The sequence below is a fragment of the Variovorax raffinosi genome, assembly GCF_051216615.1.
Lineage (GTDB): Bacteria > Pseudomonadota > Gammaproteobacteria > Burkholderiales > Burkholderiaceae_C > Variovorax.
Genome location: NZ_JBPJZR010000012.1, coordinates 1 through 111407 on the forward strand (window position 1 = coordinate 1; position 111407 = coordinate 111407).

108 protein-coding genes, 1 other RNA gene and 2 pseudogenes (1 of these 111 running past the window's edge) are annotated in these 111407 nt (G+C 65.3%); 56 read left to right on the forward strand and 55 right to left on the reverse strand.

Features of this window, described 5'->3' with window-relative positions; all coding sequences use genetic code 11:
* Positions 1–181 precede the first annotated feature (181 nt).
* Both ACSFB7_RS28565 and aptA read right to left on the reverse strand, forming a co-directional pair.
* Positions 182–1699 carry a CoA-acylating methylmalonate-semialdehyde dehydrogenase gene (locus ACSFB7_RS28565; RefSeq protein ID WP_435475703.1) on the reverse strand — a complete coding sequence of 506 codons (1518 nt, stop codon included), beginning with the start codon at positions 1697–1699 and terminating at the stop codon, positions 182–184.
* A gap of 16 nt (positions 1700–1715) precedes the next feature.
* Positions 1716–3071, reverse strand: a complete 1356-nt coding sequence (aptA, locus tag ACSFB7_RS28570) for an omega-aminotransferase AptA (protein ID WP_435475704.1) — start codon at positions 3069–3071, stop codon at positions 1716–1718.
* Between the two features lie 122 nt (positions 3072–3193).
* Between aptA and ACSFB7_RS28575 the strand changes: the two genes are divergently transcribed.
* Positions 3194–4147, forward strand: coding sequence for a LysR family transcriptional regulator (locus tag ACSFB7_RS28575; protein ID WP_435475705.1), 954 nt, complete (start codon positions 3194–3196; stop codon positions 4145–4147).
* 277 nt (positions 4148–4424) lie between these two features.
* Here the strand turns inward: ACSFB7_RS28575 and ACSFB7_RS28580 are convergent, their stop codons facing one another.
* A complete protein-coding gene (locus tag ACSFB7_RS28580; RefSeq protein ID WP_435475706.1) occupies positions 4425–5189 on the reverse strand; it encodes a FadR/GntR family transcriptional regulator in 765 nt (254 codons plus the stop codon).
* Positions 5190–5397: 208 nt separating this feature from the next.
* On the opposite strand from ACSFB7_RS28580, the gene ACSFB7_RS28585 reads away from it, so the two are divergent.
* The 9 genes from ACSFB7_RS28585 to ACSFB7_RS28625 all read left to right on the forward strand — a co-directional run bounded on the left by ACSFB7_RS28585 (position 5398) and on the right by ACSFB7_RS28625 (position 14316).
* Positions 5398–6603: an ABC transporter substrate-binding protein gene (locus ACSFB7_RS28585; RefSeq protein ID WP_435475707.1), complete on the forward strand. Its 1206-nt coding sequence runs from the start codon at positions 5398–5400 to the stop codon at positions 6601–6603.
* 22 nt (positions 6604–6625) lie between these two features.
* Positions 6626–7486 carry a branched-chain amino acid ABC transporter permease gene (locus ACSFB7_RS28590; protein WP_435475708.1) on the forward strand — a complete coding sequence of 287 codons (861 nt, stop codon included), beginning with the start codon at positions 6626–6628 and terminating at the stop codon, positions 7484–7486.
* Between the two features lie 5 nt (positions 7487–7491).
* Entirely contained in the window at positions 7492–8454 is a 963-nt protein-coding gene (locus ACSFB7_RS28595; protein WP_435475709.1) for a branched-chain amino acid ABC transporter permease, read from the forward strand.
* On the forward strand, positions 8451–9221 hold the full coding sequence (locus tag ACSFB7_RS28600) for an ABC transporter ATP-binding protein (protein WP_435475710.1): 771 nt from the start codon (positions 8451–8453) through the stop codon (positions 9219–9221). The genes ACSFB7_RS28595 and ACSFB7_RS28600 overlap by 4 nt, the downstream gene beginning before the upstream one ends.
* A complete protein-coding gene (locus ACSFB7_RS28605) occupies positions 9218–9934 on the forward strand; it encodes an ABC transporter ATP-binding protein (RefSeq protein ID WP_435475711.1) in 717 nt (238 codons plus the stop codon). The genes ACSFB7_RS28600 and ACSFB7_RS28605 overlap by 4 nt, the downstream gene beginning before the upstream one ends.
* 40 nt (positions 9935–9974) lie before the next feature.
* Positions 9975–11255 (forward strand): Zn-dependent hydrolase, encoded by a 1281-nt coding sequence (locus ACSFB7_RS28610; protein WP_435475712.1) that lies wholly within the window; start codon positions 9975–9977, stop codon positions 11253–11255.
* Positions 11252–12370 carry an ABC transporter substrate-binding protein gene (locus ACSFB7_RS28615; protein ID WP_435475713.1) on the forward strand — a complete coding sequence of 373 codons (1119 nt, stop codon included), beginning with the start codon at positions 11252–11254 and terminating at the stop codon, positions 12368–12370. Before ACSFB7_RS28610 ends, ACSFB7_RS28615 begins: the two co-directional genes overlap by 4 nt.
* Positions 12367–13848 (forward strand): M81 family metallopeptidase, encoded by a 1482-nt coding sequence (locus ACSFB7_RS28620; RefSeq protein ID WP_435475714.1) that lies wholly within the window; start codon positions 12367–12369, stop codon positions 13846–13848. The genes ACSFB7_RS28615 and ACSFB7_RS28620 overlap by 4 nt, the downstream gene beginning before the upstream one ends.
* A 90-nt stretch (positions 13849–13938) precedes the next feature.
* Positions 13939–14316 carry a nuclear transport factor 2 family protein gene (locus tag ACSFB7_RS28625; protein ID WP_435475715.1) on the forward strand — a complete coding sequence of 126 codons (378 nt, stop codon included), beginning with the start codon at positions 13939–13941 and terminating at the stop codon, positions 14314–14316.
* A gap of 33 nt (positions 14317–14349) precedes the next feature.
* Here ACSFB7_RS28625 and ACSFB7_RS28630 read toward each other — a convergent pair whose 3' ends face one another.
* Positions 14350–15489, reverse strand: a complete 1140-nt coding sequence (locus tag ACSFB7_RS28630) for a helix-turn-helix domain-containing protein (protein ID WP_435475716.1) — start codon at positions 15487–15489, stop codon at positions 14350–14352.
* Positions 15490–15668: 179 nt separating this feature from the next.
* Between ACSFB7_RS28630 and ACSFB7_RS28635 the strand changes: the two genes are divergently transcribed.
* The 7 genes from ACSFB7_RS28635 (at position 15669) to ACSFB7_RS28665 (ending at position 23308) form a co-directional block, all read left to right on the forward strand.
* A complete protein-coding gene (locus ACSFB7_RS28635; RefSeq protein ID WP_435475717.1) occupies positions 15669–16166 on the forward strand; it encodes a (2Fe-2S)-binding protein in 498 nt (165 codons plus the stop codon).
* Positions 16167–16179: 13 nt separating this feature from the next.
* Positions 16180–18564: a xanthine dehydrogenase family protein molybdopterin-binding subunit gene (locus ACSFB7_RS28640; protein WP_435475718.1), complete on the forward strand. Its 2385-nt coding sequence runs from the start codon at positions 16180–16182 to the stop codon at positions 18562–18564.
* Positions 18565–18584: 20 nt separating this feature from the next.
* Positions 18585–19376, forward strand: coding sequence for an FAD binding domain-containing protein (locus ACSFB7_RS28645; protein WP_435475719.1), 792 nt, complete (start codon positions 18585–18587; stop codon positions 19374–19376).
* A 67-nt stretch (positions 19377–19443) separates the two neighbouring features.
* The gene (locus tag ACSFB7_RS28650) at positions 19444–20346 is read left to right on the forward strand and encodes an AAA family ATPase (protein WP_435475720.1); all 903 of its coding nucleotides are present in this window, start codon (positions 19444–19446) and stop codon (positions 20344–20346) included.
* A 22-nt stretch (positions 20347–20368) separates the two neighbouring features.
* Positions 20369–21583, forward strand: a complete 1215-nt coding sequence (locus tag ACSFB7_RS28655) for a vWA domain-containing protein (RefSeq protein ID WP_435475721.1) — start codon at positions 20369–20371, stop codon at positions 21581–21583.
* A 34-nt stretch (positions 21584–21617) separates the two neighbouring features.
* Positions 21618–22271 carry an SRPBCC family protein gene (locus ACSFB7_RS28660; RefSeq protein ID WP_435475722.1) on the forward strand — a complete coding sequence of 218 codons (654 nt, stop codon included), beginning with the start codon at positions 21618–21620 and terminating at the stop codon, positions 22269–22271.
* Between the two features lie 14 nt (positions 22272–22285).
* Positions 22286–23308 carry an XdhC family protein gene (locus tag ACSFB7_RS28665; RefSeq protein WP_435475723.1) on the forward strand — a complete coding sequence of 341 codons (1023 nt, stop codon included), beginning with the start codon at positions 22286–22288 and terminating at the stop codon, positions 23306–23308.
* A 4-nt stretch (positions 23309–23312) separates the two neighbouring features.
* On the opposite strand, the gene mnhG is transcribed toward ACSFB7_RS28665, so the two are convergent.
* From mnhG to ACSFB7_RS28715, 10 genes are all read right to left on the reverse strand, one after another.
* Positions 23313–23669 (reverse strand): monovalent cation/H(+) antiporter subunit G, encoded by a 357-nt coding sequence (gene mnhG / locus ACSFB7_RS28670; RefSeq protein WP_435475724.1) that lies wholly within the window; start codon positions 23667–23669, stop codon positions 23313–23315.
* Positions 23666–23944 carry a K+/H+ antiporter subunit F gene (locus ACSFB7_RS28675; RefSeq protein WP_435475725.1) on the reverse strand — a complete coding sequence of 93 codons (279 nt, stop codon included), beginning with the start codon at positions 23942–23944 and terminating at the stop codon, positions 23666–23668. Before ACSFB7_RS28675 ends, mnhG begins: the two co-directional genes overlap by 4 nt.
* Positions 23941–24432 carry a Na+/H+ antiporter subunit E gene (locus ACSFB7_RS28680; RefSeq protein ID WP_435475726.1) on the reverse strand — a complete coding sequence of 164 codons (492 nt, stop codon included), beginning with the start codon at positions 24430–24432 and terminating at the stop codon, positions 23941–23943. The genes ACSFB7_RS28675 and ACSFB7_RS28680 overlap by 4 nt, the downstream gene beginning before the upstream one ends.
* On the reverse strand, positions 24429–26147 hold the full coding sequence (locus ACSFB7_RS28685) for a monovalent cation/H+ antiporter subunit D (protein ID WP_435475727.1): 1719 nt from the start codon (positions 26145–26147) through the stop codon (positions 24429–24431). The genes ACSFB7_RS28680 and ACSFB7_RS28685 overlap by 4 nt, the downstream gene beginning before the upstream one ends.
* A complete protein-coding gene (locus tag ACSFB7_RS28690; RefSeq protein ID WP_435475728.1) occupies positions 26144–26494 on the reverse strand; it encodes a Na+/H+ antiporter subunit C in 351 nt (116 codons plus the stop codon). The genes ACSFB7_RS28685 and ACSFB7_RS28690 overlap by 4 nt, the downstream gene beginning before the upstream one ends.
* Complete coding sequence (locus ACSFB7_RS28695; protein ID WP_435475729.1) at positions 26494–29466, reverse strand: monovalent cation/H+ antiporter subunit A; 2973 nt, start codon at positions 29464–29466, stop codon at positions 26494–26496. Before ACSFB7_RS28695 ends, ACSFB7_RS28690 begins: the two co-directional genes overlap by 1 nt.
* A 78-nt stretch (positions 29467–29544) precedes the next feature.
* The gene (gene crcB / locus ACSFB7_RS28700) at positions 29545–29922 is read right to left on the reverse strand and encodes a fluoride efflux transporter CrcB (RefSeq protein ID WP_435475730.1); all 378 of its coding nucleotides are present in this window, start codon (positions 29920–29922) and stop codon (positions 29545–29547) included.
* Between the two features lie 365 nt (positions 29923–30287).
* The gene (locus ACSFB7_RS28705; RefSeq protein ID WP_435475731.1) at positions 30288–31601 is read right to left on the reverse strand and encodes a TRAP transporter large permease; all 1314 of its coding nucleotides are present in this window, start codon (positions 31599–31601) and stop codon (positions 30288–30290) included.
* Between the two features lie 6 nt (positions 31602–31607).
* Complete coding sequence (locus tag ACSFB7_RS28710; protein ID WP_435475732.1) at positions 31608–32141, reverse strand: TRAP transporter small permease; 534 nt, start codon at positions 32139–32141, stop codon at positions 31608–31610.
* Positions 32142–32144: 3 nt separating this feature from the next.
* Positions 32145–33113 (reverse strand): TRAP transporter substrate-binding protein, encoded by a 969-nt coding sequence (locus ACSFB7_RS28715; RefSeq protein WP_435475733.1) that lies wholly within the window; start codon positions 33111–33113, stop codon positions 32145–32147.
* On the opposite strand from ACSFB7_RS28715, the gene ACSFB7_RS28720 reads away from it, so the two are divergent.
* Positions 33112–33375, forward strand: a complete 264-nt coding sequence (locus tag ACSFB7_RS28720; protein ID WP_435475734.1) for a hypothetical protein — start codon at positions 33112–33114, stop codon at positions 33373–33375. The two genes, ACSFB7_RS28715 and ACSFB7_RS28720, sit on opposite strands and share 2 nt — an antisense overlap.
* Before the next feature lie 190 nt (positions 33376–33565).
* Complete coding sequence (locus tag ACSFB7_RS28725) at positions 33566–34117, forward strand: hypothetical protein (RefSeq protein ID WP_435475735.1); 552 nt, start codon at positions 33566–33568, stop codon at positions 34115–34117.
* Positions 34118–34195: 78 nt separating this feature from the next.
* Here the strand turns inward: ACSFB7_RS28725 and ACSFB7_RS28730 are convergent, their stop codons facing one another.
* The 11 genes from ACSFB7_RS28730 to gyrA form a co-directional block, all read right to left on the reverse strand.
* Positions 34196–34522, reverse strand: coding sequence for a ComEA family DNA-binding protein (locus tag ACSFB7_RS28730; protein WP_435475736.1), 327 nt, complete (start codon positions 34520–34522; stop codon positions 34196–34198).
* Positions 34523–34651: 129 nt separating this feature from the next.
* Positions 34652–35821: a lipopolysaccharide assembly protein LapB gene (gene lapB, locus ACSFB7_RS28735; protein WP_435475737.1), complete on the reverse strand. Its 1170-nt coding sequence runs from the start codon at positions 35819–35821 to the stop codon at positions 34652–34654.
* On the reverse strand, positions 35811–36146 hold the full coding sequence (locus tag ACSFB7_RS28740) for a LapA family protein (protein WP_435475738.1): 336 nt from the start codon (positions 36144–36146) through the stop codon (positions 35811–35813). The genes lapB and ACSFB7_RS28740 overlap by 11 nt, the downstream gene beginning before the upstream one ends.
* A 46-nt stretch (positions 36147–36192) precedes the next feature.
* Positions 36193–36519, reverse strand: a complete 327-nt coding sequence (locus ACSFB7_RS28745; RefSeq protein WP_019654766.1) for an integration host factor subunit beta — start codon at positions 36517–36519, stop codon at positions 36193–36195.
* A gap of 83 nt (positions 36520–36602) precedes the next feature.
* Positions 36603–38291: a 30S ribosomal protein S1 gene (rpsA, locus tag ACSFB7_RS28750; RefSeq protein ID WP_187108569.1), complete on the reverse strand. Its 1689-nt coding sequence runs from the start codon at positions 38289–38291 to the stop codon at positions 36603–36605.
* A 196-nt stretch (positions 38292–38487) separates the two neighbouring features.
* Positions 38488–40506, reverse strand: coding sequence for a bifunctional 3-phosphoshikimate 1-carboxyvinyltransferase/cytidylate kinase (locus ACSFB7_RS28755; RefSeq protein WP_435475739.1), 2019 nt, complete (start codon positions 40504–40506; stop codon positions 38488–38490).
* Between the two features lies 1 nt (position 40507).
* Positions 40508–41398, reverse strand: a complete 891-nt coding sequence (locus ACSFB7_RS28760; RefSeq protein ID WP_435475740.1) for a prephenate dehydrogenase — start codon at positions 41396–41398, stop codon at positions 40508–40510.
* 14 nt (positions 41399–41412) lie between these two features.
* On the reverse strand, positions 41413–42534 hold the full coding sequence (gene pheA / locus ACSFB7_RS28765; protein ID WP_187108572.1) for a prephenate dehydratase: 1122 nt from the start codon (positions 42532–42534) through the stop codon (positions 41413–41415).
* Between the two features lie 25 nt (positions 42535–42559).
* Entirely contained in the window at positions 42560–43630 is a 1071-nt protein-coding gene (serC, locus tag ACSFB7_RS28770) for a 3-phosphoserine/phosphohydroxythreonine transaminase (protein ID WP_435475965.1), read from the reverse strand.
* Between the two features lie 69 nt (positions 43631–43699).
* Complete coding sequence (locus ACSFB7_RS28775) at positions 43700–44278, reverse strand: DUF2059 domain-containing protein (RefSeq protein ID WP_435475741.1); 579 nt, start codon at positions 44276–44278, stop codon at positions 43700–43702.
* Entirely contained in the window at positions 44275–46920 is a 2646-nt protein-coding gene (gyrA, locus tag ACSFB7_RS28780; protein ID WP_435475742.1) for a DNA gyrase subunit A, read from the reverse strand. Before gyrA ends, ACSFB7_RS28775 begins: the two co-directional genes overlap by 4 nt.
* Positions 46921–47144: 224 nt before the next feature.
* On the opposite strand from gyrA, the gene ompA reads away from it, so the two are divergent.
* The 4 genes from ompA to ssrA all read left to right on the forward strand — a co-directional run bounded on the left by ompA (position 47145) and on the right by ssrA (position 49717).
* Entirely contained in the window at positions 47145–47795 is a 651-nt protein-coding gene (gene ompA / locus ACSFB7_RS28785; RefSeq protein ID WP_187108576.1) for an outer membrane protein OmpA, read from the forward strand.
* Positions 47796–47924: 129 nt separating this feature from the next.
* Complete coding sequence (gene ubiG / locus ACSFB7_RS28790) at positions 47925–48653, forward strand: bifunctional 2-polyprenyl-6-hydroxyphenol methylase/3-demethylubiquinol 3-O-methyltransferase UbiG (RefSeq protein ID WP_435475743.1); 729 nt, start codon at positions 47925–47927, stop codon at positions 48651–48653.
* Complete coding sequence (locus ACSFB7_RS28795) at positions 48650–49318, forward strand: HAD-IA family hydrolase (protein ID WP_435475744.1); 669 nt, start codon at positions 48650–48652, stop codon at positions 49316–49318. Before ubiG ends, ACSFB7_RS28795 begins: the two co-directional genes overlap by 4 nt.
* Before the next feature lie 12 nt (positions 49319–49330).
* Positions 49331–49717: a transfer-messenger RNA gene (gene ssrA, locus ACSFB7_RS28800) on the forward strand.
* 288 nt (positions 49718–50005) lie between these two features.
* On the opposite strand, the pseudogene ACSFB7_RS28805 reads toward ssrA, so the two are convergent.
* The 9 genes and pseudogenes from ACSFB7_RS28805 to deoC all read right to left on the reverse strand — a co-directional run.
* A pseudogene (locus ACSFB7_RS28805) lies at positions 50006–50221 on the reverse strand (amidase family protein); the annotation flags it as partial.
* 149 nt (positions 50222–50370) lie between these two features.
* Positions 50371–51414 carry an ABC transporter permease gene (locus ACSFB7_RS28810; RefSeq protein WP_435475745.1) on the reverse strand — a complete coding sequence of 348 codons (1044 nt, stop codon included), beginning with the start codon at positions 51412–51414 and terminating at the stop codon, positions 50371–50373.
* Positions 51411–53000: a sugar ABC transporter ATP-binding protein gene (locus tag ACSFB7_RS28815; protein WP_435475746.1), complete on the reverse strand. Its 1590-nt coding sequence runs from the start codon at positions 52998–53000 to the stop codon at positions 51411–51413. Before ACSFB7_RS28815 ends, ACSFB7_RS28810 begins: the two co-directional genes overlap by 4 nt.
* An 11-nt stretch (positions 53001–53011) precedes the next feature.
* Positions 53012–54016, reverse strand: a complete 1005-nt coding sequence (locus tag ACSFB7_RS28820) for a substrate-binding domain-containing protein (protein WP_435475747.1) — start codon at positions 54014–54016, stop codon at positions 53012–53014.
* Between the two features lie 12 nt (positions 54017–54028).
* Positions 54029–55081 carry an ABC transporter permease gene (locus tag ACSFB7_RS28825; RefSeq protein ID WP_435475748.1) on the reverse strand — a complete coding sequence of 351 codons (1053 nt, stop codon included), beginning with the start codon at positions 55079–55081 and terminating at the stop codon, positions 54029–54031.
* A gap of 19 nt (positions 55082–55100) precedes the next feature.
* Positions 55101–56048, reverse strand: a complete 948-nt coding sequence (gene rbsK, locus ACSFB7_RS28830) for a ribokinase (protein WP_435475749.1) — start codon at positions 56046–56048, stop codon at positions 55101–55103.
* Between the two features lie 4 nt (positions 56049–56052).
* The gene (locus ACSFB7_RS28835) at positions 56053–56505 is read right to left on the reverse strand and encodes an RbsD/FucU family protein (RefSeq protein ID WP_435475750.1); all 453 of its coding nucleotides are present in this window, start codon (positions 56503–56505) and stop codon (positions 56053–56055) included.
* Between the two features lie 115 nt (positions 56506–56620).
* Positions 56621–59044: an aldehyde dehydrogenase family protein gene (locus ACSFB7_RS28840; protein WP_435475751.1), complete on the reverse strand. Its 2424-nt coding sequence runs from the start codon at positions 59042–59044 to the stop codon at positions 56621–56623.
* Positions 59045–59048: 4 nt separating this feature from the next.
* Positions 59049–60128 (reverse strand): deoxyribose-phosphate aldolase, encoded by a 1080-nt coding sequence (gene deoC, locus ACSFB7_RS28845; RefSeq protein WP_435475752.1) that lies wholly within the window; start codon positions 60126–60128, stop codon positions 59049–59051.
* 478 nt (positions 60129–60606) lie between these two features.
* Here deoC and ACSFB7_RS28850 point away from each other — a divergent pair, with 478 nt between their 5' ends.
* Positions 60607–61395 carry a DeoR/GlpR family DNA-binding transcription regulator gene (locus ACSFB7_RS28850; protein WP_435475753.1) on the forward strand — a complete coding sequence of 263 codons (789 nt, stop codon included), beginning with the start codon at positions 60607–60609 and terminating at the stop codon, positions 61393–61395.
* 47 nt (positions 61396–61442) lie between these two features.
* Here ACSFB7_RS28850 and ACSFB7_RS28855 read toward each other — a convergent pair whose 3' ends face one another.
* Together ACSFB7_RS28855 and ACSFB7_RS28860 are read right to left on the reverse strand one after the other, a co-directional pair.
* Entirely contained in the window at positions 61443–62987 is a 1545-nt protein-coding gene (locus ACSFB7_RS28855; RefSeq protein ID WP_435475754.1) for an amidase, read from the reverse strand.
* A 21-nt stretch (positions 62988–63008) separates the two neighbouring features.
* On the reverse strand, positions 63009–64013 hold the full coding sequence (locus tag ACSFB7_RS28860) for a Bug family tripartite tricarboxylate transporter substrate binding protein (RefSeq protein WP_435475755.1): 1005 nt from the start codon (positions 64011–64013) through the stop codon (positions 63009–63011).
* Positions 64014–64124: 111 nt separating this feature from the next.
* Between ACSFB7_RS28860 and ACSFB7_RS28865 the strand changes: the two genes are divergently transcribed.
* Positions 64125–65096: a LysR family transcriptional regulator gene (locus ACSFB7_RS28865; protein ID WP_435475756.1), complete on the forward strand. Its 972-nt coding sequence runs from the start codon at positions 64125–64127 to the stop codon at positions 65094–65096.
* 148 nt (positions 65097–65244) lie between these two features.
* Here ACSFB7_RS28865 and ACSFB7_RS28870 read toward each other — a convergent pair whose 3' ends face one another.
* A complete protein-coding gene (locus ACSFB7_RS28870) occupies positions 65245–65628 on the reverse strand; it encodes a hypothetical protein (RefSeq protein ID WP_435475757.1) in 384 nt (127 codons plus the stop codon).
* 84 nt (positions 65629–65712) lie between these two features.
* Between ACSFB7_RS28870 and ACSFB7_RS28875 the strand changes: the two genes are divergently transcribed.
* Complete coding sequence (locus ACSFB7_RS28875) at positions 65713–66750, forward strand: hypothetical protein (protein ID WP_435475758.1); 1038 nt, start codon at positions 65713–65715, stop codon at positions 66748–66750.
* Between the two features lie 198 nt (positions 66751–66948).
* Complete coding sequence (locus tag ACSFB7_RS28880) at positions 66949–68220, forward strand: YXWGXW repeat-containing protein (protein ID WP_435475759.1); 1272 nt, start codon at positions 66949–66951, stop codon at positions 68218–68220.
* Between the two features lie 53 nt (positions 68221–68273).
* On the opposite strand, the gene ACSFB7_RS28885 is transcribed toward ACSFB7_RS28880, so the two are convergent.
* Positions 68274–70463 carry a LamG-like jellyroll fold domain-containing protein gene (locus ACSFB7_RS28885; protein WP_435475760.1) on the reverse strand — a complete coding sequence of 730 codons (2190 nt, stop codon included), beginning with the start codon at positions 70461–70463 and terminating at the stop codon, positions 68274–68276.
* Between the two features lie 522 nt (positions 70464–70985).
* On the opposite strand from ACSFB7_RS28885, the gene ACSFB7_RS28890 reads away from it, so the two are divergent.
* Both ACSFB7_RS28890 and ACSFB7_RS28895 read left to right on the forward strand, forming a co-directional pair.
* Positions 70986–73289 carry a LamG-like jellyroll fold domain-containing protein gene (locus tag ACSFB7_RS28890; RefSeq protein ID WP_435475761.1) on the forward strand — a complete coding sequence of 768 codons (2304 nt, stop codon included), beginning with the start codon at positions 70986–70988 and terminating at the stop codon, positions 73287–73289.
* Between the two features lie 177 nt (positions 73290–73466).
* Positions 73467–74258, forward strand: coding sequence for a winged helix-turn-helix domain-containing protein (locus tag ACSFB7_RS28895; protein ID WP_435475762.1), 792 nt, complete (start codon positions 73467–73469; stop codon positions 74256–74258).
* Positions 74259–74293: 35 nt separating this feature from the next.
* On the opposite strand, the gene ACSFB7_RS28900 is transcribed toward ACSFB7_RS28895, so the two are convergent.
* Complete coding sequence (locus ACSFB7_RS28900) at positions 74294–74845, reverse strand: MarR family winged helix-turn-helix transcriptional regulator (RefSeq protein WP_435475763.1); 552 nt, start codon at positions 74843–74845, stop codon at positions 74294–74296.
* A gap of 319 nt (positions 74846–75164) precedes the next feature.
* Between ACSFB7_RS28900 and ACSFB7_RS28905 the strand changes: the two genes are divergently transcribed.
* The 5 genes from ACSFB7_RS28905 to ACSFB7_RS28925 all read left to right on the forward strand — a co-directional run bounded on the left by ACSFB7_RS28905 (position 75165) and on the right by ACSFB7_RS28925 (position 78429).
* The gene (locus tag ACSFB7_RS28905; RefSeq protein WP_435475764.1) at positions 75165–76079 is read left to right on the forward strand and encodes a LysR family transcriptional regulator; all 915 of its coding nucleotides are present in this window, start codon (positions 75165–75167) and stop codon (positions 76077–76079) included.
* 304 nt (positions 76080–76383) lie between these two features.
* Positions 76384–77070 (forward strand): hypothetical protein, encoded by a 687-nt coding sequence (locus ACSFB7_RS28910; RefSeq protein ID WP_435475765.1) that lies wholly within the window; start codon positions 76384–76386, stop codon positions 77068–77070.
* A 5-nt stretch (positions 77071–77075) separates the two neighbouring features.
* Positions 77076–77618, forward strand: coding sequence for a GTP-binding protein (locus ACSFB7_RS28915; protein ID WP_435475766.1), 543 nt, complete (start codon positions 77076–77078; stop codon positions 77616–77618).
* Positions 77615–78010 carry a roadblock/LC7 domain-containing protein gene (locus tag ACSFB7_RS28920; protein ID WP_435475767.1) on the forward strand — a complete coding sequence of 132 codons (396 nt, stop codon included), beginning with the start codon at positions 77615–77617 and terminating at the stop codon, positions 78008–78010. Before ACSFB7_RS28915 ends, ACSFB7_RS28920 begins: the two co-directional genes overlap by 4 nt.
* A gap of 59 nt (positions 78011–78069) precedes the next feature.
* Complete coding sequence (locus ACSFB7_RS28925; RefSeq protein ID WP_435475768.1) at positions 78070–78429, forward strand: hypothetical protein; 360 nt, start codon at positions 78070–78072, stop codon at positions 78427–78429.
* Between the two features lie 63 nt (positions 78430–78492).
* Here the strand turns inward: ACSFB7_RS28925 and fusA are convergent, their stop codons facing one another.
* Positions 78493–80553, reverse strand: coding sequence for an elongation factor G (gene fusA / locus ACSFB7_RS28930; protein ID WP_435475769.1), 2061 nt, complete (start codon positions 80551–80553; stop codon positions 78493–78495).
* 180 nt (positions 80554–80733) lie between these two features.
* Positions 80734–81747 (reverse strand): AraC family transcriptional regulator, encoded by a 1014-nt coding sequence (locus tag ACSFB7_RS28935; RefSeq protein WP_435475770.1) that lies wholly within the window; start codon positions 81745–81747, stop codon positions 80734–80736.
* Positions 81748–81962: 215 nt separating this feature from the next.
* Here ACSFB7_RS28935 and ACSFB7_RS28940 point away from each other — a divergent pair, with 215 nt between their 5' ends.
* From ACSFB7_RS28940 to ACSFB7_RS28965, 6 genes and pseudogenes are all read left to right on the forward strand, one after another.
* Complete coding sequence (locus tag ACSFB7_RS28940) at positions 81963–82754, forward strand: SDR family oxidoreductase (protein WP_435475771.1); 792 nt, start codon at positions 81963–81965, stop codon at positions 82752–82754.
* Positions 82755–82789: 35 nt separating this feature from the next.
* Positions 82790–84031: a styrene monooxygenase/indole monooxygenase family protein gene (locus tag ACSFB7_RS28945; RefSeq protein WP_435475772.1), complete on the forward strand. Its 1242-nt coding sequence runs from the start codon at positions 82790–82792 to the stop codon at positions 84029–84031.
* Between the two features lie 347 nt (positions 84032–84378).
* Positions 84379–84795, forward strand: a pseudogene (locus tag ACSFB7_RS28950) (styrene monooxygenase/indole monooxygenase family protein); the annotation flags it as partial.
* Positions 84796–85254: 459 nt separating this feature from the next.
* A complete protein-coding gene (locus ACSFB7_RS28955) occupies positions 85255–85779 on the forward strand; it encodes a flavin reductase family protein (protein WP_435475966.1) in 525 nt (174 codons plus the stop codon).
* A gap of 62 nt (positions 85780–85841) precedes the next feature.
* Positions 85842–87053, forward strand: a complete 1212-nt coding sequence (locus ACSFB7_RS28960) for a dienelactone hydrolase family protein (RefSeq protein WP_435475773.1) — start codon at positions 85842–85844, stop codon at positions 87051–87053.
* An 85-nt stretch (positions 87054–87138) separates the two neighbouring features.
* Positions 87139–87732 (forward strand): TetR/AcrR family transcriptional regulator, encoded by a 594-nt coding sequence (locus ACSFB7_RS28965; RefSeq protein WP_435475774.1) that lies wholly within the window; start codon positions 87139–87141, stop codon positions 87730–87732.
* An 11-nt stretch (positions 87733–87743) separates the two neighbouring features.
* Here the strand turns inward: ACSFB7_RS28965 and ACSFB7_RS28970 are convergent, their stop codons facing one another.
* The 3 genes from ACSFB7_RS28970 to ACSFB7_RS28980 form a co-directional block, all read right to left on the reverse strand.
* Positions 87744–87896, reverse strand: coding sequence for a hypothetical protein (locus tag ACSFB7_RS28970; protein WP_435475775.1), 153 nt, complete (start codon positions 87894–87896; stop codon positions 87744–87746).
* 65 nt (positions 87897–87961) lie between these two features.
* Positions 87962–88273 (reverse strand): hypothetical protein, encoded by a 312-nt coding sequence (locus tag ACSFB7_RS28975; protein ID WP_435475776.1) that lies wholly within the window; start codon positions 88271–88273, stop codon positions 87962–87964.
* A 225-nt stretch (positions 88274–88498) separates the two neighbouring features.
* Positions 88499–89356: a LysR family transcriptional regulator gene (locus tag ACSFB7_RS28980; RefSeq protein WP_435475777.1), complete on the reverse strand. Its 858-nt coding sequence runs from the start codon at positions 89354–89356 to the stop codon at positions 88499–88501.
* Positions 89357–89452: 96 nt separating this feature from the next.
* Between ACSFB7_RS28980 and ACSFB7_RS28985 the strand changes: the two genes are divergently transcribed.
* The 3 genes from ACSFB7_RS28985 to ACSFB7_RS28995 all read left to right on the forward strand — a co-directional run bounded on the left by ACSFB7_RS28985 (position 89453) and on the right by ACSFB7_RS28995 (position 91511).
* Entirely contained in the window at positions 89453–90778 is a 1326-nt protein-coding gene (locus ACSFB7_RS28985; protein ID WP_435475778.1) for an aspartate aminotransferase family protein, read from the forward strand.
* Between the two features lie 119 nt (positions 90779–90897).
* Positions 90898–91128, forward strand: coding sequence for a hypothetical protein (locus tag ACSFB7_RS28990; RefSeq protein WP_187108686.1), 231 nt, complete (start codon positions 90898–90900; stop codon positions 91126–91128).
* Between the two features lie 143 nt (positions 91129–91271).
* Positions 91272–91511, forward strand: a complete 240-nt coding sequence (locus tag ACSFB7_RS28995; protein WP_435475779.1) for a hypothetical protein — start codon at positions 91272–91274, stop codon at positions 91509–91511.
* Positions 91512–91594: 83 nt separating this feature from the next.
* On the opposite strand, the gene ACSFB7_RS29000 is transcribed toward ACSFB7_RS28995, so the two are convergent.
* From ACSFB7_RS29000 to ACSFB7_RS29020, 5 genes are all read right to left on the reverse strand, one after another.
* Positions 91595–91954 carry a hypothetical protein gene (locus ACSFB7_RS29000; RefSeq protein WP_435475780.1) on the reverse strand — a complete coding sequence of 120 codons (360 nt, stop codon included), beginning with the start codon at positions 91952–91954 and terminating at the stop codon, positions 91595–91597.
* A 106-nt stretch (positions 91955–92060) separates the two neighbouring features.
* Positions 92061–92459 carry a roadblock/LC7 domain-containing protein gene (locus tag ACSFB7_RS29005; protein ID WP_435475781.1) on the reverse strand — a complete coding sequence of 133 codons (399 nt, stop codon included), beginning with the start codon at positions 92457–92459 and terminating at the stop codon, positions 92061–92063.
* Positions 92456–92995: a GTP-binding protein gene (locus ACSFB7_RS29010; RefSeq protein ID WP_435475782.1), complete on the reverse strand. Its 540-nt coding sequence runs from the start codon at positions 92993–92995 to the stop codon at positions 92456–92458. Before ACSFB7_RS29010 ends, ACSFB7_RS29005 begins: the two co-directional genes overlap by 4 nt.
* Positions 92995–93687, reverse strand: a complete 693-nt coding sequence (locus ACSFB7_RS29015; protein ID WP_435475783.1) for a hypothetical protein — start codon at positions 93685–93687, stop codon at positions 92995–92997. The genes ACSFB7_RS29010 and ACSFB7_RS29015 overlap by 1 nt, the downstream gene beginning before the upstream one ends.
* 557 nt (positions 93688–94244) lie before the next feature.
* Positions 94245–94520, reverse strand: a complete 276-nt coding sequence (locus tag ACSFB7_RS29020) for a hypothetical protein (RefSeq protein WP_435475784.1) — start codon at positions 94518–94520, stop codon at positions 94245–94247.
* A gap of 60 nt (positions 94521–94580) precedes the next feature.
* On the opposite strand from ACSFB7_RS29020, the gene ACSFB7_RS29025 reads away from it, so the two are divergent.
* From ACSFB7_RS29025 to ntrC, 13 genes are all read left to right on the forward strand, one after another.
* On the forward strand, positions 94581–94865 hold the full coding sequence (locus tag ACSFB7_RS29025) for a hypothetical protein (protein ID WP_435475785.1): 285 nt from the start codon (positions 94581–94583) through the stop codon (positions 94863–94865).
* Between the two features lie 199 nt (positions 94866–95064).
* On the forward strand, positions 95065–96666 hold the full coding sequence (locus tag ACSFB7_RS29030; protein ID WP_435475786.1) for a class I SAM-dependent methyltransferase: 1602 nt from the start codon (positions 95065–95067) through the stop codon (positions 96664–96666).
* A gap of 41 nt (positions 96667–96707) precedes the next feature.
* On the forward strand, positions 96708–98444 hold the full coding sequence (ggt, locus tag ACSFB7_RS29035) for a gamma-glutamyltransferase (RefSeq protein WP_435475787.1): 1737 nt from the start codon (positions 96708–96710) through the stop codon (positions 98442–98444).
* 61 nt (positions 98445–98505) lie between these two features.
* Positions 98506–99246: a pseudouridine synthase gene (locus tag ACSFB7_RS29040; protein ID WP_435475788.1), complete on the forward strand. Its 741-nt coding sequence runs from the start codon at positions 98506–98508 to the stop codon at positions 99244–99246.
* Between the two features lie 90 nt (positions 99247–99336).
* Positions 99337–100353, forward strand: coding sequence for a YncE family protein (locus tag ACSFB7_RS29045; protein ID WP_435475789.1), 1017 nt, complete (start codon positions 99337–99339; stop codon positions 100351–100353).
* Complete coding sequence (locus ACSFB7_RS29050) at positions 100337–101146, forward strand: polysaccharide deacetylase family protein (RefSeq protein WP_435475790.1); 810 nt, start codon at positions 100337–100339, stop codon at positions 101144–101146. The genes ACSFB7_RS29045 and ACSFB7_RS29050 overlap by 17 nt, the downstream gene beginning before the upstream one ends.
* 9 nt (positions 101147–101155) lie before the next feature.
* Positions 101156–102130 carry a sterol desaturase family protein gene (locus ACSFB7_RS29055; RefSeq protein ID WP_435475791.1) on the forward strand — a complete coding sequence of 325 codons (975 nt, stop codon included), beginning with the start codon at positions 101156–101158 and terminating at the stop codon, positions 102128–102130.
* A gap of 50 nt (positions 102131–102180) precedes the next feature.
* The gene (locus ACSFB7_RS29060; protein ID WP_435475792.1) at positions 102181–103059 is read left to right on the forward strand and encodes an EI24 domain-containing protein; all 879 of its coding nucleotides are present in this window, start codon (positions 102181–102183) and stop codon (positions 103057–103059) included.
* A complete protein-coding gene (locus ACSFB7_RS29065; RefSeq protein ID WP_435475793.1) occupies positions 103056–103856 on the forward strand; it encodes a competence/damage-inducible protein A in 801 nt (266 codons plus the stop codon). The genes ACSFB7_RS29060 and ACSFB7_RS29065 overlap by 4 nt, the downstream gene beginning before the upstream one ends.
* Before the next feature lie 146 nt (positions 103857–104002).
* Complete coding sequence (gene glnA / locus ACSFB7_RS29070) at positions 104003–105418, forward strand: type I glutamate--ammonia ligase (RefSeq protein ID WP_187108704.1); 1416 nt, start codon at positions 104003–104005, stop codon at positions 105416–105418.
* Between the two features lie 143 nt (positions 105419–105561).
* Entirely contained in the window at positions 105562–106077 is a 516-nt protein-coding gene (locus ACSFB7_RS29075; RefSeq protein WP_435475794.1) for a hypothetical protein, read from the forward strand.
* 23 nt (positions 106078–106100) lie between these two features.
* Positions 106101–107180, forward strand: a complete 1080-nt coding sequence (gene glnL, locus ACSFB7_RS29080; RefSeq protein WP_435475795.1) for a nitrogen regulation protein NR(II) — start codon at positions 106101–106103, stop codon at positions 107178–107180.
* A gap of 24 nt (positions 107181–107204) precedes the next feature.
* Positions 107205–108755 carry a nitrogen regulation protein NR(I) gene (gene ntrC, locus ACSFB7_RS29085; RefSeq protein ID WP_435475796.1) on the forward strand — a complete coding sequence of 517 codons (1551 nt, stop codon included), beginning with the start codon at positions 107205–107207 and terminating at the stop codon, positions 108753–108755.
* A 20-nt stretch (positions 108756–108775) separates the two neighbouring features.
* Here ntrC and ACSFB7_RS29090 read toward each other — a convergent pair whose 3' ends face one another.
* The 6 genes from ACSFB7_RS29090 to ACSFB7_RS29115 form a co-directional block, all read right to left on the reverse strand.
* Complete coding sequence (locus ACSFB7_RS29090) at positions 108776–109339, reverse strand: hypothetical protein (RefSeq protein ID WP_435475797.1); 564 nt, start codon at positions 109337–109339, stop codon at positions 108776–108778.
* Between the two features lie 4 nt (positions 109340–109343).
* Positions 109344–110129: an exodeoxyribonuclease III gene (xth, locus tag ACSFB7_RS29095; RefSeq protein WP_435475798.1), complete on the reverse strand. Its 786-nt coding sequence runs from the start codon at positions 110127–110129 to the stop codon at positions 109344–109346.
* A gap of 123 nt (positions 110130–110252) precedes the next feature.
* Entirely contained in the window at positions 110253–110513 is a 261-nt protein-coding gene (locus tag ACSFB7_RS29100; RefSeq protein WP_435475799.1) for a helix-turn-helix domain-containing protein, read from the reverse strand.
* Between the two features lie 5 nt (positions 110514–110518).
* Positions 110519–110872 carry a hypothetical protein gene (locus ACSFB7_RS29105; RefSeq protein WP_435475800.1) on the reverse strand — a complete coding sequence of 118 codons (354 nt, stop codon included), beginning with the start codon at positions 110870–110872 and terminating at the stop codon, positions 110519–110521.
* Positions 110862–111188: a hypothetical protein gene (locus tag ACSFB7_RS29110; protein WP_435475801.1), complete on the reverse strand. Its 327-nt coding sequence runs from the start codon at positions 111186–111188 to the stop codon at positions 110862–110864. Before ACSFB7_RS29110 ends, ACSFB7_RS29105 begins: the two co-directional genes overlap by 11 nt.
* A protein-coding gene (locus tag ACSFB7_RS29115; protein WP_435475802.1) for a hypothetical protein crosses the window boundary here: on the reverse strand, positions 111185–111407 show its 3' portion. The gene runs 119 nt beyond the window's last position; only the last 223 of its 342 coding nucleotides appear in the window; its start codon lies beyond the right edge, outside the window; its stop codon occupies positions 111185–111187. The genes ACSFB7_RS29110 and ACSFB7_RS29115 overlap by 4 nt, the downstream gene beginning before the upstream one ends.

Sequence of the window (111407 nt, forward strand, 5' to 3'; positions counted from 1 at the left end):
CGGCTACCGGCTGGAGCTGACGCCCTTCGGCGGCATCAAGGACTCGGGCCTGGGCTACAAGGAAGGCGTGCTCGAAGCCATGAAGAGCTTCACCAACTGCAAGACCTATTCGCTGCCTTGGTAGAAATGAAAATGCCGCGGGCAGGGCCTGTAAGGCCCGTCCCGCGGCAAGGTCGCCGGATCAGCGGTTCGACGGAAACGCGAACACCGCGCCTTCGCGCACACCGGCCGAGGGCCAGCGCTGCGTGATGGTCTTGCGCTTGGTATAGAAACGCACGGCGTCGGGGCCGTAGGCGTGCAGGTCGCCGAACAGCGAGCGCTTCCAGCCGCCGAACGAGTGGTACGCCACGGGCACCGGCAGCGGCACGTTGATGCCGACCATGCCGACCTGGATGTTGTCGCTGAACCAGCGCGCGGCCTCGCCGTCGCGCGTGAAGATGCAGGTGCCGTTGCCGTACTCGTGCGCGTCGATCATCGCCATGGCTTCTTCGAGCGTCTTCACGCGCACCACGCCGAGCACCGGGCCGAAGATTTCTTCCTGGTAGATCGTCATGCCGGGCTTCACGCCGTCGAACAGGCAAGGGCCGAGGTAGTAGCCGCCGTCGTGGCCATCGACCTTCACGCCGCGGCCGTCGACCACGAGCTTCGCACCCGCCGCCACGCCCGCATCGACAAACGCCTTGACCTTCTCGAAGTGCGGCTTCGTGACCAGCGGGCCCATGTCGTTGCCGTTGTCGTTGCCGGGGCCGACCTTCATCTTCGCGATCTCGGCCTTCAGGCCCGCCACCACGGCGTCGCCCGTGTCGTCGCCGATGGCCACGACCAGCGGGATGGCCATGCAGCGTTCGCCGCACGAGCCGTAGGCCGCGCCCATCAGCGCGCTCACGGCGTTGCCGATGTCGGCGTCGGGCATGACGACGGCGAAGTTCTTCGCGCCGCCCAGGGCCTGCACGCGCTTGCCGTGCGCGCAGCCGGTGGTGTAGATGTATTCGGCAATGGCAGTGGAGCCGACGAAGCTCACGGCCTTCACGCGCGGATCGGTCAGCAGCGTGTCGACGGCTTCCTTGTCGCCGTTGACCACGTTCAGCACGCCCGGTGGCAGGCCGGCTTCGAGCGCCAGTTCGGCCACCAGCAGGGTGGAGGAGGGCGTGCGCTCCGAGGGCTTGAGCACGAAGGTGTTGCCGCAGGCCACGGCCATCGGCCACATCCACAGCGGCACCATCACCGGGAAGTTGAACGGCGTGATGCCGGCCGTGACGCCCATGGCCTGGAACTCGCTCCACGAATCGATGGCCGGGCCGACGTTCTTGCTGTGCTCGCCCTTGAGCAGCTCGGGCGCGTAGCTCGCGTACTCGACGTTCTCGATGCCGCGCTGCAGCTCGCCATGCGCGTCCGACAGCACCTTGCCGTGCTCGGCCGTGATCAGCGCGGCGATGCGGTCGGCATTGGCTTCGAGCAGCGTCTTGAGCTTGCTCATCACGCGGGCGCGCTTGAGCGGTGGCGTGTTGCGCCACGCCGGAAAGGCCGCCTGTGCCGAAGCGATGGCCTGCTCGACCGTGAGCTTGTCGGCGAGCGCGACGCTCTTGTCCGAGAAGCCCGTGGCCGGGTCGAACACCGGCTGCACGCGGGTGCCGCCATCGACGCGCTTGCCGTCGATGAAGTGGCCGATGGTGGCCGTGACGTTCTTGTCGTGTTGCATCGTGGTACCCGCTGGATCAGTTGGTTTCTGCGAGCGCGTCGGCCAGCGCATTCACCATGCGGTCGATCTCGGCCTTCTCGGAAATGAAGGGCGGTGCGAGCTGGATGGTGTCGCCGCCGTAGCGAACGTAGAAGCCCTTCTTCCAGCAGTTCATCGCGATCTCGTACGGGCGGCGTGCGGGCTCGCCCGGCAGTGCGGCAATCGTGATGCCTGCGGCCAAGCCGAAGTTGCGGATGTCGGTCACGTGCTTGCTGCCCTTGAGGCTGTGCACGGCGTTCTCGAAATGCGGAGCCAGCGTCTGCACGCGGCCGATCATGTCTTCCTTCTGCAGCACGTCGAGCGCGGCGACGCCGGCGGCGCAGGCCACCGGGTGCGCGCCGTAGGTGTAGCCGTGCGGAAACTCGAGCATGTAGTCGGGGCCGCCGGCTGCCATGAAGGTGTCGTAGATGTCCTTGCTGGCGATCACGGCGCCCAGCGGCTGTGCGCCGTTGGTGACCTGCTTGGCGATGTTCATGATGTCGGGCGTCACGCCGAAGGCATCCGCACCCGTGAGCGCGCCGCAGCGGCCGAAACCGGTGATGACTTCATCAAAGATCAGCAGGATGTTGTTGGCGGTGCAGATGTCGCGCAGGCGCTTGAGATAACCCTTGGGCGGAATCACCACGCCGGCCGACCCGGCGAAGGGCTCCACGATCACAGCCGCGATGTTCGATGCGTCGTGCAGCGCGATCAGGTCGAGCAGGCGGTCGGCCAGCTCGGCACCGTTCTCGGACATGCCGCGCGTGAAGGCGTTCGATGCCAGTTGGGTGTGCGGCAGGTGGTCGGCCTCGACGCCCTGGCCGAACAGCTTGCGGTTGGCCGCGATGCCGCCTACCGAGATGCCGCCGTAGTTGACGCCGTGGTAGCCCTTCTCGCGGCCGATCAGGCGTGTCTTGCTCGCCAGGCCCTTGGTGCGCCAGTAGGCGCGCGCCATCTTCAGCGAGGTGTCGGCGGCTTCGGAGCCCGAGCCGGTGAAGAACACGTAGTCCAGGCCCGCGGGCGTCAGTTCCTTGATCTTGTTGGCCAGCTCGAACGAGAGCGGGTGGCCGAACTGGAAGGCGGGCGAGTAGTCGAGCTTGGCGATCTGGCGGCTCACCGCTTCGGTGATTTCGGGGCGGCCATGGCCCAGGCCCGAGCACCACAGGCCCGAGAGGCCGTCGAAGATCTTGCGGCCGTCGCTGTCGGTGAAGTAGGCGTCCTTGGCCTCCACGATGATCCGCGGATCGGCCTTGAAGTTGCGGTTGCCGGTGTAGGGCATCCAGTGCGCGTCGAGCCAGGCGGCGTCGGTGCGCGTGGTGGACGTCGGTTCGATGGCGGGCGTTGCGAGGGTCATGGCGCTTCCCGCACAGGGCGGGCTCCGGAGGGTGATGGGATGTGCCGATTGTTCGCAGAGCCTTCAGTGTGGAGAATGGCGCAATATCAATGTTCACTTGACGATTTATGCAAGTAAAGGCCATGTCCTCGCAAGCTTCCCAGGATGGTGCCCAGAGCACCCGCAACCGCGCCGTTCTGGGGCAGCTCAGCGACATGGACCTGCGCCTGCTCAAGGTGTTCAAGAGCGTGGTCGACTGCGGCGGCATGGCGGCGGCCGAGCTGGAGCTGAACATCGGCACTTCCACCGTGAGCCGGCATGTGAAAGACCTGGAAACGCGGCTGGGCCTCGTGCTGTGCCGGCGCGGCCGGGCGGGCTTTGCGCTCACCACCGAAGGCCAGCGCGTGTACGACGAGACGCTGCGGCTGCTGGCCTCGGTCGACGCCTTTCGCGGCGGCATCGACGACATCCACAACCGCATGGGCGGGCAACTGGAGGTGGCGCTGTTCGACAAGACGGCGACCAACCCGAAGGCGCGTATCGGCGAGGCCATCGCGCGCTTTACCGAGATGGCGCCCGAGGTGAACCTGGCGGTGCATGTGGGTTCGATCAACGCCATCGAGCAGGGCGTGCTGGAGGGCAACTTCCAGATCGGCATCATCCCGGCGCACCGTGCCTCGAAGAGCCTTGTGTACGCCGACCTGTTCGACGAGACGATGCTGCTGTATTGCGGCAAGGGGCATCCGTTGTTCGACAGTCCGCACGCCAAGCTCACGTGGTCGAAGCTGGGCGAACACCATTTCGCGGGGCTGGGGTATCACTCGCCGAACATGGAGCTGAGCCACCGGGCGAGACTGTCGCGCAAGGCCACGGGGTTCGATCAGGAGGCGATTGCCACGCTGATTCTTTCGGGGCGTTTCCTGGGATTTTTGCCCGACCACTACGCGCAGGTGTTCGAGCAGCGCGGGCTGATGAAGGCGGTGCTGCCGGCGCGCTTCAACTATGCGTGCCGGTTTGTGAGCCTCTTGCGACGGTCGCCCAAGCCTTCACGGGCTGTGTTGGCGTTTCAGGCTTGCTTGGAGGCGGCTCACGTTTGACGGCTGTTGTTCAGTTCAGGGCGACGCTCACGCCGACACGGTGCTCTTTTTCGCGAATGTCCCCCGCTTCGCTCCTCCTTTATTTCGCGAAAAAGAGCACCGTATCGACGTGAGCGCTGGACAGAGCGGTGGTTGATCAGCGGTACACCAGCAGCGTGTCCTGTGCGAATGACACCAGGTGCTCCCCGCAGCGAAATAAAGGAGGAGCGAAGCGGGGGACATTCGCGGAGGGGAGCACCTGGTGTCATTCGCACTCGCCCTGAATGAACGGATCAGGCTACCGCTGCCCACTAGGCAGCAACAAGTGCTTCGCCCCGATGTGCGCCTCCATCTCGTGCATGTGAGCCTCGGCATCGACCATGTGCTCAGCCATCAACCGGCGCACCTCGTCCGCATCTTCCTTGCGGTAGGCGGCCAGCAACTGCGTGTGATAGTCGACATTGGTCTCGCCGAAGTGGTGATGGTCCAGCGCCTTCTTGTAGACCACGAGGTCGCGCAGCAGGTCGTTGAGAAAGCGGCACATGAATGACAGCACCGGATTGGGGCAAGCCTCCGCCAACATGGTGTGGAACGCGAGTTCGGCTTCGCGCTGCATGCGCAGCTCGTCCTCGTTCGTGGGCTCGATCATGCACAGGCGCACGTTGTCTTCGAGCCGCTCGAACTGCTCGGGCGTGAGCCGGCCGACCACGCTCACGGCCAGCTCGGGCTCCAGCGCCTTGCGCAACTGGTAGATGTGGTGCCCGTCCAGGTGATGAAAGTGCAGGAAGTTGCGCAGCGGCTCCGACGCATGGTCGACCGACACCTGCTGCAGGTATGCCCCGCCGCCCGGCCCGGTGCGAATGGCGATGAGGCCGCGCACTTCCAGCGCCTTCAATGCTTCGCGCACCGTGCTCTTCGAGTAGCCGAAAAGCTCGATCAGTTCTTTCTCGTTCGGTAGCCGGTCGCCGGGCTGCTTGCGCTCCGCCACGATCCATCGCTTGACGTCTTCGACGATGACGTCCGAGAGCTTTTGCCGCTTCGGGCGGTTCTGCCCCACTCTCATTGAAACGCTCCATGCCCATCGGGAGATGCGCGGGATGCGCAACAGCGCGCGATCTTAAACGGCGTCATTGGCGGGCTCCGGTTGGTGTTGGGCACAAGGCTTGCTAGCGGGTTTTTACCAGCATATTAATCCTATTTATCCGCTTAAATTCGCCGGCACTCGCAGGCAGCTCTTTTCCCTTACTTCCACACCACGACCGGAGATTCCCATGCAACGCAGACACCTCCTTCAGCTCGCCGCCCTGTCGGCCGCCCCCGCTTCCCTGCTGGCCGGCCGCGCCGCCTTTGCCCAGTCGGCCGAGGCCATCCGCTTCGGCTGCCCGGTCCCGATGTCGGGTGCGTTCGCGGCCAATGGCAAGTACGCAGACCTGGGCATGAAGCTGGCCATCGAGCAGTACGGCAGCGTGCTCAAGCGTCCGCTGGCCTACACGGTGCTCGACACCGAAGGCAAGCCCGCGACCGCCGTGCGCAAGGTGCAGGAAGCCTTGCAGCAGCAGGGCACGAAGTTCTTCGCGGGCGGCATCCTGTCGTCGGAAGCGCTGGCCATGGGCAAGGAAGCCGAGAAGGCCGGCGGCCTGTTCATCACCACCGCCGGCGCCGACGAGATCACCGGCAAGGACTGCAACCCCGCCACCTTCCGCTGGTCGGTGCCCACCTTCGGTGCGATCGAGCAGACGGTGCGCCCGCTGATCGCGCAGATGCCCAAGGCCAAGCGCTGGTACACGATCACGCCGCAGTACGTGTTCGGCGACGGTTTGCTGAGCGCGGCCAAGAACATCTTCCAGGAGAAGGGCATCGAGCACGTGGGCAACAGCTACCACTCGCTCAACGAGAAGGAATTCAGCGGCTACCTCACCAACGCGATGGCCGCCAAGCCCGACGTGCTGCTGCTGCTGAACTTCGGCGCGCAGTCGTCGGCCGCGCTGCGCCAGGCGGTCAGCTTCGGCATGCACAAGAACATGACGATCCTCATGGCCTGGGCCTCGGGCCTGGAGCAGTTCGATGAACTGGGCGCCGACCTGTGCGAAGACGTCTACTTCGGCGCGCAGTACTGGCACACGGCCGACACCACGCTCAACAAGGACCTGGTCAAGCGCACGGCCGACAAGCTCAAGATCGTGCCCAACTACAGCCTGGCCGGCTCGTACATCTGCACCAAGATCCTGATCGACGGCATCGTGAAGGCCGGCACGGTCGACCAGAAGGCGGTGATCGCGGCGCTCGAAGGCATGAAGTACGAAGGGCTCACCGGCACCGAAGAAATCCGCAAGGCCGACCACCAGGTCATCAAGGACTACTACCTGCTCAAGGGCAAGGCCAAGTCGAAGATGAAGAACCCCGCCGACTACGTTGATGTCGTGAGTTCCGGCAAGTCCTTCCTCCCGATCGACAAGACCGGCTGCAAGCTGGCCTGAGGCAACGCAAGCCAACGAGCCCATGACCGTCTACCTGCTCCAGACCATCAACGGAATCGGCATCGGCATGCTGTATTTCCTGCTGGCCGTTGGCTTGTCCATCGTGTTCGGCCTGCTGCGTTTCGTGAACTTCGCGCACGGCGCTTTCTATCTGCTGGGTGCCTACCTGTGCTACCAGGCCATGCAGTGGGGCCTGAACTTCTGGGCCGCGCTGGTGCTGGTGCCGCTGTTCGTGGGCGCGCTCGGCTGGCTGGCCGAAAAGCTGCTGCTGCGCCGCGTCTACGCCAAGCCGCATGAGTTCCACATCCTCGTGACCGTGGGCCTCGCGCTCGCGGTGCAGGAGATCGTCATCGTGTTCTGGGGCCCGCTGGGCAACAGCGTGCCGACGCCCGACCTGCTGCAGGGCGTGGTGATGTGGGGCGACTTCATCTATCCCAAGTACCGGCTGTTCGTGATCGGCTTCACCGCCGTGCTCGCGGTGCTGCTGTGGTGGGTGCTCGAAGGCACGCGCCTGGGCAGCGCGGTGCGCGCGGGCAGCGAGTCGACCGAGATGGTCTCGCTGCTGGGCATCAACGTGTTCCGCGTGTTCAGCCTGGTGTTCGCGCTCGGTGCGGCCACGGCCGCGCTGGCCGGTGTGCTGGCCGCGCCGATCCGCGGGGCCGAACCCTTCATGGGCGTCGAGGCATTGAGCGTCGCCTTCGTGGTGGTGGTGATCGGCGGGCTCGGCAGCTTCGGCGGTGCGCTGGTGGGCGGGCTGCTCATCGGCATCGTGCAAAGCCTCATGAGCACCATCTGGCCGCCGGGGGCGAGCCTGATGATCTACATCGCGATGGCGGCCGTGCTGCTGTTGCGCCCGCATGGCCTGCTCGGCCGCAAAGGATGATGGCCATGCCGAGAAAATACACATTCCTGCTGGCGCTGATCGCCGCGCTGGGCCTGCCGCTGGTGTTGCGCTCGGGCTCGCTCGCGAGCGAGGTGCTGATCTATGCGCTGGCCGCCCTGGGCTGCAACCTGCTGCTGGGCTACACGGGGCTGCTGTCGTTCGGGCAGGGCATCTTCTTCGGGCTGGGCAGCTACACCATCGCGATCCTGCTCACGCGGCTGCAACTGCCGATGCCGCTGGCATTGCTCGCGGCCATCGCGATGGGCGCACTGGGCGCGGCGGTGGTCGGCTGGGTCGCCATCCGCCAGCGCGGCACCTACTTCGTGATGCTCACGCTGGCCTTCGCGCAGATGTTCTATTTCGTGGCCTACACCGCGTCGGGCCTCACGGGTGGCGACAACGGCCTGCTCGACGTGCCGCGCCCGGCGTTCATGGACACACCGTGGAAGTACTACGCCTTCGTGGCGGTGATCTTCCTGATCGCGTTCGCTCTGCTGCTGAAGGTGACCGATTCGGTCTTCGGCCACACGCTGCTCGCCATCCGCGACAACGAGGATCGCGCTGCCGCAGTGGGCTACAACCTCAAGCGCTTCAAGCTGCTGGCCTTCGTGATCTCGGGGGCCGTCACCGGCCTGGCGGGCGGGCTGCACGCGATGATGACCGGCATCGCGCCGCTGTCGAATGCCGAGTACCACACGAGCGAAATGATCCTGGTCATCACCGTGATCGGCGGCACCGGCAATCTCTTTGCCTCGGTGCTGGGCTCGGCCTTCTACGTGCTGCTGGCCGACTGGCTCTCCACGCTGTGGCCGCGATGGTTGCTGTTGCTGGGCCTGCTGCTGATCGGCGTGAGCATCGGCATGCAGCGCGGCCTGTGGGGCCTGGGCGAAGCCGCGTGGCGGCGCGTGTTCCGCAAGGCATCGCCTGCAGCGATCAAGGCACCCGAAGCGCAGGGGGAAAAAGCATGACGCAACCCGTACTCATCGAAGCCATCGGTGTCACCAAGCACTACGGCAAGTTCGCTGCACTCGGCGGCGTGGACCTGAAGATCCTGCCCAACACCGTGCACTCGGTGATCGGCCCGAACGGCGCAGGCAAGACCACGCTGTTCCACATGCTCACGGGCACCGGCACCACCACCGGCGGGCGTATCCTGTTCGACGGCCACGACGTGACGGCCGAGCCCGACTACAAGCGCGTGCAGCGTGGCATGGCGCGCTCGTTCCAGGTCACGAGCCTGTTCGGCAGCCTCTCGGTGCGCGAGAACCTGCGTGTGGCGGCACAGGGCATTGCGCCGCGACAGGCGATGAACTGCTGGCGCGCGCCGGTCGGCGACCGCGCCTGTGCGGAAACGGTGGCCGAAGTGTTGGCGCGTGTCGGCCTCGAACGGCTGGCCGACACGCCGGCCAATGTGTTGTCGCACGGCCAGCAGCGCCGGCTCGAAGTGGGCATGGCGCTCGCTGCGAAGCCCAAGGCCATCTTCCTGGACGAGCCGACCTCGGGCATGGGCATCGACGACCTCGACGACATGAAGCGGCTGATCCGCAGCCTGCGCGATGCCCACACCGTGGTGCTGATCGAGCACAACATGAACATCGTGATGGACATCTCCGACACCGTGACCGTCATGCAACTGGGCCGCGTGCTCGCCGAAGGACTGCCGGGCGACATCCGCGCCGATGCGCGCGTGCGAACGGCCTACCTGGGGAACATGATCACCGGAGGCAAGGCATGAGCGGGACGAAGAACATCCTCGAAGTCGAGGCACTGCACGCGCACTACGGCAAGAGCCATGTGCTGCAGGGCGTGTCGATGACCGTGGGCGAGGCCGAGTTGGTCACGCTGCTGGGGCGCAACGGCGCGGGCAAGTCGACCACGCTGAAAAGCATCGCGGGCGCCGTCACGCCGACGGGCGGCCGCGTGCGCTTTCAGGGCGCCGACATCGCCGGCCTGCCGCCGCACCGCATCGCCACGCGCGGCGTGTGTCTCGTGCCCGAGCATCGCGGCATCTTCAAGCTGCTGACGGTGGAAGAAAACCTGCTGCTCGGCCAGCGCCGCGAATCGCCCTGGCAGCTCGAAGACATCTACCGCATCTTCCCGCGCCTGAAGGAGCGGCGCCGCAACGGCGGCGGGCAACTCTCGGGTGGTGAGCAGCAGATGCTGGCCATCGGCCGCGCGCTGATGAACCATCCGCGCCTGCTGATCCTCGACGAGCCGGTGGAAGGCCTCGCGCCGGTGATCGTCGAGGAGATCGTCGCGCAGCTCAAGACCATCAAGGCCGCTGGCGTCGCCATCCTGCTGGTCGAGCAGAACCTCGAAGTTTGCGTGCAGCTTGCGGACCGCCACTACATCGTGGAGCAGGGCGTGATCGTGCATGAGGCCGACAACGCCGCCTTCATGGCCGACCATGAAGTGAAAGACCGTTACCTCGGCGTGGGTCTTGCTTGAACGCGAGTACGCGCACCCTCAAAACCTCATTCGCAAAACCATGACAACAACCATCGAAACCTCTTCTGCACCGGATGTGCGCGGCCTTCGCATCGACGGCCGGCGCCTCTGGGATTCGCTGATGCAGTTGGCCCAGGTCGGCGCCACCCAGAAGGGCGGTGTCTGCCGTCTCGCATTGACCGACCTCGACCGCCAGGGCCGCGACCTGTTCACGCGCTGGATGCGCGAGGCCGGCTGCGAGGTGCGCGTGGATGCCATCGGCAACATCTTCGCGCGCCGCGCGGGTCGCAACAACGCACTGCCGCCCGTCACCACCGGCAGCCACATCGACACGCAACCGACCGGCGGCAAGTTCGACGGCAACTACGGCGTGCTCGCGGGCCTCGAAGTGATTCGCGCGCTCAACGATGCGGGCGTCGTGACCGAGGCACCGCTCGAAGTGGCGGTGTGGACCAACGAGGAAGGCTCGCGCTTCGTGCCCGTGATGATGGGCTCGGGCGTCTTCGTCGACGCCTTCACGCTTGAACACGCGCTGGCGCAGCGCGACAACGACGGCATCAGCGTGTCGGAGGCGCTCAAGGCCATCGGCTACGCCGGCAGCACACCGGCTTCGGCAGCGATGTCGCCGGTGGGCGCGTATTTCGAAGCGCACATCGAACAGGGCCCGGTGCTCGAAGCCAACGAGCGCGTGATCGGCGTGGTCGAAGGTGCGCTGGGCCAGCGCTGGTACGACGTGGTGGTGCAGGGCATGGAAGCGCATGCCGGCCCCACGCCGATGGAATTGCGAAAAGACGCGTTGCTGCCGGCCTCCGAACTGGTGATCGAGGTGAACCGCATCGCGCTGGCCCACGCGCCGCACGCACGCGGCACGGTCGGCTGGATCGAGAACTACCCGAACTCGCGCAACGTGATTCCGGGCCGCGTGCGGCTCAGTGTCGATCTGCGCGCTGCTGACGACGTGGTGCTGTCGGCCATGGACGCGGCGCTGAAGGAAGCCGTGCAACGCATTGCCGCAAAGGGCAAGGTCGAGATGACGGTGGAGCAGGTCGTGTACTTCCCGCCGCAACCCTTCACGCCGAAGCTCGTGTCGGCCGTGCGCGAAGCGGCACAGGCGCAAGGCCTGACCTGGATGAACGTGATCAGCGGTGCAGGCCACGATGCGGTGTACCTCGCACGCGTGTGCCCCACGGCAATGATCTTCGTGCCCTGCCTGGACGGCATCAGCCACAACGAGATCGAGGACGCGCAGCCCGAGCACCTGGAGGCCGGCTGCAACGTGTTGCTGCAGGCCATGCTGCAAAGCGCGGGAGTCGTGTCGTGAAAGCGTGGCGCGGCGCCCTGATGGCGCTGGCCCTGGCATGGGCCGCCGTGCCGGCGAGTGCCGCCGATCCAATCCTGGTGGGCCAGTCCGCCGTGCTGACGGGGCCGCTGGCGCCCAACAGCCTTGCGTTCATGGAAGGCCAGACGCTCTTGTTCGACCAGTTGAACAAGGCCGGCGGCATCGGCGGGCGGCCCGTCAAGATGATCACGTACGACGATGTGTACGCCGCCGACAAGGCCGCGGCCAATGCGGAGAAATTGCTCGGCACCGACCACGTGGTCTGCCTCTTCGGCACCATGGGCACGGGCATCGGCGCGGCCATGGTGCCCGTGGCGGCGAAGTACGACAGCTTCATCTTCGGCGGATTGACCGGCGCGGCGGTGCTGCACGGGTCGAAGGTGCCGATCTACCACGTGCGGGAGTCGTATGCCGACGAAGTGCTGCGCGTGATGACCCATCTGACGACGGTGGGCCTGACGCGCATCGCCATCGTTTCGAGCGACGACGCCTACGGCAAGGGCATCGAGAAGGATGCGGTGAACGCGCTCCAGAAGAACGGGCTGTCGCAGGTGCTGGCGCTGCGCTTCGATCCGCAGGACAAGGAGCCTTCGCGCGTCGCGCAGCAGATCATCGGCAGCGGTGCGCAGGCCGTGTACGTCATCGCGGCGGGTATGCCGGCGATCAACATGATCCGGGCGCTGGTTGCCGCGCCGGTCCATCCGCAGATCTACACGAACTCGGTGGCCAGCTCCTTCCTGCTCTACAAGGAGCTTGGAGAGAAGAGTCGAGGCATCGTGCTGTCGCAGGTGATGCCGCCGTTCTGGAAGACGCGCTTTCCCATCGTCGACGAGTACCAGCGCGCGCGCAAGAGTGCGGGCAGCGAGGGCGAGGGCTCCTACCTGGGCCTGGAGGGCTACATCACGGCCAAGGCCTTTGCCGAAGCGCTGCAGCGCGTCAAGGGCCCGATCACGACCGAATCGCTCAGGCGAAGCATCGAGACTTCGCCGCCGATGAATCTGGGAGGCTACATGCTGGCGTTCAAGCCCGACAACCGCAACGGTTCGAATTTCGGCGATATCACGATGCTGGCAAGCGGCGGAAGGTTTGCACAATGAAAGTACTGATCGCGCGTCTCAACCACGAGACCAACACCTTCTCGCCCGTGCCCACGCCGCTCGCGGCCTTCGGGCCCGATGGCCCGACCTTCGGCGAACAGGCCTACAAGGACAACAAGGGCATGCGCACCGCGATGTCGGCCTTCATCGACCTGGCCGAGCAGGCCGGTGCCACGCTGGTCACGCCGGTGTCTGCGTCGGCCAACCCGAGCGGGCCGGTCGATGCGCAGGCCTACACCACGCTGACGCAGTGCATCGTCGATGCGGCACCGGGTTGCGACGCGATCCTGCTCGACCTGCACGGCGCGATGGTGGCGCAGAACAGCGTCGATGGCGAAGGCGACCTGCTTGTGCGGCTGCGTGCCGCGGCGCCGGGCGTGCCCATCGGCGTGGCGCTCGACCTGCATGCCAACGTCACGCCGGCCATGGTCGAAAACGCCGATGTGATCGTCGGCTTCAAGACCTATCCGCATATCGACATGTACGAGACCGGCGAGCATGCCGGCCGCCTGCTGTTCGACATGCTGGCCGGCCGCAGCAAGCCCGCGATGCGCTGGCACCAGTTGCCATTGATGGCGCACACGCTGCGCAGTGCGTCGTTCACCGGCGCGATGCAGCGGGCTATCGAGGCCGCGCGCGAGGCCGAGAAATCGGAATCGCTGGCGGTGTCGATCCTCGCGGGCTTTTCGCTCTCGGACATCGAGGCGCCCTGCATGAGCGTGATCGTGGTCGATGCGCAATCGCCCGAGCGCGCGCAGGCCACGGCCGACCGCATCGCCGGTCAGATGTGGGCCGAGCGCGAGGCCTTCATCTACCGCAGCGAACCGCTGGCCGAATCGGTTGCGCGTGCGAAGCTCATCGCCAGCGGCGCCACGCGCCCGGTGCTGCTGCTCGACCATGGCGACAACTGCATGTCGGGCGGCAGTTGCGACACCATGGACGTGCTGCAGGAGGCGCTGGCGCAAGGGCTTCACGGCATCGGCGTGGGCCCGCTGTGCGACCCCGAGGCGGTGCGCGAGCTGATCGCGGCGGGCGAGGGCGCGCAGGTGACGGTCGCGCTCGGCAACAAGGTCTCGCTCGAAGGCATCGGCCTGAAGAAAACGCCGGTGCGGCTGACCGGCACCGTGCGCACCATCAGCAACGGCGAGTACGTGATCACCGGCCCCACCTACACCGGCCAGCGCAGCAGCATGGGGCGCACGGTGCTGTTCGACATCGGCACGGCGCGCATCGTGGTGACCGAGCGCACGCAGGAGCCGTGGGACATCGGCGTGTTCGAGTGCGCGGGGCTCGATCCGCGAACGGAGCGCTTTCTGCTGCTCAAGTCGCGCATGTACTGCCGGCCGGTGTTCCAGCCGCTGTCGGCGGCGCTGGTGGAGTGCGACAGCCCGGGCGTGACGAGTTCGGACTACGGGCTGTTCCCGTTCAGCAAGGTGCGCCGGCCGGTGTTTCCACTGGACGCGGTGCCGGCGGCATAACCTCCCACGTCATCGACGCGCGGCGCGTGCGACGCGACCATTCCTTCACCCCGCGATGTTGCGGGCCTGAACCCCAAAGGAATCGTCACCATGAACACCGCCGCACATGACGCCACCACCATCGCCCATGGCTACATCGCCGTGTGGAATGAAACCGACGCCGCCCGTCGCGCCGAACTGATCGAGGCCGGCTGGACCGCCAATGCGCACTACGTCGACCCGATGGCGCAGGCCAGCGGCCGCGAGCAGATCAGCGCGCTGGTCGGCGCGGTGCACCAGCGTTTTCCGGGCTTTCGCTTCAACCTGCTCGGCAAGGCCGACTCGCACGGCGACCACGTACGCTTTTCTTGGACGCTGGGCCCGAGCGGTGCGGAAGACCTGATCCAGGGCACGGATTTCGTCCAGCTCGATGCAGGCAAGCTGCGTTCAGTGACCGGGTTCCTGGACAAGGTGCCGGTTGGCGCTTGATGAACGACTGAACGGAAGCTGAATGCCGAGCGCTCAGTCCGACGCGCCGGAAGGCCGGCCGCGCCACAGCTTGCGGTAGACAGTGGCCCGGCTGATGCCCAGCGCACGTGCCGCCTCGGCGACATTGCCGCGCGCATCGGCCACCGCCTTGCGGATCAGCGCGGTTTCCACATCGCGCAGCCGCGGCCGGGCATCCGGAATCGCAGCGCCTGGAATGCCGTTGCCACCGCGCTGAGGCCGCACCTGCACGCGCAGGCCCGACCACAGCGGCACTTCGAGTACCGCATCGCCCCGGCGGGCGGCATCGAACATCATGTGCAGCGGCAGGGCGAACAGGTCGTTGAAATGCAGGGCGTGCTGGTTGCGTGCCAGCGGCTGGTGCAGCATCTGCCGCGCGGCGGCATTGGCGCCGGTGACGCTGCCGCCGGCATCGATGCACAGCAGGCCTTCGGTGGCCTCGCTGCTCGGGCTGCCGGGCCATGCAAGGTGCAGCAGCAGCTCGCAGGGTTCGAGCATCACCAGCATGTTCTCGATGCTGCGCGCGGACAGCGTGGCCAAGTGCCGCAGCTCGGGCCGCTCGACCACCTGCACGCCGGTCAGGTCGAGCATGCCGATGCAGTCGCCCCGGGGACCGAAGAGCGGCGCGCCGGCGCAGCTGTAGACGCTGGTGTCGTCGAAGAAGTGTTCGCCGCGGTGCAGCCACACCGACTCCTGCTCTGCCAGCGCCGTGCCGATGGCCGAGGTGCCGATGGCGTGTTCCGACAGGTCGACGCCGATGCGCCCGATGTCGCGTGCATAGCGGCTGGCGGCGTCGGTGCCGTCGGGCAGCGTGCCCACGTCGACCACGATGCCGTTGGCGTCGGTCAGGATCGCGAAGTAGCGGGTGTCCGCGATGGCGCGCGACAGCCGCTCGATGACGGGGCGGGCCACCGACACCAGCGCCCGGTTGCACTCGGAAACGTCGCGGCTGTCCGAGCGGCTCACCGGCTCGAAGCTCACGCGCTGCTGCGGGCGCCGGCCCGATTCGATGCATCGCTGCCACGAGCGGGAAATCCATGAATCGACGCAGGGAGCGCCGCGCGCGCGGGAGGCCTCGCCGTGAATCAGTTCGCGGCGCGCTTGGGCAATGGCCAGGGAGCGCTCAGGCAGTGGCGAAACGATAGAGGCAGGCATCGTGTGAGTTCGCGGGTGTGGGGCGTCTTTTCCCGGCTTGCCAAATGGCAAGTTGTTTCATTTTGAGAATTTCACGCGGTCTGTGCAAGTGTCAAGGGTTTTGCCTAGGATAGTGCGAAAGGTGGGCATCCAAGATGCTTTTTGCTGAATCAGCCATCACCTTTCACGGAGACAGCCACATGCAGGTCGCTTTCAAGGTCAACGGCCGCCCGGTCACGGTCGACGCTCCTCCCAACACCTTTCTTGTGCACGCGATCCGCGAGCACCTCCATCTCACAGGCACGCACGTGGGCTGCGACACCGCCCAATGCGGCGCCTGCACCGTCCATGTGAACGGCCGAGCCGTCAAATCATGCAATGTTTTGGTCGCCCAGGCGGCCGGTGCCGACGTCACCACCATCGAGGGCATTGCCGAAGCCGACGGCACCATGCACCCCATGCAGGCGGCCTTCAAGGAGTGCCACGGCCTGCAGTGCGGGTTTTGCACGCCGGGCATGGTCATGAGCGCCATCGACCTGTGTACGCACCACCCCAGGTCGAGCGAATCCGAGATCCGCGAACTGCTCGACGGCAACCTGTGCCGCTGCACCGGCTACCAGAACATCGTGAAGGCCGTGAAGATGGGCGGCGAGGCGATGGCCTCGGGCACCCCGGTCAAAGCCACCGTCACGGCGTGAAGGGAGCAGCATCATGGGTGCTTCCGACTTCTCCAACCTGCCGCACATCGGCGAGGCGCTGCGGCGCAAGGAAGACTATCGCTTCCTGACCGGTGCGGGCAACTACACCGACGACATCACGCTGGCCAACCAGAGCCATGCGGTCTTCGTGCGCTCGCCGCACGCCCACGCCAGCATCAAGTCGGTCGACATCACCGAGGCGATGAAGATGCCCGGCGTGGTCGGCATCTTCAGCGGCAAGGACATCGAGGGAAAGATGGGTGGCCTGCCTTGCGGTTGGCTCATCAACAACCCCGACGGCACCCCCATGAAGGAGCCGATGCACCCGATCCTGGCGATCAACAAGGTGCGCTACGTGGGCGACCATGTGGCCATGGTGGTGGCCGAAACGGTCGAGCAGGCCAAGAACGCCGCCGAAGCGGTGGTGGTCGACTACGACGTGCTGCCCGCGCTCGTGAGCGTGGCCGATGCGGCGAAGAAGGCCGGCAAGGTCACGCTGCACGACGAAGCACCCGACAACCAGTGCTACAAGTGGGCGCTGGGCGACAAGGCGGCGGTCGATGCGGTGTTCACCACGGCCGCGCACGTGACCAAGCTCGACCTGATCAACAACCGGCTGATTCCCAACCCGATTGAGCCGCGCGTGGCCATCGGCAGCTACAGCCGGGGCACCGACGACTACACGCTGTATGTGTCGAACCAGAACCCGCACGTCGAACGCCTGCTCATGACGGCCTTTGTGCTGGGTCTGCCAGAGCACAAGGTGCGCGTGATCGCGCCCGACGTGGGCGGTGGCTTCGGCTCCAAGATCTTCCTGTATGCCGAGGACGTGTGCCTGACTTGGGCATCGAAGCAGCTCAACCGCAACATCAAGTGGACGGCGGAGCGCTCGGAGTGCTTCCTGTCCGATGCACACGGTCGCGACCATGTGAGCCACGCCGAAATGGCGATGGACAGTCAAGGCAAGTTCCTCGCGATGCGCGTGCACACCGACGCGAACCTCGGCGCTTACCTGTCGACCTTCTCGACGGCGGTGCCGACCATCCTCTACGCCACGCTGCTCGCGGGGCAGTACGCCACGCCGCAGATCTATGTCGAGGTCGATGCCTGGTTCACCAACACCTCGCCGGTCGATGCGTATCGTGGCGCAGGGCGGCCCGAAGCCACCTACCTACTGGAGCGGCTGGTGTCGCGCTGCGCCTGGGAAATGAAGCTGGGCCAGGACGAGATCCGCAAGCGCAACTTCATCACCACCTTTCCCTACCAGACGCCCGTTGCGCTGCAGTACGACACCGGCGACTTCCATGCATGCATGGACAAGGCCCGCGCGCTGGCCGATGTCGATGGCTACGCGCAGCGCAAGGCCGCGACCGAAGCCAAGGGCAAGCTGCGCGGCATGGGTTATTCGAGCTACATCGAGGCCTGCGGCATTGCGCCGTCGAACATCGCGGGTGCGCTCGGTGCGCGCGCCGGCCTGTTCGAGTGCGGCGAGATCCGCGTGCACCCGACCGGCAGCGTGACGGTGTTCACCGGCTCGCACAGCCACGGCCAGGGCCATGAAACCACCTTCGCGCAGGTCGTTGCCGCGCGCCTGGGCATTCCGGTCGACAACGTCGACGTGGTGCACGGCGACACCGGCCGCGTGCCCTTCGGCATGGGCACCTACGGCTCGCGCTCCATCTCGGTGGGCGGCGCGGCCATCATGAAGGCGCTCGACAAGATCGAGACCAAGGCCAAGAAGATCGCCGCGCACCTGATGGAGGCGAGCGACGCCGACATCGAGTTCGCCAACGGCGAATTCACGGTCAAGGGCACCGACAAGAAGATCCCGTTCGGCCAGGTGGCGCTCACGGCCTATGTGCCGCACAACTACCCGCTCGACAAGCTCGAACCGGGCCTGAACGAAACCGCCTTCTACGATCCGACCAACTTCACCTTTCCGGGTGGCACCTACATCTGCGAGGTCGAGGTCGACAAACAGACCGGCGAAGTGAAGGTCGATCGCTTCACCGCCGTGGACGACTTCGGCACCATCATCAACCCGATGATCGTCGAGGGCCAGGTGCACGGCGGGTTGGTGCAGGGCATCGGCCAGGCACTGCTCGAGAACTGCGTGTACGACAACGAAACAGGCCAGCTGCTCACCGGCAGCTTCATGGACTACGCCATGCCAAGAGCGGGCGACTTTCCGCAGTTCAAGCTCGACACCGTGTGCACCCCGTGCACGCACAACCCGCTGGGCACCAAGGGCTGCGGCGAGGCGGGGGCCATCGGCTCGCCGCCTGCCGTGATCAACGCGGTGCTCGACGCGCTGGCGCCTCTGGGCGTCAAGGATTTCGATATGCCCGCATCGTCCAGCCGTGTCTGGGAAGCGATGCAGGCCGCCGCCAAACACTAAAACAAAGAAGGAATCACACCATGTATGCCTTCACACTCGAACGGCCCGCTTCGGTGGCCGACGCGGCCAAACTCATCGCTGCCGGCGGCAAGCCGCTGGCAGGCGGACAGACCCTGCTGGCTTCCATGAAGCTGCGGCTCTCGGCACCCGAACAACTGGTGGACCTGAGCGGCATCCAGGAACTCACCGGCATCAGGAAGGACGGCAACAACATCACCATCGGCGCCATGTCGCGCCACCTCGACGTGGCGAACAACGCCGACGTGAAGGCCGCTTATCCGGCATTGGCCGACCTCGCTTCGCGCATCGGCGACCGGCAGGTGCGTGCCATGGGCACCATCGGCGGCTCGGTCGCCAACAACGATCCGGCTGCGTGCTACCCCAGCGCGGTGCTGGGGTCGGGCGCCACCGTCATCACCTCGAAGCGCGAGATTGCGGCCGACGATTTTTTCCAGGGCCTGTTCACCACGGCACTGGAAGAAGACGAGCTGATCACCGCGATCCGCTTTCCGATTCCGAAGCGCGCCGTGTACGAAAAGCTGCGCCAGAAGGCGTCGAACTTTCCGCTCGTGGGCATCTTCCTGACGCAATACGACAGCGGCGTGCGCGTGGCCGTCACCGGCGCGGGCAATGGTGTGTTCCGCCATGCGGGGCTGGAAGACGCGCTGAACAAGAGCTTCACCGCCGCATCGGCGGCCACGGTGAAGATCGATGCCAGCGATCTCAACAGCGACCTGCATGCGTCGGCGGCCTATCGCGCCAACCTGATCAGCGTGCTCACGCAACGGGCAGTGACCAAGGCCTTGGGCTGAACAAGCCAGGGCGGCCCTACAGGAGCCGGAAGGCGCGACACCCTCGCGTCTTCCGCTACGCTTCGCCATGATCTTTCCGACCATCGATTCCCTCTCCGACGGTTTGGTGCAGGCCGGCTACTTTGCCGACCGGCGCCTCGCCACGGCGGTGTTTCTCGCGCTCAAGCTGCAGCGTCCGCTGTTGCTCGAAGGCGAGCCCGGCGTCGGCAAGACCGAGCTGGCCAAGGCGCTGTCGAAGGCGCTGAGCCGTGAGTTGCTGCGTCTGCAGTGCTACGACGGCCTGGAGCAGCGCGAAGCACTCTACGAATGGAACTACGCCGCACAGTTGCTGCACATGCGCGCGGCCGAGGCCACCGGCGCGGCGCGTGACGTGGAAGCCGAGGTCTACCAGCCGCACTACCTGATCCGCCGCCCGCTGCTGCAGGCCCTGCAGACACCGGCGCCCGGTGCCGTGCTGCTGATCGACGAAGTGGACCGCGCCGACGAGCCCTTCGAGGCCTTCCTGCTCGAATACCTCGGCGAGTACCAGGTCAGCATTCCCGAGCTGGGCACGGTGCGCGCGGTGGTGCCGCCCGTCACCATCCTCACCAGCAACCGCACGCGTGAACTCAACGATGCGGTCAAGCGGCGCTGCCTTTATCACTGGCTCGACTACCCCGAGCGTGAACGCGAGCTGGCCATCGTGCGCGCCCAGGTGCCGCAGGCCGGCGAAAAGCTCTCGGCCCAGGTGGCAGCCTTTGTTGCGCGGCTGCGCGAGGCGCCGTTCGTCAACGCCTTCCAGCGCGCGCCGGGCATCGCAGAAAGCGTCGAGTGGGCGAGGGCGCTGATTGCGCTCGACACCGTGGAGCTGGACCCCGAAGTGGTGGTCGACACCGCCGGCATCCTGTTCAAGCAGCGCGATGACGTGGCTGCGCTCACGCGAGAGCTGGCGTCCGACCTGCTGAAGCCCGAAGAGCCGCTTGCACGCTGAGCCGCAGCGACAAGGCACACGCATGACCGGCATCCCGCAGCTCGGCGACGTACGCAGCGGCAAGCTCGCCGGCAACATCACCGCGTTCGGCCGCGCACTGCGCCGCGCGGGTGTGCGCACCGACGCCATGCGCATCGCGCTCGCGGCCGAAGCCGCGACGCTGGTCGGTGTCGAAGACAAGCTTGACCTGAGCGCCGCGATGGAAGCCGTCATGGTGAGCCGCGAGCAAGACCGCATGGTGTTCCGCGAACTCTTCGATGCGTGGTTTCGCGACCCCGAGCTGGCCAACAAGCTGCTCGCCCAGATGCTGCCCAGTGCCGAAGGCAAGGCCGAGCCTTCGAAGCGGCGGCCACGCGTGCGCGAGGCGCTCACCGCACCGCGCGATCCGGCAAGGCCCGCGCTCGCGGCCAAGCCCGACAAGGAAGTCGAGTTCGATGCCGCCATGACGTCGAGCGACCGCCAGCGCCTGCAGCATGCGGACTTCAACGCGCTCGGCGCTTCCGAATACCGGCTGGTCGAGCGACTGGCGCGTGACATCCGCCTGCCGGTTCCCTCGCTGCCTTCGCGCCGCCTGCGCGTGGCCAGCGATGCGGGCCAGCAGCATGCGCGCATGCACTGGCCCGGCGTGCTGCACGAGGCCGCGCGCACGGGCGGAGAAATCCTGCGCCTGCCTCGGCTGACCCGTCGCGAGCAGCCCTTGCCGCTGCTGGTGCTGGTCGATGTGTCGGGCTCGATGGAGCGTTATGCGCGGCTGCTGCTCGCGTTTCTTCATGCGTCCACGCGGCGGGCCGGACGGCGCGATGTGTTCGCCTTCGGCACCCGACTGACCGATTTGACGCCGGCCTTCCGGCTGGCAGACACCGACGCGATGCTCGGCGCCGCCAGCCTTGCCATCGACGATTTCGCGGGCGGCACGCGGCTCGGCAGTTCGCTGGCCGAGCTGCGCCGTTTCCACGCCCGCCGCCTGACCGGCCGCCGCACGCTGGTGCTGGTGATCAGCGACGGCCTGGACACCGGCGAGCCTTCGGTGCTCGAAGACGAATTGCTGTGGCTCAAGCGCCATTCGCGCCGCCTGCTGTGGCTCAACCCGCTGCTGCGCTTCGAGGGCTACGCCCCTCTGGCGCGTGGGGCCAGCGTGCTGCACCGGCAAGCGGACGCGATGCTGGCGGTCCACAATCTCAGTGCGCTCGAGGAGCTGGCCGCCAGCCTCGCGGCCCTCATGCGATCCGGCCGATAACCACGCCAGCCGGACAGAACCCAAGGAAGACACGATGGAAATGCTCGGAAACCGCCGTCTCGGCGTCACGCAACAACAGGCCTGGGAAGCGCTCAACGATCCCGAAACGCTGAAGAAGTGCATTCCCGGCTGCGACAAGTTCGAGCTGACGGGCGACAACACCTACAGCGTCGCGCTGGCGGTCAAGATCGGCCCGGTGTCGGCCAAGTTCAGCGGCAAGGTGATGCTGTCGGACATCGTCGCGCCCGATGGCTACAAGCTGACCTTCGAGGGGCAGGGCGGCGTGGCCGGCTTTGCCAAGGGGGCGTCGAGCGTCACGCTGAAGCCACTGGCCGACGCGGCTGCCGCACCTGTGCAGGCAGACCCGGTCATCACCCATGAGGCCGAGGCCGCTTCGCCTCCGGCCGGCTGCGAACTCGACTACACCGTGCAGGCCCAGGTCGGCGGCAAGATCGCCCAGCTCGGTCAGCGCCTGATCGACGGCGCCGCCAAGTCGACCGCCGACGACTTCTTCAAGCGCTTCGAGGCCGAGATGCAAAGCCGCTACGGCCCGCCGCCGGCACCCGTCGCGGAAGCGGTTGAAGCGCCTGCGGAAAAAACCGGCGTCATGTCGGGCCTGATGAAGAAGATCGGCCTGGGCAAGAAGGACGACAAGGACGCGCCCGCCACACCGGGCGACGCCAGCTAGCGACGGCCCGCGCGATGGAAAACCTCGACGTCATGGTGCTGCGCACGCTGCGTGATTGGCGGCGCGCCGGCAAACGCGCGCTGCTGACCACCGTGGTGCGCACCTGGGGCTCGTCGCCCCGTCCGGTCGGCTCGATCATGGCGCTGGCGGAAGACGGCGCGGTGGTCGGTTCTGTCTCGGGCGGCTGCATCGAAGACGACCTGATCGCGCGCTACAGCCATGCCCACGGCAAGGGCGAGGACGTGCCGCTGGGCGCGCCGCCCGCGCTCGTGAAGTACGGCATCACGGCCGACGAAGCGCATCGCTTCGGCCTGCCCTGCGGCGGCACGCTGGAGCTGCTGCTCGAATACGCGCCCGATGCCGATTCGCTCGACACGCTGGTCACGCAGCTCGAACAGGGGCGGCTCATGCGGCGCACGGTCACGCTGGCCACCGGGGTCGTCGAACTCGCCGAGGCGACGGCACCGGATGAACTCACGGTGAACGACACCGAACTCACCAACACCTTCGGCCCCGAGTACCGCATGCTGCTGATCGGTGCCGGCCAGCTCGCCGAGTACCTGGCGACCATGGCCAAGTTCAGCGGTTTCGCTGTGACCCTGTGCGACCCGCGCGCCGAGTACCGCACCGCATGGTCGCTGACCGGCGTGCACATCACGACCGAGATGCCCGACGACGCGGTGCTGGCCTTCAGGCCCGATCGGCGCAGTTGCGTGGTCGCGCTCACGCACGACCCGAAGCTCGATGACCTTGCGCTGCTCGAAGCGTTGCAGAGCGAAGCCTTCTACGTCGGCGCCATCGGCTCGCGTCGCAATGCGGATGCGCGGCGCGACCGCATGATCGAGCACTTCGACCAGACGCCCGCATCGCTCGCGCGCCTGCGCGGGCCCATCGGCATCTTCATCGGCAGCAAGACGCCGCCCGAGATCGCGGTGAGCGTGATGGCCGAGATACTGGCGGTGAAGAATGCGGTGACGCTACCGCGCGAGGTGGAAGTGGCTCGCGCGAAGGAAATGCAGCACCTGCAGCCGAGCTGAACGCTCAGCCCGATTTGGCCTGCGGGGGCACATCACCGCCTTTTTGCCGTTCACGGAACAACGCGGCGCGCATCAGGAAGATGGTGGTGATCGGCGCCGTGAGCGCGATGAACAGCACGATCAAAATCGCGTGCAGGAACAGGCTGAAGCCCTGCACCGAGAAGTACACCATCGTGGCGATGGTCATGCACCACACGCCCACCGTGGCACCCAGTGTGGGCGCGTGGATGCGGCGGAAAAAATTGGGCAGCCGCACGAGCCCGAACGAGCCGATGGCCGCGAAGGCCGCACCCAGCACGGCAAACACTGCAGTAGCGATTTCTGCCCACAGCGGCAGCGGGCCGACGATGAAGTCATTCATTCGATCACCTCCCCGCGCAGCAGAAATTTGGCCATGGCCGTCGAGCCCACGAAGCCGAACAGCGCCGTCAGCATGGCCGCCTCGAAGTACACATTGCTCGCGTAGATGATGCCGAGCACCAGCATCATCAGCATGCCGTTGATGTAGAGGCAGTCCAGCGCCATCACGCGGTCTTGCGCGGTCGGGCCGATCAGCAGCCGGGTGACCGCGCAGAGCATGGCCACGGCCAGCAGGAAGAGCGCGAACTTCAGCGCCCAGAAGAGGATGGGTGTCATGACTCGAAGATCTCCATCAGGGGGCGTTCGTAGCGCTGCTTGATCATGGCGACGAAGGCGACCTCGTCGTCCAGGTCGAACACATGGATCAGCAGCGTGCTGCGGTCGAACGCCACTTCGCCCCAGGCGGTGCCGGGCGTGAGGCACATGATCATGGCGAGCACGGCCAGGCCGTTGGGGTCGCGCATGTCGAGCGGGAGCTGCACGAACTTCGAACCGATGCGCGAGGTGCGGCGCGTGAGCAGCAGCCGCGCCACGTCGAACGCGGACTTCAGCATGTCGAAGGTCACGACGAAAGACAACCGCAGCGCGACGCCAGGCCGGCGCATGCGCACGGCGGCGGGCCGCAGGCCCTTGGTGATCAGCGGAACGACCAGCGCCAGGATGACGGCCGAGACCAGCGTGGCCGTTTCGAGCGACTGTTCGAGCAGCAGCCAGACGATGAACAGCGCGAACGAGAGCGGCGGGGACGGAATCAGGCGCTTCATGGGGCGGCGCCTTCCATCGGAATGGTTACGGTCGCGGGCACGGGGTTGGGCACCTGCTTCGCACCCATCACGGCGTTGCGGTAGGGCGCGGGGTTGAACAACCCTTCGGCGGTGGCCTGCGCATGCCGCATCACCGGTTCGGCCCAGATCGTCAGCGCCACGCAGGCGGCGAGCAGGGCGGCCACCGGCAGCACTTCGAGCGCGGGCAGCGAAGGCATGGTGGCGTGCGGCTGCGTCCAGAAATGGCGGATGCCCGTGCGGCTCAGCGCGATCAGCGAGAGAAAACCCGAGACGATCAGCAGCGTGAGGAAGGTCCAGCCGGCTGCCGTGAGGCCGTGGGCGCCGAGCAGGCCTGAGAGCATCGCGAACTTGCCGACGAAGCCCGACAGCGGCGGCAGGCCCGCGAGCAGCAGCGTGCAGCCCATGAAGCTGAGGCCCAGGAAGGCCACGCCGGCCGGAATGGCGCGGCCGTAGAGCGCCTGCGCGTCGTCGTCGAGGTTCACGTCGGCCGTGGCGCTCAGGTCTTCGGACAGGAAGGGCGCGTTGCCCGCCGCCTCGTGCGGCGCGACGCTCATGCCGGCATTGCGCCAGCGCTCGATCATGTCGATCAGCAGGAAGAAGGCGCTGACCGCGAGCGTGGAACTCAGCAGGTAATACAGCGCACCGGCCCACACGGCCGGCTGGCCGAGGCCGACCGCCGCCAGCAGCGTGCCTGCCGACACCAGCACGCTGAAGCCCGCGAGGTTCGACAGCCGCTGCGTGCCGACGATGCCGATGGCACCCACGAACAGCGTCGAAAGGCCGATGCCCACCAGCGCGACCTGCCCGAAGGCGGCCGAAGCGCCGGTGTCGGGCGCGAACAGCACGGTCCACAGCCGCAGGATGGTGTAGATGCCCAGCTTGGTCAGCAGCGCGAACACGGCACCCACGGGCGACACCGCCGCGCTGTAGGCCGGCACCAGCCAGAAGTTGAGCGGCCATGCGCCCGCCTTGGCGAAGAACGCGGTCGCGAGGATGGCCGCCGCCGCATGCACCAGGCCGCGATCACCGGGCGACAGCTCGGCGATGCGCATGCCCAGGTCGGCCATGTTGAGCGTGCCGGTCACGCCGTAAAGAATGGCCGCGCCGATCAGGAACAGCGACGAGGCCGCGAGGTTGATCGCGATGTAGTGCAGCCCGGCCTGCACGCGCAGCCGGCCCGAACCGTGCAGCAGCAGGCCGTAGGAGGCCGCGAGCATCACCTCGAAGAACACGAACAGGTTGAACAGGTCGCCGGTGAGAAAGGCGCCGTTCAGGCCCATGAGCTGCAACTGCAGCAGCGGATGGAAGTGCACGCCCGCGCGGTCCCAGCGCGAGGTGGAATAGATCGATGCCGCGAAGGCGACCACGCCAGTGAGCGCGACCATCATGGTCGAGAGCCGGTCGGCCACCAGCACGATGCCGAAGGGCGCGCGCCAGTTGCCGGGCAGGTAGACGCCGATCGAGCCGGGGCCGCCGCCGGTGTCGGCCGCGTTCACCCAGCGCAGCAGCGCGAGTGCGGCCAGCAGGCCGATCAGGCCCGAGACCACGCTCAGGGCCGACTTGGTGCGGCGACGGTTCTCGCCCAGCAGCAGCATGAGCGCGGCTGTGAGCATGGGCACGAGGATCGGCACCGCCACCAGGTGCGGCATGCTGAATTCAAGAAACCGGTCGAGCAGGTGGAACACTTCCTTCATTCCGCCGCCTCCCGCTCTTCACCGTCCACGTGGTCGGTGCCGGTGAGGCCGCGCGAGGCGAGCATGACGACCAGGAACAGGGCGGTCATGGCAAAGCCGATCACGATGGCGGTCAGCACCAGGGCCTGCGGCATCGGGTCGGCCGTGTTGGCCAGCGTGGCGGCGAAGCCCTTGACCAGCACCGGCTCGCTGTCGACCTTGAGCCGGCCCATGCTGAAGATGAAGAGGTTGACCGCGTACGAGATCAGGGTCAGGCCCATGATGACCTGGAAGGTGCGGGGACGCAGCAGCAGGTAGACACCCGAGCCGGTCAACACGCCGATGGCGAGGGCGAGCACGATTTCCATCAGCGGGCTCCCTCTGCGAGGGCGGCGGCTGCTGCTGCGGCTTCTTCGGCGGCGGCCTTGGCCTCTGCTTCTTTTTCGGCCTGTTCATCGGCCCAGCGGTGGCTGCGTATCGACTGGTGGGCCAGCGCGGTGAGGATCAGCATGGTGGCGCCGAGCACCAGCGCGAACACGCCGATGTCGAAGAACAGGGCGCTGGGCACGTGGATGTCGCCCAGCAGCGGCAGGCTCAGGTGCAGGGTGTGCGTGGTCAGGAAGGGATAGCCGAACACCACCGCGCCGCCACCGGTGGCCAGCGCGAACAGCAGGCCGATGGCGATCCAGCGGCGCGGGTAGATGCGCAGGTGCTCTTCCACCCACTCGGTGCCCGAGACGATGAACTGCAGCACCAGTGCGACCGACATCACCAGCCCGGCGACAAAACCGCCGCCCGGCGCGTTGTGCCCGCGCATGAAGAAGTAGACCGACACCAGCGCCGCCAGCGGCAGCACCAGCCGCACCAGCACGGCCGGCACCATCAGATAGCCGACGGCCGTGTCCTTGGCCAGGCGCGGGTTCAGCAGGTCGCTGCTGCCGTCGTCCACCTGCTGGCGCTGTTGCACCGGCAGGGCCATCGATTCGATGGCCGGGCGAAAGCGCCGCAGCAGCGCATACACGGTGAGCGCCACGATGCCGAGCACGGTGATCTCGCCGAAGGTGTCGAAGCCGCGGAAGTCGACCAGCATCACGTTGACCACGTTGGTGCCGCCGCCCTCGGTGAGCGCGCGTTCGAGAAAGAAGGGCGAGATGCTTTGCGGGAAGGTGCGCGTCATCATGGCCCAGGCCAGCGCGGCCATGCCGCAGCCGGCGACGGTGGCGACCAGCAAGTCGCGTCCACGGCGGCCCCAGGGGCGCAGCCGCATGCGCGCGGGTTGCACCACGTCCTTGCTGCGCATCGGCAACCAGCGCAGGCCCAGCAGGATGAGCACGGTGGTCACGGCCTCGACCACCAGTTGGGTCAGTGCCAGGTCGGGGGCAGAGAACCAGATGTAGGTCACGCAGGACACGAGGCCTGCGGCAGCAGCCAGCATGAGTGCCGCGAGCCGGTGGAACTTGGCCTGCCATGCGGCCGCCAGCGCGCAGGTGCCGCCGATGAGCCAGGTCATCGCGAACATCGGGGAGAAGGGCAGCAACTCGCGCGTGCCGGGGGCTGCGGGGTTGGCCCACATCGCGGCGGTGGCGCCTGTCACGGCCACCAGTACCAGCAGCAGCAACTGCCACTGCATGCGGCGCGTGCCGAACAGGCGGCGGCTGCGGCGGCCGGCTTCGCTCAGCAGCGCCAGCAGGTGCTCGAAGATGACCTGTCCGTCGAAGCGGTGCAGCAGCGGCGTCTGGTCGAGGCCGCCTGCCGCGCGCCGGCGGCGTTGCAGCAGATAGAGCGCGGCGCCGCCGGCGAGCGCCACGAAGCTCATCAGCAGCGGCAGGTTGAAGCCGTGCCACACGGCCAGGCTGTACTCGGGCAGCGTGCCGCCGACCACCGGCGTGGCGGCAGCCGCCAGCATCGGGCCGACGGACCACGCGGGCGCCACGCCCACCACCAGGCACAGCAGCACCAGCAGCTCGACCGGCACGCGCATCCAGTGCGGCGGCTCGTGCGGATGCTTGGGCACTTCGTCGCCGCAGGGCGGGCCGAAGAACACGTCGAACACGAAGCGCGCCGAATAGGCCACGCTGAAGATGCCCGCGAGGGTGGCGATGACGGGCAGGCTGAAATCGACCCAGGGCGTGGCCTGGATGAAGACCGTCTCGGCGAAGAACATTTCCTTCGACAGAAAGCCGTTGAGCAAGGGCACGCCGGCCATCGAGGCGCTGGCGATGATGGCCAGCGTGCCGGTGATGGGCATCAGCCGCATCAGGCCGCTGAGCTTGCGGATGTCGCGCGTGCCGGTCTCGTGGTCGATGATGCCGGCCGCCATGAACAGCGAGGCCTTGAAGGTCGCGTGGTTCATCACATGGAAGACGGCAGCCACCGCAGCCAGCGGGCTGTTCAGGCCCAGCAGCAGCGTGATGAGCCCGAGGTGCGAGATGGTCGAGTAGGCCAGCAGCGCCTTCAGGTCGCGCTGGAACATCGCGATGAAGCCGCCGAGCAGCAGCGTGATGGCGCCGGCGCCGCCCACCATCCAGAACCATTGCTCGGTGCCCGACAGCACTGGCCACAGCCGCGCCATGAGGAACACGCCGAGCTTCACCATGGTGGCCGAGTGCAGGTAGGCCGATACCGGCGTGGGCGCGGCCATGGCGCGCGGCAGCCAGAAGTGGAAGGGGAACTGCGCGCTCTTGGTGAAGGCACCCAACAGCACCAGCACCAGCACCACGGGGTACAGCGCATGCGCGCGAATCAGGTCGCCCGAAGCCAGCACCACGTCGAGGTCGTAGCTGCCGACGATGCGGCCCAGCACCAGCACGCCGGCCAGCAGGCAGAGCCCGCCCGCACCGGTGACGGTGAGCGCCATGCGCGCACCGCGCCGCGCGTCGCGCCGGTGGTGCCAGTAGCCGATCAGCAGGAAGGAGAAGAGGCTGGTGAGCTCCCAGAACAGCACCATCTGGATGAGGTTGCCCGAGAGCACCACGCCCATCATCGCGCCCATGAACGCGAGGAAGAATGAGAAGAAGCGCGGCACCGGGTCGGAGGCCGACATGTAGTAGCGCGCATACAGCACCACCAGCGCGCCGATGCCCAGCACCAGCATGCAGAACAGCCATGCGAAGCCGTCCATGCGGAACACGAGGTTCAGGCCGAGGGCGGGTAGCCATTCGATCTCTTGTCGCAGCACCTTGCCGTTGGCGATCTGTGGAAAGAACCATGCGGCCTGTATGGCGCAGCCGAGTGCGACGAGGCCCGCGAGGGTCGACTCCCTGTTGCGCGCGTTGGAGGGCATCAACGCGGCCAGCACGCTGGCAATGAAGGGGAGGGCGACGAGAAAGACCAGGGGCATTGTGGTTAATTCTATCGATCGACCTTGATATGCCCTCTATCTATAACCGCAGGACATCAGGCGGTTTTCATGAAGCGGTCAACCCGAGAAGGCCTGCACGGTGCGCAGGCCGAGCCAAGTCATGCAGAGGGAGCCGCCCAGGTGCAGCGCGATCGTGCCCAGTGCGAGGCCGAACCGGTCGCCGACGAGCATGCCGACGACTTCCGCGGAGAAGCTGGAGAAGGTGGTGAGCGTGCCCAGAAAGCCGGTGATGACCATGAGCCGCCATGCAGGGTTGATGTCGGGCAGGCCGCTGAAGACGCCGATGGCCACACCGATCAGGTAGCCGCCGATGAGGTTCACCGCCAATGTGCCCCAGGGCAGGATGCCGCCGGGGTTGAGCCACAGGGCAAAGCCCCAGCGCATGAGGGCGCCTACGCAGGCGGCCAGGCAGATGACTATGACGTTCAGCAGCATGGTCGTGACTTTAGCTGCTCTGGAAACACTGGTGCCTTGCTGTTCTTGGTGCTGCTGTTCGGGGCGGGCTCGGGTTCATTCGGGGCGCGTGCGAATGACGCCAGGAGCTCCCCTCCGCGAATGTCCCCCGCTTCGCTCCTCCTTTATTTCGCTGCGGGGAGCACCTGGCGTCATTCGCACAGGGGCACGCTGCTATTGATCCGGCGATCAACAACCGCTCTGTCCAACGCTCGCGCCGATACGGGGCTCTTTTTCGCGAAATAAAGGAGGAGCGAAGCGGGGGACATTCGCGAAAAAGAGCACCGTGTCGGCGTGAGTGTCGCCCTGAACAGCAGTGCCGAAACCAAACCCCCAAAGCAGCCTCTCTATTTCTCCTTGCCCATCACGAGATCAGGCAGGATCGTCACGATGCTAGGGAACAGCGTGATGAGCGCGATGCACAGCACCAGGCAGAAGAAGAACGGAATCGCCGCCTTGGCGATCACGTTGCTGTCCTTCCCCGTCATGTTCTGCAACACGAAGAGGTTGAAACCCACCGGCGGTGTGACCTCGGCGATCTCGACCAGCAGCACGATGAAGATGCCGAACCAGATCAGGTCGAAGCCCGCCTTCTGGATCATCGGCAACACCACCGCGCTGGTCAGCACGATCATCGAGATGCCGTCGAGCGCCGTGCCCAGCACCAGGTACACCACCACCAGCGCACCGATCAGCGCATAGGGCGACAGATGCATGCTGTCCACCCACTCGGCCAGCTCGCGCGGAATGCCGGTGAAGGCCATGGTCTTGGTCAGGAAGGCGGCACCGGCCAGGATGAACATGATCATGCAGCTCGTGCGCGTGGCACCCATGATCCCGTCCTTGAAGTTCTTCCATGTGAGGCTGCGGCCCCAGGCCGCGATGGCCAGCGAGCCCAGCACGCCGAAGGCCGCGCATTCGGTGGCAGTGGCCCAGCCGGCCACCAGCACCCACACGATGAAGACGATCAGCAGCGCGCACGGAATGAGATTGCCCGAGAGGCGGATCTTTTCCATGAAGGTGGTCGGCGGATCGGCCGGTGGCACCTGGTCGGGATGGCGCAGGCTCCACCAGCCGATGTAGCCCGAGAACAGCAGCATCAGCAGAAAGCCCGGCAGGAAGCCGGCCAGGAAGATGCGGATGATCGAGGCGTCGGCCGCCACGGCATACACCACCATCGTGATCGACGGCGGAATCAGAATGCCCAGCGTGCCCGCGGTGGCCAGCGAGCCGATGGCCAGTTGCTCGTTGTAGCCGCGGCGCTTGAGCTCAGGCAGCGCCACCTTCGCAATGGTCGCGCAGGTGGCGGCCGATGAACCCGAGACCGAGCCGAACACGCCGCACCCGAGGATGGTGGTGTGCATCAGCCGGCCGGGCACGCGGTTGAGCCAGGGGCGCAGGCCCTCGAACATCTCTTCGCTGAGCTTGGTGCGGAACAGGATCTCGCCCATCCAGATGAACAGCGGCAGCGCCGCAAGCTCCCAGCTCGCATTGCTTTCCCAGAAGGCAGAGAACAGGTTCTTGCCGGGCAGCGTGTTGGTGAAGAAGGCCTGGCCGACCCAGCCGACGATGGCCAGTGTCATCGCGATCCAGACACCGCCCGCGAGCAGCACCAGCATGATGGCGAGCAAGAGCGCGCCCATGAGTAAGGTTTCGAGCATGGGCGGTCAGACGTCGGAGGAAAAATCGCCGGCGGCGTGCCGCTCTTCCATGGCGCGCTGGTAGCTGGGCTTTTCGCCACGCACCACGCCGACCAGCTCGTCGATCATGGCGATCAGCAGCAGCCAGCAGCCGATCACGAAGGTCGATTGGGGAATCCAGATCGGAATGACCACGAGGCCCGTTGCCATCTCGGCGAACTCGTAGCTCTCGTAGGTGAAGCTGGTGGCCCAGTAGGTGAGGTAGGACACCGACACAGCCGCGATCAGCAGGCACATCACGTCGAGCACGCGCCGCGCCTTCGCCGGCACGGCTTCGAGCAGCAGCGTCACGCGCACGAAGTCGCCATGCCGGAAGGCATGCGCCATCGCGAAGAACGCGGCAGCGGCGCACAGCCAGGCGACGACGTCGTTGAGCCCGCTCACATGCCAGTTCATCTGACGGCCCACGCCGGCCAGGATCATCAGCACGAAGATCAGGAACACGCAGAGCGCACCAAGGGCGCCTGCACCGTCGTACAGGCGGTCAAGGAAGCGGCGCATGGCTTACTTCTTTTTGTAGGTATCGACGATGGCGGCGCCATCCGCACCGGCGGCCTTGAGCCAGTCGACCTGCATGATGCCGCCGACCTGGCGCATGTCGGCGTCGAGCTTGGGCGAAGGCTTGTGCACCTTCATGCCGCGCTCGGCCAGCAGGCGCTTGTATTCCTCGTTCTTCTCTTGCGCGACCTTCCAGCCGCGCACTTCGGCGTCGGCCGCGGCCTTGGTCACGGCGGCCTTGGTGGTGGCGTCGAGCGCGTCGAAGGCCTTGGCGTTCACCAGGATCGCGTTCTTCGGAATCCAGGCCTGCGTGTCGTAGAAGTTCTTCAGGTGCTCGTAGGTCTTGGTGTCGTAGCCGGTCGAGCCCGAGCTCATGTAGCTTTCGATCACGCCCGTGGCCATGGCCGCGCTGAGTTCGGCCTGCTGGATCTGCACCGGCTGCGCGCCGATGAGTTCGGCGATCTTGGCGGTGGCCGGGCTGTAGGCGCGCCACTTGATGCCGCGCAGGTCGGCCACCGAGCTGATCTCCTTCTTGGAGTAGATGCCCTGCGGCGCCCACGGCACCACGAACAGCACCTTGATGCCCTGGGCCGCGAGCAGCTTTTCCATGGCCGGCCTGGAGGCGTCGTAGAGCTTTCTCGACTCGGGATAGGTGGTGGCCAGGAAGGGCACGCCGTCGAGCGCGTAGATCGGGTTCTCGTTCGCGTAGTTGGCCAGCAGGATCTCGCCGGCCTGCGCCTGGCCGCTTTGCACCGCGCGCTTGATCTCGGGCGCCTTGAACAGCGAGGCATTGGCGTGCACCGTGATCTTGACCTTGCCGCCCGTGGCCGCGTCCACGTCTTTCGCGAACTGCGTGATGTTTTCGGTGTGGTAGTTGGTTGCCGGATAGGCGGTGGGAAGGTCCCACTTGGTCTGCGCAAAGGCCGCGGCACCGAGGGTGAGGCCCGCAAGGGCAATACCGAACTTGTGATTCATGAACGCGCTCCGGAACGGGTTGAAAGCAAAACGAAAGGAAGCATACGAGCAAATTCCAGGCCACTTCCTGAGGCATTTCCCTGCCATCGCGCCGGTCGGTGCGGGCGTCGCGGTTGCGGCAAATGGTGTTGATCGCGCGTGCCGCGATGCTGATCTGCCCGCTGCTGTTGTCTCCTTGCGTGGCAATGCCATTGCAAAAACACCGGAGCAAAACTTCAGGATCGACTCAGGAAGTCCTGCACTTCGCCATCTAAAGTCATGACTGCCAAAACGCGTATTGCCGTGAGATGAAGTACGGCCACCGACCCTGTTCGAGAGCCCCGTGAGGGGCTTTCCTGTTTGCGGGCGGCCTGTTGCTTCAAGGCTTGGAGCGGCGCTGCCTTCATGCGTCGCGACAGGAGCAAATGCGTGGGCCACTGACCGGGAGGGAGGTGAAACAAGGAATCCAACACATGAATATTTCCCTGCGCCATCGTCATCTGACTTCGCTTGCGCTGATCGGCCTGGCCGCGCTGCAGTCGCCGCAGGTTCAAGCCCAGACATCGTCTGCATCGGCTGCACCCGCTGCATCGCCCGCACCGATCGACAGCAGCATCGGCGGCGCGGGCAAGTGGGAACTGACGATCTCGCCGTACGCCTATCACTGGAATCGCAGCCCGGAACACCGCAGCGTCTACCTGATCGGCGTCGAGCGCCACCTGCCGGACAACTGGCTGTGGGGCGTCGGGTTCTTCAGCAATTCCTTCGGGCAACCCAGCGGCTATGCCTACTACGGTTACCGCTGGGACAACCTGTTCGATCAGCCTTCGCTCTATGCCAAGCTGACCGTCGGCCTGATGTACGGCTACGTGGGCCAATACAAGAACAAGGTGCCATTGAATTTCGGCGGTTTCTCGCCGCTGGTGATCCCGGCATTGGGCTATCGCATCACGAAGCACGACTCGGTGCAGATCGCGCCGCTTGGCAAGGCGGCATTGCTGTTCACCTACAACCGTACCTTTTGAGAATTCGCTTGCTGGCGTACAGCCGGCGGGCATGAAAAAGCCGCCTGACAAGGCGGCTCTTTTTCTATCGCTTTGCCGTTACGGCTTGGCCGGTGCCTTGGCCGATTTGGCTGGCGCGGCAGTCGCCGCAGCGGTTGCGCCGCCGAAGCCCTGGCCATTGACCGTCAGGCCCTCGGCCGACAGCTTGGCCGCCTTCTTTTCCTTCACGCCCTTGATGCGCTGCATGAAGTCGGGCCAGTCCTTGAACTCGCTTTCCTTGCGTGCGTCGAGGATGCGCTTGGACATCGCCGGGCCGACGCCCTTGATGCCGTCGAGGTCGGCGGCCGTGCCCTTGTTGACGTCGACCGCGGCGAACGATGCAGCCGCGAACAGCAGGGCCGTGGCGGCCAGGATTTTCTTCAGCATTGTTTGAACTCCCTCATTTGTTGATATAGCCGACAGAAGCGTCGGCTCGGGCTCAACGGACTCGGGAAGCGGGACGTTGACGCCTGGAAAGCGTGCAAGTCCCCACGTGACTATTGTTCAGAACCGTGGTCAGAGTTCTTCGACGCGGCGAGGCGGATAGCTGTCCCAGGCCTGGCAGCCGGGGCAGTGCCAAAAGTACTGGTGCGCCTCGAAACCGCAGGCCGCGCAGCGGTAGCGCATCAGTGGCCGGGTGGCCTGGTCGAGCGCGCGCTGCACCTGCGGATGGAACTGCTCATGCTCGAAGCGCTCGCCCGCCAGCCAGCGCGATGCGGCGACCAGCGACGGTTGCTGCGCGAGGTGGGCGATGTAGCCGTCGCGCGGGGTCGGTGCCTGGTCTTGTTCGGTGGCGGTCGGTGTGCCGCCGAGGGTGATCACCGCTTCCAGCACGTCGATCGATGGCGATTCCACATAGCGCCGCTGCAGCAGCGCGAGCGCTTCGCCTTCGCGGTGGGCTGCCACGGCGGCTTGCTGCAGCGAGGCTGCATACAGCGGCAATGCGAGCGGCGCGGTGTCGCTCAGTGCGACGAGGGTGTCGAAGGCGGCGGCTGCTTCGCCATTGCGCAACTGCAGCGTGGCTGTGTCGATGGCAGGCCGCGGCGCCTGCGGTGCCAGCTCCGCGGCCTGCGCGAGCAGCTTTGCCGCACCGGACATGTCACCGGCCGCCGACCGCTCGGTGGCCTGTTCGCACAGGTGATGGGCGCGGCGCGTGCTGTAGCTGGCCTGGTCGGACTCGTCGAGCTTTTGCGCCACGGCGGCGGCCTGGGCCCATTCGCGCGAGCGTTCGTAGATGGCCAGCAGCGAGAGCCGGGCCTCGTTCTCGTAGCGCGTGCCTTCGAGCTTCTGCAGTGCGGCTTCGGCGCGGTCGAGCAGGCCGGCACGAAGGAAGTCCTGCGCCAGTGCGTGCTGGGCGCGTTCGCGGTCGCTGCGGCTCAGGTCGCCACGGCCCAGCAGGTGCTCGTGCACACGCACGGCACGCTGGTATTCGCCACGGCGGCGGAACAGGTTGCCGAGCGCGAAGTGCAGCTCCTGCGTGTCGGGGTCGTTCTGCACGGCCTCGATGAAGGCATCGATCGCCTGGTCCTGCTGCTCGTTGAGCAGGAAGTTGAGGCCGCGAAAGTAAGCCTTCGGGGCTTGCCTGTTTTCAAGCTTGAGCTGGCGGATGTCGAAGCGCGATGCGAGCCAGCCGAGCACGAAGGCGACGGGCAGGCCGATCAGCAGCCAGCTGGGATCAAAGTCCATGTTGACGTACGGCGGGAAGGTCGGTGGCGGAGATGGACGGCACTACCGCAGGAGCGGATGCGGCCGTCGGTGCCGCGGTGGTCGGGGCTTCGGATGCGGAAGGCAACTGTGCCGCTGCGGCGCGGTGCTTCCACCAGCCCGGCAGCATGCCGAGCGCGCCTACCACGAGCCCGCCGGCGAATGCCGCGAGCACGACGAGCACAAGGGGTGCGCGCCAGTGGGTACCGAAGAAGAAATTGACGGTCGCGTCGTGCTGGTTGTTCAGCGCGAAAGCGAAGAGCGTAAAAAAAATGGCTGCCTTGAGCAGCCACAGGAGGTATTTCATAGCCGTTCCCGTTGCCGGGAGCATTCTACGTTTGTCACCATGCCGATCAGGCCTTGCGGCCCTTGGCTTCCTTGCCGGCATCGAGCTCGGCGGTCTTCGCGTCCACGGCCTCGCGCAGGGCCTTGCCCGGCTTGAAGTGAGGCACCCGCTTCTCTGGAATCTGCACGCTCTCGCCCGAGCGCGGATTGCGTCCGATGCGCGGCGGACGCCGGTTGACCGAGAAGCTGCCGAACCCACGGATCTCGATGCGATGCCCGCGCACCAGCGCGTCGCTCATCGCGTCGAGGATGGTCTTGACGGCGTATTCGGCATCGCGGTGCGTGAGCTGCGCAAAGCGCGCTGCGAGTTCTTCGACGAGGTCAGAGCGGGTCATAGGCCGGGGCAGAGAAAACGTGGACGAAAAAAAGACAGAGTGGCCAAGCTAAGCGCCTGGCCAGCTCTGTCTTCGGACTCAGCTTACTTGTTGTCGCTGTTGTCGAGCTTGGCGCGCAGCAGGGCGCCCAGGCTCGTCGTGCCCGCGTTTTCGCGTGCCGACTGCTGGCTCAGGTTGGCCATGGCGCCTTGTTCGTCGACCATGTCCTTCTGCTTGATCGACAGCTGGATGTTGCGGGTCTTGCGATCCACATTCACGACGATGGCGGTGACTTCGTCGCCTTCCTTCAGCACGTTGCGAGCATCTTCCACGCGGTCGCGGGAGATTTCGCTGGCGCGAAGGTAGCCGAGGATGTCTTCGCCGAGGTCGATTTCAGCGCCGCGGGCGTCCACGGTCTTGACCTTGCCGGTCACGATCTGGCCCTTGTCGTTCACGGTGGTGAACGTGGTGAACGGGTCGCTGTCGAGCTGCTTGATGCCCAGGCTGATGCGTTCGCGGTCGACGTCAACGGCCAGCACGAGCGCTTCGACTTCCTGGCCCTTCTTGTAGTTGCGAACGGCGGTTTCGCCGGTTTCGTTCCACGAGAGGTCAGACAGGTGAACCAGGCCGTCGATGCCGGCAGCCAGACCCACGAACACGCCGAAGTCGGTGATCGACTTGATCGGGCCCTTGACGCGGTCGCCGCGCTTGGTGTTTTGCGCGAACTCTTGCCACGGGTTGGCCTTGCACTGCTTCATGCCCAGGCTGATGCGGCGCTTGTCTTCGTCGATTTCCAGGACCATGACTTCGACTTCGTCGCCCAGCGAGACGATCTTGTTCGGAGCGATGTTCTTGTTGGTCCAGTCCATTTCGGAGACGTGCACCAGGCCTTCGATGCCGGGTTCGAGTTCGACGAACGCGCCGTAGTCGGCAATGTTCGTGACCTTGCCGAACAGGCGGGTCGATTGCGGGTAGCGGCGCGAAACGCCCATCCACGGGTCATCACCCATTTGCTTGAGACCCAGCGAGACACGGTTCTTTTCGGTGTCGAACTTGAGGATCTTGGCGGTGATTTCCTGGCCGGCCTGAACGACTTCGCTCGGGTGGCGAACACGGCGCCATGCCATGTCGGTGATGTGCAGCAGGCCGTCGATGCCGCCGAGGTCAACGAACGCACCGTATTCGGTGATGTTCTTGACGACGCCGCGGACAACAGCGCCTTCCTTCAGGGTTTCCATCAGCTTGGCGCGCTCTTCGCCCATGCTGGCTTCGACCACGGCACGGCGCGACAACACGACGTTGTTGCGCTTGCGGTCGAGCTTGATGACCTTGAATTCGAGGGTCTTGTTTTCGTACGGGGTCAGGTCCTTGATCGGACGCGTGTCGATCAGCGAACCCGGCAGGAATGCGCGGATGCCGTTGACCAGGACGGTCAGACCGCCCTTGACCTTGCCGCTGGTGGTGCCGGTGACGAAGTCGCCCGATTCCAGGGCCTTCTCGAGGGCGAGCCACGAAGCCAGACGCTTGGCGGTGTCGCGCGAGAGGATGGTGTCGCCGTAGCCGTTTTCAACGCTGCCGATGGCAACGGAAACGAAATCGCCGGCCTGGACTTCGAGTTCGCCCTTGTCGTTCTTGAACTCTTCGATCGGCACATACGCTTCGGACTTCAGACCGGCGTTGACGACGACGTGGTTGTGCTCGACGCGCACGACTTCGGCCGTGATGACCTCGCCGGTGCGCATTTCGGAACGCTTCAGGGACTCTTCGAATAGGTCGGCAAAAGATTCAGACATTTATGGTTCCTTCCGTCAGGCAGGGTTGGCAGGCGCTATTGCGAAATTGCGTGCGGCTGCTGTGGGTCTGGAGACGGCGGTTTTGTGGGCTGGTGCCCGGGTTGGTTGAACAACCAGAAGGCCGGTGCGCTGTCGCGCGAGAAGAGCCTGCTGGAGCGGTATGCGCCAGCCGGAACACCCGGTTGGCGCGAGCCCTTCAAGCGGACTTGAAAGGCTGTACTTGCTGCCACCAGTTCAACACCTGATCGATCGATTGCTCGATGGAAAGCTGGGAGTTGTCCAGGTGGCGGGCATCCTGCGCCGGCTTCAGAGGTGCGACGCTGCGGGATGAGTCCCGGGCGTCACGTGCTTCCAAGTCGGAGCGAAGACTGTCGAGTGTAGTCGAAATACCCTTTGAAATCAACTGCTTATGGCGCCGTTCGGCGCGCTGGACGGCGCTGGCCGTGAGGTAGACCTTGAGGGGGGCGTCCGGGAAGATCACGGTACCCATGTCGCGGCCATCGGCCACGAGGCCGGGCAGTTGGCGAAAACGCTGCTGCAGGGCCAGCAGGGCCTCCCGCACGGCGGGCAGCGTGGAGACGCGGGAAGCGTCCATGCCGGCGGCTTCGGTGCGGATTTCATCGCTGACGTCTTCGCCTGCCAGCAGTACCTTGCCCTCGGTGAACTGCAGGGGCAGGGCGGCCGCGAGCGAGGCAATCTGCGCTTCGTGCTGCGGATCGGCGCTCAGGCCGGCGCGCCGCATGGCAAGGCCGGTCACACGGTAGAGCGAGCCCGAGTCGAGGTAGTGGTAGCCCAGCAGCCGCGCCACTTCGGCCGCGAGCGTTCCCTTGCCGGAGGCGGTCGGGCCGTCGATGCAGATCACCGGCACCGCCGAGGCTTCGGCCACCGAGAACAGCGTTTCGAAGTAGTCGGGGAAGGTCTTGGCAACGCAATGCGGATCGAGGATGCGCACCGGCACCCGGGCCGGGTTGAACGCCGCGAGCGAAAAACACATGGCGACGCGGTGGTCGTCATAGGTGTGGATGCTCGCCGGCAGCCAGCCGCCTTGCGCCAGCGGATGCACGCGGATGAAATCCGGGCCGGCTTCGACCGTGGCGCCCAGCTTCCTCAGCTCGTTGGCCATGGCGTCGATGCGGTCGGTTTCCTTGACTCGCCAACTGGCGATGTTGCGCAGCGTGCTGGGGCCGTCGGCGTACAGCGCCATGACGGCGAGCGTCATCGCCGCGTCGGGGATGTGGTTGGCGTCGAGGTCGATGGCCTTCAGCGGCCAGGCGCCACGGCGCACTTCGAGCCAATTCGGGCCGCTGTCGACTTGCGCGCCCATTTGCTGCGCGGCGTCGATGAAGCGGATGTCGCCCTGGATCGAATCAGCGCCCACGCCTTCGATTCGAATGCCATTCTTTCTGGATACGCCCGTCGCAATCGCGCCAAGCGCTATGAAATAGCTAGCGGAGGAAGCGTCTGCCTCGACATGGATGTCGCCCGGTGAGCTGTAGTGGCTGTCGGCCGGAATGGTGAAGCGCTCCCAGCCGTCGCGCCGCACCGCGATGCCGAAGCGTGCGAGCAGGTTCAGCGTGATCTCGATGTAAGGCTTGGAGATCAGTTCACCGACCACTTCGATCACGATGTCGTTGCGTGCTGCGAGCGGCAGCGCCAGCAGCAGGGCGGTCAGGAACTGGCTCGACACATCGCCGCGCACGCGGATCGGCGCATCGAGCACCAGGTCGCCGTGGTCGACCGGATGAATGCGCAGCGGCGGATAGCCGGGGTTGCCGAGGTAGTCGATCTGGCAGCCGAGCTGGGTCAGCGCATCGACCAGATCGCCGATGGGGCGCTCGTGCATGCGCGGCACGCCGCTCAGCTCGAATTCGCCGCCGAGCAGCGAAAGCGCCGCAGTCAGCGGGCGCATCGCAGTGCCGGCGTTGCCCAGGAACAGCGGCAGCAGGGTGCTGCTGGGCTTCAGTTGCCCGCCGAGGCCGGTGATGCGCAGCGTGTTGTCGGCTGGCGCCGGATCGATGCCGCAGCCGAGCGCGCGCAGGGCGTCGAGCATCACGCGCGTGTCATCGGAGTCGAGCAGGTCGTGGATGGTGGTGGTGCCGCTGGCGAGCGCCGCCAGCAGCAGCACGCGATTGGAAATGCTCTTGGAGCCCGGCAGCCGGACCGTGCCGGCAGCGCCCACGAGGGGCGGGAGGTCGAGGAAGGCTGTCGAGAACATGTCAGACATCCTGCTGCGACGAAGCCGTGTCGGCGCTGGGCTTCCAGGCGGCGCGGGCCTTGCTGGCGGCGGCGATGGATTGCTCCAGCGCCTGCAGGTCGCCGGCAGTCATCAGCGCTTCGAGGTCTTCCAGCGCCTTGCGGAAAGCCTGCGATTGCTGAAGCACCTGCTCGCGATTGGCGAGCAGCACGTCGCGCCACATGACCGGGTCGCTTGCGGCGATGCGCGAGAAGTCGCGAAAGCCCGGGCCCGCGAGGCTCAGGAAGCGGTCGCCCTGCGGCTGCGCGGTCAGGGCGTTGGTGTATGCGAAGGCCAGCAGGTGCGGCAGATGGCTGACGGCGGCGAAGGCGGCGTCGTGCTCTTCATGCGTCATGGTGACGACATGGGCGCCGATGCCGCTCCAGACCTGCGAGGCGCGCTGCACGTTCGAGCGCAGCGTGGCCTTGACCGGCGTCAGCACGACTTGGCGGCCGGTGAACAGCGAGGCTTCGGCGTGCTCGATACCGGAGACTTCCTTGCCGGCGATCGGATGTGCCGGAACGAAATTCGCGAACTGCTTTTGCAGGCCGTTGCGCGCGGCTTCGATCACGTCGCCCTTGGTCGAGCCGACGTCCATCACCAGCGTTTCGCTCGAAATGCCATGGCGGATGGCCTTGAACATGGCTTCCGATGCGGCCACCGGCACAGCCAGCAGCACGAGGTCAGCGCCCGACACGGCGAGCAGCGCGGAGGGTGCCACCACGTCGATCACGCCAAGCTGGCGAGCCCGTTCGGTGGTGGACGGCGACTTGCTGTAGCCGACCACGCGTTTCACCAGCTTCGCGCGCTTGAGCGCGAGCGCAAAAGAGCCGCCCATGAGGCCGCAGCCGATCAATCCCAGTTGCTCGAACATCGTGTCTGTCCGGCTCAGGCTTTGACGGGGTAGGCGCCAAGGACCTTGTAGAACGCGCAGAGGCCGCGCAGTTCGGCCAGCGCCGCAGCCACGTTCGGCTGCGAGGGATGGCCGTCGAGGTCGATGTAGAAGTAGTACTCCCACTGGCCGGTGCGCGCGGGGCGCGATTCGAAGCGCGTCATCGACACGTTGTTGGCCTTGAGCGGCACCAGCAGGTCGTGCACCGCGCCGGGCTGGTTCGGCACCGAGACGATCAGGCTCGTGCAGTCGCGGCCCGAAGCGGGCGGCATGGCCAGCGTCTGCGGCAGGCAGATCACCGAGAAGCGGGTGCGGTTGTACGAATCGTCCTGGATGGCATGCGCCACGATGTGCAGGCCGAAGCGTGTGGCCGCGCGTTCACCGGCCAGAGCGGCCCAGGCCGGGTTGGTGGCGGCGAGTCGGGCGCCTTCGGCATTGCTCGACACGGCACGTCGCTCGGCGTTCGGCAGGTGCTTGGACAGCCAGGTCTGGCATTGGGCCAAGGCCTGCGGATGAGCCAATACGGCCTCGACGCCTTCGAGCGAATTGCTGCTGCGCAGGAGATGGTGGCGCACCAGCAGGCTGACTTCGCCGACGACGTGCGTGGGCGAATGCAGGAAGAGGTCCAGCGAGCGCGTGACCACGCCTTCGGTCGAGTTCTCGACGCCGACCACGCCGTACTGGGCGCTGCCCGCGGCGGTCGCATGGAACACCTCGTCGAAGCTGGCGCAGTAGATCAGATCGGCTGCGCCGCCGAAGTACTCGATGGCGGCCTGTTCGCAGAAGGTGCCTTCGGGGCCCAGAACGGCCACGCGCTGCGGCGATTCGAGGGCCAGGCAGGCCGACATGATTTCGCGCCAGATGGCCGCCACATGCAGGTCCTTGAGCGGACCCGCATTGCTTTTCTGCATCTTGTCGATGACCGCCGCCACGCGGTCGGGGCGAAAGAACGGAGTGCCTTCGCGCTTCTTGACCTCGCCGACCAGTTCGGCCACATGGGCCCGCTCGTTGAGCAGGCTGAGCAGTTGCTGGTCGAGCGAGTCGATCTGCACGCGCAGACCGGCAAGGCTTTCGGAGTTGTCGGGGGAGGAGGGCGGTGTGGGTGCGGAGTCGGTCATCGGTGCGAGCAGCTAGGGCATGCGCCTAGGCATGCGATCGCTCGAATTCTCGCATGTAGCCCACGAGTGCCTGCACCCCTGCCAGCGGCATGGCGTTGTAAATGCTGGCGCGCATGCCACCGACCGACTTGTGGCCCTTGAGCTGCAACAGCCCGGCTTCGCGCGCACCGGCCAGGAAGGCCTCGTTGCGGCCTTCATCGGCCAGGAAGAACGGCACGTTCATGCGCGAGCGGCAATTCGCATCGATCCGGTTGGCGTAGAAGTCGGAGCCGTCGATGAAGTCGTACAGCAGCTTCGCCTTCGCGATGTTGCGCTGCTCCATGGCGGCCACGCCGGTGAGGTCGCCCTCGGTCTGCTGCAGAAGCCACTGGAACGTGAGCCCCGCCATGTAGATGCCCCAGGTCGGTGGGGTGTTGTACATGGACTTGTTGTCGGCCACGGTCTTGTAGTTGAACGCGCTCGGGCAGATCTCGAGCGCATGGCCGAGCAGGTCGTCGCGCACGACGACGATCGTCAGGCCGGCCGGGCCGAGGTTCTTCTGGGCGCCGCCGAAGGCCAGGCCCACGCGAGTCCAGTCAACGCTGCGCGAGGCGACGTGTGACGAGAAATCGATGACGAGCGGTGCCTTGCTGCCGAGTGCGGCAAGGTCGGGCAACTGCTGGAATTCGATGCCGTTGATGGTCTCGTTGCTGCACACGTGCACGTACGAGGCATCCTGGCTGAGCTGCCAGGTCGAGGGATCGGGCAGTTGGGTGTGCTGCTGGTTGTCGGCGTTGCTTGCTGCAACGCGTGCGGCGCAGTAGCGCTGCGCTTCCTTGTGCGACTTGACGCTCCAGCTGCCGGTGATCACGAAGTCGGCGGTTTTGCCGCGCGACAGGTTCATCGGCACGATGGCGTTTTCGCCAAGTCCGCCACCCTGCATGAACAGGATGTGGAAATGAGAGGGCACGGCCAGCAGCGTGCGGATGTCGGCTTCGGCCTGCGTACAGATGGCGCCGAATTCCTTGCCGCGATGGCTCATTTCCATCACGCTCATGCCGCTGCCTTGCCAGTCGAGCATTTCGGAGGCAGCGCGTTGCAGCACCGCCTCCGGCATGGCAGCCGGGCCGGCCGAAAAGTTGTAGGGGCGCTTGCCGGCCGGCGTCTGCTGCTGGGTCACGTTGCTTTACTTCTTGGCTGGTGCCTTGGCTGGCGCCTTGGCGGGTGCGGGTGCTTCGGTGGGGGCGCCCAGTGCCTTGGCGACGTTCTCGTCGAGGGCGCGCATCTTGGGTTCGATGGTGGCGCGCGTTTCAGACACGAGCTTTTCCGTCAATGCGGTCTGCATCTTCGGGTTCAGGTCCTGGTACTTCTTGCTCAGGGGCGAGTTGATCCAGGCCAGCAGTTGCTTGAGTTCGTCTTCGCTGAAATTCTGCTCGAGCAGCGGCGTCAGGGCGCCAGGCGCCAGTTGCACGGCCTTGTCGCGAACCACCGGGTAGGCGTCGTCGAAGTACTTCTTGAGCTCGGCGTCAGCGGCCTTGGCAGCGGCTTCGCGCTTGGCTTCCGGCACTTGCGTCTGCAGGTACTGCGAGCCGGCCTGTGCGATCGGGGCGCTCGATTGTTCGACCAGCCCGCGTGCCAGCGATTCGATGCCGGGGCGCTGGATGTCGATGAACTGCTTGATCAGCGTGGCCTTGTCCTGGGCCATGGCAGCCATGGAGCTGCTGGCAAGGGCTACCGTCAGAAGTGCGAGTTTGATTTTTTTCACTGAGGATTCTCCGTTGAAGATGTGGAAGTATCGTCTGCGTCAGGCTCACTCTCGCCGTTCGCGTCGTTTTCGACGATACGTTGTAGCCCGCTGAGTTTGGCGCCTTCGTCGAGCCCGATCAGCGTGACGCCCTGCGTCGCGCGACCCAATTCGCGAATCTCGGCAACCCGGGTGCGCACAAGCACGCCCTTGTCGGTGATGAGCATGATCTCATCATCCGCATGCACAAGAGTGGCGGCAACGACCTTGCCGTTGCGCTCACTCTGTTGAATCGCGATCATGCCTTTGGTTCCACGGCCGTGGCGCGTGTATTCCGTAATGCTTGTTCGCTTTCCGTAACCATTTTCCGTGGCGGTGAGCACGCTTTGCTGCTCGTCCTCGGCCACCAGCATCGCGATCACGCCTTGTCCCGGATCGAGCGACATGCCGCGCACACCGCGGGCGTTGCGGCCCAGCGGGCGGACGTCGTCTTCGGCGAAACGCACGGCCTTGCCGCCGTCGCTGAAGAGCATCACGTCGTGCTTGCCGTCGGTCAGCGCAGCGCCGATCAGGTAGTCGCCGTCGTCGAGGTTCACGGCAATGATGCCGCCCTTGCGCGGGTTGTTGAATTCGTCCAGCGCGGTCTTCTTGACAGTGCCCATCGAGGTCGACATGAACACGTACTGGTCGGCCGGGAAGTTGCGCTTTTCGCCGGTCAGCGCCAGTGCGACGTTGATCTTCTCGCCTTCCTGCAGCGGGAACATGTTGACGATCGGCCGGCCGCGCGAGCCGCGCGAACCCGCGGGCACTTCCCACACCTTGAGCCAGTACAGCCGGCCGCGGTTCGAGAAGCACAGGATGTAGTCGTGCGTGTTGGCGATGAAGAGCTGGTCGATCCAGTCGTCGTCCTTGGTCGATGTGGCCTGCTTGCCGCGACCGCCGCGTTTTTGAGCACGGTACTCGCCCAGGGGCTGGCTCTTGATGTAGCCGCTGTGCGAGAGCGTCACCACCATGTCGGTTGGGGTGATCAGGTCTTCGGTCGAGAGGTCGTAGGCGCTGTGCTCGACCAGGCTGCGGCGGGCGCCGAGCTTCGACTGACCGAACTCCTGCTTGGTCTCGCCGAGTTCGTCGCCAATAATGGTGGAGACGCGCTCGGGCTTGGCCAGGATGTCAAGCAGGTCGTCGATCTCCGCCATGACTTCCTTGTACTCGACAACAATCTTGTCTTGCTCGAGGCCGGTCAGGCGCTGCAGGCGCATCTGCAGGATTTCCTGGGCTTGCGTTTCCGACAGGCGATAGAGGCCGTCGCCGCCCATGCCGTACTCGCGCTCGAGGCCTTCGGGGCGATAGTCGTCGGCGTTGATCACGCCGCCATCGGCGCGCGAACGCGTGAGCATCTCGCGCACCAGCTTGCTGTCCCAGGCGCGGGTCATCAGCTCGGCCTTGGCGACCGGTGGAGTGGGCGACTCGCGGATGATGCGGATGAACTCGTCGATGTTGGCCAGCGCCACTGCCAGGCCTTCGAGCACGTGGCCGCGCTCGCGGGCCTTGCGCAGTGTGAAGACGGTACGGCGCGTGACCACTTCGCGACGGTGCTGCAGGAAGACCTCGATCAGGTCCTTCAGGTTGCACAGCTTGGGCTGGCCGTTGACCAGCGCCACCATGTTGATGCCGAAGGTGTCCTGCAGCTGCGTCTGCTTGTAGAGGTTGTTGAGCACCACTTCGGGCACTTCGCCGCGCTTGAGCTCGATCACCAGGCGCATGCCCGACTTGTCGGATTCGTCCTGGATGTGGCTGATGCCTTCGATCTTTTTCTCGTGCACCAGCTCGGCCATGCGCTCCTGCAGCGTCTTCTTGTTGACCTGGTAGGGCAGCTCGTCAACGATGATCGCCTGGCGCTGGCCGCGGTCGATGTCCTCGAAGTGGCACTTGGCGCGCATCACGACCTTGCCGCGGCCGGTGCGGTAGCCGTCCTTCACACCGTTGATGCCGTAGATGATGCCGGCCGTGGGGAAGTCGGGCGCCGGGATGATTTCCATCAGCTCGTCGATGCTGGCCTGCGGGTTGCGCAACAGGTGCAGACAGGCGTCCACCACCTCGTTCAGGTTGTGCGGCGGAATATTGGTGGCCATGCCGACCGCAATACCGCCGGAGCCATTCACCAGCAAATTCGGCAACCGGCTGGGCAACACTTTCGGCTCTTTTTCGGAGCCGTCGTAATTGTCTTGAAAATCGACAGTTTCCTTGTCGATATCGCCCAGCATTTCGTGCGCAATTTTGGCCAACCGGATTTCCGTATAACGCATTGCGGCTGCGTTGTCTCCATCGACAGAACCGAAGTTGCCCTGGCCGTCAACCAGCATGTGGCGCATGGAGAAGTCCTGCGCCAATCGCACGATGGTGTCGTAGACCGACTGGTCACCGTGCGGGTGGTATTTACCGATCACGTCACCGACGATACGAGCCGATTTCTTGTACGGCCGGTTCCAGTCGTTGTTCAGTTCGTGCATGGCGTACAGGACGCGCCGGTGCACAGGCTTGAGGCCATCACGCGCATCGGGAAGCGCCCGGCCCACGATGACGCTCATGGCGTAATCGAGATAGCTGCTGCGCATTTCCTCTTCGAGACTGATGGGCAGGGTTTCTTTGGCGAAGGAGGTCATGAGCGAGAGGCTGGCGGCAGGAAGGCGAAATTTTACGCTGTGAGGGGTGTCGCACCGCCGCAACACTAGGCGGCTATTCCGCCTCCGTCCTACGCTTCGGGGGCGTCCAGCGGCCTGTTTGCCAAAGACCCTATGGCACAATCGCCTCAACGTTTTGGGTGGTGGTCACTTAAAGCGTCCTTGATTCGCAGCGCGGCTGCGGCTTTTTCCCCAAGAGGAGAACCATGAAGAAACTGAATAAAGTGGCGATGATGTTTGCAGTCGCTGCGCTCGCCACTGCCGCCGGCGCGCAGACCCGTGTCACCGCTGCTGACGGCGGTCCTACGATCGACAACTGGCAAAACGGCACCGGCGAGCTGGTCTGGAAGAACGGCACCAACGAACTGTGCTGGCGTGATGCCAACTGGACGCCGGCTACTGCCGCCGCTGGTTGCGACGGCGCTCTGGTTCCGGCCGCTCCTGCTGCCGTGGCTCCGACCCCTGGCGCTCCGGTTGCTCCGGGTGCACCGCAAGTCGCCGCCAACAAGGTGACCTTCGCTGCCGACGCATTCTTCGACTTCGACAAGTCGGTTCTGAAGCCTGAAGGTCGCGCAAAGCTGACCGATCTGGTCGAGAAGATCCGTGGCGTCAACCTCGAAGTGATCATCGCTGTGGGCCATACCGACTCGATCGGCACGGTGCCTTACAACCAGCGTCTGTCGGTGCGTCGCGCTGAAGCCGTCAAGGCCTTCCTGGTCTCGAAGGGCATCGAACGCAACCGCGTTTACACCGAAGGCAAGGGCAAGTCGCAACCTGTGGCTGACAACAAGACCAAGGAAGGTCGCGCCAAGAACCGTCGCGTTGAAATCGAAGTGGTCGGCACCCGCGCCAACTAATCATTCGATTCCATCGATGACAAAAACCCCGCCTTGGCGGGGTTTTTTTATGCCTGCCGTATTGACGCTCAATCGCTTGTCAAAGCCTGCTTGACAGTTGTGGGCCATTGCCCGTTTCATAATCGCTATATGACAGAAAACGTGAATGCCGACCCGGCTGAACTGGCCAAGTTTTCAGAGCTTGCGCATCGATGGTGGGATTTGGAGAGTGAATTCCGCCCATTGCATGAAATCAATCCATTGCGTCTCGAGTGGATCGACGGTATTTCGCCCATTTCGCAACGTCGAGTGGTGGATATCGGCTGCGGCGGCGGAATCCTGGCCGATTCGATGGCGCGAAAGGGCGCCGACGTACTTGGCATCGACTTGGCGGGCAAGGCACTCAAGGTCGCCCAGTTGCATGCCCTCGAGGCTGGCACGCGTGGCGTCAAGTACCGCGAGATCAGTGCCGAAGCACTGGCTGCTGAGCAGCCCGGCAGCTTTGACGTCGTCACATGCATGGAAATGCTTGAGCACGTGCCGCAGCCTGCCTCGATCGTCCAAGCCTGCGCCACGCTGGTAAAGCCGGGCGGATGGGTTTTTCTCTCGACGATCAACCGCAACCTGAAGGCCTTCATGTTTGCGATCGTGGGTGCCGAATATGTTCTTGGCATGCTGCCACGCGGAACCCATGAGTATCCGAAGCTGATTCGCCCCAGTGAGCTTGCTGCCTACTGCCGCGCAGCCGGACTGGATCTTCGGGCTACCCGCGGCATGGAGCACAACCCGCTGACTCGGCGCTACTGGCTCAGCGCCGACACCAGCGTCAACTACATGTTTGCAACGCAAAAACCACCGTTGCCGGGTTCGCAGGGATGACAAATGCTTCGACACAAGCTGTGCTGTTCGATCTGGATGGCACGCTGATAGACAGCGCTCCCGACCTGGGTGCTGCAGCCGACAAGATGCGTACCGATCGCGGCCTCGCCTCTTATCCGTTGGAGCGTTACAGGCCGATGGCCGGTTCCGGTGCGCGCGGAATGCTCGGTGTGGCATTCGGCATCACGCCGGAGGCGCCTGAGTTCGACGAATTGCGAGAAGAATTCTTTGTCGCCTACGAGCGACGCATGCTGCTGAACACGCATGTGTTCGATGGTGTCCAGGTCCTGATCGAGGCGCTCCAGGAGCGAGGCCTGCTCTGGGGCGTCGTCACCAACAAATCGGCTCGTTTCACCGATCCGCTGACGAGTGCCATCCCGCTATTTGCCACGGCGCGAGCGATCGTGAGCGGCGACACCACGCCTTTCTCCAAGCCACACCCAGAGCCTTTGCATGAAGCGGCCCGGCGGTTGGGCGTCGCGTCCAGTGCGTGCATCTACGTCGGGGACGACGAGCGCGACATCATCGCTGGCCGCGCCGCCGGCATGCGAACCGTCGCGGCCGCCTACGGCTACATGGGTTCGCAAGCCGATGCCGCGCTCTGGAAGGCCGATGCTTCAATCTCTTCGCCCCTCGAGCTCTTGAAGTTCCTCAATAGCGCCTAAAATGGAAGGCTTGGGGCTGCACTGGTTTCGACGTGGGTTCGGAGTCGCAGCGGGGCATGTCGAGCTGAATGCGCTCGTAAAACAGATTCAAACAAACTAACTGCAAACGACGAACGTTTCGCACTCGCTGCTTAATTGCCAGTGAGCTTTGCAACAGCAGGCCGATGGGCTGGGCAAGGGGGTGACAGAGCAATCTGAATCCTCCCGGCTGCAAAGATAATTACATGGGCTGGCTTCGATCCGGGTACCTTGGGTCGAGGCGAGAAAATAGGGTGCTGGCGTCCGGTTTAGCGTGTGACTGCGCGACTCCGGAAGCGAGACTCAAATCAGATCACTAAACATGTAGAACTGCGCGATGAAGGCTTGCGGACGGGGGTTCAAATCCCCCCAGCTCCACCAACACAACGTCCAAGGGCGTTCACTGAAGTTCAGTGAACGCCCTTTTTCATTAGGAGATCGGGTGCTTGTCGTGCGAGGGCGTCCGACGCGATTTGCCAAGGCTCAACCGGGGAACAAGCGAGGGTAAAGCCGCCGCAATAGGGGATTGCTCCCCGGTTACCACCTATTCCCCACCCTGGAACCCCGTCGGCACTGACTGACAAACTCTGCAAGAGCGCGAGCGCCGCGAGCTCCGGGCCGCGGCACTCGATCGATCCAGGGGCAAGGTGGACATGATTGGCTCCTGAGTCAGAGAACCAGGTGAAGGTCATGAGCCGCGTTGGCCGGTCCGCGCACAGAGATCGCCAGGCCGGTGCCAAGGCCTGGTGGAGACATGCCGCCAGCCGCAATCGCAGCCGATTCGCCGCTGTTCGACCTGCAGGGCGTGCACTCGAGGTTCCAGGGATTGTTCGTCCGACTGGAGAGCAGATTGCCGCGCTCGATCCAGTACGAAAACTCAGGAAGATCCGTCTTCGCTCTTCAGGCAAGCAACGCGACGCTGTCGGCAGCTAATCGCACGGCAGCAGTCATGCCCGGCTCGTGAGTTCAGCCCTTGAGCGGCCCGGCCACATCGGCAGTCTTATCGCTGCACTGTTGACGCGCCGCAAACCCCCTCAACCCTGCTTCCGCATCGCAAAGCAAGCCCCCGCCACAAGAATGAACCCCCCAATAATGACCTTCTGCCATGTACTCGGCACACCCGCCAGAATCAGCACGTTGTTGATCAACGTTACCAGCACCACGCCAAGCAGCGTGCCGCCCACGGTCCCGCTGCCACCGGTGATGCGCGCCCCGCCAAGAATCACCGCGGCGATCACATCCAGCTCGTTGCCCACCAGGTCGAAAGGATTGGCCAGTCGCGTGCTCGACACATGCACGATGCCCGCAAGGCCCGACAGAAAACCCGCGTACGCGAACACGAAGATGTGAACCGTGCGCAGGTTGTAGCCCAGCCGCTCCGCAATCGCCAGGCTGCCGCCAATCGCATACACCGCGCGGCCGATCAGCGTGCGGTTCAGCAGCCACCAAGTGAGAAGCGCCGCACCCACCAGCACCAGCACCGTGGCCGGCAACACCGCGTGCAAGCCCTGCGGCGTGTCGAAGCGCCACAACGCGAGCTTGCCGAAGGCGTCCATCGGCGCCGGCACGTTCATGAAGAACACGGTGCCCACAAAGGTCAGCAGGATGCCGCGATACAGGTACTGCGTGCCGATGGTCACGATCAGCGAAGGCGCCTTGAGCCAATGCACCAGCAGGCCGTTGAGCACACCGAGCAGCGCGCCGCTGGCCGCGCCCGCCACCAGCAGCAGCGCGATGGGCGCTTCCGGAAAATAGTTCAGCACGAGCTTGGTGATGCTGTACATCGTGAGCGCGGCAATCGCCGCGAACGACACGTCGATGCCGCCCGCGGCCAGCACGATCAGCACGCCGAGCGCGAACAGGCCCAGCACCGTGCAGGCACGCACGATGTCGAACAGCACCGGCAACTGGAAGAAGCTCGGGTTGATCGCGCCCACCACCAGGCTCACCAGCACGATCAGCGCCAGTGTGAAGACCGAGGGGCGTTGCGCGAGCCATTGGCGCCAGGACGTGCGCGCCTTGGGTTCGGGCGCCGTGGGCACAGCGGTGGTGTGCGCTTGCATGGTGGAAGCCGTCATGAGAATGCGGGAGAGGGGGAATCGGAAACCAGCGCGCGGTACAGCTCGCTTTCGGCCAGCCCTTGCGCGTCGAAGTCGTGGGCGATGCGGCCCTTGCGCATCAGCAGGATGCGGTCGCAGTTCTGCAGCAGTTCCTGCAGGTCGTCGCTGACCAGGATCACGCCCAGCCCTTGTTCGGCCAGCCGCTGCACGATGCGGTAGATGGTGTCCTTGGAGCCGACGTCCACGCCCACGGTCGGGCCGTGCAGGATCAGCACGCGCGGATCGATGGCGAGCCAGCGCCCGATCAGCACGCGCTGCTGGTTGCCGCCCGAGAGCGACTGCACAGGCCGGTCCACGTCGGGCGTGGCGATCTGCAGGTCGGCCACCGTGCGCTCGGCCAGTGCCTGGCACTGGCGCGCATCGAGCGCGCCGAAGCGGCCGCGCAGGCGGTTGAGCACGGCCGTGACGATGTTGTCGCGGATCGGCTTGTCGAGAAAGAGGCCTTCGCTGAGTCGGTCTTCGGGCACATAGCCGATGCCCTGGCGGATGCCGTCGGCCGGTGTCTTCAGCACGATCTCTTTGTCTGCGAGCGAGATGCGGCCGCGGTCTGCGGCCTGCACGCCCGCGAGCGCCATCGCCAGTTCGTTGCGACCCGAATCGAGCAGCCCGGTGATGCCCAGGATCTCGCCCTTGTGCAACGTGAAGCCCACGTCGCTGAACTGCGTGCCGCGGCCCAGCGCCTCGACCTTCATCAGCACCTCGCCGTCGTGCGAGCGGTGGCGCAAGCGCGCGCCGTCGAGCTGCTTGCCGGTCATCCAGTGTGCAAGCTCGGCCTTGGTGAAGTCCTTGATCGGTCCCTGCGCGACCTTGGTGCCGTCGCGGAACACGATGGCCTGGCCGCCCATCGCAATGCACTCGTCGAGCTTGTGGCTCACGAACAGCACCGCCACGTCCTGCGCGCGCAGCGCCTCGACCACGTGCACGAGGTTGTCCACCTCTTTCTGCGTGAGCGAGGTGGTGGGCTCGTCCATGATGACCATGCGCGCGCGCGTGGCCACGGCGCGAGCGATCGCCACCAACTGGCGCGTGGCAATCGGCAGTTCGTCGACGCGGCGCGCCAGGAAGGCGGCGTCGGTCGGCAGCTTCACTGTCTGCAGCGCGCGCACGGCCGTCGCTTCGACCGCTTTGCGGTCGAAGCGACGCGCCAGCTTGCCGTTGGTGCTCACCAGTTGCTCGCTGAGCGCGACGTTCTCGGCCACGCTCATGTTCGGCAGCAGAGACAAGTCTTGATAGACCGTCTCGATGCCGAGCGTGAGCGCCTGCAGCGGCGACAGCGCATCGTGCGGCTTGCCGTCGATCACGATGCGGCCCTGGCTCGGCGGCTGCGCGCCCGAGATGATCTTGATCAGGGTGCTCTTGCCGCAGCCGTTCTCGCCGAGCAGGTGGTAGATCTGGCCGGCCTCGATCGTCAGGTCGATGCCGCGCAGTGCGTGCACGCCCGCGAAGCGCTTGTGCACATCCTGCACTTCAAGAAAGACGCGGCGCCCCGCCGGCGCGGCCGGGGCGTGCGAGGCGCGTGTGGAGGGCGCTGCTGCAAGGGTCATGGTTCGCAGGCTCAGAAGGCGTATTTCTTGTAGTTCTGCTTGTCGACCTCGACCCAGGCCTGGCCCGTGACGACGATGCCGACGCCCGGACCCTTCTTGACCGAGACCTTGTTGTAGCCCGGCACGCCCATGTCGGTGCCTTCGGTGATGGTCTTGCCGTCGATCAGCATCTTGGCCGCCTTGTTCATGACGATGCCCGCGTCCTTCGGGTCCCAGAAGGCGATGCCGCCGACCGCGCCCGACTCGAGGAACTTGGCCGCCTCGCTCGGCAGGCCCGTGCCGAACACGCAGACCTTGCCTTGCAGGCCGGCTTCTTCCACGGCGCGGCCGATGCCCAGCACGTCGAGCGACGACGAGCCCTGGAAGCCCTTCAGGTCGGGGTGCTTGCGCAGCATTTCCTTGGCCTTGCCGTAGGCCTTCTCGGCGTCGTTGAGCGATTCGTTCTTGGCATCGACCAATTGCATCTTGGGGTACTTCTTCGCGTTCGACGCGCCGCCGTCGGCCCACTGCACCTGCGACTGGCTGCCGAGCGAGCCGACCAGCGAGGTCCACTTGCCCTGCTGGCCCATGCAGGCTGCCAGGCGCTCGTTGATGCGCGCACCGTAGGCCGTGTTGTCGAAGGCCTCGATGTCGACCATGGTGTTCTTCTGGTTGTCGGCCTCGTGCGTCACGACCTTGATGCCGCGCTCCATCGCGCGCTTGAGCACCGGCTCCAGCGTGGGCGGGTCCATCGAGACCACGGCGATGGCGTCGACCTTCTTGGCCACCAGGTCTTCCACCAGGCGTTGCTGCTGCGCGGCGTCCGACTGGGCCGGGCCGATCTGGCGCGTGGTCACACCCGGCGTGTTCGCGCCGAATTCCTTCACGCCCACTTCCATGCGGTTGAACCAGCTGATGCCGGTGATCTTGACCACGGTGACGATGTCTTGCGGCTTGCCTTGCGCGTGCAGTGCCGAGGCGAAGGCCACGGTGGTCAGTGCGAGTGCGGTGCAGGCGATCTTTGTTTTCTTCAGCATGTCTTTTGTCTCCTAGCCCTCGGGGTTTCTTTGCGTCGCGCCAGGAGGGGGCTGATGCGGCGGTGCGCTGGTGCGCGCAGTGGAAAGAAAGGCGCGCAGGTCCTGCAGGCCGAAGCGCCCATAGGCCAGGAAGAACAGCAGCAGCAGGCCCCAGGCGCAGTCGCGGAAGAAGTTGGAAATCTCCAGCAGGTTGAAGGTGCTGGACAGCAACTGCAGCGCCACCGCCGAGAAGAACAGGCACACCATGCGCCCGTAGCCACCCTGCGGCCGCACGCCCGCCATCACCGTGATGAGGATGGCGATCAGCAGGTAGGAGTTGCCGTAGTCCGACTTCACGCTTGCGGTGCGCGCCGCGATGATCACGCCGGCCACGGCGGCCAGCAGCCCGCACAGCGCGTAGGTGGCGATCAGCATGCGGGCCTGCGAGATGCCGGCGTAGCGCGCCGCCTTGGCGTTGGTGCCCAGCAAGAAGAGACGAATGCCGAAGGGGCTCTGCCGCAGCAGCCAGCCGACGGCCAGCAGCATCACGAGGAAGATCACGAACGGAATCGGCACGCCCAGCACCATCTCGTTGCCGATGGCCGAGAGCGCTTCGGCATCGCCCACGCGCAGGCTCGAACCACCCGTGAGCACCACGGCCAGGCCGGTGTAGAGCAACTGCGTGCCCAGCGTGCAGAGGATGGGCGTCAGGCCCGCCTTCGCGATCAGCACGCCGTTGAGCAGCCCGCCCGCCAAACCCACCGCAAGTGCAATGGCGGCGAACCAGCCGGTGTAGAGCCACGGCGACACATCGGGCGCGGCCAGTTGCGGCGCGAGCGTGGCGGCCACCACGCCCGCCAGGTTGGCCAGTGCCACGCCTGACAGGTCGATGCCGCCGTTGCCCGAGATCATCGACAGCGCCACGCCCATGGCCAGCAGGCCGAGTTCGGGCAACTGGCCAGCCATCGACTGGAAGTTGTAGACGTCGAGAAAGTCGCCTTTGGAGAGCACCGTCGCCGCCACGAGGATGAGCACGTTGATGCCGACCAGGAAGTTGAGTTCGCGGTCTGAAAACTTGAGCTTCATGGGCAGTGTCCTCGTCCTGTCAGGCGGCGACGTGGCCCAGCAGCGCATCGACCTCGGCGCGCGTGGGCATCGAGGGCGCCGTGCCGGCACGTGTCACCGAGATGGCGGCCACCGCCGCGCCGAAGCGTGCCGCCTCATGGGCGGTGGCGCCTTCGGCCAGTGCGGCTGCAAAGCCGCCGTTGAAGGCGTCGCCCGCGCCGGCGGTTTCCTTCACCGCGCCGGCACGGAACACCGGGATGTGCTCGGAGCCGCTGGCGCTGTGAAGCAGGGCACCCTTGTCGCCGAGCGTGATGAGCGCGCAGCCCACGCCCTTGGCCAGGAAGAAGTCGCCCGCGCGGCGCGCGTCCTCGATGGTTTCCACGAGCATGCCACTCAATGCTGCGGCTTCATGCTCGTTGGGCGTGATGTAGTCGCACAGCGCATAGAGCGCATCGTCGAAGGGCAGGGCGGGCGCGGGGTTGAACACCGTCACCGTGCCGGCTTCGCGTGCGATCTCCAGCCCGCGGCGCGCGGCGGTGGCCGGCTGTTCGAGCTGGGTGACGAACACGCGTGCGCCGCGAATCGCATCGGCCGCCGCGTCGACATCGGCGGCATCGATCAGCATCGCGGCACCCGGCACCACGATGATGGCGTTGTCGCCGGTGACTTCATGCACGTAGATGAACGCCGCGCCGGTCGGCTGCGTCGTCACCTGCGGCGCACGCGGCGTGATGCCTTCGCGCGACCACAGGGCGAGCGCGTCGTTGCCGAAGGCGTCCTGCCCCAGCTTCGAGATGAACGTGACGGCGGCGCCCGCGCGCGCGGCGGCCACGGCCTGGTTCGATCCCTTGCCGCCCGGGCCCATCGCGAAGCCCGAGCCGGCAATGGTCTGGCCCACGCCGGGAAGGCTGGACGCACGGAATGCGAGGTCGGCGACGAAGATGCCGAGCACGGCCACACCGTGCTGCCTGGAAGTGACGACGCTCATGGGGTCAGGCCTGCGGCGCAAGCACGCCCTTTCTGAAGATGAAGCATCCGTAGAAGCGGCGCTCGCCAGTGGCGATCACGCAATAGGCGCGGCGCGCGGCTTCGTAGAAGGCGAAGCGTTCGATGGAGCCCAGCGGGCGCGCGCGCCCCTCGGCCGCATCGATCTCGCGCTGCATCTCCTGCTGCACCGGCGGGATCTCGTGCGGCTGGCCCATGATTTCCATGCGGCGCGCCGGATCGTCCACCGCCTCGTCGAGCGGCAGCACCGACAGGATGGCGCGCGCCGCCTCGGTGGTGCCCACGCCGTCGATGCGCAGCAGCCGGCCCAGCGTGGTCTGGCGCGCCACCGAATCGGCCGGAAAGTTGGCATCGCACAGCACCAGTTCGTCGCCATGGCCCATGGCACGCAAGGCGTACAGCACGTCGGCGTTGAGCAGTGGATGGATGGACTTCAACATGTTGTCTCCTGCAAATGGAACTGTTCTTCTGGGGCGCAATTCTTAGGGAAAGAAAACGTTTGCGCAAACGTTTGCTATTCGGGGATTTCCCTTGGTTTCGGTGTGCGCGCCACGTTCATTCGCCATAGGGAATCCAGATGTTCTTGACCTGCGTGGCATGCCGCAGGAACAGCGGGCCTTCGGCAGCCGCGCCGTCGTGCCAGTCGGTCGCCAGGCCGTGGTCGACCAGCGTGCGCTTGAGGTTGCCAATCGACAGCCGCTCGGCGGTGCGCGACAGCGCCTTCGCGCCGAAGACCCAGAGCGCATCGACGTCGTCGTGCTCGGCCAGCGTCTGCGCAAGGCCGGCGGCAGGGCCCGTCACGAGGTTGACCACGCCGGCCGGCAGGTCGGAGGTTTCGAGCACCTGGTAGAAGTCGGTCGCGACCAGCGCGTGCTTTTCGCTCGGCACGATCACTGTGCGGTTGCCCATGGCGAGCAGCGGTGCGAGCAGGCTCACGAAGGACAGCAGCGGTGCCTCGTCGGGGCACACCACGCCGACCACGCCGATGGCCTCGATGGTGGCGAGCGCCACGCCGCGCAGCGGCGGCACGTGCACCGTGCCTTCGTACTTGTCGGCCCATGCGCCGTAGGCGAAGAGGCGGCTCACCGAGGCATCGACTTCCGCTTGCGCCGCGCGTGCGGCCGCGCCGGTCAGGCTGGCGATGCGCGCGGCGAATTCATCGGCGCGTGCGGAGAGGTTTTCAGCAAGGTAGTAGAGCGCCTGGGCACGGCGATGCGGCGTGGCGCTCGACCAGCTTGCGGCGGCGCGCGCGGCGGCCACGGCATTGCGGATGTCCTTGCGGTTGCCGCTGCCCACCTCGCCAAGCCGCTGGCCGGTGGAAGAGAACACGGGATACGACAGCTCCCCATCGGGGCGCACCTGCTTGCCGCCGATGAACAGCTTGGCCGTGCGATCGATGCCCGGAAGCCCTGCTGAGGCTGGCGCCTCGCCTGCCTCGTTCGCGGCCTGGACAGCTACGGTTGCCGAACGCGGCTTGCGCTCTGACCACGCGCGCGGCTTCAGGTATTCGTAGCAGCCTTCGCGTCCGCCTTCGCGGCCATAGCCCGATTCGCGATAACCGCCGAAGCCCACGCCCGCGTCGAACAGGTTGGTTGCGTTGACCCACACCACGCCGGCCTGCAGTTGCGGCGCGATGCCGAGCGCAAGGCCGATGGTCTCGCTCCACACGCTGGCCGCGAGCCCGTAGCGCGTGTTGTTGGCCAGTGCCACGGCTTCGTCGGGTGTGCGGAAGGTCAGGGTCACCAGCACCGGCCCGAAGATCTCTTCGGTCGCCACGGTGGAAGCCGGGTGCACGCCCGTCAGCAGTGTCGGCGGAAAGAAGCTGCCGCCCGCAGGCAGCGCGCCCGGTGGCTGGTAGCAGGCCGCGCCTTCGCGCACGCCCGTGGCCACCAGCGAACGCACGCGTTCGAGTTGCGAGGGGTCGATCAGGCTGCCGATGTCGATGGCCTTGTCCAGCGGCAGGCCCACGCGCAGGCTCTGCATGCGGCGCTTGAGGCGTTCGATGAAGTCGGCCGCAATGCCTTCCTGCAGCAGCAGCCGCGAGCCCGCACAGCACACCTGGCCCTGGTTGAACCAGATGGCATCGACCACGCCTTCGACAGCGGCATCGATGTCTGCGTCGTCGAACACGATGAAGGGCGACTTGCCACCCAGCTCCAGCGTGAGCGACTTGCCCGAGCCGGCCGTGGCCTCGCGGATCAGGCGGCCCACGTCGGTCGAGCCGGTGAAGGCGATCTTGTCCACGCCTTCATGCGCGACCAGTGCCGCGCCCGTGGCACCGTCGCCGGTCACCACGTTCAGCACACCGGCGGGCAGGCCGGCCTGCACCGCCAACTCGGCGAAGAGCAGGGCGCTCAGCGGCGTGAACTCGGCCGGCTTGAGCACCACCGTGTTGCCCAGCGCAAGCGCGGGTGCAATCTTCCAGGCCAGCATCAGCAGCGGGAAGTTCCAGGGAATGATCTGGCCGATCACGCCCAGCGGCACCTGGTCGGCGAACTCGCGCTCCTGCAACTGGGCCCAGCCGGCGTGGTGATAGAAGTGGCGCGCCACCAGCGGCACGTCGAGGTCGCGGGTCTCGCGGATCGGCTTGCCGTTGTCCAGCGCCTCGACCACCGCGAGCAGGCGCGCGTGGCGCTGCACCATGCGCGCCAGGGCGTACAGATGCCGTGCGCGGCCGTGTCCGCCAAGTGCCAGCCAGCCGGGCTGCGCGGCGCGCGCCGCGGCAACGGCGGCATCCACGTCCTGCGCGGAGCCTTGTGCGATGCCGGCGAGGCGCTGGCCGGTGGCCGGCTCGGCCGTGTCGAACTGCGGGCCGGCCGACGCGGCGGTGAAGCGCCCGTTCATGAAATGGCCGAAGCCTTCGGCATGGCGCGCGAGCCATTGGCGGGCGTCGGTGTCGCTCTCTGGCGCGGGGCCGTAGTCCATGGTGTCGAAATAGCGTGCGACGCTGCTGCTGTTGTTGTTCTGGCTGCTGCTCATCGGGTCATCCGATCGGGTGGCGGTGGAAGGCCGAGTAGCGGCCCGTGACGTGGTGCTCCAGCTGGCGCTCGATGTCGGCCAGCAGCGTGGAGGCACCGATGCGGAACAGGTCGGGCTCGAGCCAGGCGCGGTCCAGCTCTTCCTTCATGAGCACCTGGTAGTCGAGCGCGGTCTTGGCGGTGGAGACACCGCCGGCCGGCTTGTAGCCCACGCGAAAACCCGTGCGGGCTTCGTACGCGCGGATCATGCGCAGCATCACCAGCGTGACCAGCGGCGTGGCGTTCACGCCTTCCTTGCCGGTGGAGGTCTTGATGAAATCGGCGCCGGCCATCATGCAGACCATCGAGGCCTTGGCCACGTTGCGCAACGTCTTCAGCTCGCCGGTCGCAAGAATCGCCTTCACATGCGCATCGCCCGCGGCCAGGCGAAAGTCGCGCATCTCGTCGTACAGCTTTTGCCACTGGCCGGTGAGCACATGTTCACGCGTGATGACGATGTCGATCTCGGCCGCGCCATCGCGCACCGAGGCTTCGATCTCCTTGAGCTTGAGCTCGTGCGGAATCAGCCCGGCCGGAAAGCCCGTGGACACCGCAGCCACCGGAATGCCGGTGCCCGCAAGCGCATCGACGGCCGTGGCCACGAAGCGGTGATAGACGCAGACCGCGCCGGTGTGCAGCGTGCGGTCAGCAAAGCCCAGCGCGGCCAGCAGGTCGGGGCGCACGGGCGTCACGGCCTTGGCGCAGAGCCTGCGCACGCGCTCGGCCGTGTCGTCGCCGTTGAGCGTGGTCAGGTCGATGCAGGTGATGGCCTTGAGCAGCCAGCCGGCCTGCGCATCTTTCTTGACCGAGCGGCGGCCGGGCAGCGTGGCCACGCGGCGTTCTGCGGCCGAGAGGTTGACGCGGATGTTGTCGAACCAGCCGCTGTCGAAGGGTTGCGCGGTGTTGCGAGCGATGGCGTGCGGCTTGGTGTCGGGTGCCGTCGCAGCGGTGCTGGCGACAGCAGCCGGGGGCGATGCGGCCGCGACGCTCGACACGGGGCGCGAGCGCACCGTGCCGCTGGCGCGAACGAGGGAAGTGGAGGTCATGGAGTGAAAGGCGCCGAGGCGCGCAGGCGCCGCGTGAGCGGCAGGCAGGCAAGGGGCATGTCTTTGTCTCTGGTCGTTGTGCATGCCGTCGTGCAAGGCCGGCGGCGTATTGGCTTGAATGTTATTTCAATAACATTTATCTGTGCAAGATGTTTTTGAAATAACATTTTCGATGCCCGATACTAGGGTGAATCGACATTCAAACGGGGCCGCGTTGGCCCGCTTTGCACCCGGATGCGCGAAGGGCGGCGCAGGCCAGAGTCACCTCTGGTCAAGCCGCCCGACAAAGCAGGCGGGTGCAAAGCGGGCCAACCCGGAGGGAAGGACGAAGGCCGGGCGCATTGCGGCGTTGCGGCTCGCTTGCGTAGCCGAGCTACGCGGCGCTCACCGCGCCTTGCACTGCACCCGGCCTTCGTCCTTCGCGGCCCCGTTTGAATGTCGATTCACCCTAGGGCTTGTGGACCAGAGGAACCAGAACATGCGAAAGACCGCCGGTGCGGAGGCCCGGGCCTTGCGCCTTGCCAAGATGCAGGAGCTTGTCGAGGCCGGTGGACCGTTGCCGATCAAGCAGGCCGCCCAGCGGCTGGACGTGACGGAAATGACGATCCGCCGCGACCTGTCGGCCGCCGATTCACCGCTCAGCGCCCTCGGTGGCTATGTGCTTGCGACCACGCTGCCGGGCGCCGACAGGTACTCGCTCGACGAGGCCAGCGACCAGCATGCGGCGCACAAGCGCGTGGCCTGCGAACGCGCCGCCACATGGGTGCAGGCGCACGACAGCCTGTTCATCGATTGCGGCACCACCATGGTCCATTTCGCGGAGGCACTGCCGCCCGACATGCCGTTGAGCGTGGTGTGTTACTCCACGAACATCGCGTCGATCCTGAGCCGCCGCCCGAACACGCAGCTGATGCTGCTGGGCGGGCTGTACCACGCGTCGTCGGCCACCTTCTTTTCCGACGAGGGGCTGCAATATCTCAACCGGCTGGGCGTGAACAAGGCCTTCATTTCAGCCGGTGGGCTGGACCTGGAGCGGGGCGTGAGCTGCTCCAACTTTCACGAAGTGCCGGTGAAGCAGGCGGCGATCCGCAGTGCGTCGCAGAGCTTTCTGATCGTGGATGAAAGCAAGCTCAATCGGCTGCGGCCCGCCTTCTTCAGCCCGCTCGATGCGTTTGCGCGCATCGTGGTGGGCGGGGCGCCTGCGCCGGGCTTGCGCAAGCAGTTCAAGGATTTGCCGATCGAGTTCGCGCGACCCACGGCCGCCTGAATCGCGTGCGGTTGACGGGCCGTGCACAACGGCACGTCGAGTGTGATTCAGACGACCGGTGTTGCGGCTCCGTCGGTGGGCACGCTGGCATATCGATCATCAGGCGGTGCAGTCACGATCGAGTCGAGTGCGGGTTCGGCCTTGCGCAAGCGCGCGAGATCGGGGCGCGGCCGACGCAACCGCGCATCGGGTGCGAAGGCCTGCTCCATGGCCTGCGCGGCCGACAGCAGCGCGAGGTCGCCGCGAAAGCGCCCCACGGCCTGCAAGCCGAAGGGCATGCCCGACTCGTCCATTCCACAAGGCAGCGTGATCGCAGGGTGGGTGGTCAGCGTCACCACGTAGGTCAGTGCGAGCCAGCGGTAGTAGTTCTCCTGCTGCCGGCCGTCGACCTGCGCCGCATGCGGCTGCGTCCATGGAAAGGGCGACACCGGTGTCGTGGGCGACAGCACCAGGTCGTAGTTCTCGAACACTTTCTGGAAACGCTGGAGGATGCGCGTCTGCTCCATTTGCGCCCAGGCCACGTCCTGCAGGCTCATGCGCGCGCCCATCTCGTAGTTGCTGCGCGGGTTCGGCCCGAGGCTTTCGGGGGCGCGTTCGTAGGTCTCGCGCATGCCGGCAACGAAGGCCTCCGCGCGCAGCACGTCGAAGCAGCGGTGCACATCGCCCAGGTCGAAGCGCACCTCGTCGCAGCTCGCAAAGAGACCGCGCATGGTTGCCATGCGATCGTGCATCGTCCGGCGGATCGCCGGGTCGACGTCGCACTGCCCGAAGTCCGCGGTCCATGCCACGCGAAGGCGCGACAGATCCAGCGGCACCGGCCGCAGAAAGGCTGCCGCATCCAGCGGATAGCTCAAGGGGTCGCCCGGATGCGGGCCTGCCGTGGCCGCGAGCTGCAGGCAGGCGTCGGCCACGTCCCGTCCCATCGGACCGACCACCGAGATCGGTGACCAGCCCAGGCTCCTGCGCACGCTGGGCACGATGCCCGGCGAAGGCCGCAGGCCCACCACGCCGCACTTGGCAGCCGGGATGCGCAGCGACCCGCCGGTGTCGGAGCCGGTGCACAGCGGCAGCATGTCCAGCGCCAGCGCCGCGGCCGAGCCGCCCGAGGAGCCACCGGCGTTGAGGTTGGGATCGAAGGGGTTGCCCGTGGCGCCCCAGACCGGATTGCGGCTGTTGGCACCGGCGCCCATCTCGGGCACGTTGGTCTTGCCCACCACGATCGCGCCGGCCGCGCGCAGGCGGCGCACCAGTTCGACGTCCTTCGACGGTACGTGGTTGCGCAGTGTGGGCGAGCCCATGGTGGACAGCAGCCCGGCCGTTGGCTCAAGGTCCTTCACGCCCAGCGGCAGGCCGTGCAGCAGGCCAAGCGGCTCGCCGCGCATCACGGCCTGCTCGGCCGCGCGGGCCTCGGTGCGGGCGCGGTCGTAGCACGTGGCGGTCACGGCGTTGACGAAGGGGTTGAGTTGTTCGATGCGCGCGATGCAAGCGTCGAGCAGTTCGACCGGCGAGAGGGCGCGCGTGCCGATCAGCCGTCGCAGCTCGACTGCGGAGAGTTCGACAAGCGCGGAAGAAGAGGAAGAGGAATGGGTCATGGGTTCGGTGATGTGCCGCGTTCAGTCGGCCTGGATGTTGGCGCGCCGGGCGACGGCACGCATGAGCGGCAGTTCGTGTTCGATCTGCGCGCGTGAGGCTGCGGCACCGGCGAACGCCGGCTCCGCGCCCTGGGCCAGCAGTGCGGCCTTGGCTTCGGGCATGGCGATGATCTTGGCGAGTGCTTTTTCCAGCCGCTCGCGCACCGGCGCGGGCGTGCCTTTCGGCGCCACGAACATGATCCAGGTATCGGCATCGACGTCGGGGTAGCCCGCCTCGGCGAAGGTCGGGACCTGCGGCAACTGCGAGGAGCGCTGTTTGGTGGTCACCGCGATCGCCTTGACCTTGCCGCCCTTGAGCTGGGGAATGGCGGCGGTGACCGTGTCCACCGAGAACGGCACCTGTCCACCGATCAGGTCCGTCATGGCCGGTGCGCTGCCCCGGTAGGGCACGTGCATGATCTTCGCGCCCACGGCCTGCAGGATGATTTCGCCGGTGAAGTGCGAGGAGGTGCCCGTGCCGAAAGAGGCGTACGAGTATTTGTCCGGCGTTGCGCGCACTGCGGTCACGAACTCCTTGACGCTGCCGATGGGCACGTCCTTGTTGGCCAGCAGCACCAGCGGGATGCGCCCGACGATCGCGATCGGCTCGAAGCTGCCGAGCGCGTCGTAAGACAGGTTCGAGCGGATGGCCGGATTCATCGTGAAGGTCGAGCCCGAGCCGAGCAGCAGGGTGTAGCCGTCGGGCGATGCCTTTGCCACGAACGCGGCGCCGACGGCTGTGCCGGCACCGGGCCGGTTGTCGATGAGCACCGGCTGCCCCAGTTCCGTCGACAGGCGCTGGCCGACCAGACGCCCCACCGTGTCCGCGCTGCCGCCGGGCGGATACGGAACCACCAGCGTGACCGGCCGCACCGGATAGGCCGACTGCGCCAGAGCGGGCGCGGCCGTGACCAGACATGCGGCCAGGCCTGTGAGGACGGCACAGCACGATCGCCGGTTCAGGGCTTGCGGACGGGGAATGTTCATGGACAGATCCTTCAGTGGAGGGAAGAGGGGAAATGCTGGCGCACGCCCTGATGTGTAGCAAGCACAATGATCGGAAGGTTGCGTTGCATCAAACGCAACGCAGAAACGCCGATGAAATCCCCCACCTCCAAGCTTTCAGCGCCCAAAAAGAACACAGGCGCACGCGCGAGTCGTCCGGTCAACCAGCGCGTGCTTCAGGAGGAGTCGATGCGCTACTTCCTGGAAGTCGCGCGCGTCGGCTCGGTCACCGAGGCGGCCGCGCGGCTGAACGTGGCGCCTTCGGCCGTGAGCCGCCAGATCGGCCGGCTCGAGCGCGAACTCGACACCCTTCTGTTCGAGCGGCGCGCCCGCGGCATGACGCTCAATTCAGCCGGCGAGCTGTTGGCGGCGCACGCACGCCGGGCCTGGTTCGACATCGAGCGCGTGACCGACGACATCCTCGCGCTGCGCGGCCTGCGCAAGGGCGAGGTGCGCGTGGCCGCGACGGAGGGCTTCGCCTACGAGTTCCTGCCGGCCCTGGTGGCCGCGTTCCAGGCGCGCTGTCCCGGCATTCGCTTCTCGCTCGACATGTGCGTGCAGCGCGAAGTGGCGCGCCGCGTGCGCGAAGGCCTGGTCGATCTCGGCGTGACGGTGAGCCTGGGCTCGGAGCACGGCCTGGATGTCGAGATACGGCACCCATCGCCCGTGCGCGCGATCATGGCGCCTTCTCATCCATTGGCCACGCGGCGGCAGGTGTCGCTCGCGCAGGTGGTGCATTACCCGCTCGCGCTGCCGGCCAGCACGTCCACGCTGCGCCAGTTGCTCAACATCAGTTGCGCCCGCCAGAGCCTGCCGCTCGAAGCGGCCTTGACCAGCGACCACCTCTATCCGCTCGTGCACTACGCAGCCCACGGCCAGGCCGTGACCTTCTGCGGCGAGCTTGCACTGCGCCAGCAACTGGAGAACCGCACGATCGTGGCGCTGCCCTTGCGCGACCGCGAGATGAACGAGCGGCATTTCGAGGTGCAGAGCATGGCGGGCCGGCGTCTTCCCGATGCGGCGCGCGCTTTCGTCGAGCACCTGCGCGAAGTGCTTTGCGTTTGATGCCGGGTCGGGCATCGGCTCGTCTTTTTCTCTTTCTCTTTTTCGCGGCAGAGATGGCTTAGGAACCCGGGCGCATCGCCTCGATGGTGTTCGAGCCCGCATCTGATGCAGAGGCTTTCCGCGCAGCGCCTGCGAGCGAGGCCTGGCGTCATTGCCTTGAAAAATGAGCGGCTGCATTCCATTCGCCGCCGTAGTCGAAAACATTTTTCCCTGCAAACATCACCGCGCCATCGCGCAGCGCGTCGTCATTGGGGAGAGAGGGCCGCGCCTGCTGAACAGCCAGAGGCTGCACGCGGTCGTCAGCAGATCCCGGAAGCGAAGTACGCGCCGCGTGCGGTGGCCGATTCTCTTCAATCTCAAAAGAACGATTCCCATGATCATGTTTCCTCGACGATGTGTTTCTGCACTGATGCTTTCGGTGCTCCTGTTTGGTTGCGGTGGTGGAGGAGGTGGTGGCGGCGGTAATCCAGGGGGCTTGCCTGGCCTGATCGGCGCGGGCACCAATGGCGGCGGGCAGGGCGGTGATGGCCAAGGTGGCAGTGGCACAGGCAGTACAGGCGGCGCGGGCAACACGGGCGGCGCAGGCGGCTTTTCGCCTGTCACAGCGAGCGCTGCATTGGCGACCAAGCTCGGCAAGCCCTCGCGGGTGCTGGTCGGACTCGGCTCGGGCAACTCCATCTCCGACATGAAAAGCCAGGGCATTCACCCCGACATCGTGGACGCATACCTCGTCGGTGTCGGCGCAGGCGCCTGGCCCACCTGGAACAGTCCCGATGGCGCCTACATCACGTTCACCGCGCAGGCCGCCCAGGCCTACGGCGCGGTTCCGATGTTCACGCTCTACCAGATGGCGCAGAACGGCGAAGGCAATCTGAGCGACCTGACCGACGCGAGCTTCATGAACAACTACTGGGCCCAGGTCCGGCTGATGTACCAACGCATCGCAGACCTCGGCACACCCGTTCTGATCAATCTGGAGCCGGACTTCTGGGGCTTCGTTGCGTCGCAGGCACCGAATCGCGATGCGACGCAAATGGCGGCCCTCGTGAACGGCCAGTCCGAATGCGCCGCGTTGCCGAACACCGCCGCAGGCATCGGCCAATGCCTGGTGCAGATGGGCAGGCAGATCGCGCCCAAGGCGCTGATGGGGTTCCCGCCCGCTTTCTGGAGCGGCACCGCTGCCACGCTCGGTGCGCAGATGCAGGCGGTCGGGGCGAATCAGGCGGACTTCATCGTCGCCCAGACCAGCGACCGCGACGCGGGCTGCAGGGAAGTCGCATCGCCGCCCGCGGAATGCGCGGGGCGAAGCGGCCCGTTCTATTGGGACGAAAGCAACAAGACCAGCCCGAACTTCCACGACTCGCAGAGCCAGATCTCGGACTATCGCGCGGCCCTGGGCAATGGCCTGCCGATCCTGTGGTGGCAGACGCCGATGGGCGTGCCGTCCGACACGCCCGGTGGAACCGATCAGCACTATCGCGACAACCATGTCGACTACATGCTGCGCAACACCCAAGAGTACGGCGACACCCACACGTTCGCGATCGTCTTCAGCGCGGGCGGGTCTCATCAAACCACCATCAGCACCGATGGCGGCCAGTTTGCGCGCCTGTCGGGTCAGTACCTTGCGCAAGGCGGCGCAAGCTTGAAGTAGCGATTGGATGAGGCAGCCTGAGCACGACCTGACAGTTCGCGACAGGAAAGGGAAAACTTGCTGCGGCGAGAAATTCTCCTTGTTCCTGTCAGCGCCAATTTTTCAAGGCCCGTTAGGTCCTTCCTGTGCCGCAGCGCACGTGAATCGAAAAACCGAATGAGCAAACCATCTTCACTTTCCGCCGTGCAATTCGCGGGAATGGCCTTGACGCTCCTGGCTGCGGGCTGCGTCGTCCAGCCACTGCCGCCGGTGCGCTATGTCGCTGTTCAACCCGCGCCTGTCGCACCTGCTGCAGCGCCTGTCGTGAGCGTGTATGTCGATCCGCCGCTCTACCAGCCCCCGCCGATTGCCGTGGGATGGGCACCGCCGCCGATGCTGGTGGAGGCACCCACGCCCCTGCCGTTCGCGGGCGCGATCTGGACCGGCGGCTATTGGACATGGCAGGGCAACTGGGTGTGGGCCGCGGGGCGCTGGGCTGCGCCGCCTCAACCGGGCTATGCCTGGGTCCAGCCCTACTACGAACATCGCGACAGCACCGTGGTCTTCATCACGGGCCATTGGTCGGCACCGGGCATCGCATTCGTTCCGCCGCCGCTGGGCTTGAGCCTGGCGGTGTCCGTTGCAGCGGTCGGCGTGGTCGCGGGGCTTGCACCCATCGGGCCGCAGGGCGTGTTCATTCCTGCGCCGCCTGGTTCGCGACTCGGCCTGATCGTGCCGGCGCCCATCGGCACGCCGCCCGCGGTGGTCGTCAGCGCGCCGCCGGTCACCAACGTCGGCATGCGGGTGCAGAACACGACGATCAACAACGTGACGAACAACACGACGACGAACGTCACCAACATCACGAACATCAACAACACGCGCACGGTGACGGTGGTGGCACCCGCCAGTGCAACGGCCAGTGGCCGTGCATTTGAAGCAGCGGTGCCGGCAAGCGCGCATCTTGCGGCTGCACTGCCGCCTGTCGTGCATGCCATGGCCCCGGTGCCGGCCAGCGCGAAGCCTGTCGCGGCGTTCGTGCCGGGTCATCAGCCTGCTGCGTCCCGGTCCGCCGAGGCTGTACGGCCGGCGACCGCAGTGCCACCACAGGTCCCACAGGCATCGGCTCATGCGCATCCCCAGCCTGTCTTGTCTTCGGTCGCGGCCAGGGGAGCGGAGCCGACAGTGCCGCATCCAGCACCTGCGCAGGCGAGCGCTGAAGCCCCCGGAAGGGAAGCACCTGCGATCAACGAACAGCAGCATCGTCCGCCGCCGGTCGATCCTGCATTGGTCGCGCGAGAGCACCAGGCGGATGCCGCACGCAGAGCGAACGAGCAGAAGGCGCTGCACGCGCAACGGCAAGAGCCGGCACCCAAAGAACACCCGAAGCCTGCGCCACATCCGCACGTCGATCATCCGCATGCGGAGCAGCACCCACCAGCGCCGCATGCACACGCCGAGCCTCACCGGAAGGAAGAGCACCACGGGTAACGCGACGGTGCGCCATGCCATCGCAGGGCGCCAGCCCGATGGGCTGGGGCTCGCTATCCCGCGGCGATGCCAGCGATCGCTGCCTGTGTCAGCGCACCGCTGTACAGACGCAAGTCCTGCACGGCGCCTTTGAAGAAAGGGTCTGAAGGGTAGGGCGAACGGCCCAGCCAGTTGTCGGGCGTCTCGCCCAATTGGTGGGGCGCGAAATCCATCTTCGGATTGGTCCCGACGATGTTCCCGTCGAGGTAGAGCGTGCCGGTCGAGCCGGAGAGCGTGACGGCCAGATGCACCCAGCGGCCAACGGGAAGGGCGGTGAGCGCTGACACGTTCTGCTCGCCAAAGTACAGCGTGCCGGTGATGGTGCTGCGCAAGGCCGCGCTCCCATCGGAGGCAAGCACGCCGAAGTACGAGACGTAGCTTGAACTCATGCCCACCAGCCAGGTGTTCTTCGTCGATGCGGTGGCGTTCACCCACAGGCACAGAGTGAAATCGTGCAGGTTCGCCATGACGCCGGCAGGCAGCGTGACAAACGCGCCGTTGCCGTCCAGCAGAACTGCCTTTTCTCCCGCGAGTCGACCTTGGCCCCACGTCGCGCCACCGGAGAGGTGCGCGCTTCGCCGCGCATCCACTGCGTCGGTGGACGATGGCCCGGTGCCTTCGTTCAACGGCACATGAAGAACCAACTCGCCCGGCATGGACAGGGTTCGCACCTGCTTGCCGATCCGCTTGCCCGACGGCGTGACTGCCGCGATGCGATAGGACCACGTGCCTGCCCCGGGAAGGTCGGTGTAGGCGCGGGTCTCCCCGACGGAAGCCAAGGTCGTGAAGGGGCCGCACGCCGAACCCGCCCGCTGGACCTCGTAGGCCGTCGCGTCGAAACTGCCCCACCAATCCAGCTCGACCGTGCCCTGAACGATGCGTGCAGTCAGTCCGCTGGGGGCTGCTCCCGCGGCCAATGGATCGAGCGTCGCGGTCAGCGTGCCGAAGCTCGGCTCGTCGCCGCCGGTGTCGCGCTTCTCCGGTCTCATCCGGGCAGCGATGGCTGAAACGTAAGGCGCCGAGAGCCCCTTTCGATTCACGTAGTGGTTGTAGAGGATCTCCCAGCAGGGCCGAAGCAGAGGGCGGCCAGACGCCGAGATGGCCGTGAAGGTGCCCTGGATGTTCGCGTACACCGCGAAGGGCAAGTCCGGATACGCGCCGCTCGCGTCGTCCTGCAGGTTGGATGCGGCGACGTACTCCGCGCCGGACAGCGCGCGGTTGTTCCAGTAGCCATAGAGGTCGTCACCTTGCTTCCAGGCCATCTCGCAGGCCGAAGCGAGGCAGGCAATGCCCAGCGTCGAATGCCCTTGATCGCGTCCGCTTTCCTGCCATTGACCCAGGTGGCCGCGATGCAGTTGGTAGACCATGTGCGGTGCCGAGCCGTTGCCCAGCCCACGCTTGAAATAGCTGATCGCCTCGTCATAGAGAGCGAGGTCGTCGCAGAAGACCCCGATGGCCATCACCCCGCACACGGTGAGCAGGTCCCAGGAGCCCCAGTAGTTCGTGACTGTTCGGTTGCTTGTGTCGGTGCCGTTGTGGTCGGTAAGGAAGCTGTGGCACAGCGGATAGAAGACCCCCTTCAGCAGCGCCTGGAAGCTTGCGATCCCCTCGGCGGACCAGCCCTTGTAGGTGCGCATGATCTCGGCGGCGTTGGCCCACTGGTAGCCATACAGGCCGGCCGCGATGAACCGGTCCGCATCGCCGGTGAGCGTCTTCATCGTCGAAGACCACTGGTCCAGGAACTGGACCGCCAGGTCGGCATAGGCACTGTCGCCGGACGCTCTCCAGCGCACGGCCAGCTCGTAGGTGGTCAGCATGTCGAACACCATGGTTCCGAAGTTCTGGCCTGAGCCGCCGCGAACGACGGTCTCTTGGGGATTTGGTTTGCGGCTCAGGCTGGCGTAGTCGCCGCTGGTCAGTTGCAGCCACCCGCTGAGCCATGGCTGCGCCTGTGCTTCGACCTTGGTGCGCATGCGCAGGAGGTCTTGTTCGTTGTGCAGCAATCCGGGATGAACGAACGCGGTACGTGCCGCGATCTGCTTGGGTTCGGTTGCGCTGCTGTTTTCGCACGTGCCTTCAGGTTGCGGCGAGGAGAGCGGTGCGGGTGGCTCGGTAGTTGTTGAAGAAGGCGTTGGCATGAGGGGCACGCCAAGCCCCAGTGCTTGTCCGCCGCCGCCGCCGCAAGCCGGCAGCATCATCGCCATGAGGGCTCCAGCCTCCTGCATGAATCTCCTCCGGGCATTCGACGCCATCGGAATGCCCCTGATCTCAAACTTGCTCATTCGTTCTTGCCCATTTCATTGCGTTCATTGCGAAAGTGCGCATTAGCGCTACTGCTGCCGCAGCAAACCCCGGGCCCGGCAAACGATGCGAACTATCGACGTTCAAATAATCGAAGGTGTGACGTTTTCAGTCGCACTTGCGACAAAAGTGTTTGGCTATTGGCGCAAATTGTCGGACTTAAATTTGAAATGCATATCAAATATCGTATGGCAGCTTCAATTAAAACGCTGAATCTGGTCAGGATCGAGTCAGGGTTTTATTGATTCCTGGGAAATCTAGAAAAATAGAAAGGGATTGCGCTGAATTTTGAGAGAATTGCTCGCGAATAATCGAATTTGCGCGGTAATTGTTTCATAAAAGCATCATGTGCCGCCGATAGAGTCATGGCCGTCCGAGATCGTCGAAGGTCCGGAAATATTAAATGCAGCCATGGAATTGAATAAATGACGAATCGGAAATATGCAAAGGAATTTGCAATTGATTTGGACGAGCTCGCCTCCGTGCCGGAAAACAGGCGGCGAGAATTATTGAAACTGATGATCGCCGGCTCCGTGACAGGAATTGCAACGCTGTCCGGTTGTGGAGGAGGGGGCAGCACCAGCATCGGAATGCCTCCAATAGCGGGCGCGGGTGCTTCGCCAGGTGCCGGGCCTGTGGCAGGAACTCAGGACCCATCGACCCAAGCGCCGCCAACTCAAAATACCCCCGCACAGAAGATTTCGAGTTTCAGCATTGCCGTTCTTCCGGACACCCAGTTTTATCCCCGATATGCTTCGGAAAAAATGGGCGAGCTGTACCAGAAGCTGTATGCGAAGATAAATCCGCAATACGACAACCCGTTCAAAACCCAAACCCAATGGGTTGCGCAGAACTCCCAGAAGCTGAAGATGCCCTTCACGATTCACTTAGGTGACATCGTGGACCAGTCCTGGTATTACGGCGCAGAAAACTCATCACCTTGGAGCAGTTCGACCGATCTCGTGGGCAGCGGGCAATTGAGTAATGGCCAGGTCACGAAAGAATGGGAGCTCGCAAGCCAAGCCATGCAGGTGCTCGAGGCGGCAAAGTGTCCCTATTCAATTTGCGCCGGCAATCATGATGTCGGGGCTATTGGCAGTGATATGCAATGGGGCCCCGATTGGGGTGTGGGTGTCACCGGTTTTGCCAATAACGACGGCTATCAGGATGGCGGCAGCCACCGGGTCGGCCTTTTCGAGCCGTATTTGCAGGTTTTCCCTGCGGAACGCGCTAAAAAGCAGACGACTTTCGGCGGCCGGCATTCATCCGGCTTTCACGAGTACCATATTTTCCAGGCCGAGGGGAATCAGTTCCTGGTGCTTTCCATGTCGTGGAGAGCATCGGACGACGCCATCAGTTGGGCGAATCAGGTCATACAGGCCAACAAGAGCATTCCGGTCATCCTGGTGAACCACCAACTCGTCGGCATCGGAACGGACGGGAAAACCGCAGCCGATACCGCCTACTCGAACTACATGTGGGACAAGCTCATCAAGGGCAACGACCAGATTTTCATGGCCGTCAGTGGCCATTACCACGGCTCCTGCACGAGCACGAAGAAGAACTCGTTCGGCAACGACGTCTACCTGATGGTGGTGGACTACCAGATGGCCTACATGGGCGGCAATGGCCTCATGCGCCTGTTCGAGTTCGATCTCACCAACAAGAAAATCATTGCCAGCTCGTTCTCTCCGTGGGTGCCCTTGAAGCCCGCGGATACCCTCAATGAATTCGATGCCGCCTGGCTGACGGATTCAAACCAGTCCTTCTCCCTGGACATGGACTTTGCAAAGCGCTTTGCTTCTTTCAATGCAAAGTTTTCTGTTCCAGACGGATCGTCGGAAGTCGGGCTGACCGATACGGCGAAGAGCCTGATCCTGACGAATTTCAGCCAGCCTCCGCAAAAGCAGGCCAAGCTCCCATCGGGCACGGACGACTATCCCAAGGTGGATGGAACGCTCGCGCATTGGCGCTTTTTCAATGCAGCGGCGGCGGAGGGCGATCTGTTCCCTTACCAAGGCGGCCAGCAGATCCCGGATTCATCGGTCGGCGGAAAAAATCCGATCTCGGTGAACACCTGGATGGGAAGCCCGGGCGACTTGGTGTGGTCGAAAAGCCATCACCCCTTGTCGTCCGCACCTGGAAGCCTGCGCTTTCTGAATGCGACCAAGACCCGCTCGTCCTATTTCACGACCGATCAAAACTCCGCGCTCAACGTGGAGACTTTTCCGAACGGCTACACCATCGAAGCCTTCGTCAACATCGATCCGGCTTTCGACGCGACACGCAATGGCTGGATGGGGATCCTCTATCGCCTGGGCGCGCAATCGCAGTTGTCCGGCTTCGGTCCGGGCGATGGCGATTGCGCCTTGATGTTCGCGTTCTCGAACCTGATGGAGTTTCAGTGGGAGATTGTTCCGCTCGATCAAAACACCAACCTGACCTGCTGGTCTGGTGGTGTATCGGCGGGCCAGTGGCTGCACGTTGCCATCGTCAATGATCCGGCGGCCTCGTATTCCACAACCATGTACGTGGAAGGCGCTCCGGTTCTGCGGAACAACACGAATATGAAGGGCATCCGCTTTGTGGCGCCCACTCAGCAAATAGCAATTGGCTGCGGCCAATGGGCCGGGAACATGTCCACCGGTTTCCTGGGGAACATGGGCGAGATCCGAATCGTCGGCGTGCCACTGTCCTCGGACAAATGGCTGACGGCACGAGCGGCCTGAAGCCACGAAGAGAAAGAAGCGCCACTGATGGGGTGCGGGGCATTGAAGAATGCCCTGCACTCCACCTTTGCTTCGCGCTTGAAAGACCGCTCCGCGCAAAGACGATGGATTAGGTCAACGACTTCCCGCAGCCATATAAAAGCAAGACAGCCCCCTGGCGCTGGAATAGGAGAAATCGTGCGACTGTATGTTTCCCAGCTTCCTTTCGAGACCGCACTGAGCAGTTCGTTTCTCGGCGCCAGCAGCAACGGCAGCAGCGGCGCTGCGCAATTCGACGATGGCATCGATCCCATGCGGATCTTGCTCATAGATCACCAGTCGACCCAGTGCGGATCGTTCAGCGAGGGGCTGCGCAAGCATGGGTTCTCCGTTGACGTTGCGAATGGCGACAACGCCACCGCGAACGCGGCACTCTCGCAGGACTACGCACTGATCCTTCTGAACTCGATGTTGCCCGGCCCGGCCGGAGTCAGTGCCGTTCAGTCGATCCGGCGCAAGACCGATGCGCCTCTTCTGGTCCTCACGGAACGCGATGGCGTTGCGGCGCGCATGGCGGGCCTGGCGTTCGGCGCGAGCGACTATCTGGTCAAGCCGTTTTCGTTTCCCGAGCTGCTTGCACGCGTCAGGGCCTTGGCCCGCCGCCCCTGTGTGCGCCGGCAACCGGTGCTGCGCCTGGGCAATCTGGAGCTCGACGAGCGCACTGCGAAGTGTTCTCGCAATGGCACTGAACTCATGCTGACCCGGATCGAGTTCGCATTGCTGCTGGAGCTGCTTCGCAATGTGGGCCAGGTACTTTCGCGGCAACTGCTCGCACAGCGCGTATGGAACACCGAGTACGACGGCAAGACCAACGCCGTCGACGTGGCCATATTGCGTCTGCGCGGCAAGCTCGACGCACCGTTCAACGCGAAGCTGTTGCATACGGTGCGGGGCGAGGGCTACATCCTCAAGGAGCGCCTTCGCACTTGATGGCCAAGCCAGTTCTGCGCCGCCTTGCCTCGCGCTCAAGCCATGTTGATCTGTCTAGGCCAGCAGTGACGCGTGCCACCCGAGCGACGATCGACTTTCTCCGGCGCGGCGTGCTGTGCATTCAATGCGTTGCCGTGCGATTCGAGTTGACGCAGGCACTCGAGAAAGACGGCATGGTGCTCGGCATCCAGACCGTCGAGCAGCGTGACGTTGAGATTGGCGATGTGCGGAAACAGCTTGTCGAAGAGTTGCCGACCGGCGGTGCTCAATTGCACATGGACTTCGCGGCCGTCTTCAGCGTTCTGGCGTCGCTCGATCAGGCGCTTCTCGAGAAGACTGCGCAGGCCGCGCGATGTGCTTACGCGATCCAGTTGCAATTCTTCAGCGAGTGCCGACGGCCTGATCTCTCCGACCTGCGCAAGCATCCCGATCATTCCCCACTCGCGATGGGTGATGCCGAAGCCTCCTTCGACGATCCGTGTCGCCATGGCCTTGCTTGCGCGCGTGGCGTGCCACAAGCGGTACAGAAGAAGGTCGTTCAGCGTGCGCGGCGCACGTAAGGCCGTCGTGTCGGGAAAGGCTTGCATGCGAATCGATTGTTGGTGACGAAGCCGCCGGGTAGTTGATTAGGTCAATTGATAGTTATGTTTCTATAACCAGCAACAGCGTGAAATGTGCGGCAACTCGAAGCGGACGACGAGCTTTTTTTCACAAAGCACATCGCGCCTCTGGGTTGTCAGGTGCTGCTCAGTGTGAGGCGCGACACGCGCGCGGCACCTGCCATGGCGCGCATCTTTGGTGCATCGCAAGCGCCTTGAATTGGTGCCTTCTGGCGCTGCCAAGAAAGTGTCGAACGAAGGCGGCTCGAACCCGGCGACGACGACAACAACAACAGGAAGAATCCTTGTGCTCGATCTGAATGAAGTAGCGATGTTTGTGCAGGTGGCGCGCAGCGGCAGCTTTGCCGAGGCCGCTCGACGGCTGAGCATGCCCTCTGCCACGATCAGCCGCCGTGTCCAGCAACTCGAAGTGCGGCTGGGTACGCGGCTGATGCAGCGCTCGACCCGCAAGCTCACGTTGACGAGCGCGGGCGAATCCTTTCACGAGCGATGCGGCGCGGCGATCGAGGAACTCATCGAGGCCGGCCATCTGCATGTGGCGGACAACGCGGAGCCGAGCGGCACCGTGAGGGTGGCCGCGCCGACCAGCTTCTTCGATTTCTTCCAGATGGAATGGGTGGGGAAGTTTCTGGCCGAGCATCCGCTGGTGCGCCTGGACTTCGTTCTCAGCGACCTCATGGCCGATCTGATCGCAGATCGCATCGACATTGCGTTTCGCAGTGGGCCCCTGCGGGATTCGAGCTATGTGGCCCGAAGGATCTTCGCAAGCTATGGCGAACTGACGGCCAGCCCGACTTATCTTGCCGCGCGCGGCATGCCCATGGCGCTTGAAGACCTGAGCGAGCACGAGTGCCTGGTGCAGCCCGACACCAGCGGCAACGCCACGTGGCGCCTGCAGGATGCGGAGGGCGCCGAGAGGGAAGTGCGCGTGCGAGGGCGCTTCAACAGCAACGCGCCGGAGGTGCTGCGCAAGGCCGCATGCGCGGGCTTCGGGATCGCCGCGCTGCCGTCGATCATGACGGTCTCCGACATCGCTGCCGGCAGGTTGGTGCGGGTGCTGCCGCAGTACACGCGTGCGGGTCGCGGCATGAACGTTGTCTACCCCAGTCGCCAGCAGCGCCCGCTCGCCGTTTCCATGTTTGCCGACATGGCGGTGGAGAAGCTGAGCCAGCAGGAATGGATGCCCGCATCTGGTGCGTAGGCGGCCGGTGTTTTGCTCGGAGAGCAGGCCGCGCGATTGCGCTGAGAAATGAGTGGGTGCATTTCATTCTTCGGTCTAGTCGGAAGTGCACGTGTCTGCAAACAATTGTCACATTGGTTTCTCAGTGACACCGGCTCTGTCGGTTTATGTGTGGCGAACAGGTGGCGATGCAAACACGGATCTGGAAGACGGCGAGGCAGTGGCGTGCAAGTGCCATCGCACGCCGGAAGAGCGCTGGCGTGAAGTGCCCACGGTGAACTAGCGTATGAATACGTCCGGATTGCATGGGTGGCGCGAGCAAGGCATGTCGATGCTGAGGCTTGGCGTCTACAAGCTTCCGGTTGCTGAAGTCATCGTGATCGAGACGATCATCCGGCTGTATGCGAGCGACGTCGACTTTCCGTGGACGATGGTCAAGGCGCCGCCGTACGACGCACTGCTTGTCGACGGAGCCACGACGCAGAGCGAGCGCTCCGAAGTGGCTGCAATGACCGGGGCCGTGCTCACGCTCACGCGCATGCATTCAGGGGGGCAGCCCGACACGATGGAGCGGCCCATTCGTGCCGACAAGCTGCAGCAGTGGCTGAAAACCACCGAGCGCAGCTTGCGCGAGGTGCAGCCCGAAGGCCTGAGCCTGAACGAGCAGACGGCGCTGGAGATGGAGGTCTCGGATTCGGTCCGATTCGCGCTGCTGCGCTGGCCGCCGGCGCTGCTGCTGCGCAATGACCCCGACAAGGTACGCATGGCAAGCCTGCTGGCGCGGCGTGCGCTGAACGCCAGCGAGCTGGCCAGCCTGAGCGAACGTCCGCTGTCCCAATGCGTTGCCTTCCTGCAGACGCTGCGCGCGGCGGGCATGCTGGAGTTGCATGTGACAGTGGCCGCCTCGCGGGCGTACGCGGGGTTGCCGGGCGGCCAGGGAATCTCCACCGCGGTTCGCGGCGATTTCGCGCGCGGCCTCATCAACGGCATCCGTCGCCGGCTGGGGCTTTGAGCGCCATGACGGAATACAAGATTTTGTTCACGGGCACCGTGGGTGCCGGCAAGACCACGGCGATCGGATGCGTCAGCGAGTCGCCACCCATCGTCACCGACGTGCACAACTCCGATGTGACGATCGACAAGGAGCGCACCACCGTGGGCCTGGACTTCGGCGTGCTCACGCTGGACAACGGGGACCGCATCCGCATGTTCGGCACGCCTGGGCAGGCGCGCTTCGACTTTCTCTGGAAGATCCTGGTGCGCAACGCGCTGGGTGTGATCGTGCTGATGGACAACTCGCGCCCCGATCCGCTGGCGGACCTGTCCACGTACATGGCCGGCTTCAGCGATGCACTCCGGACGGTGCCTTGCGTCATTGGCGTGGGGCGGCTGCAGACGCACCCGGAACCGACCCTTGACGACTATGCGGAAAAGCTCGCCGCCACAGGCCGGGTGTTTCCGATTCTCGGCGTGGACGTGCGGCGAAGGCACGACGTGATCCTGCTGATCGACACGCTGCTGATGCAACTCGAAGCCGACCTGGGGAGAGAGAAGCAATGAATCTTCAACAAGGCTTGTCCAGGACGGCCGCCGCGCTCGCGCAGCGCGAAGTGCGCAAGCTGGCTGATGAGTCGAGCGGCGTGACGGCTGTGGTGATTGCCACCGTCGACGGCTTCGATGTGGCCTCCGCGATCACCGGGGATGCCGACGCAGCGCGTGTGGCGGCGATGGCCAGTTCCATCGTCGCCATCAGCAGTGTTGTTTCCGAAGAGGCCCGCCTGGGCCGCCACAAGAGCGTGATCGTCCAGATGGAGTCGGGCTTTGCGGTTTTCTGCAGCGTGTATCGGCGCGATGCGGAACTCGTCATCAACGTGCTGGCGCGGGATGCGGCCGTTCTGGCGCTGGTCGCCTATCGGGTCGCCCGGCTTGCCAAGACCCTTGAGGACGCATGAGCCCATCGAGGCAGTCGTGCCGGATTTTCGTGAACGAAATTTTTTGACTGGAGCACAGATTGACATCTATCAAACAGACCCTTGACGACCTCCTGGGCATCGACGGCGCCATATGCGCGGCCGTGGTCGACTCGGTCAGCGGCATGATCCTCGGCTCGGCAGGCTCGGGCCTGGACATGGAAGTCGCCGCGGCCGGCAACACCGAGGTCGTGCGCGCCAAGCTCAAGACCATGCAGGCGCTCGGCCTGAACGATGTGATTGAGGACATGCTGATCACGCTCGGAAGGCAGTACCACGTCATCCGCCCCTCGGCTTCGAAGGAGGGGGTCTTCATCTACGTGGTGCTGGACAAGCAGCGCGCCAATCTCGCGCTGGCCCGCCGCAAGACGCAGGAGGTGGACAAGTCGATGGACTTCTGAAAACGAGGTCCCGAACGAAGCGGGGCCGCAGGCCATTGAGCTCGAGATGCTCCCGAGCTTCTCCTAGTCTTCTTCGTGCGCCCGGTACTGCCCCATCAGCGTCTGCTGCACGGCCGGCGGCACGGCCTCGTAGTGCGACAACGCGATGGTGTAGCGGCCCTGGCCGCTGGTCATCGCATTGAGCCGCGACTGGTAGTTGGCCAACTCGCCCATGGGCACCTGCCCGCGAACGGCCACGGTGCCGGCGCCCACGGCCGAGGTGCCGGTGACCAAACCGCGACGCGACGACAGGTCGCCCGTGACGTCACCCACCGAGTTTTCAGGCGCGGCGATCTCGATCAGCACGATCGGCTCGAGCACGACCGGCCGGGCCTCGCGGATCGCAGCCATGAAGGCCTTGCGGCCCGCAGCCGCGAAGGCGATGTCCTTGCTGTCGACGCTGTGGTGCTTGCCGTCGTACACCACGACGCGCACATCGACCACCGGGTAGCCGGCGATCGCGCCGCACACCAGCACTTCGCGCACGCCTTTCTCGACCGCGGGAATGAACTGGCCCGGGATCGCGCCGCCCCTGACCTCGTCGGCGAACTGGAAGCCCGCACCGCGCGCCAGCGGTTCGATGCGCAGGAAGACTTCGCCGAACTGGCCGGCGCCGCCGGTCTGCTTCTTGTGGCGGTGGTGGCCTTCGGCCGGCGCGGTCACGGTCTCGCGGTAGGCAATGCGCGGCGGCCGCGTCAGCACCTCGAAGCGGTACACCTCGCGCAAGCGGTCGAGCACGGTGCGCAGATGAAGCTCGCCCAGCCCGTAGAGGACCGTCTCGTTGGTCGCCATCACATGCTCGATGCGCAGGCAGGGGTCCTCGGCCGCGAGCTTGCCGAGAATCTCCCAGGCGCGCTGCTCGTCGCCGTGGCGCTTGGGCTCCACGGCCAGGCCGTGCACCGGCACCGGGAACGCCAGCGGCGCGAGATGCACATGGCTGTCTTCGGCCGCATCGTGCAGCACGGCGTCGAAATGGATCTCCTCGACCTTGGCCACCGCCACGATGTCCCCCGGCACAGCGCGCGACACCTCGACATGGTCCTTGCCCTGGAGCATGAACAGGTGCCCGACCTTGAAAGGCTTGCGGCCGTCGCCGATGTAGAGCTGGCTGTCGCGGGTGAGCGTGCCCTGGTGCACGCGGAAGATGCCCATCTTGCCGACATAGGGGTCGATGGTGACCTTGAACACGTGCGCCAGCACATGCAGCGCCGGGTCGGGCGTGGCCACCATGGGCCTGGCCTGTGCACCTTCGCCAACGATGAAGTCCGGCGGGTTGGCTTCGCTCGGGTTGGGCAGGAGCTTGACGATCACGTCCAGCAGTTCGGCCACGCCGGCGCCGCTGCGCGAGGAGACAAAACACACCGGGATCAGGTGGCCTTCGCGCAGCGCCTGTTCGAGCGGCGCGTGCAGCTCGGCCGGATTCACGTCGCCTTCTTCGAGGTAGCGGTCGACGAAGGCCGCATCGACCTCGACCACCTGCTCCACCAGCGCGCGATGCGCCGCTTCGACGGGGCCGAAGTCGGACTGCCCGAAGCGGTTGAAGAAGCAATCGACCACCTGCTTGCCGACCCCGTCGGGCAGGTTCAGCGGCAGGCATTCGCGGCCGAAGGTCGCCTGGATGTCGGCCAGCAGGCCCGGCAACGAAACGCCCTGCGAGTCGATCTTGTTGACGATGATCATGCGGGTAAGGTGGCGCGAGGCCGCGTACGCCATCATGCGCACCGCCATCGGCTCGATGCCGGTGGCGGCATTGATGACCACCGCCACTGTTTCGACCGCCTCCAGCGCCGGCAGGCTCTGGCCGAGGAAGTCGGCGCCGCCGGGCGTGTCGATGAAGTGGATGCGCGTGCCGGCATGCGTGAGGTGCATCACCGATGCGTTGAGCGAGTGCTGCATGCGGCGCTCCAGCGGGTCGTGGTCGCTGACGGTGCTGCCGCGCTCGATGCTGCCGCACGCCTTGATGGCACCCGCCTTGAACAACAAGGCCTCGGCCAGGGAGCTTTTGCCGGCGGCCGCGGCGCCAACGAGCGCCAGCGTTCGCACTGCTTCCATTTCGGCCGCGAGGCCGTTCGATCGGCTTGGCATGGCTGGTCTCCTTCGCGTCCGGAAGGCCGGCCCGTTGGTCTGCAAGGGCGCGGGTGCTGCGCGTGGACGTCGGGCCAGCGTACGGGATTGACGGTGTGGATGCAAGTCGATTGCGTCGCCGGTCTTCAATGGCCGATCGGCATGCAGGCCGTATCGGCCTGCGTCAACTTGCAGGTGCTGTCACGCCAGGCGAGTGGCGGCAGCCTGCCGGCTCGCGGTCTCCGAAGGCCGTTCGCCGAAGCGAATGCGGTACTGCGCCGCAAAGTGGCCCAGATGAAGAAAGCCGTACTTCTGCGCCACTTCGCGCACGCCGGCACCGGGCGATGCCTGCAGTTCGGCGCGCACCCTGTCGAGCCGGATTTCGCGCAGGAACTCCATCGGCCCCTGGCCCGCATGCTGGCGAAACGCCAGTTGCAGCGCGCGTGCACTGCAGCCGACTTCGCCGCAGATGTCGGCCAATGACAAGGGCTGTTCGGCATGCGCCGCCATGTACTCCTGCGCCCTGCGGACCACGCGTGGCAGCAGGTTGCGTTTGGTATCGCCCGCCAACGCGCGCGAGTGGTTGTGCCCTGCCGACATCAGCAGGCTCGACATCAGGTATTCCTCGGCATGCTCGGCGAGGCGGCTGCCTGCTTGCAGTGCGTTGCCGGCGTCCAGCGTGAGCCGCAGATAGTCGATGAAGTGCACCAGCGGTGCCAGCGCGGGGTTGTCGAGCGGCACGCCGAGGTCGAACACCAGGGGCTGGCCGACGGGCGCCTGCAGCAGCGATTCGAGCCGCGAGAGCAGCGCCGAACGGGCCAGCCGCACGATCAGGTGCGGGCTGTCGTTGGCCCAGCGCATCGACAGTGGCTCGGTCGGCGAGGGCAGCGAGGCGAGGGTGGGGCTCGCGTCCACATGTTGCGCGCCGCAGCGGATTTCCGCGCCGCCGCGTAAAGGAATCTGCAACAGGAAAAAGTCCTGCAGGTAGCCTGGGTCGATCTGCACGCCGGGGCCGTACTGCACATAGTTGAGGCTCACGTCGCGGTGCAGCCGTGCGCTGTGGTGGCAGGCATCGAGTTCGGTGCGCGGCTGCAGCATGACCAGGCCGTGCGGGCAGAAAACGCGCGCCACGCTTTCGCGGGCCTCGTCCATGTCGTGGCTCTCGAAAAGCCGGTAGCGCTGCAGCGGCAGCAGGGGGGGCGTGGCGGTTTCCATGGGGTCGGGTGACCCTAGCAAAAACCGTCCCTGCCCACAATTCGGGCCGGCCCTTGGCTCCCGCCCCTTGCTCCTTCAAAAACCTGCGCGCCAGGGACAGCGCCTGCGTTTGCGGGATTCGCCAGCGGCCCGCTTGCTCATAACGTTCGCTCCACACCGCAGGCCAGCCCGGCCTGTCCGATCGATCGACAGAGAGACACAGGAGAGCAAGCGTCATGTTCAAGGGACTCGAAGGCAGGAGCGCCATCGTCACGGGTGGCTCGACCTTGATTGGGGCCGGCGTGGTGCGCGCGCTGCACGCGGCCGGCGTGAAGGTGGTCGTTGCCGACATCGACGCCGCCAACGGCCAGGCGCTGGCGGACTCGCTCGGCGCCGGCGCACGCTTCGTGCACACCGACATCACCGACGACGCACAGGTGAAGGCCTGCGTGGCGGAGGCTGTGGCACGGCACGGCGGCGTGCACTTTCTCGTCAACCTCGCGTGCTCCTATGTGGACGACGGCTTCAAGTCGCCGCGCGCCGACTGGCTCACGTCGTTCAACGTGAACGTCGCGAGCGCGGTGGCGATGCTGCAGGCCGTGCACCCGCACATGGTCGCGGCCGGCGGCGGGGCGGTGGTCAATTTCACGAGCATCTCGTCGAGCGTGGCGCAGACGGGGCGCTGGCTCTATCCGGTGAGCAAGGCCGCGATGGCGCAGCTCACCCGCAACATGGCAATGGACCTGGCGCCGGACGGTATCCGCGTGAACAGCGTGTCGCCGGGCTGGACGTGGTCGGCGGTGATGAACCAGCTCAGCGGTGGCGACCGGGCCAAGACCGATCGCGTGGCCGCGCCTTTCCACCTGCTCGGTCGCGTCGGCGATCCGGACGAGGTGGCGCAGGTGGTGCTGTTCCTGTGCTCCGACCACGCGAGCTTCGTGACCGGTGCCGACTACGCAGTCGATGGTGGCTATTCCGCCATGGGCCCCGAGCAGGCCGTGCCCGCCATTCCCAAATTGATGGACTAGCTCCTACCCGGAGCAACACAAGCAAGGAGCAAGCAATGAAACGAATCGCCATCGTCGGCGCGGGCCAGTCGGGCCTGCAACTGGGTCTGGGTCTGCTTGCTGCAGGCTACGAGGTCACGATGTTCAGCAACCGTACGGGCGATGACATCCGCCACGGCAAGGTCATGTCCAGCCAGTGCATGTTCCACACCTCGCTGCAGATCGAGCGCGACCTGGGCCTGGACCATTGGGGGAGCGATTGCCCCACGGTGGACGGCATCGGGCTGGCCGTGCCGCATCCGGAGCAGAAGGGTGCCAAGGCCATCGACTGGATCGCGCGGCTGAATTCGAGCGCGCAGTCTGTGGATCAGCGCGTGAAGGTTCCGGCGTGGATGAACGAGTTCCAGAAGAAGGGCGGCGAACTCGTGTTCAAGGATGCGGGCATCGACGAGCTGGAGGCCTGCACGAAGAGCCACGACCTCACGCTGGTCGCCAGCGGCAAGGGCGAGATCTCGAAGCTGTTCGAGCGGGATGCCAACAAGTCCAGCTTCGACAAGCCGCAGCGCGCACTGGCACTGACCTATGTGAAGGGCATGGCGCCGCGCAAGCCGTTCTCTGCCGTGTGCTTCAACCTGATTCCCGGCGTGGGCGAGTACTTCGTGTTCCCGGCGCTGACGACGACGGGCCCGTGCGAGATCATGGTGTTCGAAGGCGTGCCCGGTGGTCCGATGGACTGCTGGGTGGACGTGAAGACACCGCAGGAGCATCTTGCGCGCAGCAAGTGGATTCTCGACACCTTCACACCGTGGGAGGCCGAGCGCTGCAAGGACATCGAGCTGACGGACGACAACGGCATTCTCGCGGGCCGTTTCGCGCCGACGGTGCGCAAGCCGGTGGCGACGTTGCCTTCGGGGCGCAAGGTGCTGGGCCTGGCCGACGTGGTGGTGCTCAACGATCCGATCACCGGCCAGGGCTCCAACAACGCGGCCAAGTGCGCCGACACCTATCTCAAGAGCATTCTTGCGCGCGGCGACGGCGCGGCCGATGCAGCATGGATGCAGCAGACCTTCGACCGCTACTGGTTCGGCTACGCGCAATGGGTCACGCAGTGGACCAACATGCTGCTCACACCGCCGCCGCCGCATGTGCTCAAGCTGCTGGGCACCGCCGGTGCGGTGCCGCCGCTGGCCAGTGCCTTCGCGAACGGCTTCGACGATCCGCGCACCTTCTTCCCGTGGTTCGCGGACCCGGTCGAAGCGGATCGCTACATCGACACCTGCGCTGCCGCCGCCGCGTAGCCAGGAGCGAACGCATGAAGCGACGCGTGGCCATCGTCGGCGCCGGACAGTCCGGCATGCAACTCGCGCTGGGCCTGCTGGGCGCGGGGCACGAGGTGACGGTTTTTTCGAACCGCACGGCACAGGAGATTGCCGAAGGGCCGGTGATGTCCAGCCAGTGCATGTTCGAGTCCGCGCTGCAGACCGAGCGCGAACTGGGGCTGGACTGGTGGACGAACGAATGTCCCCCGGTGGAGGGCATCGGCATGGCGGTGCGCAACCCGGAAGGCGGCAAGGCCATCGAATGGAGCGCCAGGCTCGACGGGCCCGCGCGGTCGGTCGATCAGCGGCTCAAGATTCCCGCATGGATGGCGGAGTTCGAGAAGCGCGGTGGCAAGCTGGTGCTGCAGGATGTGGGGCTCGATGCGCTGGAAGCCTGCGCGGCGGCGAATGACCTCGTGGTGGTCGCAAGCGGCAAGGGCGAAATCTCGCAACTGTTCGAGCGCGATGTGGAGCGCTCGCCCTTCGAGCAACCCCAGCGGGCATTGGCGCTGACCTATGTGAAGGGAATGAAGCCACGCGAGCCGTTCGCTGCGGTGTGCTTCAACCTGATTCCGGGCGTGGGCGAATACTTCGTCTTCCCGGCGCTGACCACGACCGGGCCATGCGAGATCATGGTGTTCGAGGGCGTGCCCGGTGGCCCTATGGACTGCTGGGCAGACGTGAAGACACCGCAGGAACACCTGGCGCGCAGCCAATGGATTCTCGACACCTTCCTGCCCTGGGAGGCCGAGCGCTGCAGGCACATCGAGCTGATCGACGACAACGGCATCCTCGCGGGCCGCTTCACACCGACGGTGCGCAAGCCGGTGGCAACGCTGCCTTCCGGACGCAAGGTGCTGGGCCTGGCCGATGCGGTGGTGCTCAACGACCCGATCACCGGCCAGGGCTCCAACAACGCGGCCAAGTGCGCTGACATCTATCTCAAGCGCATTCTCGAAAACGGCGATGCGCCGTTCGACGCCGAGTGGATGCAGCAGACCTTCGACCGCTACTGGGAAGGCTATGCGCGCTGGGCCACCGACTGGACACACAGCCTGCTCGCACCGCCGAAACCGCACCTGCAGAAGCTGCTGCAAAGTGCCACCCACATGCCCGCCGTCGCGAGCACCATCGTCAACGGTTTCGATGACCCGCGCGTCTTTGCGCCGTGGTGGTTCGACGCCGCCGAGGCCGACCGGTTTCTGGAGACCCGGGCGAGCGAGGCCGCCGTCGATCGCTTCGATCGGCGCGACTTCCGCAAGGCACTCGGGCAGTTCACAACCGGCGTGACCGTCATCACCACGCGCGCCATCGACGGCCGCCGCGTGGGCATGACCGCCAATTCGTTCTCGTCGGTTTCGCTCGATCCGCCGCTGGTGCTGTGGAGCCTGGCGCGACAGGCGCCGAGCGTGGCCGACTTCACCGGCGCCAGCCACTTCGCGATCAACGTGCTGGCGGCGCACCAGCATCACCTGTCGCGGCAGTTCTCGACACCGCAGGCCGACAAGTTCGGCGGCGTGGATTGCTGCGAGGGGACGGCCGGCGTGCCGCTGCTGAATGGCGTCATTGCCCGTTTTGTCTGCCGCAGCGTGAAGCAGTACGACGGCGGCGACCACCTCATCTTCATCGGCGAGGTCGAACGCTACGACCGCTTCGATGGCGAGCCGCTGGTTTTTCATTCGGGCTACTACCAGGTGACGACGCGCCACCCGGAATGCGTGCAATGAGCGCGCGGCCCGCACCACATCACATCTGGAATGGAGAAGATCACATGCAGAAAAAATCCCCCATGTCTGCGCAGCACATCCGCATGCAGGCGGCCGACGGCAGCGGCAGTTTCAGCGGCTACCTCGCGCTGCCCGAAGGCGGCACTGGCCCGGGGCTGGTGATCGCGCAGGAAATCTTCGGCATCAATCACACCATGCGCGAGGTGGCCGACTACTACGCCGAGGAAGGCTATGTGGCGCTGGTGCCCGACTTGTTCTGGCGCCAGGAGCCCAACGTCGAACTCGGCTACAGCGAAGCCGACTGGCAGCGCGCCTTCGCGCTCTACGGCGGCTTCGACGAAGCCAAGGGCATGCAAGACATGCAGACCGCCATCGACGCATTGCGCGGCCGCGCCGAAGTGACCGACAAGAAGGTCGGCGTGCTCGGCTTCTGCCTGGGCGGCAAGCTGGCGTACCTCTCGGCCTGCCGCACCGACGCCGATGCGGTGGTCGGCTACTACGGTGTCGGCATCGATGCCGCGCTCGACGAGGCCGACAGGATCAAGTGCCCGCTGACGCTGCACGTGGCCGAGCTCGACAAGTTCTGCCCGCCCGAAGCGCGCGACCGCATCGTGCAGACACTGAAGGGCCGGCCTGGCGTTTCGGTGTACGTGTACCCCGGCATGGACCACGCCTTCGCGCGTGCCGGCGGTGAGCACTTTCACAAGCCCTCGGCATTGATGGCGCACGAGCGCAGCATCGCCACGCTGAAGGACGCCATCGGCCCGAACTACGACCTGTCGGCGCTGTGGGACAAGCACTGCGAATACGAGTTCGGCACGCGCAATGTCGATGACACCATGAGCACCATGGTGGCCGAGCCTTACGTCAATCACATTCCGACGATGACCGGTGGCGTGGGCTACAAGGCGCTGCACGCCTTCTATACGAACCACTTCGTCAACAGCAACCCGCCCGACACCGCGCTCACTTCGATCTCGCGCACCGTGGGCGCCACGCAGGTGGTCGATGAACTGCTCTTCACCTTCACGCACACCACAGAGATCCCGTGGATGCTGCCGGGCGTGAAGCCCACCGGCAAGCGCGTGGAAATTCCTTTGCTCGCGGTCATCAAGTTCCGTGGCAACAAGCTCTATCACGAGCACATCTACTGGGACCAGGCCAGCGTGCTGGTGCAGGTCGGTCTGCTCGATGCCAAGCTGCTGCCGGTGGCGGGCATCGAGACGGCGCGCAAGCTGCTGGACGAGAACCTGCCGTCGAACACCTTGATGTAGGCGCGCAGAAGCGCCGCTCGAATGCGTCGGGCGGCCCTCGTGTCAACCGACTATTCCGGTAGAAGAGCTGCGCTAGACTTCTTGAATGCCCAGGCCGACCAAATCTCAAATAGATGCCGAGATCATCGACCGCGCTGCCGGATTGTTCGCCAGACATGGTTTCGAGAACACCTCGCTTCAGCAGATCGCGGATGCAGTCAATTACTCGAAGGCGGGGCTGCTGCACCACTACCCGAGCAAGAAGGCGATCTATGACGTCAGCTTCAAGACCGGCCGCGACCATCTGCTGGCGCTGCTGGCCAGCGTCGCACAACTTCCCCCCGGCGCCGAGCGCGATCGGGCCGTGGTGGAAGACTCCGTCGACTACACCTTCGAATGGCCGGGCGTGTCGGCGCTTGCCAATCAGCTTGCGAACAAGGCGGGCAACGAAGAGAACGTCGATCCGCAATTGACGGAGCTGGCCCTCATCGTCTACCAGGCGCTCGGGACCGATCTGCTGACGGCCACGGCAGAGCGGATCGTGCGCATCACGAGCGCGTTCTCCGGTCTTGGCATCACGGCATTGCTGGCCGCCCGCATGGGATTGCAGAAAGAGTGGCGCGGCGAAATCATCGCGTCGGCCATGGACGGGCTCGGGCACAAGAAGAGCAGTTCACGCAAGCGCGCCGAGCCTGGTTGAGTTTCGGATGCCTACCTGAACACGCAGCACAGGTTCAGGCACCAGCGGCTGACAATCCCGCAGGCGCTGATCGAGAAGCGCAGCTCGGCCACCAGTGGCGTGACAGCGACGCCGACGGCATAGAGCACGCAGAAGACAACGCCGAGCACGACAAGCGTTCGCATGTGCTGTGCAACGCTCGAAGAGCGCGCATGCAGCCACGAGCGCATTGCATCCATCATCGAATGCATCAGAAGCGGGGCATCAGGTAGATCACCTCGATGGCCTCGTAGGTTGCGCCGATCAACAGAGGCAGCGTCACCGGCGCATAGAGCCTGGTCGTCAACAGATGCCCGTTGCCAGCGGCCTCCTTGGCCATCGCCATGAAGCCCGGCTGCGAAAGCGACTGCGCCACACCGAGGTTGGTGCGCGCTTGCAGTTCGGGAATGAACGCCGCCGCAACCATGCCGATCAGCACGAGGCCATAGAAGGCGACGTTGAGAACGATGCAGGCCTTCTTGTGCGCTTTGATGATCGAGAAGGCTGGGTGCAAGAGGGTCAACGTGTTCTTCCTTGTCGCATGCAGTCGAGCGGTCCAGCGTTGAGCCGATGAGTCGGTCAACGCAGTTCGCTGATTTGGAGAGCGTGATTATTCTACCGATTCGGTTTGTTTTCAACCGTTTTGGTCTGGTGACGCGGCGTGACGAAACCCGATGGCCTGAATCAGGCCACCGGCATGCATCCGGAAGAGATGGCGTCGGTGACGCCGAAGAAGGCCGGCGGCCCTTCAGGCCGCGGGAAGAAACTTCCTGACGTGCGCTGCGAATGCAGCCGTCAATGCACTGGGCTCGTCACGGTCGCAAGCGAGCGTGACGCCGACGCTCGGCAAATCGGGGAGCCCGTGTTCCGACGTCAGGATCTGCAGGTCGTCGGGAACGGCTGTTCGCGTCAGCACGATGACGGCCAGGCCGGACCGCGCCATGCCGACGAGGCCCGAGAGGCTGCTGCTTGCATAGGCAAGCCGGTAGGCGCGGCCCGCGGCCTCCAGCGCCTGCTTCGGCAACAGATGGTCGAGCGCATCCGGCGAACCGAGGGCCAATGGCAGCGGGTCGAGCAACGCGGCGGCACCGCCACGCTGCGCCACCCAGACCAGCGGCTCGTGCCGGATCACGTCGACGCCGACGGCAGTGCTTGCCACCGACACCAGCGCGAGGTCGACCGCATGCCGTGCCAGCAACTCGTGCAGCCGCGGCGTCGGCGCGCACATCACTTCCAATTGCACGCCCGGGTGCAGGCTGGCAAAGCTTTGCAGCAGATACGGCAGGAACACCACTGCGTAGTCATCGGGGCAACTGAAGCGCAACACGCCGGACAGTTGCTTGCCGCGCAGCTCCGCCAAGGCTTCGTCGTGCTTGCGCAGCAGTTCCCCTGCGCGCAGCAGAAGCCGTTCGCCGGTGGCAGTGAGCGTGACGCCTCGCCCGGTGCGATACAGCAGCGGCTGCTCGACGATGCCTTCGAGCTTCTGCATCTGCATGCTGAGCGCCGACTGCGTGCGCCCCACGCGGACCGCCGCCTGGCCCAGCACGCCCGTCTCGGCAATGGCGACGAAGCTGCGAAGCAGGTCGATGTCCAGGGATTGGCTCACGGTATGAATTCTCCTGATACCTGAGTTCAAAACAATTCGCTTCTCGGCGCAGGCGCCGCTGCGTAACGTGCTGCATTTTGATCGGGAAGCATCGACATGAGCAGGAACAACGACCCACAGTTCTGGCAGCAGGCCGGGCGGCACCTGGTGCGCTATGGCGGCAGCTTCGAGCCGCTGATCATCGAGCGTGCGCAAGGCTGCTTCGTCTACGACGCCGATGGCCGGGGCATCCTCGACTTCACCTCGGGCCAGATGAGCGCCTTGCTCGGCCACTCGCATCCGGACATCGTTGCCGTCGTCACGGAATACGTCCGCAAGCTGGACCATCTCTTCAGTGGCATGCTGTCGCGCCCGGTGGTGGAACTGGCCGCGCAGATCGCGCGGCACGCGCCGGGCGAGCTGGAGCGCTGCCTGCTGCTGAGCACCGGCGCCGAATCGAACGAAGCAGCGATCCGCATGGCCAAGCTGGTGACGGGCCGGCACGAGGTGGTGGCCTTCACGCAGTCATGGCACGGCATGACCGGCAGCGCGGCCGCGGCAACCTACAGCGCGGGCCGCAAGGGATACGGCCCGACGGCCGCCGGTTCGCTGGCCATTCCGGCGCCGAACGCCTACCGGCCGCGCTTCACGACGCAGGACGGCGAACTCGACTGGCGCCGTGAACTCGACGACGGCTTCGAGCAGATCGACAGGCAATCCACGGGTGCGCTCGCGGCCTTCATTGCCGAGCCCATCCTCAGCAGCGGCGGCATCCTCGAACTGCCGCTGGGCTACATGGCCGCGTTGAAGCACAAGTGCAGCGAGCGCGGCATGCTGCTGATCGTCGATGAGGCGCAGACCGGCATCGGCCGCACCGGCCTGATGTTCGCGTGCGAGCGCGACGGTGTTGCGCCCGACATCCTGACGCTTTCCAAGACGCTGGGCGCGGGCCTGCCGCTGGCGGCGATGGTGACGACGGCCGCGATCGAGGACGAGGCCCATGCGCGCGGCTTCCTGTTCTATACGACGCATGTGTCCGACCCGCTGCCCGCCGCCGTGGGGCTGAAGGTGCTGCAGGTCGTGGAGCGCGACGGGCTGGTCGAACGCGCACGCACCGCCGGCGAACGGCTGTCCCGAGGGCTGCTCGACATGCAGTCGCGCCACGCGTGCATCGGCGACGTGCGCGGTCGCGGCTTGCTGCTCGGGCTGGAACTCGTCACCGATCGCAAGACGAAGAAGCCGGCCTTCGAACTCGGCGAGGCCATCACGCGCGAATGCATGAAGCGCGGGCTGAGCATGAACATCGTGAAGCTGCCTTCGATGGGCGGCGTGTTCCGCATCGCGCCGCCGTTGACGATCAGCGACAGCGAAATCGACCTGGGCCTGGAGCTGCTCGACAAGGCCATCGAAACCGCCGTGCGGGAAGAGGCGAGTCGAAGGTAGGACATCGCCTCGCCCGGATCTCCAAATGTCCGATTCAGTTCATTTTTAGGAAACGTTTGTTAATACTCGTGTATTAGTTCCTATGTTCAGCGAGCCAGCCGGCTTAACCTCGCTGCATCATGCAAGCACCATCACACGTTTTTGAACTGCCCGAGGGCTGGACCGCGGATTTCGAGATCGTTCGCACGCTCCACGGCTCGTACGCCGGCGTTGCCAAGTTGAGCCTGCGCGGCGTGCAGAAATGCGCGCTCGTGATCACGCAGCAACTGACGTGGGACGGTGCCTTCGAACGCGCGCGCATCCGGGCCTTCCACTTCGTCAAGGAGTGGGTTTCCGGACCTCGGGGCTAATCGACATGCGCCGGGTCTTGCGCCAATCTCCGGCGCAAGGCATCCGGCATCGCTTCTGCTGAAGAAAACAGCGCGCGCCTGGCCTGCCTGTCGCAACGAGACAGGGCCGTGCCCGGGGTGCGCTACACGGACACCATTGCGACATGGGCAAGACCGAGGTTCTGGCGACAACGATCGACATGGCACGTGCCGGCCTCGGCTTCACGCCCACCGATGCGCTCGCCTGCATCGCGGATCTGATCGATCAGGAAGATCCACAGAGTGCGTCCTACGACAACAACGTGGAGAGGCTGCTGCGTCTGGGCGCCTGCATCTGGACCTTGAGGCGTGGCATGTTCGCGCCGGCTGGGGCCGAGATCGCCTTCGAAAAGCCGTCGAGATAACCGTTCGATCCAGCGCGATTCAACGCATCGATCAGGCATGAAAAAGCCGCCTCGCGGGCGGCTTCAAATCAGCAAATCGAAGCTCAGACAGCGAGCGCTTGCTCGATGTCCTGCACCTTGCGGCGCGACAGTGCGAGGTTGGCGCGCGCCTTGTCGAGCACCATGTAGACGAACAGGCCTTCCTTCTTCGCCACCGGGCGAATGATGTGGTACTGCTTTCCCAGCGTGATCAGGATGTCGTCGATCTGGTCGTTCAGGTTGAGCGACTTCATGGTCGCGAGCTTGGCGCGCACGACCTCGGTATTGCCCGCCGCCGCGAGTTCGATGTCGACGCCCGAGCCGACGCTGCCCAGCACCATGCCGCTGGAGCTGTCGACCACGGCGGCCGTCAGTGCACCGTCGATGCTCTGCAATTGGGCGAGGGAGTCGTTCAAATTAGCCATGTAGCAGTCCAATCCGTTTGAAAATTTTCGTTGGCAGAAAGAAAGAAGTCCGCAGCTCGGCCTAACGAGCGACGCTGCGAATGTGTGATGTGAGTGAGTCAGTCAGTCAGTCGATCTTGCGCAGTGCGGTGACGACCTCGCCCATGGTCCACAGGGCGCGGCCCAGCGTGGCATCGGGTCCCAGAACAAAGCACAGCAGGCTCGGGAAAACGGCGGGCACGGGCTGCACGACCACGGTGCCTTGTTCCGCATCGAACACGAGGCGACGGCAATCGGTGAAGGCGAGTTCGCCGCCCACGGCGCGTGCCATGGCCATCAGCGAACTGGTCATGGCCGCGAGCTTGGCGATGTTCAGGCTGCTGCGCTGAAGCTGCGCGATCTCGAAGCCATCGGGCGTGACCACCAGGGCGGTGCGCAGGCCGGCCAGCGGCGCGGCCAGGTCATCGAGCACTGTTTGTGCGCCCAGCACGACGTTGGCGGGCAACAGGGGAGAGCGGAATTTCAAGCGATTTCATCCTTCAGCGAGAGCATCGAGGCCAGCACCTGCAGCATGTCGAGCATTTGCTGGCGGTCTCTGACATCGGCCTGGAGCACCGGCACGAGGCCAGCGCCTTTTTGCATCAACGACGCCGCGAAGGCGTCGATCTGCGCATGGGTGGCGGGCCGGGACACCAGCACCGCGGCCATCGGCGATGACGGGCTGCTGGCCACTTCGGCCAGCAGGCGAGCGGTTTCGGCCACGGCATCGGGCTCGTGCAGGTCGGTCATGACGAACACGCCCGCCGAGGACGACAGCACCCATTGCCGAACGAAGTTGAAGCGCTCCTGGCCGGGGCAGCCGTAGATCTGCAGCCTGTCGCCATCGCCCAGGTCCACTTCACCGAAGTCGGCTCCGACGGTTGTCGTTGCCTTGGCGTGCGTGGCGGTGTCGAGGTTCGGCACATCGCAATCGACCGCAAGGTTGCCGCACACCGTGCGGATGGCGGTCGTCTTCCCGATGCCCATGGGACCCATGAGCGCAACGCGCAGGTGGACCGACATCAGCGGCCTCCGGCCTCGGGTCGGCCTTGTCGCAACCAGCGGGAGAGTTTCGAGAAGAAGCTGCCGGGCCGATCGGTGCCCGGTGCAGCTTGCGCGGCCGGCTGGCGGATCGCCGCGCCCGTCACGCTCAGCACGTCAAGCCGCTTGAGTTCGGTCAGCAGGTCTTGCGCTTGCCAGCCCAGCAATCCGCTGTGGTTGCACAGGCGCTCGATCGACATCGGCTCGCGCGTCAGCAGCGCCATCGCGCGGACGTAGCCGGGCGCCGACAGGTCGGCGGAAAGCGTGACCCACCGGCGAAGCTGGTAGCTCGACGATGGCAGTTCGGCTTCTTGTGCGCGTTGCTGCACGCGCTTCTGGCTGCGCACTTCGAGCAGCCACACGGCGGCGCGATCGAGCGTGTCGAGCAACTGGCCCACGGTGAAGTCCGGCATCAGCTGAAAGCGCCGGGTGGCGTTGGTGGCCGCTGGCTGGGTGGGGGCGACGGCAGCGCCCACGAACACCGTGCAGGAGGATCCTTCGGTCGACAGGTCCTGCAGGTCGCTGTCGCAGATCACGACTTCCGCGCGGGGCAGGGGCGCTTCCTGCCATGCCAGAACCGACTTGCGTTCGGCCACCGAGAACAGGGTCTGGAAGCGTTCCTGCACTGCGGGGGACAGCAATGCAGCATTGAAAGTAGCCGTGTGCGAACGCATGATTTGAAAGGACGTTCCACCAGTTCGGAGCGCTATCGCGTCTCTTCGCCTCAGATGCTGTCCAAATGAAAACAAAAGTTAGTTTATGGGGTAAACACTTATCTTTTGTATCGACTGCATACAGTTGGAGCGTGCTTGAGCGGCAGTAATGCACAAACTGCGGAAATGCTTGGGTACGGGGGTGTTTGCCTTGGCGGTCGTCGAGCGGCCGAAGGCGGCGTCACACAGGGCGTGCGCGCACAGATCCCGCTTCAGTCAGCGGGGCTGTTGATTTGTCTTGGGGGGAGGCTGCAGGGTGCAGCCCCGGTTGCCGTTCGGGAATGAACGGCGTCAGTCAGTCAGTGGCACTGAAACAGGATGCCTTGTTCCGCGGGCGCCTTGCCCAGCCATCGGGGCGTCTGGCTCCGCGCGTCGCAGTAGTCCGCTGCCTGGACGTACGTCACGGCGCGCAGGACGCCTTCGCGAACCTGCATGACCTCGTTGGGAGCGGTCGAGCAGCCAGTGATAGTGATGACCAAAGCGAGCGGAAGCAGTGCGTGCCAATTCATCGGGGCATTCTAAGACGCGGTGTTGGCGGGGCGAGGCTCGCGGCCGGGATAGAGGTATCTGGCGTAGCTGCCCGACTGGCCGAACATCTGCTGTGCCAGCTTCACCGGGTCGTCGCCCTTGTGCTTCTCGTAGAGCACCGGTCCCCAGATGATGAAGCCGTCGATGCTGAGGCTTTGTGGAACCGGCTCGATGGCTTTCCAGGCATGCGCGAATCTGGAAATCCACGCCAGGGCTTCTGTCAGCGCGTAGTTGGGAGAGTGGGCTGTTTCTTGGTTCATGGACATGACGGCATTCTTTGGCGAAAAGACTGTACAAATATACAGTAAACTGTGCGCATGGAACACATGCCCGCCACCCTCTGGATCGCTGCTTGCGCACATCGCCTGCAGCAGCGGTGGCACACCGTGGACTTCCTCGAACTGGAGGAACTCGCGCGCGAGCTGTGGCGCGACGCACAACTGCGGGCGATGCTGCCCGACGAGGCTGCGGCGCACTGGCTTCGTCCCATCACCGAAATGTCGCGCGCCCATGCCGACCGATCCGATCTTTCGCCGGTGTTCGCACCGGTTCCCGGTTTCTCCTTGACGGGTCAACCGTCCCCCGCTGGTCAACCTGTGCGGGGTCCTTGATGCATGCCAGCAGCAAGGATTTCAAGCCCAGCCTCGCGGCTGGGCTTTTTTTATGCCGCGGCCCGACCGACCGTGTCCCACTCCCCGGGAGTCGCTTTTTTTTGCGCGACCGCAAGGCTATAGTCGGCGGGCGCTGTCGCGTCGCCCCCATTCCCGCCCGGAACACAAGGCGCCGCAGCCTGCCTCGATCCCACAAAGGATGTTCGTGCCGGATTCCCTGACCTCCACGCTGACCAGCTATTACGACGCGGTGCCCTATGACTCGCACCCGTTCCCTCAGTCAGCCATGGAGCACCTGGAAGCGCTGGCATTCCTGTTCGGGCTCGATGCCCCGGCCCCGGCCACGGCCCGCGTGCTGGAACTCGGCTGCGCGGCCGGCGGCAACCTGATTCCCTTTGCAGCGCGCCACCCCGAGGCCCGTGCGCTAGGTGTCGATCTTTCGACGGTGCAGGTCGCGCAAGGCGTGGCCGCCATCAGCCACGCAGGCCTGTCGAACATCGAGTTGAAGGCCTTCGACATCGCCGGCATCGACGCTTCGTTCGGCCAGTTCGACTACATCGTCTGCCATGGCGTCTACAGCTGGGTGCCGGGTCCGGTGCAGGACGCGATCTTGCGCATCTGCTCGGAGAACCTGGCGCCGAACGGCGTGGCCTATGTGAGCTACAACGTGTACCCCGGCTGGAAGGCACGCGAGATCGTGCGCGACGCGATGATCCTGCGCGGCGGCCCGCGCGACACGCCGGACGAAAAGCTTTCCTACGCGCGCGGCATGCTCGAATTTCTGGAGCAATCCGCCCGCGCCGACAGCGTGCTCAAGAAGACGCTCGAAGAAGCCATGCCGATCGTGCGCGGGGCCAACAGCTCCTACCTGCTGCACGAGTTCCTCGAACCCTGCAATGCGCCGTGCTACTTCAAGGAGTTCGTCGCGCGCGCGGAGGCCCGCGGCCTGTCTTACCTGTGCGATGCAGAGCCCTCGACCATGTTCGTGCAGAACTACGGCGAGAAGGTGCGCGACCCGCTGCTGCGCGAATGCGGCGGCAGCCAGGTCATGATGGAGCAGTACCTCGACTTCCTGGTCAACCGCACTTTTCGCCAAACTTTGCTGGTCAAGCAGGCCAGCGCCAGGGACATCCGCTATCGCCTCGACACCGCACGCATCCGCGCGCTGGAGTTCGCCGGCACGTTCGCGGCCGAGGATGGCGGGGCACTCACGCTCGATGCCCGCGAGCAGCCTTGCCATGCGATTCGCGGCCTGAAGGTCACGCTGCGGCTGCCCGTGCACAAGGCCGTGGCGCAGTTGCTCGATGCGAGCTATCCGGCGTCGATGCCGGTGGATGCGCTGATTGCGGCCGCCTCGGCGCTCACGAGCCAGCCGGTGGCCGCAATCGATGCGGCCGTGATGGCCATGCTCGAGGAACTGCTGATCCTCGGCGCCTTGCGGATCCGCCGCACCCCGGTGCCCGCCGTGGCGAAGGTCTCGGGTCTGCCGCAGGCACTGCCGGCCATGCGCATTGCGCCCGGCCTCGCGCTGACGGCGGGCGCGACAGCCAACCTCTGCAACCAGTGGCACGAATCCGTGGGGCTCACGCCGCTCGAGCGCAGCCTGCTGCCGCTGCTCGACGGCACCCACTCCCACGAGGCGCTGGCCGAACATCTCGCAGCCGAAGTGCACAGCGAACGCCTGCGCTTCATCAAGGACGACAAGCCGCTGACCGACCCGTCGACGGTGAAGGAATTCGCGCAGCAACAGGTCGCGCTGGCGCTCGATGCCTTGCGGCGCAAGGCATTGCTCACGGCCTGACCATCATCATTCGTCATCGAACTTACAGAGGAGACTTCAACATGCAAAAAATCCACTGGGCCCCGAAACTGCACGCAGCCGTTGTGGCGGTGCTTGCGCTGGCAGCCGCCGGCGCGTCGAATGCCGCGTCGCAGGCGCCGGTCGCGTCCGAGAACGGCATGGTCGTGAGCGCGCAGCACCTGGCCTCCAGGGTCGGCGTCGACGTGCTCAAGCGCGGCGGCAACGCCATCGACGCGGCGGTGGCCGTGGGCTACGCATTGGCGGTGGTGTACCCGGCGGCGGGCAACCTCGGCGGCGGCGGCTTCATGACCGTGCAACTGGCCGACGGCCGCAAGACCTTCCTCGACTTCCGCGAGAAGGCACCGCTGGGCGCCACGGCCAACATGTACCTCGACAAGGACGGCAACGTCATCAAGGGCCTGAGCACCAAGGGCCACCTCGCCGTGGGCGTGCCGGGCAGCGTCTCGGGCATGGAATACGCACGCGAGAAGTACGGCACCATGAAGCGCGGCGAGTTGCTTGCCCCATCAATCCAGCTGGCCGAAAAGGGCTTTGCGCTGGAGCAGGGCGACATCGACCTGCTCGGCACCGCCACGGCCGACTTCAAGGAAGATCCGGCTTCCGCCGCCATCTTCCTGAACAAGGGCGAGCCCTACAAGGTGGGTGACAGGCTGGTTCAGAAGGACCTGGCCAAAACGCTGAAGGAAATCAGCACCAAGGGCACCGACGGCTTCTACAAGGGCTGGGTAGGCAATGCCATCGTGGCTTCGAGCCAGGGCGGCAAGGGCCTGATCACGCAGGCCGACCTCGACCAGTACAAGACGCGCGAACTCCCGCCGGTGGAGTGCGACTACCGCGGCTACCACGTCGTGTCGGCGCCCCCGCCCAGCTCGGGCGGCGTGATCATCTGCGAGATGCTCAACATCCTGGAGGGCTACCCGCTCAAGGACCTGGGCTACCACTCGGCACAGGCCGTGCACTACCAGATCGAAGCCATGCGCCACGCCTACGTGGACCGCAACAGCTACCTGGGCGACCCCGACTTCGTGAAGAACCCGCTCGACCGCCTGCTCGACAAGGGCTACGCCGAGAAGATCCGCGCCGTGATCGACCCCAAGAAGGCTGGCGTCTCGAAGGACATCAAGCCGGGCGTCGCACCGCATGAGGGCAGCAACACCACCCACTACTCGATTGCCGACAAATGGGGCAACGCGGTCTCGGTGACCTACACGCTGAACGACTGGTTCGGCGCCAAGATCACCGCCGCCAAGACCGGCGTGCTGCTGAACGACGAGATGGACGACTTCACCTCGAAGGTCGGCGTGCCCAACCTCTACGGCCTGGTGCAGGGCGAGGCCAATTCCATCGCCCCGGGCAAGCGTCCGCTGAGCTCGATGAGCCCGACCATCGTGACCAAGGACGGCAAGCCAGTGATGGTGGTCGGCACGCCGGGTGGCAGCCGCATCATCACCGCCGTGATGTTGACCATGATCAACGCCATCGACTACGGCATGACCGTGCAAGAGGCCGTCGATGCACCGCGCTTCCACCAGCAATGGCTGCCCGACGTGACCAACGTCGAGACCTATGCGCTGAGCCCCGACACGCGCAAGATCCTGACCGACATGGGCCACAACCTGGGCGTGCCGCAGCCGGCCAACCACCTCGCGGCCATCATCGTCGGCGCGCCGTCCCTGGGCGGCAAGCCGGTGGGCAACAACCGCTTCTACGGCGCCAACGACCCCCGCCGCAACACCGGCCTGGCAGCGGGCTACTGAACCTGCGGCAAACTCGAAGGCGGTCGTGCCCCTGTCGGCACGGCCGCTTTTTTCATTTCCCATGCATCTGCAAGACATCCTCTATACCCAAGGCTTCGGCACACGGCGCGTGTGCGCGGGCCTGGTCCAGCAAGGCCTCGTGACCATCGCGGGCGCCGTGGTGGACGACCCCTTCGAAGACCTCGACCCCGAAGGCCTGCTCTACACCGTCCAGGGCACCGAGTGGGCGTACCACGAGAAGGCCTACCTGATGCTGCACAAGCCGGCCGGCACCGAGTGCTCGCAGAAGCCCTCGACCTACCCGAGCATCTACACGCTGCTGCCGTCGCCTCTGCGGCTGCGCCCCAACAAGGGCGCGGTGCAGGGCGTGCAGGCCATCGGCCGGCTCGACCAGGACACCACCGGCCTGCTGCTGCTGACCGACGACGGCCAGTTCATCCACAAGATGGGCTCGCCCAAGCACCACGTGCCCAAGGTCTACGAGGTGACGGCCAAGCACGAAGTGGATGAAACGCAGATCGCCAAGCTGCTGGCCGGCGTGGTGCTCGACGACGACCCGAAGCCGGTGCGCGCAGCCGCCTGCGAATCAGACAGCCCGCTGCACCTGCGGCTCACGCTGACCGAAGGCAAGTACCACCAGGTCAAGCGCATGCTGGCCGCGGTCGGCAACCGGGTCGAAGGCCTGCACCGCTCGCGCATCGGTGGGCTTGTGCTGCCCGAAGACCTGGCGCCGGGGCAGTGGCGCTGGCTGACCGGTGAACAGGTCGCGGCGCTGCGTGCGCCATCCAAACCCTCCAAATAGCGGCACAAGGTCGTGGAAAGGCTCCTGTTGCAGTCAGCCAGCCTTAACCTACGGCCGTTAAGATCTTCAGCTCTCTCTCGGAACCTTCCCTTGCGACTTCCTGCCCGACCGAATGGCCGCATCGCGGTCTTCCTGCTTTTCTGCCTGACGGCGCTCGCAACCCTGGCGGCACACACCGCCACCGCCGCGCCGGCCGAACCACCCCCGATCTTCGTGCTCAATTCGCTGGATGCCAGCGTGAGCGTGATCAATCCCGTCGACTGGACGGAAAAGCAGCGCATTGCCACCGGCAAGGAGCCGCACCACATCTATATGACGCCCGACGAAAAGTCGGTCATCGTGGCCAATTCGGCGGGCGATTCGCTGACCTTCCTGAACCCCCGCACGGCGGAAGTGCAGCGCGTGGTCTACGGCATCATCGATCCGTACCAGTTGCAGTTCTCGCGCGACATGAAGTGGTTCGTGACGGCGGGCAACCGCCTGAACCACGTCGACATCTATCGCTGGGACGGCAAGGACCTGAAGCTTGCCAAGCGCATCGCTTCCGGCAAGACGCCCAGCCACATCTGGATTGACAACACCAGCACCATCGCCTACGTGACGATGCAGGACAGCGACGAGATGATCGCGGTCGACCTGCCCACGCAGACGATCAAGTGGCGTACTTCCACCGGCCCGATGCCGGCCGACATCTTCGGCACGCACAACGACAAGACGCTGCTCGTGGGCCTGACTGGCGGCGACGGCGTGCAGGTGTTCGACGTGGCAGGCGCGCAGCCCAAGCTGGTCGGCAAGATCCCCACCGGCAAGGGCGCCCATGCCTTCCGCTCGGCCGGCGACGGCAAGACGGTGTTCGTGAGCAACCGCGTGGCCAACACCATCAGCCGCATCGACCTGGCGACGCTGAAGGTGGTTGCCACCTACGCCGTGCCGGGCGGCCCCGACTGCATGGACGTGTCGGCCGACGGCAAGACGCTGTATGTCACTTCGCGCTGGGCCAAGAAGCTCACGGTGGTCGACCTCGTTGCCCAGAAGGTCGTGCGCCAGATCAATGTCGGCCGTTCGCCGCACGGCGTCTGGACCCTGGACCATGGCAAGCGCACGTAGGCAAGGGGCAGCAGCCCTTGCGCTGCTGCTGGCCGGAACCATGGTGCCCGGCGCCTGGGCGGCGCAGGGCGCCTCCTGCGAAAAACCGGTCTACCTGACCTTCGACACCGGCCACATGGGCATCGCCCCGCTGGTGGCCGATGTGCTCAAGCGACAGGACGTTCGCGTCACCTTCTTCGCCGCCGCCGAGCGCACCCAGACCGACGGCGACAGCCTCGACGACCATTGGGCGCCATGGTGGAAGGCGAGGGCGGCCGAAGGCAACGAGTTCGGCTCGCACACCTACGACCACGCCTACTGGCGCGGCGACGTCAAGGGCTCGCCGCCCAGCTTCCGCATCAAGCCCTCGGCCGGTCCGCAGGACGGCAAGGAATCGACCTGGAGCGCGGCCGAGTACTGCGCCAACATCCGCAAGTCGTCCGACCGGCTGGCGGCCATCACCAGCAAGAAACCGCTGCCGCTGTACCGTGCGCCGGGCGGCAAGACTTCGCCCCAACTGCTGGCCGCCGCCAAGTCCTGCGGCTACGAATACGTGGGCTGGGCGCCCGCCGGCTTCCTCGGCGACGAGTTGCCGAGCGAGAAGTTCAGCAACGCGAAGCTGCTCACGCAGGCGCTCGACACGATCCGCCCCGGCGACATCCTGCTCGCGCACCTGGGCATCTGGTCGCGCAAGGACCCGTGGGCGCCGGCCAACCTGGAGCCGCTGATCGTCGGCCTGAAGGCCAAGGGCTTCTGTTTTCAAACGCTGCGCCAGCACCCGGATTTCCGCGCCTGGATCGCATCCCACCCCTGAGTTCGCGCCGTGATCGATTGGCTGACTGACATTTTTTCCGCGCTGCAAGGCTGGTTCTTCGAGGCGGCCGTGCAGCCGCTGGTCTATGCCATCGGCCTGGGCGGCTGGACCGAGGACGCCTTCGACGCCACCGGCTGGCTGCTGGTCGGCCTCATCCAGATCGTGGTGCTGATCGCGATCATCGGGCCGCTGCAGCGCTGGCGTTCGGTGGAGCCGGTGGTCGACCGGCACGCCATTCGCATCGACGTGCTGTACACGCTGATCCACCGGCTCGGCCTGTTCCGGCTGGCGATCTTCTTCACGCTGCAGCCCTTCTTCGACGATGCCATGGGCAGCCTGCGCACGGCCGGCTGGGGCACCTTCCACCTCGACGAGGTCTGGCCCGGCGTGACCGACGTGCCGGTGCTGGCCTTCGCCATCTACCTCGTGGTGCTCGACTTCGTCGGCTACTGGATTCATCGCGGCCAGCACCAGTTGAACTGGTGGTGGGGCCTGCATTCGCTGCACCACTCGCAGCGCCAGATGACGATGTGGAGCGACGACCGCAACCACCTGCTCGACGACATCGTTCACGACACGCTCATCGTGATCGTGGCGCAACTGATCGGCGTGGCGCCGGGGCAGTTCATCGCTTTTGTCGCCTTCACGCAGCTCAGCGAAAGCCTGCAGCACGCCAACCTGCGCCTGAGTTTCGGCGCCATCGGCGAGCGGCTGTGGATCAGCCCGCGCTTTCACCGGCTGCACCACAGCATCGGCCTGGGCCATGAGTCGAACGGCAAGAGCACGCTCGGCGGACACAACTTCGGCGTGCTGCTGCCGTGGTGGGACATGATGTTCGGCACCGCCAACTTCGAAGCGCGCTACGACCCGACCGGCATCCGCGACCAGGTCGAGCCCGATGCCAACGGCCGCGTGCGCGACTACGGCCGCGGCTTCTGGGCGCAGCAATGGCTGGGCCTGAAGCGAATGGTCGGGCGCGGTTGAGGGCCACAAGCCCCTGAAATTCCGGTCCGAGGCGTTATCCTCGCACCCTCATGCGCCTGCTCCTCGACTCCTTCTGGCGCGCGGTCGCCTACTGCATGCTGCCGCGCGTGATCGTGCTGTCGCTGCTGCCACTGGGTCTGATGATCCTGCTGGCCTCGGTGCTCGGGTATTTCTATTGGGACGCGGCCGTGGTCTGGACGCGCGGCGCGCTCGATGCCTGGCCGCTGCTGGCCAGTTTCTGGGCGTGGATCGGCCGGCTCTTCTCCAGCGACGTCAAGGCCATGCTGGCGCCGCTGGTGGTGGTGTTCGCCGCCACGCCGCTGATCGTGGTGCTCTGCCTGTTGATCGTGGCCGGCTTCATGGCGCCGGCGCTTACCAAGCTGGCGGCCGAGCGGCGCTTTCCCTCGCTCGAACAGAAGAAGGGCGCTTCTTTTTTCGGCAGTGTCGCCCGCTCGCTCGGCGTCACCATCCTGGCGCTGATTGCCCTCGTGGTCTCGATGCCGCTGTGGCTCATTCCACCGCTCGTGTTGATATTGCCGCCGCTGATCTGGGGCTGGCTCACCTACCGCGTGATGAGCTTCGACGCGCTGGCCGAGCATGCCAGCCCCGAAGAGCGCGCCACATTGCTGCGCGCGCACCGGCTGCCGCTGCTGTGCATCGGCGTGCTGTGCGGCTACCTGGGCGCCGCGCCGAGCATCGTCTGGGCTTCGGGGCTGCTCTTCGCCGCCGCTTTCTTCGTGCTGGTGCCGATCGCCATCTGGATCTACACACTGGTTTTTGCCTTCTCAGCACTCTGGTTTGCGCACTACTGCCTCGACGCGCTCGGGCAACTGCGTGCCCAGCGTGCAGCGGCCGAGGTTTCGGCTGCCAGCGGCGCGGCCGCCGGCGAAGCTGACAAGGCCGCTCTTTCCCAATGGGGTTCACCATGACACGCGCATTCGGTCTCATCGTCGTCGGCGACGAGATCCTTTCCGGCAAGCGGGCCGACAAGCACATGACCAAGGTCATCGAGCTGCTCGCCGCACGCGGCCTGCAGCTGAGCTGGGCCGAATACGTCGGCGACGAGCCCGCGCGCATCACCGCCGCGCTCGAGCGTGCTTTTGATTCCGGCGATATCGTCTTCTCGACCGGCGGCATCGGCGCCACGCCCGACGACCACACCCGCCAGTGCGCAGCCAAGGCGCTGCACGTGCCGCTAGCGCTGCACCCCGAGGCCGAACTGCTGATCCGCGAGCGCATGCAGGACACGGCGCGAGAGCAGGGCGTGCCCTACGAGCCGGACAGGGCCGACAACGTGCACCGGCTCAACATGGGCGTGTTTCCGCAGGGCGCCACGCTCATCCACAACCCGTACAACAAGATCCCGGGCTTCAGCGTCGGGCACGTGCACTTCGTGCCGGGCTTTCCGGTGATGGCCTGGCCGATGATCGAGTCGGTGCTCGACGGCCGTTACACCGAGCTTTTCACCCGCAATGCCGTCGCCGAGAAGTCGGTGATCGTTTTCGGTGCAATGGAAGCCACGCTCACCCCGCTGATGCAGGCCATCGAAGACACGCATGCTGGCATCAAGGTGTTCAGCCTGCCCAGCGTCGATCACCCCGAATACGGCCGCCACATCGAGCTGGGCGTGAAAGGTGACCCGGGCCGGCTCGATGCCGCCTATGCTCAGCTCATCGAAGGGTTGCACACCTTTGATGCCAAGCTCGGCCCAGAATTGGTGCGTTAATGTTTATCGCACCAAGTTGGTGAATTTCCGCCTCCATTTGGCGTATGCAGTGGTCACCAAAGCCTCTCGGGGTGAGGTGACAATGGCACAGAAACTGCATCCCTCGTCCCTGTATTCCTAACCACCATCCAACTCAGGAGAAACTGATGGCAAAGACCGTCGCCGATGTACTCAAGCTCGTCAAGGAAAACGAGGTCAAGTTCGTCGACTTCCGCTTCACCGACACCCGCGGCAAAGAGCAGCACGTGACCGTGCCCGTGTCGCACTTCGATGAAGACAAATTCACCTCGGGCCACGCGTTCGACGGCTCGTCCATCGCTGGTTGGAAGGGAATCGAAGCCTCGGACATGCAGCTCATGCCCGACCCGAACACCGCCAACATCGACCCCTTCTTCGAAGAAACGACGCTGATCCTGACCTGCGACGTGATCGACCCGGCAGACGGCAAGGCCTACGAGCGCGACCCGCGTTCGCTCGCCAAGCGCGCCGAGGCGTACATGAAGGCCTCGGGCCTGGGCGACACCGCCTTCTTCGGTCCGGAACCCGAATTCTTCGTGTTCGACGGCGTTCGCTGGAAGAACGACATGTCGGGCTGCTTCGTGAAGATCGACTCCGAAGAAGCCTCGTGGAACACCGACAAGGAATACGAACACGGCAACACCGGCCACCGTCCGGCGGTCAAGGGCGGCTACTTCCCGGTTCCCCCGGTCGACAGCTTCCAGGACATGCGCTCCGAAATGTGCCTGGTGCTCGAAGCCCTGGGCATTCCGGTCGAAGTGCATCACCATGAAGTGGCCAACGCCGGCCAGATGGAACTGGGCACCAAGTTCAGCACGCTGGTCCAGCGCGCCGACTGGGTCCAGCTGCAGAAGTACGTGATCCACAACGTGGCCCACGCCTACGGCAAGACCGCCACCTTCATGCCCAAGCCCATCGTCGGCGACAACGGCTCCGGCATGCACGTGCACCAGTCGGTCTGGAAGGACGGCAAGAACCTGTTCGCAGGCGACGGCTATGCAGGCCTGTCTGACTTCGCGCTGCACTACATCGGCGGCATCATCAAGCACGCCCGTGCCCTGAACGCCATCACGAACCCCGGCACCAACAGCTACAAGCGCCTGGTGCCCGGCTTCGAAGCCCCGGTGAAGCTGGCCTACTCGGCCAAGAACCGCTCGGCCTCGATCCGCATTCCGTTCGTGGCCAACCCGAAGGGCCGTCGCGTCGAAGCACGCTTCCCCGATCCGCTGATGAACCCGTACCTCGGTTTCGCCGCGCTGCTGATGGCCGGCCTCGATGGCGTGGAAAACAAGATCCATCCGGGCGAAGCCGCCAGCAAGGACCTGTACCACCTGCCGCCGGAAGAAGACGCGCTGATCCCGACCGTGTGCCACAGCCTCGATCAGGCCCTGGAATATCTCGACAAGGACCGTGCGTTCCTGACCAAGGGTGGCGTGTTCACCGATGCGTACATCGACGCATACATCGAGCTGAAGATGCAGGAAGTCACGCGATTCCGCATGGCGACCCATCCGGTCGAGTTCGACATGTACTACTCGCTGTAATCGCTTGATCGGCGAGCCCCTGACGGGGAAGTAAGACAAAAGGACGGCCTCGGCCGTCCTTTTTCCTTGGCGTGGAACATCTGGTCACCAATGGCGTCGAATTGCATGAAAATGCGCCTTTGTTGCGCCCTCCACCGATACACATGAAGACTGCTCCTCTCATTTTCCTGGCCGGCTCACTGATTGCTGCGCTGCCCGCGTTCGCGCAGGAGCGCGTCTGGCGTTGCGGCAACGAGTACACCAACAACGCCACCATTGCCCAGCAAAAGGGCTGCAAGGTTCTGGAAGGCGGCAACGTCACGGTCGTGCAGGGCACCAAGCCTTCGGGCGGTGGCGGCGGTGGTTCGTCGGGCTCGGGTTCGGCGGCTGCGCGTGCACCCGCAGGCAGTCCGCGCGTCGAAGGCGTCGACCAGCGCGCCCGCGACGGCGAGGCCCGCTCGGTGCTCGAATCCGAACTCAAGAAGGCCGAGGCGCGGCAAGCCGAGCTGCAGAAGGACTACAACAACGGCGAGCCCGAAAAGCAGGGCAGTGAAGGCCGCAACTACCAGAAGTACCTCGACCGCGTGGCCGAGATGAAGGCCGAGCTGGCACGCAACGAAAGCGACATCGCCGGCATTCGCCGTGAAATCGGCCGCCTGCCAGTCAAGCAGCCGCAGTAAGTAAGCAAGCAAGCAAGGAAAACATGGCATTCGGGAAGAAGGCGGTTGGCGCCAACGTGCGCTTTCAGACCTTCGACCTGCTGTCCACGCTGATTGCCGTGGTCAACAGCGACGGGTCTGTGTTGTTCGCCAATGCAGGGCTCGAAGACGCGCTGGGCACCTCGCGCCGCACGCTCGAAGGTTCGCAGTTCGGCGCGTGCTTTCATGAGCCGCAGGTGCTGCGCACCGCCATTGACGGCGCACGCAGCAACGACTTCGCCACGCTGCGCTACGAGGCCTTTCTTCGCCGCGTGAACCACGAGCTGATGCCGGTGCAGGTCACGCTCGCGCAGGGCGACAAGGCGGGTGAACTCATCATCGAGATGTCGCCGCTCGAACAGCAGGTGCGTCAAGACCGCGAAGAGCGCCTCATCGACCAGGCGCAGGCCAACAAGGAACTCATCCGCAACCTCGCGCACGAGATCAAGAACCCGCTCGGCGGCATTCGCGGCGCGGCGCAGTTGCTGCAGATGGAGGTCGAGTCGCGCGACCTCATCGAATACACCCAGGTCATCATCCACGAGGCCGACCGGCTGCAGACGCTGGTCGACCGGCTGTTGGCGCCACACCGCCGTCCGCACGTGGTGGGCGACGTCAACATCCACGAAGTCTGCGAACGCGTGCGCTCGGTCATCCTTGCGGAATTTCCGCGCGACCTGCACATCGAGCGCGACTTCGACGTGTCCATTCCCGAGTTTCGCGGCGACCGCGAGCAACTGATCCAGGCCACCCTCAACATCGTTCACAACGCCGCGCAGGCCCTGACGGAGCGGCGCGCGGCCGGTGACGCGCAGATCACTTTCAAGACCCGCGTGGCCCGCCAGGTCATCTTCAACAAGCAGTGGTATCGACTGGCACTGGAATTGCATGTCATCGACAATGGACCGGGTGTGCCGGACACGATCAAGGACCGCATCTTCTATCCGCTCGTCTCGGGCAGGGAAGGCGGGACAGGGCTGGGGTTGACGCTTGCGCAAACTTTTGTGCAACAGCATCACGGCGTGATCGAGTGCGACAGCGTCCCGGGCCGGACTGATTTCAAGATACTGATACCGCTGCCCTAGCGCAGCACGGCAACAAGGAGATGCATGAAGCCGATCTGGATAGTTGATGACGACCAATCGATTCGCTTCGTGCTCGAGAAGGCTCTGCTGCGCGAAGACTTGCCCACGCGCAGCTTCACCAACACGCGCGAGGTGCTCGCAGCACTCGAACAGGCCGACGACGACGAACAGCAAGGCCCCCAGGTCCTGGTGAGCGACATCCGCATGCCGGGTGGCTCGGGGCTCGACCTGCTCGACAAGATCAAGGCCAAGCACCCCGGCCTGCCGGTCATCATCATGACGGCGTTCTCCGACCTCGACAGTGCCGTGTCGGCCTTCCAGGGCGGCGCCTTCGAATACCTCCCCAAGCCTTTCGACCTGCCGCGTGCGGTCGAGCTGATCCGCCGCGCGGTCGACGAAAGCCAGCGCGAAGAGGTGGCCGAAGAGCGCATGGTCGCGGCGCCCGAAATGCTGGGCCAGGCGCCCGCCATGCAGGACGTGTTCCGCGCCATCGGCCGGCTCTCGCAGAGCAATGTGACGGTGCTCATCACCGGCGAATCGGGCTCGGGCAAGGAGCTGGTGGCGCGTGCGCTGCACAAGCATTCGCCGCGCACCAACGGCCCGTTCGTGGCCATCAACACCGCAGCCATTCCGAAGGATCTGCTGGAGAGCGAACTCTTCGGCCACGAGCGCGGCGCCTTCACCGGCGCGCAGACCATGCGGCGCGGCCGCTTCGAGCAGGCCGAAGGCGGCACGCTGTTCCTCGACGAAATCGGCGACATGCCCTTCGATCTGCAGACGCGACTGCTGCGCGTGCTGAGCGATGGGCATTTCTACCGCGTGGGCGGCCACAACTCGGTCAAGGCCAATGTGCGCGTGATCGCGGCCACCCACCAGGACCTGGAGCAGCGCGTCAAGCTCGGCGGTTTCCGCGAAGACTTGTTCCACCGCCTCAACGTGATCCGTCTGCGCCTGCCGGCACTGCGCGAACGCGGCGAAGACGTGCCCGCGCTCACGCGCCACTTCCTGCAGGTGAGCGCACGGCAGCTCGGCGTCGAGCCCAAGCGGATCTCCGAAGCGGCGCTGGCCAAGCTCGCGACCTTCGGTTTTCCGGGCAATGTGCGCCAGCTGGAGAACATCTGCCATTGGCTGACCGTGATGGCGCCGGCGCAGCTGATCGAGACCAAGGACCTGCCTCCCGAAGTGATGGCCGTGGCCAGTGCTGCGACGGCCGCAGTGGACGGGCATGCAGCCGAAGCCGCAATTGCAGCAGCAACGACAACGCTGCAGCCCATGGCCTCTGTTGCGTACGGCGCGGAGCATGACCCGGTAGCAACGACCACTGCCACGCCCGCAACTGCCGAAAGCACCCCAAGCGGTGTGAGCAGTTGGGAGGCCGGCCTCGAAGTCGAAGCCCAAGCCTTGCTCGCGGCAGGCCGCACCGACGTGTGGGACGTGCTCTCGCGCCGCTTCGAATCCAGGTTGATCCTTACCGCGCTGACCAACACACGCGGCCGGCGCATCGAAGCCGCACAAAAGCTCGGCATCGGCCGCAACACCATCACCCGAAAAATCCAGGAACTGGGTATCGAGTAAAGGCCCCGACGGGGCCTTTTTTATTTGCTGCGCTGGCCCAGGGTGATGGAGTCGATCTGGAACTTCCCGCTCTTGTCCCAGAGCCATGTGTCGACATACGTGTGACTGCCGAGCTTGCCCGGAGAGGGCAGCGGCGACGTGGCCTTGATCAGCTCGGCAATCATCGGCGGCACTTCCGGCGCATGGCTTGGCACCCGGCTGAAGGCCACGTTCACGACATTGCCGTTTGCGTCGAGGTCGGTCTCGACCACCACCACCGCATAGACCAGCGGCGGGATCTTGCCCTTGTAGATGCGGTTGGCGTACTTGCTGTAGATGTGGCGCGCGCCGAGCTTGCGATAGGCCCGCACGGCGGGCGTCTGCGCGGTGATCAGCCGCACGGTCGGCACGTCGCGGCTGCCCGGTGAGGCCTCGTCGGCGGGCGTTGTCGCGACGGGCTTGCCGTCCTCCGTCTTGTCCGCCGGCTTCAGCAGCGAGCAGCCGGCCATCGCGAAGGCTGCGAAGGCCGCGACGGCGACCGCAAGCGCTCGAAGTGCCCTTGGAAGGCCAGCAGCGGCATGCGAGGCGGCTGCATGCGCAGTCATCGGCTCAGGCGCCTTGGTCGAGGTCGAGCACCACCGGCGCATGGTCGCTCGGCTTTTCCCATTTGCGCGGCACGCGATCGATCACGCAGCCCTTCACGCGCGGCACCAGCGGGTCGCTCACGAGGATGTGGTCGATGCGCAGCCCGCGGTTCTTCTGGTAGCCCAGCATGCGGTAGTCCCACCACGAGAAGCTCTTCTCGGGTTGCTCGAACATGCGAAAGCTGTCTTTCAGACCCAGGTCGAGCAGCGCCTTGAAATGGTTGCGCTCTTCGGTCGTGTGGTGGATGGTTTCCTTCAGGCCCACGGGGTCGAAGCTGTCGCGGTCTTCCAGCACGATGTTGAAGTCGCCCAGCAGCACGAGGTTCGGATGCGTCACCAGTTCCTGGCGCAGCCATTCGCGCAAGGCGTCCAGCCACTTCATCTTGTATTCGAACTTGTCCGAGCCCGGCTCCTGGCCGTTCACGAAGTAGCCGTTGACCACGCGCAGCGGGCCCGCTGGCGTATCGACCGTGGCAGCGATCACGCGCGACTGCTCGTCCGTGAAGCCGCCGATGTTCTTCACCACGTCGCGCACCGGCGCGCGGCTCAGGATGGCCACGCCGTTGTAGGTTTTCTGGCCGAACACGGCAGCTTCATAGCCCGCGGCCTTGAGCACGTCGAGCGGGAACTTGTCGTCGGTCATCTTCAGCTCTTGCAGGCAGAGCACGTCGACCGGGTTGGCAGCCAGCCAGTCGAGCACATGCTGCAGCCGGGCGGTGAGGGAGTTGACGTTCCAAGTTGCTATTTTCATGTGGGAAAAATACTGTTTAAAATCAAGTGCTTAGGAGATTGGTCTGGCTGGAAAGCTACCCTGGCTACCCGCCTAGCTACCCAAAATACAAGGGCTTCAAACGGGGTCCGGCACTTGATCATCCTAGCTGTCCTCGGTCGATTCTCGAGCCTTGAGAAGTTCTGAAACACTCTCCGCCGTGATGCGGCTGCCGCGCTTGCCGACCTTCACCAAGGTGAGGTGCTTGTCACGAACAAGCCGGTACACCGTTGAGCGCGAGACGTCGAGCATCTGCGCCACGCGGTTGACCTGGAATGCCATGCAGGGTTGATTGGTCATGGTGTTGAATTGGTTGGATGCTGGCGCGAAGGCGCGCGCGGTCGACGACGGCAAGATGGTGAGCATGGAAGTCATCCCGCCGCCTCCCTCTCGCTAAGCCCGGTCTGAGCTGCGGCGCGGACGATTGCACGGCGTGTGGCGACAAGCCCGTCGTCATCGAACGTTTCTCCGATGTCAGGGTAAGGCCAGTGGCTTTCGACCATCACGATTGCGTTGCACACCGTGACCTTGAACTTGAGTTTCACCGCCAGCCGCAGCGCGTCGCCGTCGTCGGTCAGCGGGTTCCATGGACCAGATTTTTGGCCAGGATTGCGAGCACTGTCGGAGATCAGGAAATCTCTGTGCATTGGGTCATCCAGCCTCGACCGAATGCCCGATATTCCAGCAGCCTTCGCCGCCGCTTCAAGTAGTGCTCTATCGTCCATTTGCATCCCCTCCCTTGGCCCTTATGGCAGCGGCACAGTCAAAGGCGCCATCGGACAGGCCTTCAAGATGTGTGCTGGTCTTGCGTCCCTGACGCCATTGTTTCGACAGTGCGTCCGCCCGCTCTTCGCACAGCTTTGCTGCGCGCTCTGTGGCAGCGTCGAATATTGCGCGCATCTGGTCGGCGGTGTAGAAGCCATCGCCCTTCTTGTTGTCGAAGTTCTGGGCCCGAAAGCCGATGAAGTCGCCCATCTTGGAAGTGATTCGATAGGCAGGCTCTGGCAGCAGCGCCTCAAACTCATCGCGAATGGTGCTCATGAGGGCTCCTTCAGGACGGCATGCGCTCGCGAATAGAGCGCGTCGGACAGAAACGATTCACCCTCTGGGTCGATGCTGTCCGTCAAGACGTCATGCATCACGGCCTTCAGCGCCTCAATCTCCGTGTCCTTCGCCTTGAGGGCTGCTTCGGCGTCGGAGAGGCGGCAGAGGGGCGTTTCGTTTCGGGAATGTTCCTGTTGGTTGAATGACAACAGCGTA

Bases quoted from the DNA above. Each gene is read 5' to 3' on its own strand.
- ACSFB7_RS28645 (WP_435475719.1), top strand. From the start codon at position 18,585: ATGTATGCCTTCACACTCGAACGGCCCGCTTCGGTGGCCGACGCGGCC.
- glnA (WP_187108704.1), top strand. From the start codon at position 104,003: ATGGCAAAGACCGTCGCCGATGTACTCAAGCTCGTCAAGGAAAACGAG.
- ntrC (WP_435475796.1), top strand. From the start codon at position 107,205: ATGAAGCCGATCTGGATAGTTGATGACGACCAATCGATTCGCTTCGTG.
- ACSFB7_RS28945 (WP_435475772.1), top strand. From the start codon at position 82,790: ATGAAACGAATCGCCATCGTCGGCGCGGGCCAGTCGGGCCTGCAACTG.
- ACSFB7_RS28815 (WP_435475746.1), bottom strand. From the start codon at position 53,000: ATGACCCTTGCAGCAGCGCCCTCCACACGCGCCTCGCACGCCCCGGCC.
- ACSFB7_RS28715 (WP_435475733.1), bottom strand. From the start codon at position 33,113: ATGAATCACAAGTTCGGTATTGCCCTTGCGGGCCTCACCCTCGGTGCC.
- ACSFB7_RS28610 (WP_435475712.1), top strand. From the start codon at position 9,975: ATGACAACAACCATCGAAACCTCTTCTGCACCGGATGTGCGCGGCCTT.
- gyrA (WP_435475742.1), bottom strand. From the start codon at position 46,920: ATGACCTCCTTCGCCAAAGAAACCCTGCCCATCAGTCTCGAAGAGGAA.
- ACSFB7_RS29090 (WP_435475797.1), bottom strand. From the start codon at position 109,339: ATGACTGCGCATGCAGCCGCCTCGCATGCCGCTGCTGGCCTTCCAAGG.
- ACSFB7_RS28745 (WP_019654766.1), bottom strand. From the start codon at position 36,519: ATGACCCGCTCTGACCTCGTCGAAGAACTCGCAGCGCGCTTTGCGCAG.
- ACSFB7_RS28900 (WP_435475763.1), bottom strand. From the start codon at position 74,845: ATGCAAGCCTTTCCCGACACGACGGCCTTACGTGCGCCGCGCACGCTG.
- ACSFB7_RS29065 (WP_435475793.1), top strand. From the start codon at position 103,056: ATGACACGCGCATTCGGTCTCATCGTCGTCGGCGACGAGATCCTTTCC.
- ACSFB7_RS28685 (WP_435475727.1), bottom strand. From the start codon at position 26,147: ATGAAGGAAGTGTTCCACCTGCTCGACCGGTTTCTTGAATTCAGCATG.
- glnL (WP_435475795.1), top strand. From the start codon at position 106,101: ATGGCATTCGGGAAGAAGGCGGTTGGCGCCAACGTGCGCTTTCAGACC.
- ACSFB7_RS28720 (WP_435475734.1), top strand. From the start codon at position 33,112: ATGAACGCGCTCCGGAACGGGTTGAAAGCAAAACGAAAGGAAGCATAC.
- serC (WP_435475965.1), bottom strand. From the start codon at position 43,630: ATGCCGGAGGCGGTGCTGCAACGCGCTGCCTCCGAAATGCTCGACTGG.
- ACSFB7_RS28885 (WP_435475760.1), bottom strand. From the start codon at position 70,463: ATGGCGATGATGCTGCCGGCTTGCGGCGGCGGCGGCGGACAAGCACTG.
- ACSFB7_RS28920 (WP_435475767.1), top strand. From the start codon at position 77,615: ATGAATCTTCAACAAGGCTTGTCCAGGACGGCCGCCGCGCTCGCGCAG.
- pheA (WP_187108572.1), bottom strand. From the start codon at position 42,534: ATGACCGACTCCGCACCCACACCGCCCTCCTCCCCCGACAACTCCGAA.
- rpsA (WP_187108569.1), bottom strand. From the start codon at position 38,291: ATGTCTGAATCTTTTGCCGACCTATTCGAAGAGTCCCTGAAGCGTTCC.
- ACSFB7_RS29000 (WP_435475780.1), bottom strand. From the start codon at position 91,954: ATGGCTAATTTGAACGACTCCCTCGCCCAATTGCAGAGCATCGACGGT.
- ACSFB7_RS28680 (WP_435475726.1), bottom strand. From the start codon at position 24,432: ATGAAGCGCCTGATTCCGTCCCCGCCGCTCTCGTTCGCGCTGTTCATC.
- ACSFB7_RS29010 (WP_435475782.1), bottom strand. From the start codon at position 92,995: ATGTCGGTCCACCTGCGCGTTGCGCTCATGGGTCCCATGGGCATCGGG.
- ACSFB7_RS28705 (WP_435475731.1), bottom strand. From the start codon at position 31,601: ATGCTCGAAACCTTACTCATGGGCGCGCTCTTGCTCGCCATCATGCTG.
- ACSFB7_RS28990 (WP_187108686.1), top strand. From the start codon at position 90,898: ATGCAAGCACCATCACACGTTTTTGAACTGCCCGAGGGCTGGACCGCG.
- ACSFB7_RS29105 (WP_435475800.1), bottom strand. From the start codon at position 110,872: ATGGACGATAGAGCACTACTTGAAGCGGCGGCGAAGGCTGCTGGAATA.
- ACSFB7_RS28590 (WP_435475708.1), top strand. From the start codon at position 6,626: ATGACCGTCTACCTGCTCCAGACCATCAACGGAATCGGCATCGGCATG.
- ACSFB7_RS29110 (WP_435475801.1), bottom strand. From the start codon at position 111,188: ATGAGCACCATTCGCGATGAGTTTGAGGCGCTGCTGCCAGAGCCTGCC.
- ACSFB7_RS28640 (WP_435475718.1), top strand. From the start codon at position 16,180: ATGGGTGCTTCCGACTTCTCCAACCTGCCGCACATCGGCGAGGCGCTG.
- ACSFB7_RS28820 (WP_435475747.1), bottom strand. From the start codon at position 54,016: ATGCTGAAGAAAACAAAGATCGCCTGCACCGCACTCGCACTGACCACC.
- ACSFB7_RS28600 (WP_435475710.1), top strand. From the start codon at position 8,451: ATGACGCAACCCGTACTCATCGAAGCCATCGGTGTCACCAAGCACTAC.
- ACSFB7_RS28855 (WP_435475754.1), bottom strand. From the start codon at position 62,987: ATGACCCATTCCTCTTCCTCTTCTTCCGCGCTTGTCGAACTCTCCGCA.
- ACSFB7_RS28605 (WP_435475711.1), top strand. From the start codon at position 9,218: ATGAGCGGGACGAAGAACATCCTCGAAGTCGAGGCACTGCACGCGCAC.
- ACSFB7_RS28985 (WP_435475778.1), top strand. From the start codon at position 89,453: ATGAGCAGGAACAACGACCCACAGTTCTGGCAGCAGGCCGGGCGGCAC.
- ACSFB7_RS28585 (WP_435475707.1), top strand. From the start codon at position 5,398: ATGCAACGCAGACACCTCCTTCAGCTCGCCGCCCTGTCGGCCGCCCCC.
- ACSFB7_RS28810 (WP_435475745.1), bottom strand. From the start codon at position 51,414: ATGACGGCTTCCACCATGCAAGCGCACACCACCGCTGTGCCCACGGCG.
- ACSFB7_RS28595 (WP_435475709.1), top strand. From the start codon at position 7,492: ATGCCGAGAAAATACACATTCCTGCTGGCGCTGATCGCCGCGCTGGGC.
- ubiG (WP_435475743.1), top strand. From the start codon at position 47,925: ATGACAGAAAACGTGAATGCCGACCCGGCTGAACTGGCCAAGTTTTCA.
- ACSFB7_RS28890 (WP_435475761.1), top strand. From the start codon at position 70,986: ATGACGAATCGGAAATATGCAAAGGAATTTGCAATTGATTTGGACGAG.
- ACSFB7_RS29060 (WP_435475792.1), top strand. From the start codon at position 102,181: ATGCGCCTGCTCCTCGACTCCTTCTGGCGCGCGGTCGCCTACTGCATG.
- ACSFB7_RS28580 (WP_435475706.1), bottom strand. From the start codon at position 5,189: ATGAGAGTGGGGCAGAACCGCCCGAAGCGGCAAAAGCTCTCGGACGTC.
- ACSFB7_RS29075 (WP_435475794.1), top strand. From the start codon at position 105,562: ATGAAGACTGCTCCTCTCATTTTCCTGGCCGGCTCACTGATTGCTGCG.
- ACSFB7_RS29030 (WP_435475786.1), top strand. From the start codon at position 95,065: ATGTTCGTGCCGGATTCCCTGACCTCCACGCTGACCAGCTATTACGAC.
- ACSFB7_RS29100 (WP_435475799.1), bottom strand. From the start codon at position 110,513: ATGCTCACCATCTTGCCGTCGTCGACCGCGCGCGCCTTCGCGCCAGCA.
- ACSFB7_RS28565 (WP_435475703.1), bottom strand. From the start codon at position 1,699: ATGCAACACGACAAGAACGTCACGGCCACCATCGGCCACTTCATCGAC.
- ACSFB7_RS28760 (WP_435475740.1), bottom strand. From the start codon at position 41,398: ATGTTCGAGCAACTGGGATTGATCGGCTGCGGCCTCATGGGCGGCTCT.
- fusA (WP_435475769.1), bottom strand. From the start codon at position 80,553: ATGCCAAGCCGATCGAACGGCCTCGCGGCCGAAATGGAAGCAGTGCGA.
- ACSFB7_RS29050 (WP_435475790.1), top strand. From the start codon at position 100,337: ATGGCAAGCGCACGTAGGCAAGGGGCAGCAGCCCTTGCGCTGCTGCTG.
- ACSFB7_RS28835 (WP_435475750.1), bottom strand. From the start codon at position 56,505: ATGTTGAAGTCCATCCATCCACTGCTCAACGCCGACGTGCTGTACGCC.
- ACSFB7_RS28695 (WP_435475729.1), bottom strand. From the start codon at position 29,466: ATGCCCCTGGTCTTTCTCGTCGCCCTCCCCTTCATTGCCAGCGTGCTG.
- ACSFB7_RS29040 (WP_435475788.1), top strand. From the start codon at position 98,506: ATGCATCTGCAAGACATCCTCTATACCCAAGGCTTCGGCACACGGCGC.
- ACSFB7_RS28740 (WP_435475738.1), bottom strand. From the start codon at position 36,146: ATGAAATACCTCCTGTGGCTGCTCAAGGCAGCCATTTTTTTTACGCTC.
- xth (WP_435475798.1), bottom strand. From the start codon at position 110,129: ATGAAAATAGCAACTTGGAACGTCAACTCCCTCACCGCCCGGCTGCAG.
- crcB (WP_435475730.1), bottom strand. From the start codon at position 29,922: ATGCTGCTGAACGTCATAGTCATCTGCCTGGCCGCCTGCGTAGGCGCC.
- ACSFB7_RS28960 (WP_435475773.1), top strand. From the start codon at position 85,842: ATGTCTGCGCAGCACATCCGCATGCAGGCGGCCGACGGCAGCGGCAGT.
- ACSFB7_RS28755 (WP_435475739.1), bottom strand. From the start codon at position 40,506: ATGTTCTCGACAGCCTTCCTCGACCTCCCGCCCCTCGTGGGCGCTGCC.
- ACSFB7_RS28995 (WP_435475779.1), top strand. From the start codon at position 91,272: ATGGGCAAGACCGAGGTTCTGGCGACAACGATCGACATGGCACGTGCC.
- ggt (WP_435475787.1), top strand. From the start codon at position 96,708: ATGCAAAAAATCCACTGGGCCCCGAAACTGCACGCAGCCGTTGTGGCG.
- ACSFB7_RS28630 (WP_435475716.1), bottom strand. From the start codon at position 15,489: ATGCCTGCCTCTATCGTTTCGCCACTGCCTGAGCGCTCCCTGGCCATT.
- ACSFB7_RS28665 (WP_435475723.1), top strand. From the start codon at position 22,286: ATGGAAAACCTCGACGTCATGGTGCTGCGCACGCTGCGTGATTGGCGG.
- deoC (WP_435475752.1), bottom strand. From the start codon at position 60,128: ATGACCTCCACTTCCCTCGTTCGCGCCAGCGGCACGGTGCGCTCGCGC.
- ACSFB7_RS28860 (WP_435475755.1), bottom strand. From the start codon at position 64,013: ATGAACATTCCCCGTCCGCAAGCCCTGAACCGGCGATCGTGCTGTGCC.
- ACSFB7_RS28650 (WP_435475720.1), top strand. From the start codon at position 19,444: ATGATCTTTCCGACCATCGATTCCCTCTCCGACGGTTTGGTGCAGGCC.
- ACSFB7_RS28910 (WP_435475765.1), top strand. From the start codon at position 76,384: ATGTCGATGCTGAGGCTTGGCGTCTACAAGCTTCCGGTTGCTGAAGTC.
- mnhG (WP_435475724.1), bottom strand. From the start codon at position 23,669: ATGAATGACTTCATCGTCGGCCCGCTGCCGCTGTGGGCAGAAATCGCT.
- ompA (WP_187108576.1), top strand. From the start codon at position 47,145: ATGAAGAAACTGAATAAAGTGGCGATGATGTTTGCAGTCGCTGCGCTC.
- ACSFB7_RS28915 (WP_435475766.1), top strand. From the start codon at position 77,076: ATGACGGAATACAAGATTTTGTTCACGGGCACCGTGGGTGCCGGCAAG.
- ACSFB7_RS28675 (WP_435475725.1), bottom strand. From the start codon at position 23,944: ATGACACCCATCCTCTTCTGGGCGCTGAAGTTCGCGCTCTTCCTGCTG.
- ACSFB7_RS28730 (WP_435475736.1), bottom strand. From the start codon at position 34,522: ATGCTGAAGAAAATCCTGGCCGCCACGGCCCTGCTGTTCGCGGCTGCA.
- ACSFB7_RS29015 (WP_435475783.1), bottom strand. From the start codon at position 93,687: ATGCGTTCGCACACGGCTACTTTCAATGCTGCATTGCTGTCCCCCGCA.
- ACSFB7_RS28575 (WP_435475705.1), top strand. From the start codon at position 3,194: ATGTCCTCGCAAGCTTCCCAGGATGGTGCCCAGAGCACCCGCAACCGC.
- ACSFB7_RS28625 (WP_435475715.1), top strand. From the start codon at position 13,939: ATGAACACCGCCGCACATGACGCCACCACCATCGCCCATGGCTACATC.
- ACSFB7_RS28970 (WP_435475775.1), bottom strand. From the start codon at position 87,896: ATGCGAACGCTTGTCGTGCTCGGCGTTGTCTTCTGCGTGCTCTATGCC.
- ACSFB7_RS28795 (WP_435475744.1), top strand. From the start codon at position 48,650: ATGACAAATGCTTCGACACAAGCTGTGCTGTTCGATCTGGATGGCACG.
- ACSFB7_RS28940 (WP_435475771.1), top strand. From the start codon at position 81,963: ATGTTCAAGGGACTCGAAGGCAGGAGCGCCATCGTCACGGGTGGCTCG.
- ACSFB7_RS28725 (WP_435475735.1), top strand. From the start codon at position 33,566: ATGAATATTTCCCTGCGCCATCGTCATCTGACTTCGCTTGCGCTGATC.
- ACSFB7_RS28880 (WP_435475759.1), top strand. From the start codon at position 66,949: ATGGCCTTGACGCTCCTGGCTGCGGGCTGCGTCGTCCAGCCACTGCCG.
- ACSFB7_RS29025 (WP_435475785.1), top strand. From the start codon at position 94,581: ATGCCCGCCACCCTCTGGATCGCTGCTTGCGCACATCGCCTGCAGCAG.
- ACSFB7_RS28865 (WP_435475756.1), top strand. From the start codon at position 64,125: ATGAAATCCCCCACCTCCAAGCTTTCAGCGCCCAAAAAGAACACAGGC.
- rbsK (WP_435475749.1), bottom strand. From the start codon at position 56,048: ATGAGCGTCGTCACTTCCAGGCAGCACGGTGTGGCCGTGCTCGGCATC.
- aptA (WP_435475704.1), bottom strand. From the start codon at position 3,071: ATGACCCTCGCAACGCCCGCCATCGAACCGACGTCCACCACGCGCACC.
- ACSFB7_RS28935 (WP_435475770.1), bottom strand. From the start codon at position 81,747: ATGGAAACCGCCACGCCCCCCCTGCTGCCGCTGCAGCGCTACCGGCTT.
- ACSFB7_RS28710 (WP_435475732.1), bottom strand. From the start codon at position 32,141: ATGCGCCGCTTCCTTGACCGCCTGTACGACGGTGCAGGCGCCCTTGGT.
- ACSFB7_RS28965 (WP_435475774.1), top strand. From the start codon at position 87,139: ATGCCCAGGCCGACCAAATCTCAAATAGATGCCGAGATCATCGACCGC.
- ACSFB7_RS28635 (WP_435475717.1), top strand. From the start codon at position 15,669: ATGCAGGTCGCTTTCAAGGTCAACGGCCGCCCGGTCACGGTCGACGCT.
- ACSFB7_RS28660 (WP_435475722.1), top strand. From the start codon at position 21,618: ATGGAAATGCTCGGAAACCGCCGTCTCGGCGTCACGCAACAACAGGCC.
- ACSFB7_RS28825 (WP_435475748.1), bottom strand. From the start codon at position 55,081: ATGAAGCTCAAGTTTTCAGACCGCGAACTCAACTTCCTGGTCGGCATC.
- ACSFB7_RS28840 (WP_435475751.1), bottom strand. From the start codon at position 59,044: ATGAGCAGCAGCCAGAACAACAACAGCAGCAGCGTCGCACGCTATTTC.
- ACSFB7_RS28850 (WP_435475753.1), top strand. From the start codon at position 60,607: ATGCGAAAGACCGCCGGTGCGGAGGCCCGGGCCTTGCGCCTTGCCAAG.
- ACSFB7_RS28690 (WP_435475728.1), bottom strand. From the start codon at position 26,494: ATGGAAATCGTGCTCGCCCTCGCCATCGGCGTGTTGACCGGCTCGGGT.
- ACSFB7_RS29020 (WP_435475784.1), bottom strand. From the start codon at position 94,520: ATGTCCATGAACCAAGAAACAGCCCACTCTCCCAACTACGCGCTGACA.
- ACSFB7_RS28620 (WP_435475714.1), top strand. From the start codon at position 12,367: ATGAAAGTACTGATCGCGCGTCTCAACCACGAGACCAACACCTTCTCG.
- lapB (WP_435475737.1), bottom strand. From the start codon at position 35,821: ATGGACTTTGATCCCAGCTGGCTGCTGATCGGCCTGCCCGTCGCCTTC.
- ACSFB7_RS28655 (WP_435475721.1), top strand. From the start codon at position 20,369: ATGACCGGCATCCCGCAGCTCGGCGACGTACGCAGCGGCAAGCTCGCC.